Here is a 115343-nt window from a genome sequence, read left to right on the forward strand (position 1 = left end):
CCCACGGTGGGCGGCAGCACCATCGGCAGCAGCACCAGCGAGCGCACCACGGCCTTGCCCGGGAAGGGCACACGGGCCAGCAGCCAGGCGAGCGGCACCCCGAGGACGAGCGACAGGCCGAGGGCCCAGAAGGAGACCACGACCGACAGCCGCAGCGCCTGTGTGGTGCCGGAGCTGGTCAGATGGGTGCCCAGCTCGCTCCACTCGGTACGGGCGAGGACCCCGGCGAGCGGCAGGACGAGCAGACCGACGGCCAGCGCCGCGGGGATCGCCAGGGGAAGCGGGACACGGCTGCGAACCGGCCCTTCGGACCGGCTGCGGCCCTCCGGGCGACGGAAGCGGGCGAGCGGTCGCGTCACGGTCCTCGGACTCCTTGGTCGCACGGTCGTCCCGGGCCGTCCGGCCGGGGACGCTGGCCGCTTCCCGCAGGCTACGGCCGCTGGAAGCCCGCGGCCTGCAGGATCCTCTGCGCCTCGGGCCCGGACAGCCAGGCGACGAAGGCCCCGGACGCGGCCGCGTGCTCCGAGGCGTCCAGGGTCGCCGCCGGGTACTCGGCGATCGCGTTCTGCGCATCCGGGATCTCCACGGCGTCGACCGTGTCGGCGGCCGCCGCGGTGTCGGTGCGGTAGACGAGTCCCGCGTCCGCCTCGCCGAGCGCGACCTTGCTCAGCACGGCGCGCACGCTCGGCTCCTGCGACACCGGCCGCACGGTGACCGCCCGGGCGTCGAGGATCTGCCGGCTGTACCGGCCCACGGGGACCTCGGGCGCCGCGAGCACCACCGTCAGATCGGGGTCGGCCAGGTCCTCCAGCGCGTCGATCCCGTGCGGGTTCCCCTGCTCCGTCGCGATCACCAGGCGGTTCTTCGCGATGACGGCCGGGTCCCCGGTCTCCGCGGCGAGGCCGTCCATGGTCGCCGTGTCGGCCGTGACGATCGCGTCCGCGGGAGCGCCCTGGCGCACCTGCGCCGCGAGTTCCTGCGAGCCGGCGAAGGAGAAGGTGATCTCCGTGCCGGGGTGGGCCTCCTCGTAGGCGGCGCCGACCTGCTCGAAGACATCGGTGAGCGAGGCGGCGGCGAGCACGGTGAGCTGCGCCCGGGCGGCCCCCGCGGTCCCTTCGGCGGACGCTCCGCCGGACGTCCCCGCCGCGTCGCTCCCGCCACCGCCACCACCACCACCGCAGGCGGCCAGCGGGCCGAGCAGCAGGGCGGCGGCCAGGGCCGTCGCCACACGTCGCCGGGAGGGGGAGGAGGGAAGGGACATGGCGAGCTGCTCCTTGGGGACGCGGGCGGCGGGACCGCCCGGGGCGGATGGCGAAGCGCTGCGCCGGTGACGGGCGACGCCGCTGCGGTGCGACCGCCCGTCGGGCCCGGCGCGGGGCACGGGCCCCGGTGGGCCGCCCGAGCGGAGCGGACGCTCAGGCGCGGTCGATGTGGACGTTGGTCGACTTCACCCGGGCGGTGGCCCGCATGCCGACCTCCAGCCCCAGTTCCTCGACGGCCTCCCTGGTCAGCAGGGAGACGAGGCGGTGCGGCCCGGCCTGGACCTCGACCTGGGCGGCCACGTCGCCGAGCTTCACCGCGGTGACGATCCCGGCGAAGGCGTTCCGGGCCGTGGTGTACGGCACCTCGTCCTCGGTGGCGCTGCTCCGGGCCACCTCGACCGAGAAGGCGGCCAGGTCGCGGCCGTCGATCAGGCGTCGGCCGCTGTCGTCGCGGTGGGTCGCGACGCGGCCCGCATCGGCCCAGCGGCGCGCGGTGTCGGCACTGACGCCGAGCAGACGGGCCGCCTGCCCGATGGTGTAGGACTGCATATGCGTCAACCTAGGCCCTTGAAGGTCGCATCTGCAAGCATTCGGGTGATCGCACATGGCAGATGCCGTGATCCTCGGACCTTGCTCCATCGCCGTCGGCGCAGGTGCCCGGCGTGCAAGGGGCGCGAGGGCGAGCGGCGGCCCCGGGCCGCCCCGCCGCGGCGGCGGAGGGGCGTGCCCGGGCGGGGTCTCCGCGCCGGAGCGGGCCGGGAGTGCTGACAGCGGGGCCCCGGCCACCGGGTCCGGCCGGCGCATCCGACTCCGTGCCCCTGCCGGTGACCAAGTCGCCCACCGTCAACCCGGATGTGTAGATTTGTACCGCGGGTACGCCGCTGCCAGGCGCGCACACGGTCGCGCCGACGCGCAGGAGCCTCGCAGACGAGGGCCGTATGTTCGACTTGAGCGCGCCGATCGTGGCCATGTTCGTCGTGTACGTGATCGCCATGATCGCCACAGGTGTCTGGGCGTACGCACGCACGCACACGTTCACCGACTTCGCCCTGGGGGGCCGCCGGCTCACCTCGCTCGTCGCCGCCCTGTCCGCGGGGGCCAGCGACATGTCCGGCTGGCTGTTCCTCGCACTCCCCGGAGCGGTGTACGCGGCCGGCCTGGGCGCCGGCTGGATCGCCGTCGGACTGATCATCGGCACCTACCTCAACTGGCTGGTCGTCGCCCCCCGGCTGCGCACCTACACCGAACGGGCCGGGAACGCCGTGAGCCTGTCCGCGTACCTGGAGGAGCGGTTCGAGGACCGCACCCGGGTGCTCCGGATGGCCTCGGCCGCGGTCACCCTGGTCTTCTTCACCGTCTACGTCGCCAGCGGCCTGGTGGCGGGCGGGCTGCTGTTCACCAACGTCTTCGACCTCCGCTTCGGGCTCGGCGTGACCCTCACCGCCCTGGTGATCGTCATCTACTCCTGCCTCGGCGGCTTCCTCGCCGTGAGCCTCACCCATGTGCTCCAGGGCACGCTGATGTTCCTCGCCCTGCTGGTGCTCGCGCTGGTCGGCGTCACCACACTCGGCGGCTTCGGGGAGCTGCGCGACGCCCTCGACGACAGGACACCGGGGCTGCTCGAACTGGGCGCTGACGTCCGCTTCACGGACGGCGAGTGGTCGGCGGGCGGCTCGCTCGGCGCCGTCGCCATCGTCTCGCTGCTCGCCTGGGGCCTGGGCTACTTCGGCCAGCCGCACATCCTGGCCCGCTTCATGGGCATCCGCAGCATCCGCGCCATCCCCGCGGCCCGCCGCATCGGAACGGGCTGGGTCGTCGTCGTCCTCGGCGGCGCCACGCTCATCGGCCTCGTCGGCATCGGACGGATCAGCCCGCCGCTCGCGGACCCGGACACCGTGTACATCGTGCTGAGCCAGACCCTGCTCAACCCCTGGGTCTCCGGGCTGATGCTGATCGCCGTGCTGGCCGCGATCATGTCGACCGCGGACAGCCAGCTCCTGGTGTCCTCCGTCGCCCTCACCGAGGACTTCTACCGCGCCCTGCTCAACCGCCGCGCCACCGACAGGGCACTGGTCTGGGTGGGGCGCGGGGCCGTCGTCGTGGTCATCCTGGTCGCCTACGCGATCGCGCTCAGAGGCGACGGGCTGCTGAGCATCGTCGCCTACGCCTGGGCGGGCTTCGGAGCCGCCTTCGGCCCGGTCGTCCTGCTCTCGCTGTACTGGCCGCGCATGACCTGGGCGGGGGCCATGGCCGGAATCGTCTCGGGCGCGGCCACGGTGCTCCTCTGGGACCGGATCAACCCCCTGCTCGGGCCGCTGGAGTCGGACATCTACGAGATGGTCCCTGGCGTGCTGGTCGCCACACTCGCCGCACTGCTCTTCGGCAGATTCGTCGGCAGACCACCCAAGCAGGCCTTCTGGCGGATGCCCGGCGGAGGGGTCAACCAGCTGATTCTCACCCCGTTCCTCACCCATGCACCGGTCGGCATCGCCGTCCTGGACACGGACCTGCGCTACGTCTGGGTGAACGAACCGCTGGACCGCATGGTCCCGCTCACGCAGCGGCTGGGGCGGGAGGTGAGGGAGGTCCTGCCCGAACAGGACGCGGAGGACTTCGAGGAGTGCATGCGGACGGTGCTCAGGACCGGCCGGCCGGTGATGGACCACGAGTTCCGCGGCGCCAGCCGCACCGACCCCCACCGGGAGCGGGCCTACTCCGCCTCCTTCTTCACCATGAAGGACCGCCAGGGGCGCACGGTGGGCATCTGGTACATGATCATCGATGTCACCGAGCGCTGGCGGGCGCAGGAGCGCCTGGCCCTGCTGAACGAAGCCGGAGCCGGGATCGGCAGCACCCTGGACGTGACGCGGACCGCCCAGGAGCTGTCCGACGCGGCCGTGCCCTCCATCGCCGACTTCGCCGCGGTCGACCTGCTGGACACGGTCATGCGGGGCGAGGAACCGGCCCCCGGACCCGTTGGCATGACCCCCGTGATCCGCCGCGCGGCGCGGCGGTCGACGCACGACGGCTGGCCGGAAGGGACCCTGGCCGTCGGCGCGGCGGTGCAGCGCGCGCCGTCCTCGCCCGTGGCCCGCTGCCTGCTGGAGAGCAGGACCCTGGTGGAACGCTCCCTGGACCACTCCACCAGCACCTGGCTCAGCGAGGACCACGCCCTGGGCGACTGCGTCCGCGCCTTCGGATTCCGCTCGCTGATGGTGGTGCCCGTCCGGTCCCGCGGCGTCACCCTGGGCGTGGCGACCTTCGGCCGGACGAGGGAGGCGGGCCCCTTCGAGGAGGACGACGTACGCCTCGCCGAGGAGATCGTCTCCCGCGCCGCGGTCAGCATCGACAACGCGCGCCGCTTCACCCGCGAGCGCACCGCGGCCCGTTCGATGCAGCGCGCACTGCTCCCGCAGAAGCTGACGGGCGGCTCCGCACTGGACGTCGCCTCCTGGTACCTCCCGGCGGACGCCCCGAGCGGTGTGGGCGGCGACTGGTTCGACGTGATCCCGCTCTCGGGGGCACGGGTCGCCCTCGTGGTCGGCGACGTCGTCGGCCACGGCATGAACGCGGCGACCACCATGGGCCGGCTGCGCACCGCCGTCCGTACGCTCGCGAAGCTGGACCTCGCCCCGGACGAGGTACTGGCGCACCTCGACGACCTGGTCATCGGCCTGATCGGGGCGGACGACGGCAACGAGCCGACCGAGGCCGAGGACGAGACCGTGGGCGCCGCGTTCCTCGGCGCCACCTGCCTGTACGCCGTGTACGACCCGGTCAGCAGAAGGTGCACGATGGCCCGGGCCGGGCACCTCCCGCCCGTGGTGGTCGGCCCGGACGGCGGTGCCGACCTCCTCGACCTGCCCGCCGGGCCGCCCCTCGGGCTCGGATACCTCCCCTTCGAGTCCGTCGAACTGGAGCTGGCCGAGGGCAGCCTCCTCGCCCTCTACACCGACGGCCTCATCGAGAGCTACGACCGGGACATCGACATCGGGCTCTCCCGCCTGGGCGACACCCTGGCGGAGGGCGGACCGGCGCTCGGGGAGATCGGCCGCAGGGCGGTCGACGCCCTGCTCGCGGGGCCCCCGTCCGACGACGCTGCGCTGCTGCTCGCCCGGACCAAGGGCCTGCCCCCCGACCAGGTCGCCTCCTGGGAGCTGCCGAGCGACCCGGCCGCCGTGGCGCAGGCCCGCACGCTCGCCGGCCGGCAGCTGGCCGAGTGGGGCATGGACGAGCTCGCGTTCACCACGGAACTCATCGTCAGCGAGCTGGTCACCAACGGCATCCGCCATGCGGAGGGACCGGTCTCGCTCCGGCTGATCCGGGACCGGGGCCTGATCTGCGAGGTCTCCGACGCCAGCAGCACCTCCCCGCGCCTGCGCCACGCCCGGACCACGGACGAAGGCGGCCGGGGCCTGCTCATCGTGGCCCAGCTCGCCCAGCGCTGGGGTACCCGCTACACGGCGACCGGCAAGACGATCTGGACGGAGCAGGTCATCCCCGCCGAGGGGTTCGGTGCGGGAGCGGACCTCGGCCCGTCGCTGTGAGGCCGCCGGACCGGCGCGCGACGGTCCGGCGGCGGCCGCGATCCTGCTGCTCCGGCGGCCCGCCCTGGCCCGGCGGCAGGCCCTCGGACAGGGCCCCGGTCCGGCCTCGTCCGGTGCAGGGGCCCGCCCGCGACAGCGAACGAGGCCGATGCGGGCGGGCGTGCCCCGGGGGCCGGGGGCTACCTGAGGTAGACGAGTCCATCGGTGGTGACGGTGGGGCGGCCCTTGGTGCCGACGACGACGATCTTGACCGTGTGCTTGGCGCTGGTGCTCCAGGTCCTGGTCCAGATCGCGTCGCGGTACCTGGTGGTGGCCGACCTCAGGTCGACGGTGGCGGCCCTGACGCCGTCGACGTAGACGTGGGCCTGCCCGGAGCCGGAGGCGCGGGAGACCACCCACGCGGCCGACCGGCCGGTGAAGGTCCACGTCAGGCTCGCGTTCCCGGCCGTGCTGGAGTAGGACCTCCCGCCCAGGTAGCCGCTGGACGACCTGGTGCTCCAGGCGCCCGACCTGGCGGCGGAGGTCTCCTGCAGGATGACGGGGGTACCGGTGACGGAGGCGGACCGGGCGTTGCCCGCCTGGTCCCGGGCAGTCGCCTTCCACGTCGTGGCCGCCCCGGACCTCGCGGTGTGGGAGGCGACGGAGGTGGTGGGGCCGTACGTCCTGGTCACGGGGGCGGTGAGGCGCACCTCCTTCAGCGCGGCGTTGTCGGTGGCCTTCCACCGCAGCGTGAGCGGGACGGCCGCGGTGTCGACCGTTCCGGTGCGCAGCGCCAGGTTCGGCATGGTGGAGAAGCCCGGCGCGGTGGTCTCCGCGACCACGGTCGCCGCCGGTGTGGTGGCGGTCCTTCCGGACTGGTGCACGGCCCGGACGGCGACCTGGTGCGTGCCGGCGGCCAGGGTGACCTCGGCGGAGGCGGCGGTCGCCGCCGTGGAGGCGGCGGGCTTGCCGTCGACGAGCACCTCGTACCGGGAGACGAACGAGGAGGGCGTGCCGGTAGCCCAGTTCACCGTGATGCCGGCCCTGGTGTAGTAGGTCGTACCGCTCAGCCCTGCGCCCGTGACGGACCTGACGGCCAGACCGGTGACGGGGCCGGCGGCCCAGGAGCGGACGGTGCCGAGCCGGCCGTAGAAGGCGTCGCCCGGGCACTGGGTGTTGTAGCCGTCGCGATGGCCGTGGACGGCGGGGAAGGTCAGCCGTGCACCGCTCTCCCAGGTCCTGCCCGCATGACTCCGGCCGCTCGCACCCGCGGTGAGCGTGGTGGTGCCCGCGGGGTCCACGCCGTACTGGCCGAGCTTCCAGGCGGCCACCTGCGCCACGGAGGCCATCGCGGCCTGCGAGGGGGCGGTGTCGGTGTAGGCGCCGAGCACGGAGATCCCGGTCGTCTCGGAGTTGAAACCGTAGGCGTGCGCTCCCAGGACGGGCCGGTCGACACCGCCCTTGCGGCCTTCGTAGACCGTGCCGCACTTGTCGACGAGGAAGTTGTAGCCGATGTCCTTCCAGCCCAACTGCTGCACGTGGTACGCGTAGATCCCGCGGACGACCGCCGGGGCCTGCTCGCAGGTGTACCCGTTCGACTCCGCCGTGTGGTGGACGACGACCGCCTTGATCCTCCCGCCGGGCAGGTACCCGGGCTCCTCCGGGCTGATCGACTCGTCCGCGCCCCAGTCCGCCCGGGAGGTGATCGGTGGCTGCGGCACGCCGGAGGGCGGGCCCGGTGGGACGCTCACCGTCGGCGTGGGGCTCGGTGATCCGGACACGGTGACGGAGGGCGCCGGGGTGCCGCTCGGCGTCGCGGACGGGACCGGTGTCCCGGACGGGGCGGCCGACACGCCGGACTCGGGCTCGCCGGGGGTCCCCTCGGCACCCGGCTCCTCCGGGTCGGCTTCGGCGCCCCCGGGGCCGGTCGAGGCGGTCTGCCCTCCGGCCGGCTCCGACGGTCCCGTCGCCTCGGCCGGGGCCGGGGACTCCTCGACGGCGAACGCCGCCGGTTCCATGGCCGCGGCACGCCCGGTACCGGGGTCGATCATGGCCAGCCGCAGCCCGGCCGGAAGCCGGTCCGACGTCGCGCCGTCCGCCGCGCGCAACCGGGCCTCCACTCCGTCCGAGGGCCCCACCCAGGCCGGCTCGGTGCCACCGCGCGCGGCCCCGCTGTCACCCTGGCCGCTGTCCCCGTCGAGCCTCAGCCACGCCGACCAGGTGCCCGACTCGGCGGACCGCGTACGGACCTCGACCGTGCCGCCGAGGCGTGCCGCAGCGTCGGTCCAGGTGACGCCGAGCATGCTGAACAGGTCCGTGTCCCGCTGCGGAAGCCAGGCGCTGCGCCCTCCGCCGGCCACCGCGAGCGGCGTGGTCCGCGTGTCGGCTCGGACCGGTCCGCTCTTCCCGTCCGCAGCGACGCCACCGTCCGGGGCACCCGCCGGTCCCTGGAAGCAGAGCACCCCGCCCACGCCGACGACCACCGCGGCCGCTCCCACCCACAACCGACGCCGCCTCACGCAGCCCCACCCTTTCCACACTGCCCTGACCAGGCGCGACGAGGCGATCTGGCCGCCTCCCCCTCCCCGTCGGCACGAACGTACACCGTCAGTCGTCGAAATCGAGCCATGATTTGAATGGAGTGGCATGCCTGGTCTGCTTCAGGGCAGGAATCTACGGATCTCTGTCACATGGATTGCGCTCCCAGGGGCGTGGCGTCCGGCGATGTCCGTGTCAGCCCGGACCCCGTGGGCCGGGGCGGCGGTGTGGTCGGGCCGCGAGGGCAGCCCAGAGGGGGCGGGAGCCGAGACGGCCGCCGAGGCGCTGCGCGTCTCCGCGCACTGCCGGTGCGGTCCGGGCCCGGGCGCCGGATGCCGGACTGCGAGGCGAGCAGCGCGAGTTCGCGGCAAGCTCACCGAGGGCGGCCATCCGGGTGAAGCCACGGGCCCGCCCGGACGATGGTCGCGGGAGGCGGGAGGCGGGAGGCGGGAGGCGGGGCGTCCCGGCCCGCCCGCCACTGCCCAGGACGCGATGCCGGGGGGTCCGTAGAGGGAGGTACCCGGGGGCGGTTCCGAGGGTGCCCCGGTCTCTCTCCGAAGAGCCCGGTAGAACGAGTCAGGCCCGGTACTGATCTCTCAGTACCGGGCCTGACCCTTGATTTCCTGTCGGGGTGGCGGGATTTGAACCCACGACCTCTTCGTCCCGAACGAAGCGCGCTGCCAAGCTGCGCTACACCCCGATGTCGCCCACTGTCCCGGCGACGTCGTTTACTTTAGCCCACCGTCGCCCGGAGACGAAATCCGGTTTCGGGCGACGGTGGGCACCCCTGGTGGAGGGGAGTGGAGGCATCGCTCGGGCGGGGTCAGTCCTGCGGGGTCAGCGTCAGCAGGGTGGCCTCGGGGGGGCAGGCGAAGCGCACCGGGGTGTACCGGTTGGCGCCGCAGCCCGCGGACACGTGGAGGTACGCCGTGTTTCCGCCGTGGTGGTGCCGGGAGAGGCCCTTGGCCCGGCCCGTGTCCAGGTCGCAGTTGGTGACCAGGGCCCCGTAGAAGGGGATGCACAGCTGGCCGCCGTGGGTGTGGCCGGCGAGGACCAGCGGGTAGCCGTCGCCGGTGAAGGCGTCCAGGCTGCGCAGGTACGGGGCGTGGACGACGGCCAGCGAGAGGTCCGCGTCCGGCTCGGGGCCGCCGGCGACCTGCTCGTAGCGGTCGCGCTTGATGTGGGGGTCGTCCAGTCCGGTGAAGGCGAGCTCCATGCCGTCGATCTTCAGGCGGCCGCGGGTGTTGGTCAGGTTCAGCCAGCCGGCCTGGTCGAAGCCGTCACGCAGCTTCTCCCAGGGGTTGTGGACCGCGCCGACGGCCGGGGCGTTGCCGTTGAGGCCGTGGCGGCCCTGCGCCTTCTCCAGGAGGTAGCGGGCGGGGTTGCGGAGCTTGGGCCCGTAGTAGTCGTTGGAGCCGAAGACGTAGACGCCCGGGTACTCCATCAGCGGCCCGAGCGCGTCCAGCACCTCGGGCACCCCCTCGGTGTCCGAGAGGTTGTCCCCGGTGTTGACGACGAAGTCGGGGCGGAGACCAGCGAGGGACTGGAGCCAGGCGCGCTTCTTGCGCTGGCCGCACACCATGTGGATGTCGGAGACCTGGAGAACCCTCAGGGGCTGCGCCCCCCGGGGCAGCACCGGCACGCTCACCCGCCGCAACCGGAAGGAGCGGGCTTCGTACCCGGCGGCGTAGACGAGGCCGGCCGCGCCGGCTGCCATGATTCCTGCGGTGATCTTCAGGGGTGTCCCGTGGCGTGCGCGCATGGTCACATCGTCGCAGACCCGTGCCGGGGCGGGGGGTGAGGGAAGCGCCCGGCGCCTCTGGAGGGCGTCGGGGGTGCGCTCCGCGCCCCGGCGGTGAAATGGGAGCGCGGTCCGCTGCCCCCACCTGCCACACTTGGCGCCATGACCACGCTCAAGTCCACCCTCCAGGAAGACCTCACCGAGGCGATCAGGGCCCGCGACGAACTGCGCTCCTCGACGCTCCGGCTGACCCTCGCCGCGATCACGAAGGAGGAGGTCTCGGGCAAGACGGCCCGTGAACTCTCCGACGACGAGGTGCAGAAGGTGATCGCCAGGGAGGCGAAGAAGCGCCGTGAGGCGGCCGATGCGTTCGCTCAGGGCGGCCGGGCCGAGCAGGCCGAGCGGGAGCGGGCGGAGGGAGTGGTGCTGGACGCCTATCTGCCGCAGCAGCTCACGGACGAGGAGCTGAGCGGAATCGTGGCCCAGGCGGTCGGGGAGGCGAAGGCCGCGGGCGCGGAGGGCCCCCGCGCGATGGGCGCCGTGATGAAGATCGTGAACCCGAAGGTGGCCGGTCGCGCCGAGGGCGGCCGGGTGGCCGCCGCCGTGAAGCGGGCCCTGGCGGGCTGACGCCGGGGACTCCGCCGGTGCACGGGCCGCGGTCTCCCGGCGGAGTCCGGGCTCCGGGGCCACCGGTGCCGCGGGCACGCTCCGGGCGGGAGCCCGTCCGCCCGGGCCGCGGACGTGTGCGCGGACATGAGGAGAGGGGACCCGGAATCCGGGTCCCCTCTCCTCATGTCCGCGCTGCTACGGCCCGTTCCCGCCGCCGTTGCCGCCCTGGCCGCGGTTGCTGCCGCCGCCGATCAGGTCCGGCGGGATGCTGATGCCGGGGAAGGGGCTGGTGCCGCCGGGCCGCCCGTCGTCCCGGCCCCGCTCGCGTTCCCGGTTCCGGTCCCGGTCCCGCCCGTCGTCCTTGTCCTCCTTCGGCTTGGCCCGCGGCACGGAGACCGGGGCGAAGGAGGGGGTCTCGGAGGCGTCCAGCGCGCCGCGCATCGCGATCCGCCAGATCGGTCCGGGCAGGCAGCCGCCGCAGACCTTGGCGTAGTACTGGCCGCCGATGGTGATGTTGTACATCGACTGCTTCTCGCCGACGTCGTCGCCCACCCACACGGCCGTGGACAGGTTCGGGGTGTAGCCGACGAACCAGGCGTCCTTGCGGTCGTTGGTGGTTCCGGTCTTGCCGGCGTTGTCGCGGTCCTGGAGCCCGGCCTGGGTGCCGGTGCCGTCCTCGACCACGCCCTTGAGCATCTGGTTGACCGTGTCGGCCGTCTGCTCGCTCATCGCCTGCGAGCACTGGGAGCCGGGCACCTTGATCCGCTTGCCGTTGGCGTCGGTGATCGAGGCGATCGCGATCGGGGTGCAGAAGGTGCCCCGGTTGGCGAAGGTGGCGTAGACCGCGGCCATGTCGAGCGGGGTGCTCTCCTCGCTGCCGAGGGTGATGGCGGGGTTCTCGCCGACCGGCTTGCCGTCGCCGCGCTTGTAGCCCATCTTCTTGGCCATCTCGACCGTCTCGCACAGGCCCGCCATCTGCTCCAGGTGCGCGAAGTAGGTGTTGATGGACTTGCCGAGCGCCGAGGTCATGTCCCAGGTGCCCGTCTCGGACTCCAGCTCGTTCGACGGATCCCAGACGCCACTGCCCGCGGGGCTGCCGGAGCAGGTGGTGAAGGACTGCATCGGGAGCTGTACCTGGTACCCGGTCGTGAACGTCTGGGCCGGGCTGATGCCCTTCTCCAGCGCCGCGGCCGCCGTGATCGGCTTGAACGTGGACCCGACCTGGAAGCCGTAGGTCGTGCCGCCCATGCGGGAGTCGACCGAGAGGTTGAGCACCGTCTCGTGCTTGTTCTGGTCCAGGCCGTACGGGCGGGACTGGGCCATGGAGAGGATCCGGCCGGTGCCGGGTTCGACCTGCACGACGGCGGCCGCGACCCCGTCCGTCTTGTCGACCTTCGCCGTGGCGGCCTCGTTGGCGGCGTTCTGGGCGCGGGGGCTCAGGGTGGTGCGGACGGTCAGGCCGCCGAGGTTCCAGAGCTTGGAGCGCTCCTCCTCGGTCTTGCCGAAGACGGGGTCGGTGAGGATCGTCTTGCGGACGTAGTCGCAGAAGAAGCCGGCGCCGCTCACGGCGGTGATGCAGCCGTTCTTCGGTCTGCTGACCTTGAGCTCGACGGGGTCGGCCTTGGCCCGGTCCGCCTCCTCCTGGGAGATGTCCTGGACGTCGGCCATCCGCTGGAGCACGACGTTGCGGCGCTTGGTGGCCTCCTCGGCGTCGTTGACCGGGTCGAAGCGGCTCGGCGACTGGACGATGCCGGCCAGCAGGGCGGCCTCCTCCAGTTCCAGGTCCTTGGCCGACTTGGAGAAGTAGCGCTGCGACGCGGCCTCGACGCCGTACGCCTGCTGTCCGAAGAACGTGATGTTGAGGTAGTTCTCCAGGATCTTCTTCTTGCCCAGCTCCTCCTCGACCTGGATCGCGTACTTCAGTTCGCGGATCTTCCGGCCGAGGGTCTGCTGGGTGGCCTCGGCGACCTTCTCGGGGTCGTCGCCCGCCTCCTCGACGAAGACGTTCTTCACGTACTGCTGCGTGAGGGTGGACGCACCCTCGGAGACGCCGCCGGCCTGGGCGTTCTTGTTGAGCGCGCGCAGCACGCCCTTGAGGTCGACCGCGCCGTGCTCGTAGAAGCGCGCGTCCTCGATCGCGACGATCGCCTTCTGCATGTAGGGCGAGATGTCCTTGAGGGGGACGACCGTGCGGTCGCGGGAGTAGACCGAGGCGATCTTCCCGCCGTCGGCGTCCAGGATCGTGGTGCGCTGACTCAGCGGCGGGGTCTTGAGATTGGCGGGGATCTCGTCGAATCCCTCGACCGTCCCCTTGGCCGCGAGTCCCAGCGCCCCTGCGGCCGGCAGGGCGATGCCTGCCAGGACCGCCCCGGAGAGCACGCTGACACCGAGGAACTTGGCGGCCTGCTGGGTCCCGGTCAGACCGCCGCCCGAGCGCTTCTTTGGCATGAGGGCAGCCTAATCCGTCGCCGAGGGCGTTTCGGAGGAGCGGTCCGCCATCGGGATGTTCGAGTGCAGGATCGTGACATCCGGGGGTGCCGGAGCGGGGGCGGGGGCATCGCGCGCGCCGGTGTTCGCGAACGGCCGGGCCGGTGGGAGCGGGCGGGAGCGGCGCCCGCTCCCGGTGCGCCCGCACCGCCCGGCGCGCCGGGAGTGTTCGAGTCGCGGAGGGTGCCGAAAGGGGGCGGTATCGGCCACCGGGGGTGTGCGGGGGTGCCTGGGAAAAACGCCGGACAGGCGCAAAGGCATTGGCCTAAGCTGCTCTCAACTGTCACATCAGTGCGGTTGTGCACCAACTCGACGTCAGACTCCGCCGTTCCCGAATCCGGCGGGGTTCTGTCCGGGTGCTCCGGATATGTCCTCGCGATGCTCGCCCTGCACAGAGATTTCGACCCGGTATTCCGGATTTCTCACGAATGCCTTCAGGTCACTCCCCTGGGTGATCTGCCGCGTACCCATAGTCCGTTCGGGCCATTCAAGATTGGGCCGCGCGGGGGTGTTGCGCTGTCCCTGCCTTCCGTAACGTCCTCGACTGGTAGCGGTGAATATGCCGCTACCGCCGTGGGGGAGCCTCGATTCGGGAGAGGACGGCGCCGGCATGGGCTGGGTTACCGACTGGAGTGCGCAGGCAGCCTGCCGCACGACGGATCCGGATGAACTGTTCGTACAAGGGGCAGCGCAGAACAGGGCCAAGGCGGTGTGCACCGGTTGCCCGGTGCGGACCGAGTGCCTGGCCGATGCGCTCGACAACCGCGTCGAGTTCGGCGTGTGGGGCGGGATGACGGAACGGGAACGGCGCGCGCTGCTGCGCAGGCGCCCCACGGTCACCTCCTGGCGGCGGTTGCTGGAGACCGCGCGCACGGAGTACGAGCGCAGCGCGGGCATCCTCCCCGTGGGCCTCGACGACGACGAGACCTACGAGGAGTACGCCGCGGCCGGCTGAGTCGGCGCGCGCCCCGGATCCCGGGACCGTCGCTTCGGCGGTGGCCCCGGCGCAGGAGACGCACCCCACACGTCGCGCATCCGCACAGCGTCGTGTCTCCCGAGGAGGGTGGCGCACGCACCCCGGACGGTCGGAGGCCGTGCCCGTACAGGGCGCGGCCCGGCGGTCCCCGGAGACGGCGCCGGTGCATCCGCAGGCACGCCCGTCCGCCGACGGCGGATCAGCGGGTGGTGGGCGGGCGCCTGGTGCCCGCCCCGCGCTGCCGTCCGCCCGCGCCCGGCTGCGGCGGAAACCGTTGCTGCTGGGCCGGTACCGCGCTGCCGTCCGCCCGCGCCCGGCCTTCCCTCGTGCCGCCCCTGCTCACCGGCGGCCGGCCGACGGGGTCGTACCGCGCACGTGGCAGGTGGTGGCGGGTAGGTGCCCGCGAAGGTCCACGCGTCGGGGCGCCAGGGTGCAACGGCCCGTGCCTCAGGGCGCGTCGGTGTTCCCCGCCGCCAGCCGCTCCCCGATCGCCCGGAGGCCGGCCAGGTCGTGCACATCGCCCGCCAGCGCGGGGACCTCGACGACCGCCACCTCGGGATGGAGCGCGGTGAAGCGGTCCCGGGTGCGCTTCTCCCGGGCGAGCACCTGCATGCGCTCGGCGTGCAGCCGCAGCAGACCGGCGGTCAGCCGCGGTATGTCGTTCGGCGGCACGGCCTCGGGGGAGCCGTGCCGACCGGCCTCGGCGGGGGACGCATCCGGCACGGTGGCCGCGCCCCTCCGCGGTGAGGCCGGGGGAGCCTCGTGCAGTGTTTCGGGGGAGTGCTCCACGGCCGGGGGTTCGGGGGAGACGGCCGCGGCGTCACGACCACGAGTCTTCCCGGCTCGTTGATCCACAATGCGGCCCTCGTCAAGATTTTCCGCGGCCGCCAGGGCCCGCTCCGCGGACAACTGCGCCGCGCCGCTGCCGTGCACCCGGTTGAGCACCAGGCCGGCCAGCGGCATGTCCTCCGCCGCCAGGCGCTCCACGAAGTACGCGGCCTCCCGCAGCGCGTCGCGTTCCGGGGCGGCGACCACGACGAACGCCGTGCCGGGTGCCTGGAGCAGCCGGTAGGTGGCGTCCGCCCGCGTCCGGAAGCCGCCGAACATCGTGTCCATCGCCGCCACGAAGGTCTGCACGTCCCGGAGGAACTGACCCCCCAGCAGCTTGCCGAGCGTCCCCGTCATCATCGACATGCCGACGTTGAGGAACTTCATCCCGGCCCGGCCGCCGACCTTGGCCGGTGCCATCAGCACCTTGATGAAGCCGCCGTCCAGGAACGAGCCGAGCCGTCCCGGTGCGTCGAGGAAGTCGAGCGCGGAGCGCGACGGCGGGGTGTCGACGATGATCAGGTCCCACTCGTCCCTGGCGCGCAGCTGCCCCAGCTTCTCCATGGCCATGTACTCCTGCGTACCGGCGAACCCGGCCGACAGGGACTGGTAGAAGGGGTTCTCCAGGATGGCGCGGGCCCGCTCCGGGTCCGCGTGCGCCTCGACGATCTCGTCGAAGGTCCGCTTCATGTCCAGCATCATCGCGTGCAGCTCCCCGCCGCCCGCGGCCCCGTCGTCCCGGGCGATGCCGGTGACCCTCCGGGGGGTGTTGTCGAGCGAGTCGATGCCCATCGACTGGGCCAGCCGCCGCGCCGGGTCGATGGTCAGCACGACCACCTTCCGGCCGCGCTCCGCCGCCCGCACGCCGAGCGCGGCGGCCGTCGTGGTCTTCCCGACGCCACCCGCGCCGCAGCACACGACGATACGGGTGCCGGGGTCGTCGATGAGGGGGTCGATCTCCAGGCGGTCCGCCGTGTCCAGGGTCATTCGCCCGCCCCTTGCTTGCGCAGCTCCGAGGCCAGCTGGTACAGCCCGGCCAGTTCCACCCCGTCGCCGAGCATCGGCAGTTCGTGGGAGTCCAGCCCGAGTCCCGTGAGCAGTCTGCGCTGCGACCGCTCCAGCCCGACGCGCTCCGCGTGCTCCGCGGCCTGCTCCAGCAGCGGGCCCACCAGCTCCGCGGCCTCCGGCACCCCGGCGGAGCCGAGGGCCTCGGCGACGGCAGCCCGCCCTCCTTCGGACACCTCCCGGACGGCGTCCTCGTCGAGGACGTGCGGACGCACCATGTTCACGATCACCTTGCCCACCGGGAGCCCGGCCGCGCGCAGCTCGGCCACCCCGTCCGCGGTCTCCTGGACGGGCATCTCCTCCAGCAGGGTGACCAGGTGCACGGCCGTGTCGGCGGACTTCAGCACCCGCATCACCGACTGCGCCTGATGGTGTATCGGGCCGATCCGGGCCAGTCCGGCGACCTCGTCGTTGACGTTGAGGAAGCGGGTGACGCGGCCGGTGGGCGGAGCGTCCATGACCACGTGGTCGTAGACGTAGCGCCCCTGCTTGTCGCGGCGGCGCACCGCCTCGCAGGCCTTGCCGGTGAGCAGCACGTCCCGGACGCCGGGGGCGATGGTGGTCGCGAAGTCGATGGCCCCGATCTTCTTGAGCGCCCGGCCCGCGGAGCCCAGCTTGTAGAACATCTGCAGGTAGTCCAGCAGCGCACGCTCCGCGTCGATGGCCAGCGCGAAGACCTCGCCGCCCGCGGCGGAGACGGCGATCTTGCGCTCCTCGTAGGGGAGGGCCTCCGTCTCGAAGAGCTGGGCGATGCCCTGCCTGCCCTCCACCTCGACGAGAAGGGTGCGCTTTCCCTCGGTCGCGAGGGCGAGCGCGAGGGCGGCGGCGACCGTGGTCTTGCCGGTACCGCCCTTGCCGCTGACGACCTGGAGCCTGCTCACACATGCGAGCCTAACCAGTCGGGGCGCGCCCTACGCACGGAGGCTGCCGACCCCCCGGTCCGCCCCGGGCCGCGGGCCGCGGCGCGCGGGCTGCCTCGCGGGGGTGCGGGGCGGGGCGGCTAGAGTCGGCTCCATGACCAAGTGGGAATACGCGACCGTGCCCCTCCTCGTGCACGCGACGAAGCAGATTCTGGACACCTGGGGCGAGGACGGCTGGGAGCTCGTCCAGGTCGTGCCCGGACCGAACCCCGAGCAGCTGGTGGCCTACCTGAAGCGGGAGAAGCAGTGAGCGGCGCGGTCGAGAGCAGGCTCGCCGAGCTGGGGATGACCCTGCCGGAGGTCGTGCCCCCGCTCGCCGCCTACCAGCCGGCCGTGGTCTCGGGCGCCTACGTGTACACCGCGGGCCAGCTCCCCATGGTGGAGGGCCGGCTCCCGGTCACCGGCAAGGTGGGCGCCGAGGTGACCGCGGAGGAGGCCAAGGACCTCGCCCGCACCTGCGCCCTGAACGCCCTGGCGGCCGTGAAGTCGGTCGTCGGCGACCTGGACCGGATCGCCCGGGTCGTCAAGGTGACCGGTTTCGTCGCGTCCGCCGCCGACTTCACCGGCCAGCCGGGCGTCCTCAACGGGGCGAGCGAGCTGCTGGGCGAGGTGCTCGGCGACAAGGGCGTGCACGCCCGCAGCGCCGTGGGCGTCGCGGTCCTTCCCCTGGACGCCCCCGTCGAGGTCGAGATCCAGGTCGAGCTGGCCCAAGGCTGAGCGGAGGGCCCCCGACGGGCCCGGTCCGTCCGCGGCCCGTGCGCGCCCCGTCCGGGGCCGGGCACGGGCCGCTCCGCCGCTCCGGAGGCGCGGCCCGGGCGTTCCGGGGGGCCCGGCCACCCCTCGAACATCCCGGCGGGAGCGCATAGCATCCGCCCATGTCCAATGGTCAGTGGTACCCGCCGGAATGGCCCGACCGCATCCGCGCCCTGGCGGCCGGTGAGCTCACCCCTGCCGCGCCCCGGCGGGCGGCCACCGTCATGCTGCTGCGCGACGGCCCCGACGGGCCCCTGGTCCACATGCTGCGCCGCCGCACCTCCATGGCCTTCGCCGGAGGTGCGTACGCCTACCCGGGCGGCGGTGTCGACCCCCGGGACGACCGGCCCGTGGGCTGGGCGGGTCCGTCGCCGTCCGAGTGGGCCGACCGGCTCGGCACCGGTGACGCGGCCCTGGCGCAGGCCGTCGTCTGCGCGGCGGTCCGGGAGACCTACGAGGAGGCGGGCGTGCTGCTCGCCGGGCCGACCCCGGACACCGTGGTGGGGGACACGACCGGCGAGGACTGGGAGGCCGACCGCAGGGCGCTGGTCGACCGCGAGCTGTCCTTCTCCCACTTCCTGGAGCGCCGCGGACTGGTGCTCCGCTCCGACCTGCTCGGCGCCTGGGCCCGCTGGATCACCCCGGAGTTCGAGCCGCGCCGCTACGACACCTGGTTCTTCGTGGCGGTGCTCCCCGAAGGCCAGCGCACCCGCAACGCCTCCACCGAGGCGGAGTCCACGGTGTGGACCCGCCCGGGCGAGGCCGCTGCCGGCTACGACCGGGGCGAGCTGCTGATGATGCCGCCGACGATCGCCACCCTGCGCACCCTGGAGCCGTTCCCGGCCGCGGCGGACGCCCTCGCGGGCTCCGCGGGCCGCGACCTCGCCCCGGTGCTGGCGCAGGCGCGGCTGGTGGGCGGCGAGGTGGTCCTGAGCTGGCCCGGCCACGACGAGTTCACCCGGCACGTGCCGCAGGCGGAGCGGCGATGACCGACGCCGCCGCACTGCCCGGGCAGCCCCGGGGCGCTGTGCTCTCCGGGCCCGCCACCGCGCGCGCCGTCAACGTCCTCGCCCCCAACCCGTCCCCGATGACCCTGGACGGGACCAACACCTGGGTGCTGGCGGAGCCGGGCTCCGAGGTGGCCGTGGTCGTCGACCCGGGGCCGCTGGACGAGGCGCACCTGCGGGCGGTGATCGAGACCGTCGAGGCGTCCGGCCGTCGGGTCGCCCTCACCCTGCTCACCCACGGCCACGCCGACCACGCCGAGGGCGCCGGCCGCTTCGCCGAACTGACCGGGACGCGCGTCCGGGCCCTGGACCCCGCGCTGCGGCTCGGTGACGAGGGGCTCGACGCGGGCGACGTCATCGATGCGGGGGGCCTCGAACTGCGGGTGGTCCCGACACCGGGGCACACCGCCGACTCGCTGTGCTTCCACCTCCCCGCCGACGGTGCGGTGCTCACCGGGGACACGGTCCTCGGCCGGGGGACCACGATGGTGGCGCACCCCGACGGCAGGCTCGGCGACTACCTCGACTCGCTGCGGCGGCTGCGTGCGCTCACGGTGGACGACGGCGTCCACACGGTGCTGCCGGGACACGGCCCGGTGCTGGAGGACGCCCAGGGCGCCGTCGAGTTCTACCTGGCCCACCGCGCGGCGCGGCTCGCGCAGGTGGAGACGGCGGTCGAGAACGGGCTGACCTCCGCCTCCGAGGTCGTCGCCCGGGTGTACGCCGAGGTGGACCGCTCGCTGTGGCCCGCGGCCGAACTGTCGGTCAGGGCGCAACTGCAGTACCTGCGCGAGCACGGGATGACGGGGCCGGGCGACCGCTCCTGAGGGCTCCGCGCCACCGGACCGGGCACGACGGCACCCGGAAGGGCCGGGCCCGGTGCGTCTGCCGCCGGACCGCAGCAGTCGGCGGAGCCCTCGCGGGAACTGCGGCACGCGTGCGTGCGGGCCGTGCAACCCCCGGGCCCCCCCGGGGCGTCCTGGGAGGTGGACGGGGGATTTAACCCCCGCTTACATCGGAACGACCGGAGTGGCGCGGTCCGGCGCCACCCGCCCTGGGGGGCAACGACGTGTTCGTGCTGTTCGTCATACTCGTCATCGCCGCTGCGGTGCTCTACTTCGCGGCCCGCGGCAGCGACCGCACCGGTCTGAGGCTGGGGGCCCTGGGCGCCCTGCTGGCGGGTCTGCTCGCGGGCGTCACCAGCTGCGTGCACGTCGTCAGCGCCTACGAGGTCGGCGTCCCGGTCACCTTCGGCAAGGTGGGCTCGCCGCTGACCTCCGGTCTGAACCTCACCTCGCCCTTCACGAACGTCACGACCTTCTCGACCCGGCCGGTGGACCTCAACCTCTCCGACAAGGACGTCATCGAGGTGCGCTCCTCCCAGGGCGGCGTCATGTACGCCGAGGTCACCGTCAAATGGGCGGTGACCCCGGCCAAGGCGGTCGAGCTCTACCGCCTCGCGGGCAGCGAGGACGCCATCCAGCAGCGGCTGGTCTACCCCGACAGCCGGGAGATCGTGCGCAACGTCTTCGCCCGCTACACCAGCGAGGAGGGGTACGCCTCGGCCCGCGAGAAGATCAACGCCGAGATCGCGGAGCTCATCGAGGAGCGCCTCGCGCCGCGGGGCATCGCGGTGACCACCGTCAACCTCCGCAACGTGAAGCCCTCCGAGAAGCTCCAGGAGCAGATCGACCGCAAGATCCAGCAGGAGCAGGCGACCGAGCGGGCCACCGAGGCCGCCCGGACGGCGACGGCGGAGGCGGAGCGGCGCCGGATCGAGGCCGAGGGGATTGCCAGGGCCAACCGGATCCTCAGCGAGTCGCTGAGCGACAAGGTCCTGGCCAACCAGTGCATCGAGGCCTTCAGGGAGGCGGCCGCCAAGAACCCGGTCTACGCGGTTCCCTGCGGCGGCGGCGCGGGCAACCCGGTGATCGTGGACGGCACCCGGGACTGAGCGGGGGACACCGGCCAGTCCGCCTTCGGTTCCCTCCGAGGAGCCCGTACGACGCCCGAGGGCCGTCCCGCAGACTCTGCGGGACGGCCCTCGGGCGTGTCGCACGGTGGAGCGCCGGGCGCCGCCGCCTCAGCGGGAGCGCTTGGCCAGCCGCTCCACGTCGAGCAGGATCACCGCGCGGGCCTCCAGCCGGAGCCAGCCGCGCTGGGCGAAGTCGGCCAGGGCCTTGTTGACGGTCTCCCGGGATGCGCCGACGAGCTGGGCCAGCTCCTCCTGGGTGAGGTCGTGGACGACGTGGATGCCCTCCTCCGACTGCACGCCGAAGCGGCGCGACAGGTCGAGCAGGGCGCGGGCGACGCGGCCCGGGACGTCGGAGAAGACCAGGTCGGACATCTGGTCGTTGGTCTTGCGGAGTCGGCGGGCGACCGCGCGCAGCAGCGCCGTGGCCACCTCCGGGCGCACGTTCAGCCAGGGCTGAAGGTCTCCGTGGCCCAGACCGAGGAGCTTGACCTCGGTGAGCGCGGTGGCGGTGGCGGTACGCGGGCCCGGGTCGAACAGGGACAGCTCGCCGATCAGCTCGCCCGGACCGAGGACGGCGAGCATGTTCTCGCGCCCGTCCGGGGAGGTGCGGTGGAGCTTGACCTTGCCCTCCGTCACCACGTAGAGGCGGTCACCGGGGTCGCCCTCGTGGAAGAGCGCGTCGCCGCGGGCGAGCGTCACCTCACTCATCGAGGCGCGGAGCTCCGCGGCCTGCTCGTCATCGAGCGCCGCGAAGAGCGGGGCGCGCCGCAGAACGTCGTCCACGAGTTCTCTCCTTGTCGACCTGCTCAGGGGACGTAGTCCCCCATGATGCCGGACCGTGCCGTGCTGTCCCGGGGACGTCGGGTCCCGCGCGGCATCGTCGGGGGTCCGGACCCCGGTAGTAAACAATCGTGCGATCAGTCACAACAAGTCTGACGCACGGACTCGTCCCCCGGTGCGGCAGGGGCCCGATTGGGTCGTGATTCCCGGGGACCGGCGCGGATGTCACCGGCGGCCCTTAGGCTGGCCGGGTGTCCAATTCGCCGGTGGGAGTGCAGGCCGAGGGGGCTGGGAGCGTGCCGCGAGAGCAGGATTCCGCTGTGGGCGAACAAGGGCCCCGCGGCCCGTCCAGAAGGCGCAAAACGGGCAAACCGGAATCGCGCCTGGCGATGGTCCGCCGTGCCAGGAGGATCAACCGCGAACTGGCCGAGGTCTACCCCTACGCCCACCCCGAACTCGACTTCGAGAACCCGTTCCAGCTGCTGGTGGCCACGGTGCTCTCGGCGCAGACCACCGACCTGCGGGTCAATCAGACCACCCCGGCGCTCTTCGCCGCCTACCCCACACCGGAGGACCTGGCGGCCGCGGTCCCCGAGGAGGTCGAGGAGCTGATCCGGCCCACCGGGTTCTTCCGGGCCAAGACCAAGTCGATCATGGGGCTGTCCGCGGCGCTGCGGGACGACTTCGGGGGCGAGGTCCCCGGCCGGCTCCAGGACCTCGTCACCCTGCCCGGAGTGGGCCGCAAGACCGCGTTCGTGGTGCTGGGCAACGCCTTCGGCGTTCCCGGCATCACCGTCGACACCCACTTCATGCGCCTGGTGCGCCGCTGGAAGTGGACGGAGCAGGAGGACCCGGTCCGGATCGAGGCCGAGATCGCCGGGATCTTCCCCAAGTCCGAGTGGACGATGCTCTCCCACCGCGTCATCTTCCACGGCCGCCGCATCTGCCACGCCCGCCGGCCCGCCTGCGGAGCCTGCCCCATCGCCCATCTCTGCCCGTCCTACGGGGAGGGCGAGACCGATCCGGACAAGGCCCGGAAACTCCTCAAGTACGAGCTTGCGGGGCAGCCGGGGCAGCGGCTGAAACCGCCCGCCGACTACCCGGGCACACCGGCCCCGGCGCTGGGCGCCACCGGGTGACGGCTCCCACCCGCGGCGGAGACGCCCGCCGGGGCCAGGAACGATCCGGACGCCCCGGGGCGTTGAGCAGCAAGGGGTGCCCATGACACGCACGGGAGAAGAGACGTACGGATCCAGACGCTCGGCCGGGCCGCCCGACGGCGAGGTCGAGGTGACGACCGAGGGCCTTCCGCAGTGGCTGGACCCCGTGGTGCACGCCGCGCGTACGGTCCGTCCGCAGCAGTTGAGCCGCTTCCTGCCGCCGGCGGGCGGCCAGGGGCGCCAGTCCGCCGTGCTCGTCCTCTTCGGCGAGGGACCCCGCGGCCCCGAACTGCTGCTGATGGAACGAGCCGGCACTTTGCGCTCGCACGCGGGCCAGCCCTCCTTCCCCGGCGGGGCGCTCGATCCCGGGGACGGCGACCCCGCCACCACGGGCCCCCTGCGCGCCGCGCTGCGGGAGGCCGAGGAGGAGACGGGCCTCGACCCGCGCGGGGTGCAGACCTTCGGGGTCCTGCCGAGGCTGTACATCCCGGTGAGTCGATTCGTCGTCACCCCCGTACTGGGATGGTGGCGCGCCCCGTCCCCGGTCGGCGCGGTGGACCCGGCGGAGACCGCCCGTGTCTTCACCGTGCCCGTGGCGGATCTCACGGACCCGGCCAACCGGGCCACGGCGATCCATCCGAGCGGCCACACGGGCCCGGCGTTCCTGGTCGAGTCCGCTCTGGTCTGGGGTTTCACCGCCGGGGTCATCGACCGGATCCTGCACTTCGCAGGATGGGAGCGACCATGGAACCGCACCAGGGAGGTCCCGTTGGACTGGCGCGCATGACAGGCTGACCCCGTCAGACGCGCACTCCGGGGCGCCGCAAGCGGGCGGCCGAGCCGCCACCCGGACCGACCAGCCGGAGGGAGCACCCGGCACGACGACACAGCGAGGCTGAAGACGGTGAACGTGCTGGACATCCTGTTGCTGGTCGCCGCCGTGTGGTTCGCGATCGTCGGCTACCGCCAGGGCTTCGTCGTCGGCATCCTCTCGGTGATCGGCTTCCTGGGCGGCGGGCTCGTCGCCGTGTACCTCCTCCCCGTGCTCTGGAGCGCGCTGACGGAGGACTCGGAGGTCTCCACGGCCGCCGCCATCGTGGCCGTGGTGATCGTGATCATCTGCGCCTCGATCGGGCAGGCGTTCACCACCCACCTCGGCAGCAGACTGCGCCGGCACATCACCTGGTCCCCGGCGCGCGCCCTGGACGCCACCGGCGGTGCGCTGGTCAACGTCGTCGCCATGCTCCTGGTGGCCTGGCTCATCGGGTCGGCGCTCGCCGGCACCACCCTGCCCACGCTGGGCAAGGAGGTCCGCAGCTCCAAGGTGCTGCTGGGCATCTCCCAGGTCATGCCCGACCAGGCGTCGACCTGGTTCACCGACTTCTCCTCCGTGCTCGCGCAGAACGGCTTCCCGCAGGTCTTCAGCCCGTTCGCCAACGAGCCGATCACCGAGGTCCAGGCACCCGACCCGGCCCTCGTGGGCAGCCCGGTGGCGGCCCGCGCCAAGGAGTCCATCGTCAAGGTCGTCGGCACCGCGCCGAGTTGCGGCAAGGTCCTCGAAGGCACCGGCTTCGTGTTCGACGAGCGCCGGGTGATGACCAACGCCCACGTGGTCGGCGGCGTCGACGAGCCCACCGTCCAGATAGGCGGCGAGGGGCGGCTGTACGACGCCAAGGTCGTGCTCTACGACTGGGAACGGGACATCGCCGTGCTCGACGTGCCCGACCTCAGGGCCCGGCCCCTGGAGTTCGCCGAGGAGGACGCCCGCAGCGGCGACAGCGCGATCGTCGCCGGCTTCCCCGAGAACGGCTCCTACGACGTGCGGTCCGCCCGGGTCCGCGGCCGGATCAACGCCAACGGCCCCGACATCTACCACCGCGGGACCGTCCGCCGCGATGTGTACTCCCTGTTCACGACCGTCCGCCAGGGGAACTCCGGCGGTCCGCTGCTCTCCACGGACGGCACGGTGTACGGCGTGATCTTCGCCCGCTCGCTGGACGACGCGAACACCGGCTACGCCCTGACGGTCGACGAGATCCGCGAGGACATCGAGCTGGGGCGCAGCGCCAACCAGGAGGTCGACAGCCAGGGCTGCGCCCTGTAGGCCGCAGCCGGGCGGTGCTGAGGTCCCGCCGGGTCGGGTGGGGTCGGGCTCGGCGCCGGCCGGGCAACGCCCCCTGGGCGACCGCCCCGCCCCCGCGCCTGGTGTGCCGAGCCCGGTGGTGTGCCGTCAGCTGCGGGCGTGCCTCAGCCGCGCCGACATCCATCGGGCGCGGCGGCGCAGGATCCGCGGGATCCCGATGCCCTGACCGGGATGTTCGTGCCTCCCTCCGGGGGAGTCACCGCTGTCGTGGGTGACCGGCCCGTTGGCCGAGCGGCGGTTGCGTGCTGCGTCACCGTAGTCGTGCGTCCAGCCCATACCCGGACGTCTGCCCGTGGCCCATGGTCGGTAACCGCTGCCGGGACGTCCAATTGGCCTATGCGCCAGGCATGTGGCGCCGGACGGGCGGCTGTTCCCCTCGCCGGGGCCCGCGTCAGCGGTCCGGCTCGGGGTCCTTGAGCCAGTTGACGAGCTCGCCGGAGAAGGCCACCGGGTCCTCCTCGTGCGGGAAGTGGCCGAGACCGTCGAACAGGCGCCAGCGGTAGGGGGCTTCGACGTACTCGCCCGAACCGGCGGCACTGCGGGTCCGCATGACGGGGTCGAGCGAGCCGTGCAGATGGAGCGTCGGCACACGCACCGGCCGCTTCATCCGGCGGTTGAACTGGAAGCCGTCGGGGCGCGCGAGCGAGCGCACCATCCAGCGGTAGGGCTCGATCGAGCAGTGGGCCGTCGAAGGGATGCACATGGCACGCCGGTAGACCTCCACCGCCTCCCGGTCCACCGGCTGCGGCCCCGACCACTCCTCGATCAGCCGGCCCACCAGGGCTCCGTCGTCCGCGACCAGTTGGCGCTCCGGGATCCACGGTCGCTGGAAGCCCCACACATGAGAGCCCGCCCGGCTCTGGGCGACGTCGGAGAGCATGGCCGAGCGCCACCGCCGGGGATGGGGCATCGAAGACACCGCGAGCCGCCGGACCAGCTTGGGGCGCATGACCGCGGCGGTCCAGGCGAGATAGCCGCCGAGGTCGTGGCCGACCAGGGCGGCGTCGGGCTCACCGAGGCTGCGCACGACACCGGTGATGTCGAGGGCGAGGTTGGCCGGGTCGTAGCCGCGCGGGGTGCGGTCGCTGCCGCCCACACCGCGCAGGTCCATGGCGACCGCCCGGAAGCCCGCGTCGGCGAGGGCCGTCAGCTGGTGCCGCCAGGTCCACCAGAACTGGGGGAAGCCGTGGAGCAGCATCACCAGCGGTCCGTCGCCCATCTCGGCGATGTGGAACCGGGCACCGTTGGCGGCCACGTCACGGTGGGTCCAGGGACCGTCGATGCGCACGGGGCTGCCGGAGGCGCCGAGGCCGCCGGGGCCGATGTCGGGGTCAGTCATGCGCACGAGCGTGCCATACACGCGCCCGCGGGGTGCGGGACGCCGGGCGCGGCGGGACCGCTACCGCCGGTCACACCCCGACCCTGTCCTCGACCGCAGCGGGGAGTTCCTTCAGGCCCTCGGGGCGCGGGTGGGGCTTGGCGTTCTGGAGCACGGCCGCAGTCTCCTTGGCCGATGCCACCGCCTTCTGCGGTCCATTGCCCTGCTTGGCCTTCTTCATGAAGGCCACCCCCACCAGGCCCAGCAGCACGGCCAGGATGACGTTGACCGCGAAGGAGAGCAGGAAGCACACGCCCAGGTTGAACCCGGTCCACGCCTCGAAGCCGTAGGCGAGGGCAAAGCTCAGCATGGGAAGGGAGAACAGCAGCACCGCGACCGCCGCGCCGAGCACGACACCGCCGAGGCCCGCCCTCTTCGCATCCTGCCGCAGCTGGGCCTTGGCCAGTGCGATCTCGTCGTGCACCAGTGCCGACATCTCGGCTGTCGCCGAGGCGACCAGCTGGCCGAGGCTGCGGTCGGCGCCGACGGCCTTCGCCGTGGTGTTGCCGGGATCGCTCATCGCTGACTCCCTCTCCAGATCCTGCGGTCTGCGCGTACTACCGTCCGATGTCAGATCATGCCGGACCGTCGCCGTCCTCGCGCGACGCCCCCGCCGCGTCCGCCTTCCTGCGGTGCTCGGCGGCCTTCTCCTCGTAGATCGCGGCCATCCGCAGATGGTAGGCCGGATCGTCCTGCTCGTAGACATCCGGTATCCCGGACATGTCGTCGTCGCGCTCCTCCTCGGCGTACAGCGCCTGATAGGTGCGTACCCGCATCTTGAGGAGGACTCCGGCGAGGATCGCGGCGATCAGCGAGCCGACCAGCACCGAGGCCTTCACCTCGTCGGTGAGGACCGCGTCGCCCTTGAAGGCCAGTTCCCCGATGAGCAGCGAGACGGTGAAGCCGATGCCGGCGAGGGAGGCGAGGGCGAAGACGTCCGGCCACCGGAGGTCCGAGTTGAGTTCGGCCTTGGTGAAGCGGGCCGTCAGCCAGGTGCCGCCGAAGATGCCGAGGGCCTTGCCGACGACCAGGCCGAGTACCACGCCCAGCGTCTCCGGACGGGTGAACACGTCGCCGAGCGACTTGCCGGTCACCGCCACGCCCGCGGAGAAGAGCGCGAACAGGGGGACCGCGAAACCGGCGGAGATCGGGCGGACCAGGTGCTCGATGTGCTCGCCGGGCGACTGCTCCTCGCCCTCGCGGCGCGTGCAGCGGAGCATCAGGCCCATGGCGACGCCCGCGATCGTGGCGTGGACGCCGCTGTTGTACATCAGCCCCCAGATGGCCAGGGCGAGCGGGACGTACACGTACCAGCCGCGCACCCCCATCCGCAGGAGCAGCCAGAACAGCAGCAGGCCGGCGGCGGCGCCGCCGAGCGCCGCGAAGTTGAGGTCCTCGGTGAAGAACACCGCGATGATCATGATGGCGAACAGGTCGTCCACCACGGCGAGCGTCAGGAGGAAGGCCCGCAGGGCCGAGGGCAGGGAGGCGCCGAGCACGGCGAGGACGGCCAGGGCGAAGGCGATGTCCGTCGCGGTCGGCACCGCCCAGCCGGCGGCCGAGCCCCCGCCGATCCCCGTGACCGTGAGGTAGACCAGCGCGGGGGCGATCATTCCGCAGAGGGCGGCCACCACGGGCAGTGCGGCCGCCCGGGGGTCGCGCAGCTCGCCCGCGACCAGTTCGCGCTTGAGTTCCACGCCCGCGACGAAGAAGAAGATGGCCAGCAGGCCGTCCGCGGCCCAGTGCTGGATCGACAGGTCCAGACCGAGGGAGGAGGGGCCGATGTGGAAGTCGCTGACGGACTCGTAGCTGCCCCCGAAGGTGTTCGCCCAGATGAGCGCCACGACTGCGGCGAGCAGCAGCAGGATGCCGCCGACGGTCTCCGCGCGCAGGGCGTCGGCGACGAAGTTGCGCTCGGGCAGGGTGAGACGGCCGAGGAACGGCCGGTCGTCGCGGTTGTTGTCTCGGGGCGCTGTCACAGGAGGCCTCCGGGTCGGACGGGCATGACAAAACAGTTGCCGACCAGACTTCCCGGCGCACCTCGAACGGCTTGTGCGTCAACGACGCGCACTTACTGTACCCATACGTGACAGTGGGACACATCGTGTACATGCCAGAACCCCCGTCGTCATCAAGGCGACGGGGGTTCCGAAATGCCTGGTCGGAGCCGGTGCTGCCGGTTCCGGTCAGTCCTCGCCGGGGGCGCTGGGGAGCTTGGTCTGGATGAGATCCATCACGGACGAGTCCGTCAGCGTGGTGACGTCCCCGAGTTCCCGGTTCTCCGCGACATCGCGCAGCAGACGGCGCATGATCTTGCCCGAGCGGGTCTTCGGGAGCTCCGCCACCGGCAGGACGCGCTTCGGCTTGGCGATGGGCCCGAGGGTCGCTCCCACATGGGCGCGCAGCTCGTCGACGAGGCCCTCGTCCTCGCTGGCGCTGCCGCGCAGGATCACAAAGGCCACGATGGCCTGGCCGGTGGTCTCGTCCGCGGCCCCGACCACGGCCGCCTCGGCGACCTTCGGGTGGGAGACCAGGGCGGACTCGACCTCGGTGGTGGAGATGTTGTGACCCGACACCAGCATCACGTCGTCGACCCGGCCCAGCAGCCAGATGTCGCCGTCCTCGTCCTTCTTCGCCCCGTCGCCCGCGAAGTACACGCCCTCGAAGCGGGACCAGTAGGTCTCGATGAACCGCTGGTCGTCGCCCCAGATGGTGCGCAGCATCGAGGGCCACGGCTCGGTCAGGACCAGGTAGCCGCCGCCGCCGTCGGGCACCTCGTTCGCCTCGTCGTCGACGACGGTCGCGGAGATGCCGGGGAGCGGTCGCTGGGCGGAGCCCGGCTTGGTCTCGGTGACGCCGGGCAGCGGAGAGATCATCATGGCGCCGGTCTCGGTCTGCCACCAGGTGTCGACGATCGGGGTGCTGCCCGCCCCGATGTGCTCCCGGTACCAGACCCACGCCTCGGGGTTGATCGGCTCGCCCACCGAGCCGAGCACCCGCAGGCTCGACAGGTCGAACTTCGCGGGGATGTCGTCGCCCCACTTCATGAACGTGCGGATCGCGGTGGGAGCCGTGTAGAGGATGGTGACGCCGTACTTCTGCACGATCTCCCAGAAGCGGCCCTGGTGCGGGGTGTCCGGGGTGCCCTCGTACATCACCTGGGTCGCGCCGTTGGCCAGCGGGCCGTAGACGATGTAGGAGTGCCCGGTGACCCAGCCGATGTCGGCCGTGCACCAGTAGACGTCGGTCTCCGGCTTCAGGTCGAAGACCGCGTGGTGGGTGTAGGCCGCCTGGGTGAGGTAGCCGCCCGAGGTGTGCAGGATGCCCTTCGGCTTACCCGTGGTACCCGAGGTGTAGAGGATGAACAGCGGGTGCTCGGCCTCGAACGCCTCCGGGGTGTGGTCAGGGGACTGGCGGCCCACCACGTCGTGCCACCAGACGTCGCGGCCCTCCGTGAAGGGCGTCTCCTGCCCGGTGCGGCGCACCACGAGCACGTGCTCCACCTGCGGGCAGCGCGAGACCGCCTCGTCGATGGCGGGCTTGAGCGCGCTCGGCTTGCCGCGGCGGTAGCCGCCGTCGGCCGTGATGACCAGCTTGGCGTCGGCGTCCTGGATGCGGGAGGCGACGGCGTCGGCCGAGAACCCGCCGAAGACGACCGAGTGGGCGGCGCCGATGCGGGCGCAGGCGAGCATGGCGACCGCGGCCTCGGGGATCATCGGCATGTAGACGGCGACCCGGTCGCCCTTGCGGACGCCGAGTTCGGTCAGCGCATTGGCCGCCCGCGAGACCTCGTCCTTCAGCTCGGCGTAGGTGATCGCGCGCCCGTCGCCGGGCTCCCCCTCGAAGTGGATGGCCACCCGGTCGCCGTGGCCGGCCTCGACGTGGCGGTCGACGCAGTTGTAGGCCACGTTGAGCCGGCCGTCCGCGAACCACTTGGCGAACGGCGGGTTGCTCCAGTCGAGGGTCTCGGTCGGTTCGGTGGCCCAGTCCAGGCGCCGCGCCTGCTCGGCCCAGAAGCCGAGACGGTCCGCCGCGGCCCGTTCGTACGCCTCCGCGGTCACGTTGGCGCTCGCCGCCAGCTCGGCCGGAGGGGCGAACCGTCGCTCTTCCTTGAGCAGGTTGGCAAGGCTCTCGTTGCTCACGACATCTCCCTTTCCCAGGGCGTCTTCCGTGCGTATGTGTCCCAGGCCATACCTCATCAGCCGAAGGGCCGGGTGACAAGGGCCTTCCGGAAATTGGTTTAGACCTATGGGACTCTTCGGGCGCCGCGCCGCCGTCCGGCCGCTCCGCCGGACGGCGGACCCTCCCCCGAGCGGTGGAGGAGGGCGCCACCCGGTGGCACGGACGGCGCCCCCGCATGGTTCACCCGAGCCGCGGGCCGTCTCGCGGCACCCGCCCGCACGGGCCCGCCGCCGGTCCGACCCGGCCGGCGGCCGGATCAGGCACGTACCTCCTCCAGCGAGGACGGACCCGGTGCGACCCGGGTGAACACCTCGTCCATGCGGTGATCGTCGGTGCCGGTGAGCAGGTAGGCCTGTGCCTCGCCGACGTGGAAGTACATGCCGTGGAGCCGCAGGGTGCCGTCGGCGAGCCGACGCGCCACGGCCTCGTGCGTCCGCAGGTGCTCCAGCTGCTGGACGACGTTGGTCAGGCAGAGCTGCTCCACGGCGTCGGCGGGGAGCCGGCCCGCGATGCGCGCCCACGGGTGGCGGCGGCTGCGCATCCTGGCGAGGCTCGGGCGCCCGTGCCGCAGCCAGCGCCGCAGGGGCGTCGAGTCGTCGTCGGCGGCCCCGTCCAGCAGGGCCTGCATGGCCCCGCAGCCCGAGTGGCCGCACACGGTGATGGAGTCCACCTCCAGCACGTCGACGGCGTACTCGATCGCGGCGGCCACGGACTCGTCGCCGCGCTCCTCGCCGGGGCGCGGGACCAGGTTGCCCACATTGCGCACGGTGAACAGGTCTCCCGGGCCGCTGGCTGTGATCATGCTGGTCACCAGGCGGGAGTCGGCGCAGGTCAGGAAGAGGTGCGAGGGGCGCTGCCCCTCCTCGGCGAGCCGGGCGAGTTCGTCGCGGACCAGCGGTGCGGTGTCCCGCTGGAAGGAGCTCAGCCCGCTGGCCAGCGGGTGGATCGCGGGCCCGTGCGAGCGGTCCTCGCAGCGGTGGTTGCGCCAGGGCGTCCAGGGGCGGCAGCAGCCGTGGGGCTCGGAGCCGGGTTCGCTGGTGCGCAGCCCGGCCCGGCCGGTGAACTGCACGGCGCCGCCCTGCGCGGTGTGCGCCGTCCGCCAGTCCCGCAGGGCCTCGTAGGCGGCGTGGTCCATGAAGGAGCTGTCCAGCTCGACGTCGCAGGAGCCGCCGGGCGGGACCTGGCCGAGTGCCCTGCTCAGCCGCGGCACGGCGAGGAAGGTCAACTGCCCCCGCACACGGACGCGGTGGCCGCCCGGTGCCTCCTCCACCGTGATCCGGGTACGGGTGAGGCGGTGCAGCGCGACGAGCACGGCGACCCCGATGCCGATGAGCACGCCCTCCAGGACGCCGGTGAGCACCACGGAGCCCACGGTGGCCGCGTAGACGAGCACTTCGCGGTTCCTGCGGATGTTGCGGAGATGGGTGAGACTCACCATCTGCACGCCCACGACGGCGACCAGGGCCGCCAGTGCCGCGAGCGGGATGAGGTCCATCGCCGGGACGAGGAGGAGGGCGGCGACCACGACCCACAACCCGTGCAGCATGGTCGAGTTGCGGCTGACCGCGCCTGCGGAGACGTTCGCGGTGCTGCGTACGGCGACTCCGGCGACCGGGAGCCCGCCGAGTGCGCCCGACACGATGTTCGCCGCGCCCTGACCGGAGAGTTCGCGGTCGAGATCGGAGCGCAGGGGGACGGAGTTCCCGCCCCGTGCGGCGACGAGCTTGTCGACGGCCACTGCGGAGAGCAGGGACTGCACACTGGTCACAAGGGTGATGGTCACCACCGCCGCGACGAGGCCGAGGACCGGTCCGTCCGGCAGTGACGGCAGGGCATGCGCACTCCAGGACGGCAGGTCCACCCGCTCGATGTCCAGCCCCGCGCCGACGGAGACGGCGGCCGCGGTCACGACGGCGGCCAGTGCGGCGGGAACGGTGCGCAGGATCCGCCCGGTGCGTCCGGGGATCCGGGGCCAGGCCAGCAGGATGGCCACGGTCAGGCCGCTGATCAGGAGTGCGGTCGGACGGGCCGCCACCAGCTGCCCCGGCAGGGCGAGGACATTGGCGACCGGTGAGCTGTCGGGCGTGCCGCCGAGCACGATGTGGAGCTGCGCGAGGGCGATGGTGACGCCGATGCCCGCGAGCATCCCGTGGACGATGGCGGGGCTGACGGCGAGTGCCGACCGGGCGACGCGCAGGGCGGAGAGCCCGAGCTGGCAGAACCCCGCGGCGACGGTGATCGCGCAGGTGGCCCGCCAGCCGTAGTGCTGGATCAGCTCCGCGGTGACGACGGTGAGCCCGGCCGCGGGCCCGCTCACCTGGAGGGGCGAGCCGCCGAGGCGCCCCGCGACGATGCCGCCGACCGCCGCCGCCACGAGACCGGCCTGGAGGGGGGCGCCGGTGGCGAGGGCGATGCCGAGGGAGAGCGGCAGGGCGATCAGGAAGACGGAGACGGAGGCGGACAGGTCCGCCGCGTCGAGACCGAGGCGGCGGCGCGGGGTCCGGCCGCCGGGTGGGCTGTGCGGGCGATGGCAGGAGTCCGGTCCGGTTCGTCCTGCCACCGGGTGGTGGGTGTCGTCGGGGCTTGTGGGGGTGCAGGTCATTCCCGTCTCCTCCGGGGCGCGGTCGCGGTCTGTGGGGGGCGCGGCCGTGGGGCACGGCGTGCGGTGGCGGGACGCTCGGTTCGTACGAGCTCTCAACTCTGAGTAAACGCTCCGTAATGCAGAGTAAAGAAGTGAACATGCTTTTGAGGGCAAATGGGGCAATCAATCACTCGATCCAGTGATTAATCACTTCATTCCGGCCCAGCCTTCCGGGGCCTCTCTTTTCGCGGTGCGAGCGTGGCGATTCCGCCATCGAAAAGTCGTACCTACATATGAAATGAGGTGGACGGATGCCGGCCGTCACCAAGAGAACCGCCGCCGTCGGCGCCGTCGCCGCGGCCCTGTTCGCCGGCCTGGTGGGCTGCTCCACCGGGGACGGAGGCCGGAAGGCGGCCGACGGGACCGAGCACGGCGCCCCGGCCCAGAAGCAGGGCGTGGGCGCCCCCAAGAGCGCGGTCCGCCTCATCGGCGACGGCTCCACCGCCTTCACCGGCGCTCAGCCGAACCTGCTCCGGCCGCAGCGCCTGAAGCCGGGCGAGACGCCACCGCAGTTCGTCGTCTTCTCCTGGGACGGCGCCGGGGAGGACAGCCAGAAGCTGTTCTCCCACTTCCGGGAGGTGGGCAGGAAGTACGACGCCACCATGACGTACTTCCTCAGCGGCGTGTACCTGCTGCCCGAGGAGAAGCGCTCGCTCTACGAGCCTCCGCAGCACGCGGCCGGGAGCTCGGACATCGGCTTCAACGACGTCGAGGGCATCCGCGACACCGTGCGCGAACTCCGCGGCGCCTGGCTCGAAGGCAACGAGGTCGGCACCCACTTCAACGGCCACTTCTGCGGGGCGAACGGAGGTGTCGGCACCTGGTCGGTGGACGAGTGGAAGAGCGAGATCGCCCAGGCCAAGTCGTTCGTCAAGAACTGGAAGACCAATGCCGGTCTCTCCTCCGCCGAGCCGCTCCCGTTCGACTACGACAAGGAGCTGATCGGCGCCCGGACCCCCTGCCTCGAAGGCCAGGACGCGTTCATGCGCGCCGCATCCCAGCTGGGCTTCCGTTACGACACCAGTGGAGTCAACAGTCAGGTCTGGCCGAGCAAGAAGTACGGGCTGTGGGACCTGTCCCTCCAGATGGTCCCCTTCCCCGGCCGCGCCTTCGAGACGCTGTCGATGGACTACAACTTCATGGTCAACCAGTCCGGGACCACCAAGGGCGACCCCGCCATGCACGCCTACTGGGGGAACCAGATGCGCGACGGGCTCCTCAAGGCCTTCGACCGCGCCTACGAGGGCAACCGAGCCCCGCTGATCATCGGCAACCACTTCGAGTCGTGGAACGGTGGCACGTACATGACGGCCGTCGAGGAGACCATCGCCGCCGTCTGCGTGAAGAGCGACGTCGAGTGCGTGTCCTTCCGGCAGCTCGTCGACTGGCTCGACGCACAGGACCCGCTCGTCCTGGAGAAGATGCGGCAACTGCAGGTGGGTCAGGCGCCCGAGGGTGGCTGGGCCCGCTTCCTGGCGGCTCCCCCGGTCGCCGCGGCACCGCCCGTCGGGAAGGATGGGACCCAGCGCTGAGCCCTCCCCGCCGGCCGTCCGTGTCTCCGTGGCGCGGGCGGCCCGCGGGAGGCGCGGTCCTTTCGGCCGGGCGGCCCCGTCCCGAGGCCTGACACCCGCGGCGCGTCATCCGGGCTGGGGCACCGGTACGTGCTCGCCCAGGACGAAGGCGGGGTCGACCTGTGCGGCCAGGTCGGCCCCGGTCTTCGCGTTCCCCCAGCTCTCGGCGTTCCTGAGGTGGAAGTGGACCATCTGGCGCGTGTAGCGCTCCGGGTCCCGGCGCGCGTGCGAGGCGTCGGCCGCCTGCTGCAGGATCCCGAGCGCCTGCCGGTTGGCGTCCTCCAGCCGGGCGAAACGAGGGGGCCTGCCCTTCTCCATGGCCCTGACCCAGTCGGAGTGGGCCATCGTCACCAGCAGGTCCTCGCCGACCTCCTGGCGCAGGAAGTCCACGTCCTCGGGTCCCTGCACCTTGTTGCCGACCACCGCGAGCGCGACTCCGTAGTCGCGTGCGTAGTCCTTGTACTGCCGGTAGACCGAGACGCCCTTCCGGGTCGGTTCGGCCACCAGGAACGTCATGTCGAAGCGGGTGAACATCCCGGACGCGAACGAGTCCGACCCCGCCGTCATGTCCACCACGACGTACTCGCCGGGGCCGTCGACCAGGTGGTTGAGGCACAGCTCCACCGCACCGACCTTGGAGTGGTAGCAGGCGACACCGAGGTCGGACTCGGTGAAGGGGCCCGTGGCCATCAGCCGCACCTCGCCGTCGTCGAGGTGCACCGTGCGGGCGCACGCGGCGTACACCGGGTTGTCCTCCTGCACGCGCAGCAGGCGGGACCCCTCGCCCGGCGGCGTCGTCTTGATCATCGTCTCCGGAGAGGTGATCCGGGCGTTCGTGCCGCGCAGGTACTCCTTGATCAGCGGAAGGTGGGCGCCCATGGCCGGGAGCGAGGAGGCCGCGGACTCGTCCAGCCCCAGCGCGGCACCGAGGTGCTGGTTGATGTCGGCGTCGACCGCGACGACCGGGACCGCCCGGGCGGCGAGATGGCGGATGAACAGCGAGGACAGCGTGGTCTTGCCACTGCCGCCCTTCCCTACGAAAGCGATCTTCATGTTCACCTAGCGTAGCCGCACGGGTGCGCCGGGTTGCCCCGGTGAGTGAAGAAGACCACTCCAACGTGGGCCCCGGGTGCCGGGCGCGTAGCCTCGCTGCTTATGAGTACCAACGCCTCGGCGGGCGACCCGCTCGCCGCCCTCGCCGCCCTCCCGGGCGTCGCCGACTCCGTGGGCTCCGTCCGCAAGGCCGTCGACCGGGTCTACGGGCACCGCATCATGCGTCGCCGCAGTGTCGAGATCACCTCGGAGGCGGCCCTTCGGGGAGCCCGTGCCTCCGCCGCGCTCTCCGGGGCGGACTGGGCGCTGGAAGAGGTGCGCAGGCGGACGGACTTCGGCGGCGAGGGAGAGGCGCGTACGGTCGGCGCCGCGCTGCGCCTGGGTGCCGAGGCGGGGCAGCTGCTCTCCGTCTGGCGGCAGTCGCCGCTGCGTGTGCTGGCCCGTCTCCACCTCGTCGCGGCGGGCGGCTTCGAGGACTCGGGCGCCGTGGGGCGTCCGCGTCTGGCGGGCGAGGAGGTCGACGAGCCGCTTGTCGAGGCGTCGCTGCCCACCGCCGTCGAGGTGGCCGGGCGGCTGGAGGGCCTGGCCGACCTCGTGGTCGCGGACACCGCGGCGCCCGCCCTGGTGTCGGCCGCGGTGGTGCACGGCGAACTGCTCGCGCTGCGGCCCTTCACCTCCTGCAACGGCCTGATCGCGCGGGCCGCGGAGCGGATCGTCCTCGTCGGCAGCGGTCTCGACCCCAAGGCGGTCTGCTCCGCCGAGGTCGGGCACGCCGAGCAGGGGCGGGCGGCGTACGTGGCCGCCTTCGAGGGGTACCTCTCGGGCACGCCCGAGGGGATGGCCGCCTGGATCGCCCACTGCGGGCGGTCCGTGGAACTCGGTGTCAGGGAGTCGACGGCGGTCTGCGAGGCGCTTCAGCGCGGCGCCGCCTGAGGCCCGGCCCGTCGTCCTGCGGTCTCCGGCCTGAGGGGGCGTGCGCGCGGCGCGGTCGGCGGTCTGACGCGCGGATGCCCGGCGGTGGGGCGGAGGGGTGCCGAAAAGGGTTGCGGCGGTACCTCTTCGGTACCGCCGCTGGCATGTCCGCCCAGTTACCAAGCGTCCTCGAAATATTGCCCATCAGGTCGGGTTCTTTGCCCGTCCCTGGTGCGGCTGGCCCGTAATCGACGGGTCGACGTCGCGTGGGTGCTCGACTTCCATGCTTCGGTCCGTGGGGCCTTGTCTGCGTTGAAGATGATCCTTTCGGACGTCCTCGGTCTCGCGGGCCGTTGACTCCTTTGTACTCCTGCGGGCGGCGGAGCGAAAGCCCTGCCTGCACTTCTTTACCTTCCGCCCCGATACGGGACGAAAGGGATGCGCCGAAGGTGTCCGCCGCCGGGGTTCACAGGGCGGCGGCCCGGGCCGCCCCGCGCCGGCGGCTGGCGTACCAGACGAGGCCCGCCGTGGCCGCGGCCGCCCCCACCGCGGCGGCGACCAGCGCCGGTCGCGTGGGCATCGACAGGGCGGGCAGCCTCTGCTTCAGGCGCACCGGACGGTTGAAGACCAGAACCGGCCAGCCGCGCTGCACGGCCTCCCGCCGGAGCGCTCGGTCCGGGTTGACGGCGTGGGGGTGGCCCACGGACGAGAGCATCGGCACGTCCGTCGCGGAGTCGCTGTACGCGTAGCAGCGCGACAGGTCGTATCCCTCGGAAGCGGCGAGTTCCCGCACCGCCTCGGCCTTCGTCGGGCCGTAGGCGTAGTACGCGATCTCGCCCGTGTAGCAGCCGTCGTCACCGACCACCATCCGGGTGGCGACGACCCGGTCCGCGCCCAGCATCTCGCCGATGGGCTCGACCACCTCGGCGCCGGAGGTGGAGACGATGACCACGTCCCGGCCCGCGGTGTGGTGCTCCTCGATCAGCGAGGCGGCCTCGTCGTAGATGATCGGGTCGATCAGGTCGTGCAGCGTCTCGGCGACGATCTCCCTGACCTGCTGGACGTTCCAGCCCTTGCAGAGCGCCGAGAGGTACTCGCGCATGCGCTCCATCTGGTCGTGGTCGGCGCCGCCGGCCAGAAAGACGAACTGCGTATAGGCGGTGCGCAGGGCGGCGCGGCGGCTGATCAGCCCGCCCTGGTAGAAGGACTTGCTGAAGGTCAGCGTCGACGACTTCGCAATGACCGTCTTGTCCAGGTCGAAGAACGCGGCAGTACGCGGCAAGGAGTGGTTTTCCACGGGCAGAGCATATGCGCCCGCCATTCGGCGTACGCTGTGGCGCGTGGGTTTGCCTGAGAAGGCTCTCGGGTACACCATGGAAGTCACGGATCGTTCGCGACCGTGCTAACCCGGTCCGGCTCCTCCCCCCCCGAGCCGGCCGGAAAGACGACCCCCGCTCTCCCCCCCGGCGGGGGTCGTCGCATGTCCAGGGCGGTTTCGCCCACTCTTCCCCGGATGTCCGCCATCCATTCGCCGCCCTGGCCGCGCTCCTCGGCCCGGAGTGATCCGCCCCGGATTCGTCACTGTGAGTGGTCATGGGGCTGCGTTCCGGCGTGCCTGGCGGCTCGCCGGTATGGGCGACCGGGTTATTCACACCTGGCCGGTTGTCCACAGTTTTTCACCAAGATCCACACGATTTCCGGGAGCACTCCACCGTGATTCCTGCCGCGAACTTCGCGGGCCGGGGAATCACGCGCGTCGCGCCGTCCCGAGCGCATGCGCAGGAGAGAGGTGGACCGTGGTCGCAGCCAATGCAGCGCAGCACAGCCCGGTGGGCGAGCACCGCCGCGAGGGCCCCCTGATCGTCACCGAGGACGTGGACCTGCTGGACGACCTGCTGCGCCTGTGCGCCGCCGCCGGTGCGGAGCCGGCCGTCCACCACACCGTTCCCGAACGGCGCGGCATCTGGGAGGCGGCCCCGCTGATCCTCGTCGGCGGGGATGCGGCGGACCGCTGCCGCGGGGTGCCCCGGCGCGGCGGGGTCCTGCTCGTCGGCAGGGACCAGGACGACCCCGACGTGTGGCGGCAGGCGGTCCGGATCGGCGCCGACGGGGTGCTGTGCCTGCCCGAGTCCGAGAACTGGCTCGTGGACCGGATCGCGGACGTGGCCGAAGGTGTCGGGCGGCCCGCGCTGACGGTCGGAGTGATCGGCGGCCGGGGCGGCGCGGGGGCCTCCACCCTCGCCTGCGCGCTCGCGGTCACCTCGGCCCGCGAGGGCAGGCGCACCATGCTCGTGGACGGCGACCCGCTCGGCGGGGGGCTGGACGTCCTGCTCGGCGGTGAGCAGGCCCAGGGCCGCCGCTGGCCCGACTTCGCCGCCTCGAAGGGCCGCGTCGGGGGCGGGGCCCTCGAGGAGTCGCTCCCCAGGCTCCACGCGCTGCGCGTGCTCAGCTGGGACAGGGGCGACCTCGTGGCGGTGCCCGCCGAGGCCATGCGCTCGGTGCTCTCGGCCGCCCGGCGCAGGGGCGGTGTGGTCGTCGTCGACCTCCCCCGCCGGGTCGACGAAGGGGTGGCCGAGGCACTCGCCCAACTCGATCTCGGCCTGCTGGTGGTCCCCGGAGAGCTGCGCGCCGTCGCGGCTTCCCACCGCGTCGCGTCCGCCATGAGCATGGTCCTCTCGGACCTCCGGGTCGTGGCCCGCGGCCCGTACGCCCCCGGGCTCGACGAGCACCGGGTCGCGGACGCGCTCGGTCTCCCGCTCGCCGGGGACCTGCCCGCGGACCCGGGGCTGCCCGCCGCCCTGGACGACGGCAGACCCCCCGGCGCCGGAGCCCGGGGACCCCTCGCCCGCTTCTGCACGGCCTTCTGGGGCAGCGCGCTCACCGCGGAGGCGACGGCATGAGCGCCGCACTGCTGGAAGCCGTTCGCCAGCGGCTCGCCGAAAGCGGAGCCGAACCCACCCCCGCCGGGGTGGCGGCCGCCCTGCGGGCCCAGGGCCGCCTCCTGGGTGACGCCGAGGTGCTCGGCGTCACCGCCCAGCTGCGCGGCGAACTGGTGGGCACCGGGCCTCTGGAGCCCCTCCTCGCGGACGCCGAGGTCACCGACGTCCTGGTCTCCGCTCCCGACCGGGTGTGGGTGGACCGGGGCGGGGGCCTGGAGCTCACGGGCGTCACCTTCGCCGACGCCGCCTCCGTACGGCGCCTGGCGCAGCGGCTGGCCGCCGTCGCCGAACGCCGGCTCGACGACGCCCACCCCTGGGTCGACGCCCGCCTCCCGGACGGGACCCGCATCCACGCCGTGATCCCGCCGGTGGCCGTAGGCTCCACCTGCCTCTCCCTGCGCGTGGCCCGCCACCGGGCCTTCTCGCTTCGGGAGCTCGTCGAGGCCGGCACGCTCCCGCCCGGAGGGGACCGCGTGCTGCGCGCCCTCATGGCCGCCCGCCTGTCGTTCCTCATCAGCGGCGGCACCGGATCCGGAAAGACCACCCTGCTCAGCAGCCTCCTCGGCCTCGTCGGCCACGGGGAGCGGATCGTGCTCGCCGAGGACTCGGCCGAGCTGCGCCCGGACCACCCGCACGTGGTGCGCCTGGAGTCGCGGTCCCCCAACCAGGAGGGCGCGGGGCGGGTGACCCTGCAGGACCTGGTGCGGCAGGCCCTGCGGATGCGCCCGGACCGGCTGGTCGTGGGGGAGGTCCGCGGCCGGGAGGTGACCGAGCTGCTGGCCGCCCTGAACACCGGGCACGAGGGGGGCTGCGGCACCGTCCACGCCAACGCCGCCGCCGACGTCCCGGCCAGGCTGGAGGCACTCGGCACCGCCGCGGGCCTGGACCGGGCCGCCCTGCACAGCCAGGTGGCCGCCGCCCTGTCCGTGGTCATCCATCTCGCACGCGACCGGCAGGGCAGGCGGCGGCTTGCCGAACTGCACGTCCTGGAACGGGATTCCGCCGGGCTCGTCGTCACGGTGCCCGCGCTGCGCTGGGGAGCGGACGGGTTCGCCCGGGAGACGGGCTGGCCGCGACTGCTGCACCTGACGGGAGAGCAGCCGTGACGGTGGACCAGCCGCTGTGCGCGGCGGCGGTCTGCGCCGGTGCCGCGGCCTCGCTGCTGGTCGCAGCCGAGCGCGGGAGGCGGCGTGTGTTCCTGCTGCTGCCCGGCGCAGCCGCTCCGGTCCGCCGCCCGCCATGGTCGTGGCAGCGGGCCGCGGAGGCCGTACGGCGCCGCCGGGAGTGGCTGTGCCTGCCCCTCGCCCTCGTCCTGGCCGTACTCGGGGCCTCCCCGCTGCCCCTCGCCCTCGGGGCTGCCGCCGTGCCCCTGGTACGCCGGGCGCTGCTCCGGAGGGAGCGGCGCGCCCGCGCACGGCAGCGGGCCGAGGCCGTGGTCGCGCTGTGCGGCGCGGTCGCCGCGGAACTCCGGGCAGGATTCCAGCCCGCTCAGGCGCTGAGGTTCGCCGCACGGCAGAACGAGGCCCTCGCGGAGGCGGAGGCGGCGGTGCTGGCCGCCGCACGCTTCGGCGGCGATGTGTCGGCCGCGCTGCGGACTGCCGCACGGCGCCCGGGGGCGGAGGGCCTGGCGGGAATGGCCGCCTGCTGGCAGGTGGCGGTCGGCAGCGGTGCCGGTCTGGCCGCCGGACTGGAACGACTGGAGGCCGCGCTGCGCGCCGACCGGGACCGGCAGGACGACCTCGACGCGCAGTTGGCCGGTGCCTGGTCCACGGTCGTCCTGCTGGCGCTGCTGCCGGCGGCCGGGCTCGGCATGGGCTGGGCACTCGGCGCGGACCCGCTGCGGGTGCTGCTCCACTCTCCCGCGGGGCTCGTCTGCCTCGCCGTCGGAGGGGCCCTGGAGGCCGCAGGCCTGTACTGGGCCACGAGGATCGTGCGGTCGGGGGAGGCGGCATGACCGGCGGCCCGCCGGACCGGCTCCTGGCCGCAGGCGCCGTCCTGGCAGCTGTCGGGAGCCTGGTCCCCCTGCTCGCCGACGGCCGCCGCACCTCCGCCGCACGGCGCCGCAGCGAGGCGCTGCTGGGCCTTCGGCGGAGCCGGGGACCGCGTACGCGCCTTCCACGGCCCCGGGCGCGAGCGCTCACGGGGCCCTGTGCACGGCGGTTGCCTGTGCCGCGCTGCTGGAGGGTGTGGCGGGCGCTGTCGTGGGGCTCGTCGCCGGTGCGGCTCTCCACGCGGCGCTGCGCCGCCGCTCACGGGCCGGGCCCGCAAGGGCCCGGGCCACGGGAGCCACGGCTCAGGGCGGTCCGGCTTCCCTGGAGCACGCCGCCCGGATGGTCCAGCCGGAGGAGGCGGCACGGCAACTGCCGCTCGCCGCGGACCTCCTGGCGGCCTGCCTCTCCGCAGGAGCCGGACCGCGCGAAGCGGCCCAGGCGGTGGGCGAGTCATTGGGCGGAGCTGTCGGAGGCTGCCTCACCGCGGTCACCGCTCAGCTGAGGCTGGGGAGAGAACCCGCGGAGGCCTGGGCCTGGCTCGGAGCCGCGCTCGACGCCGAGGCGCTCGCCCGCTGCCTGGAACGCGCCGACGCCACGGGGTCCCCGGCGGCGGAGCCGACGGCGCGTACGGCCGACCTGCTACGGGCCGCACGCGCCCGCAGAGCCGTCGCACGCGGGCGACGCGCCCAGGTGAGGATCACCGCGCCCGTGGGGCTCTGCTTCCTCCCCGCGTTCCTCGCCATCGGGGTCGCACCTGTGCTCATCGGGCTGGCGAGCGGCCTGCTCCGTCCCGCCTGACGGACCCTCTCCGGCGGGCGGCCGGACGTCGGCCCCGGCGCTCCCACGGCGGGGCGCGCGTCGGCCTCGGCCCGAACGAGAAGCCCGGAGCCGCGGCGTGCGTGGCGACCGAAGCCGGTGAAGCGACGCCCTCCCCCCCCCCGCGTTCGTCCACCACATCCACGAAAACCCCTCTCGACTGGAGGTCGAGCATGTTCAGCACCCTCATGTCCTGCACCCTGAGGACGTTCCGGCGGCCGCTGCGCCGCACCCGCCGTCCGAGCGCCGGCGCCTCGGCCGCCCCGCTGCTCCGTGTCCGCGGCCGGTTGACCGCGCTCCGAGGGGATCGCGGGATGACGACGTCCGAGTACGCGATGGGAACGATCGCCGCCTGCGCCTTCGCCGCCGTCCTCTACAAGGTGGTCACCAGCGGGGCGGTGACCCAGGCTCTCGAAGCGGTGATCGGCAGGGCCCTCGATGTCCAGTTCTGAGCGGAGTGCCCCGCACCGTGTCCGGTCGGCGGTCCGGCTCCGGCGCAGACGTCCTGCGCCGGTCACGACGCGTCCCCGGCGGGACGACCGGGGATCGGTGACGGCCGAGACGGCGGTGGCCCTGCCCGCTCTGGTGGCCTTCGCCATGGGGCTGGTCTGGGCGCTGACGGCGGTCGCAGCCCAGATCCAGTGCGTGGACGCCGCGCGCGCCGGTGCGCGTGCGGCAGCCCGGTCCGAGCCCGTCCCGGTGGCCGTCGCCGCGGCGCGCTCACTCGGCCCCCAAGGGGCGCGGGTGGCGGTGTCACGGCGTGGCGACCTCTGGCATGTGCGGGTCGAGGCCGACGCACCCGGACCCGGCGGGCTCGGACTCTCACTGGAGGCCGAGGCGGCCGCCCTCGCGGAGGACACTGTGCGCGGCGGCGACTTCGCCGGCGCATCCCGGGCCCGCGGAGAGCCGGGTACGGACCGTCACGGCGTCCGCGCGCACCCGAGCCGCACCAGTCCCGGCGCGGTACCGGAAGGTGCGGTGCGTTCCGTGCCGGGGGCGGGACCCGGGGCGGTGCCGCGGTGAGGTGCTGGGGTCGCCGGCCCCGGGACGCCGGGTCGGCCACGGTCTGGGTGGCCTCGCTCGCGACCGTGCTGTGCGCGGTCTTCGCCGTCGCCCTCGCACTGGGCCAGGCTGCCGTGGCCCGGCACCGGGCCGCGGCGGCGGCGGATCTCGCGGCCCTGGCCGCCGCGGACCACGCCCTCGGCGGCCCGCTCGCGGCCTGCGGCCGAGCGCGCGCGGTGGCCCGTGCCCACCGGGCGGAGCTGGCCCGCTGTGCGGTGAGCGGTGAGCTCGCCGATGTCACCGCGGCCGTGCGCCTCGGCCCGTACACCCTGCGCAGCAGGGCCCGGGCCGGGCCGCCGGAGGCCTGGCACGGCGCGCACGCTGCCGCCCCTGCGCCGGCCTTCCGCGCGGCGGGCTGGACGGCCTCGCAGGCGGGGCGCCCGGCGGGGTCGGCGCTCGGCTCCCGGGGTCAGCCGTCCGTGCCGCGGGGATCCTCGCCCGTGGTGTCGGCCGCGGGCTCTGCCGGACCGGTCGGCCCACCGGACCCGGCGCAGCTGTCCGCGTCCGGCGGCGCGCCCGATGCCGGATCCGCCGCCCGGGGAGCGCGCGGGGCTCCCGGGGAGGCCCGCAGCAGCTCGCCGAGGAGCCGGACCGCCCCGCGCTTGTGCAGGGGATCGTTGCCGTTGCCGCACTTGGGCGACTGGATGCAGGAGGGGCACCCCGCCTCGCACTCGCAGGCGGCGATGGCCTCACGGGTGGCCGTGAGCCACTCGGCCGCGGTGTGGAAAGCCCGCTCCGCGAAGCCCGCGCCGCCGGGGTGCCCGTCGTACACGAAGACGGTCGGCAGCAGCGTGTCCGGGTGCAGGGGCACCGAGACCCCGCCGATGTCCCAGCGGTCGCAGGTGGCGAAGAGCGGCAGCATCCCGATCGACGCGTGCTCGGCGGCGTGCAGGGCCCCTCCGAGCTGCTCCGGGCCGATCCGCGCCGCGTCCAGCTGGTCCTCGGTGACCGTCCACCACACCGCACGGGTCCGCAGCGTCCGGGGCGGCAGGTCCAGCTTGGTCTCCCCGAGCACCTCGCCCGTCACGACCCTGCGGCGAAGGAAGGACACGACCTGGCTGGTGACTTCAACGGAGCCGTAGCACAGGCGCCCGTCCCCCCAGGGGACCTCGATGTCGGTCTCCAGCACGGACACGGCCGTGGTGTCCCTCGCCGTGGTCGAGTACGGCGGGGAGGCCTCCTCGACCAGGGCGACCGAGTCCTCCAGGTCGAGCCGCTTCACCAGATAGGTCCGGCCCTGGTGGAGATGGACGGCGCCGTCGTGCACGGACGCGTGCGCGGCGGCCTCGTCCACCGTCCCCAGCAGTCGCCCCGTGCCCGCCTCCACGATCTGCACCGGCCGCGCGCCACCGCCCCGGATGTCGGTCAGGTCCGCGGCGCGTTCGCGGCGCGTCCAGTGCCAGCCGGAGGCTCGGCGGCGCAGCAGCCGGGCGTGCTCCAGCTGCGGCATCAGTCCAGCGGCGGCCGGCCCGAAGAGCCCCAGGTCGGCGTCCGTCAGCGGTGCCTCGGCGGCTGCCGCGCAGAGGTGCGGCGCCAGGACGTAGGGGTTGTCCGGATCGAGGACGGTGCTTTCCACGGGCCGCCGGAACAGCGCCTCCGGATGGTGCACCAGATAGGTGTCCAGCGGATCGTCCCGGGCCACCAGCACCGCGAGGGCGCCCCGCCCGGAGCGGCCGGCCCGTCCGGCCTGCTGCCACAGGGACGCGCGTGTCCCGGGGTACCCGGCGATCACCACGGCATCCAGTCCGGCCACGTCGATTCCCAGCTCCAGAGCGGTCGTCGCGGACAGTCCCAGGAGTTCGCCGGAGTGGAGGGCGCGTTCCAGCGCGCGCCGCTCCTCTGCCAGGTAGCCCCCGCGGTACGCGGCCACGCGCCGGGGGAGCGAGGAGTCGACCTCGGCGAGCCTCTCCTTGGCGATCACGGAGACCAGCTCGGCGCCCCGCCGCGAGCGCACGAAGGCGACGCTGCGCACCCCCTGGACGGTCAGGTCGGTGAGCAGGTCCGCCGTCTCGGCGGTCGCCGTGCGCCGCACCGGTGCCCCCTTCTCCCCGTGCAGCTCGGTCAGCGGGGGCTCCCACAGCGCGAAGACGAGTTCGCCGCGCGGTGAGGCGTCGTCCGCGACCTCCCGTACGGGCAGGCCCGTCAGGCGCCCGGCTGCGGCGGCCGGGTCCGCCGCGGTGGCCGAGGCGAGCAGGAAGACGGGGTCGGCCCCGTAGCGGGCGCACAGGCGGCGCAGGCGGCGCAGGACCTGGGCGACGTGGGAGCCGAACACTCCCCGGTAGGTGTGGCACTCGTCGACCACCACGTAGCGCAGCGAGCGCAGGAAGGAGGACCAGCGCGGGTGCGCAGGGAGGATGCCCCGGTGCAGCATGTCCGGGTTGGTCAGCACGTAGTTGGCGTACTGGCGCACCCACTCCCGCTCCTCGACCGGGGTGTCCCCGTCGTACACCGCGGGCCGCACCCGGTTGCCCAGCGGGGCGGCCAGCTCCCTGACGGCACGCCGCTGGTCTGCCGCCAGGGCCTTGGTCGGGGCGAGGTAGAGGGCCGTGGTGCCGCGCCCGTTCGCGGCCTCGGCCCCGTCGAGGAGGGTGTGCAGCACCGGCACCAGGTAGGCCAGGGACTTCCCGGAGGCCGTGCCGGTGGCGATCACCACCGAGGTGCCGTCCAGCGCGTGCTCCGCCGCCTCGGCCTGGTGCGTCCACGGGTGCTCGACACCCGCCTCCTGGACGGCGGAGATCACCTCCGCGCGGATGCGGTGGGGCCAGACTGCATGGCGCCCCGCCCTGGGGGGCAGGTGCTCCGTATGAGTGATGCGCGCAGCCCGGCTCCCGCCTGCGGTGAGTCGGTCGAGGACCTCTCCGGGGGAGGGCCTGTCCTCCCCGGTCGCGGGGGGTCGACTGGGACGCTGTTTCTTGGCCATCGGCACCGAGTGTGTCACCGGCATGACGGACAATGGTCCCAAGGCGTCGTGCATGGCTGCTGGTAAGTGATTGAATGCCATGGCGGCTGGCGACCGCCCTCCGGCTCCGTTCGGGAGACCTGAGAGGCGGCCGCTCGATAGCAAGGTGCTGGAGGATCCGTGGACCTGTCCCTGTCGACTCGCAATGTGTCCGGCCCTGGTGGCGACCGTACGGTCGTCGAGGTCGGTGGCGAGATTGATGTCTATACCGCGCCCAAGCTGCGCGAGCAGTTGGTCGAGTTGGTGAACGACGGCAGCTACCACCTGGTTGTCGACATGGAGGGCGTGGACTTCCTCGACTCCACCGGCCTGGGCGTGCTCGTCGGCGGCCTGAAGCGCGTGCGTGCCCACGAGGGTTCGCTGCGCCTGGTCTGCAACCAGGAGCGCATTCTCAAGATTTTCCGGATCACCGGCCTCACCAAGGTGTTCCCCATCCACACCACGGTCGACGAGGCCGTCGCGGCGACGGACTGACGGTCGCCCGGACTGCCGGAAGAAGGGAAGGGGTACCGGGCCGCCAGCCCGGGCCCCTGGCACGCACGCTCGCTCTCTCCAGGGGGATCCGTATGGCCACCGTCGAGCTCCGCTTCAGTGCGCAGCCTGAGCACGTCAGGACGGCCAGGCTCGTCGCCGCGGCCGTGGCGCGGCGCGCCGGGGTCGACGAGGCGGTGCTGGACGAGGTCCGGCTCGCGGTCGGCGAGGCGTGCAGCCGCGCGGTCGGGCTGCACCGCAGCCACGGTCTGACCTCGCCCGTGCGGGTCGTGCTCTCCGAGGAGGAGAAGGCGTTCTCCATCGAGGTCGGCGACGAGGTCACCGGCGTGGGCGCGGCTGATTCCGGTGACGGGCGTGCGGGCGGTGCCGACGGGGCCGCGGACTCCGAGGAGGAGGACGAGATGGGCCTCGCCGTGATCAGCGGCCTTGTCGACGACATGGAGGTCTCCACCACCGACGTCGGCGGCGTGATCCGCATGAGCTGGCCGGCGACGCCACCGCCGGCGGTCTGAGTTCCACCCGTCGTCCGGTCCCGGTTCCACCCGCCGTCCGGTCCCGCCGGTCCGCGGTGGGACCGCGGGGCGCCACCGTCGCCCCTGCCCTGCCGCCCGGGCTCTCCGCCCCGGACGGCGTCCGCCGAGCCGCACCCGCGGGGCCTCCGCGCTCCCGGGGCGCCGAGGCCCGGGACCTCACCTCCCGCCGAGGCCCGTCCCCCGGGGCCGGCAGGGCCCCCGGGAACCCGCCCCGCCGATTCCCGGGACCGGTCCGCCCACTCGCGGATACCGCACCCCTTCGGACAGATCCACGTCGGCCCTGCCCCACCCGGGTGAGGGCCGTACGGGTGATTGCGCGTGTCGCGGACGAGAAGATTTTCGCGCGAGGGGAAGCCTGTTGAACAGGGCCTTTGTCCAGGCTCCCGGATAGCCGCTCTCAGACCGCATGCCCTTGGCCCGTTACGGCCTTCCGGTATATCGCGCAAACATTGTGCCAACCTGATCAATTTCATGTGGCAGAACGCTGCCGTCAGAAAATTCTGCGCCCTTCTTTGATCGTGTTCTGCTCCCTACAATCCGTCCACATCTTGAGGTCTGAACATCAAGGAGGACGAATGCCGGGGCTCTCCCTCCCTCAGTCGGCCGAACCTCCGCCCTTCCTCGCCGATGCGGTGCTGACCGACGGCAACCGGGTGATCATCGTGGTCATCGCGGTCGTCGCACTCGCCGCACTGCTCGTGGCCCAGCTCCTGGTGCGCCAGGTCCTCGCCGCGGGCGAGGGCACCGAGTCCATGAAGAAGATCGCGGCGGCCGTCCAGGAAGGCGCGAACGCCTATCTGGCCCGGCAGCTGCGCACACTCGGGGTCTTCGCGGTCGCCGTGTTCTTCCTGCTGCTCCTCCTTCCCGCGGACGACTGGCCGCAGCGCATCGGCCGATCCGTGTTCTTCCTGGTGGGTGCGGCCTTCTCCGCTGCCACCGGTTACATCGGAATGCGATTGGCGGTGCGCGCCAATGTGCGCGTCGCCGCGGCGGCCCGCGAGGCGAGCCTGGAAAAGGACGCAGCCGGTAAGGACCTGACCGCGGTCGCCCACAAGGCGATGAAGATCGCCTTTCGTACCGGGGGCGTCGTCGGCATGTTCACGGTGGGCCTCGGCCTGCTGGGCGCCTCCTGCGTCGTCCTGGTCTACGCGGCGGACGCCCCCAAGGTCCTGGAGGGCTTCGGGCTCGGTGCCGCCCTCATCGCCATGTTCATGCGTGTCGGCGGCGGCATCTTCACCAAGGCCGCCGACGTCGGGGCCGACCTCGTCGGCAAGGTCGAGCAGGGCATCCCGGAGGACGACCCGCGCAACGCGGCGACCATCGCGGACAACGTCGGGGACAACGTCGGCGACTGCGCCGGAATGGCAGCGGACCTCTTCGAGTCCTACGCCGTCACCCTCGTGGCGGCGCTCATCCTCGGCAAGGCGGCCTTCGGGGACGCCGGGCTCGCCTTCCCGCTGATCGTCCCGGCCATCGGCGTGGTCACCGCGATGATCGGCATCTTCGCGGTCGCGCCCCGGCGTGCGGACCGCAGCGGGATGACCGCGATCAACCGCGGCTTCTTCATCTCGGCGGTGATCTCCCTCGGCCTGGTCGCCGTCGCCGTCTTCTCCTACCTCCCCTCCGACTACGCGCAGTTGGACGGCGTCGAGGACCCGGCCATCGCCGGGCACGGCGGCGACCCCAGGATCCTGGCGCTGGTGGCCGTCGCGATCGGCATCGTCCTCGCCGCCCTCATCCAGCAGCTGACCGGCTACTTCACCGAGACGACCCGGCGGCCCGTGCGCGACATCGGCAAGTCCTCCCTGACCGGCCCGGCCACCGTCGTCCTCGCCGGCATCTCGATCGGCCTCGAATCCGCCGTCTACACCGCACTGCTGATCGGACTCGGGGTGTACGGGGCGTTCCTGCTCGGCGGCACCTCGATCATGCTCGCGCTCTTCGCGGTGGCGCTGGCCGGGACCGGGCTGCTGACCACGGTCGGCGTCATCGTCGCCATGGACACCTTCGGCCCGGTCTCCGACAACGCCCAGGGCATCGCCGAGATGTCGGGTGACGTCGAGGGCGAGGGCGCCCAGGTGCTCACCGACCTCGACGCCGTGGGCAACACCACCAAGGCCATCACCAAGGGCATCGCCATCGCCACGGCCGTCCTCGCCGCCTCGGCGCTCTTCGGCTCCTACCGCGACGCGATCGCCACCGCCGCGCGGGACGTGGGCGAGACCCTCGGCGACGGCGCGCCCATGACCTTGGTCATGGACATCTCCCAGCCCAACAACCTGGTCGGCCTCGTGCTGGGAGCCGCCGTGGTCTTCCTCTTCTCCGGGCTCGCCATCAACGCCGTCTCGCGGTCCGCCGGAGCGGTCGTCTACGAGGTGCGGCGGCAGTTCCGGGAGCACCCGGGAATCATGGACTACACGGAGAAGCCCCAGTACGGGCGGGTGGTGGACATCTGCACCAAGGACGCCCTGCGGGAGCTGGCCACTCCGGGACTCCTGGCCGTGCTGACGCCCATCGCCGTGGGCTTCACGCTGGGCGTCGGGGCGCTCGGTGCCTTCCTCGCGGGAGCCATCGGGACGGGCACCCTGATGGCCGTGTTCCTCGCCAACTCCGGAGGAGCCTGGGACAACGCCAAGAAGCTGGTCGAGGACGGCCACCACGGAGGCAAGGGCAGTGACGCCCACGAGGCCACGGTGATCGGCGACACCGTCGGGGACCCGTTCAAGGACACCGCCGGGCCGGCCATCAACCCGCTGCTGAAGGTGATGAACCTGGTGGCCCTGCTGATCGCCCCGGCGGTGGTGCAGTTCAGCTTCGGAGAGGACGCCGACGCGGGGATTCGCGCCCTGGTGTCGGTGGTGGCCGTGCTGGTGATCGCGGGGGCCGTCTACGCCTCCAAGCGGCGCGGGATCGCCGTCGGCGACGAGGGCGGCGCACCCGACCGGGACGCCGCCCCGCCGGGCCCGGCGGCCATGAGGTGATCGCGGGCGGAGCCCCGGCCCCGGGCCTACCCGGGGCCGGGGTCCGCCGCGGCGGACTGCGGACAGAAGAGGTGATGCTTCGTCATGACCGGGCCCGTGGCGCGGGGTGATGTGCCGTCCGCCAGGGGCCTCCGGTCGGCCTTGCGGCCGGGGTGTCCCGGTGCTGCGGAGTGAGGTGTCTCTCTCTTGGTGCAAATGGCTTCAATAGCGTATGAAGCGGACTTCCCGCGTATGGTCGTCACCCGTGCGGCGTGTATGTTCCGGGGCCGAGAGCGCCTTGGAAGGGACCGATCCGGTGAACAAGAAACTTGCGGCCGCGCTGTCCGGCACTGCGGTGCTGGTGCTGGTGCTGTCGGGATGCGGTGACGACAGCGAGGAGAAGGTCAACGACTGGGCCAAGAAGGTCTGCGACGCCGCCGAGCCGCAGATCCAGAAGAGGGCCGACGCCCAGCAGGCCATCATCTCGACCGCCGCCGACGGCGAGCCCGCGGACATCCAGGCCGCCGACTCCAAGGCGTTCGCGGACATCGCCGCAGCGGACAACGCGCTCGCGAAGGCGGTACGCGACGCCGGCGTTCCGCCCGTGGAGAACGGGGAGCAGCTCCAGAACGACGCGGTGAAGGAGCTGGAGGCCACCGCCGCCGAGTACCTGAAGCTCAAGGACCAGATCGACGGGTTGAACCCCGACGACCAGCAGAAGTTCGCCGACGGACTCCAGGGTGTGGCGGACGGCCTGAAGAAGATCGAGACGATGGACCAGGAAGCCCTGAACAAGCTCCAGTCCGGCGAGCTCGGCGCCGCCATGGCGAAGCAGCCCGGTTGCCAGCGCGCCGACGCCTCCAGCCCCGCCTCGGGATCCTCCGCCTCGCCCGCGGCATGAGCCCGGACGGCGCCGCCTCCCGCCGGGGCGGCGCCGCGAAGCGCCGGGCCGCACCGGCGGGAGGCGCCCACGTGCGGTGACGCGTCCGCCCGGCCCGGGGCCCCACGCTCCGGCCCGTCCGGCGCCCGGGGGAAGCGGACCCGCCCGGAAGCGGACCCGCCCGGAAGCGGACCCGCCCGGAGGCGGCAGCGGGGCGCAGCCCGCCGACAGGACGCCGGTGCCGCGGGCGGCAACCGTCGGCGGCGCCCCCCACAATGGACGGGTGAGCACCGCCACCCTTCCCACAGCCGACCATGCCCGACGACTCCGTGAGGCCTTCGCCGCCGCGGAGTTCACCGCCGACGGCCTCCTCGACCTGCTCGGGGCACCCGCCTACGCGGCGCTGGCCCGCAGCGAGACGGTCCCCGCCCTGCGGGCCACCCGAGGGGACGGCGCCCTGGAGGCGCTGGTGCGCCTGTTCCTGCTCCAGCGGCCGGTGCCCCTCGAACGCGCCCGCACCGCGCTGCCGCTGGAGGAATGCCTCGCCGGGGGCTGGCTGACCCGCGACGGCGACCAGGTGCTCGCCGCCGTGGACATCCGCCCCTACGGCGGTCCGGAGGGCCAGGACTGGTACATCGTGTCCGACCTCGGCTGCGCCGTGGGCGGGGCCGGTGGCGCGGGCGACCAGTCGGAGGGTGTCGTCCTCGGCGTCGGCGGGGCGTCGACCACGCTGGCCGGAATCACCGTGCGGACGCCCGTCGCCTCCGCCCTGGACCTGGGCACGGGTTCCGGGATCCAGGCGCTCCACGCGGCCCAGCACGCCACCCGGGTGACCGCGACGGACCTCAACCCCCGGGCCCTCGCCTTCACCCGCCTCACCCTGGCGCTCTCGGGCGCGGGCGACGCCGATCTGCGCGAGGGCTCGCTCTTCGAGCCCGTCGGCTCGGACACCTACGACCTGATCGTCTCCAACCCGCCGTTCGTGATCTCTCCCGGTGCCCGGCTGACCTACCGCGACGGGGGCATGGGCGGCGACGACCTGTGCCGTCTGCTGGTCCAGCAGGCGGGGGACAGGCTGAACGACGGCGGGTACGCCCAGTTCCTCGCCAACTGGCAGCACGTGAAGGGAGAGGAGTGGCAGGACCGGCTGCGCTCCTGGGTGCCCCGCGGCTGCGACGCCTGGATCGTGCAGCGCGAGGTGCAGGACGTCACCCAGTACGCCGAGCTGTGGCTCCGCGACGCGGGGGACCACCGCACCGACCCCGCCGCCTATGCGGCCCGGTACGACGCCTGGCTGGACGAGTTCGAGGCGCGGGACACCAAGGCCGTCGGCTTCGGCTGGATCACGCTGCGCAAGTCCGGTTCGGACCGGCCGTCGGTCGTCGTCGAGGAGTGGCCCCACCCCGTGGAGCAGCCGCTCGGCGAGACGGTCCGCGCGCACTTCGACCGCCAGGACTACCTGCGGACCCGCGACGACGCGGCCCTGCTCGCCGACCGCTTCCGGCTCGCCGCCGAGGTCGTCCAGGAGCAGGTCGGCCTCCCGGGCGCCGAGGACCCCGAGCACGTGGTGCTGCGCCAGAACCGCGGGATGCGCAGGGCCACCACGGTGGACACGGTCGGTGCCGGGTTCGCGGGCGCCTGCGACGGCACGCTGAGCGCGGGACGCATCCTGGACGCGATCGCCCAGCTGATCGACGAGGACCCGGTGCTGCTCCGCGACCGGACACCGCGGGCGCTGAGGCTCCTGGTGGAGGAGGGGTTCCTGGAGCCGGTGCTCTGAGTGGCCGACGCCGGCCGCGGCGGTCCGTGCCGCTGGCAGCCCGTCCGGGCCGGGCCACGCCGCGCCGGGGCTGCGCCGCGCCGGGCAGGCTGCCGGGCCGCGCCGGGGCCGGGCGCGCACACCCGTGCGCTCCCGGGAAGCCCGTGCCGATCTGTTCCGGTCGGTTCTCCCGATGGATTCGGCCACCGTCCGCTCTGCGGTTCGGCGCCGTCCGCCGCTCCGCACGCAGGGCCGCGCGGCACGGGCTCCCCGCGCCACGCCCGCCCGGCGGGACCGAGCGGGTGATCCCATGTGCCGTTCACCGGGAATTCGCATCGGCGACGTCCGAAGGTGCCAACCTCGGCCTCCGATGCGCACAGGTGCCAGGGAAGGGCCGGGTGGAGCCATGGAGAGCGGACCAGCGATCTTCGCCGGAACGGCGTTCGCGCTGTTCGGAGCCGGACTCCTGCTGTGGACGGGTGTGCGCCTCGGCCACCGGCAGCCGGTCGCGCACGGAGTGAACCCCGCCACCGCCACCGTGCTCGGGATCCTCTTCGGTGCGGCGTTCCTCACGCTCGGGGTGTGGTGCTTCGGCCGCCTGTGAGGCCCTGCCGGGACACCGAGCTGCCGGTCCGGGCGGCATAAAGGGCATGAGTCGGGTTACCGTTCGAGTGGCCGTTGCGGGCTTTTGCCGTTTGACACGGGGGCGGGTTGTACCGTCACACTCCGCAGCGACAGCAGCGTGACGGCAGGGGCCGTCGCACCGGCACCGCACGACGGTGCCGCGCAGCGCCCCTGCGAGCGCCCATCGGATGTCGACCGGAGAGAAGAGCGAAGGTGTCCCCGACCAGCGAGACCGCACAGGGCGGCCGCCGACTCGTGATCGTCGAGTCGCCTGCCAAGGCGAAGACGATCAAGGGCTACCTCGGCCCCGGCTATGTCGTCGAGGCGAGCGTCGGGCACATCCGCGACCTGCCGAACGGCGCCGCCGAGGTACCGGAGAAGTACACCGGGGAGGTCCGGCGCCTCGGTGTGGACGTCGAACACGACTTCCAGCCGGTCTATGTCGTCAACGCCGACAAGAAGGCACAGGTCAGGAAGCTCAAGGAGCAGCTCGCCGAGTCCGACGAGCTCTACCTCGCCACCGATGAGGACCGCGAGGGCGAGGCCATCGCCTGGCACCTGCTGGAGGTCCTCAAGCCCAAGGTGCCCGTCCACCGGATGGTCTTCCACGAGATCACCAAGGACGCGATCCGCGAGGCCGTGGCCAATCCGCGCGAGCTGAACAAGCGCATGGTCGACGCCCAGGAGACCCGGCGCATCCTCGACCGCCTCTACGGCTACGAGGTCTCGCCGGTCCTGTGGAAGAAGGTCATGCCGCGGCTGTCCGCGGGCCGGGTGCAGTCCGTGGCCACCCGGCTGGTCGTGGAGCGGGAGCGCGAGCGCATCGCGTTCCGCTCCGCCGAGTACTGGGACCTCACCGGGACCTTCGGCACCGGCCGGGGCGGGGACGCCTCCGACCCGGCGGTCCTCACCGCCCGGCTGAACACGGTCGACGGCCGGCGCGTCGCCCAGGGCCGCGACTTCGGCGCGGACGGCCGCCTCAAGTCCTCGCAGGTCCTGCACCTGGACGAGTCCGCCGCCCGGGCTCTGGCCGCCGCGCTGGAGGACGCCTCCTTCGCCGTCCGGTCGGTCGAGTCCAAGCCCTACCGCCGCTCGCCGTACGCGCCCTTCCGTACGACGACCCTCCAGCAGGAGGCCTCCCGGAAGCTCGGCTTCGGCGCCAAGGCGACGATGCAGATCGCCCAGAAGCTGTACGAGAACGGCTTCATCACCTACATGCGCACGGACTCCACGACGCTGTCCGACACGGCCGTCGCGGCTGCCCGCGCCCAGGTCACCCAGCTGTACGGCGCGGACTACCTGCCCGAGAAGCCCCGCACCTACGCCGGCAAGGTCAAGAACGCGCAGGAGGCCCACGAGGCGATCCGCCCCTCGGGCGACCGCTTCCGCACCCCCGGCGAGACCGGCCTGACCGGTGACCAGTTCCGCCTGTACGAGCTCATCTGGAAGCGGACCGTCGCCTCCCAGATGAAGGACGCGGTCGGCAACAGCGTCACCGTGCGGATCGGCGGCCGTGCCGCCGACGGGCGGGACGCGGAGTTCACGGCCTCCGGCAAGACCATCACCTTCCACGGCTTCATGAAGGCGTACGTCGAGGGCGCCGACGACCCGAACGCCGAGCTCGACGACCGCGAGCGCCGCCTGCCGCAGGTCGCCGAGGGCGACGCGCTGACGGCCGAGGAGCTGTCGGTCGACGGCCACGCCACCAAGCCCCCCGCCCGCTACACCGAGGCGTCCCTGGTCAAGGAGCTGGAGGAGCGGGAGATCGGCCGCCCGTCGACGTATGCGTCGATCATCGGCACCATCCTCGACCGCGGCTATGTGTTCAAGAAGGGCACGGCCCTGGTGCCGTCCTTCCTCTCCTTCGCCGTGGTGAACCTGCTGGAGAAGCACTTCGGCCGGCTCGTGGACTACGACTTCACGGCGCGGATGGAGGACGACCTCGACCGCATCGCGCGGGGCGAGGCCCAGGCCGTGCCGTGGCTGAGGCGCTTCTACTTCGGCGAGGGCGAGGCGGCCGGTGCCGCCTCGGAGGCGGGCAACGGCGACGGCGACCACCTCGGCGGCCTCAAGGAACTGGTGACCGACCTCGGCGCGATCGACGCCCGGGAGATCTCCAGCTTCCCCGTCGGCAACGACATCAAGCTGCGCGTGGGGCGCTACGGCCCCTATGTCGAGCGGGGTGAGAAGGACGCCGAGAACCACCAGCGGGCCGACGTCCCCGACGACCTCGCGCCCGACGAACTGACCGTGGAACTGGCCGAGGAACTGCTCGCGAAGCCGAGCGGCGACTTCGAGCTGGGCACGGACCCCGTCTCCGGCCGCCCGATCGTGGCCAAGGACGGCCGCTACGGCCCCTATGTCACCGAGATCCTGCCCGAGGGCACCCCGAAGACCGGCAAGAACGCCGTCAAGCCGCGCACGGCCTCGCTCTTCAAGTCGATGTCCCTGGACACGGTCACGCTGGAGGACGCGCTCCGGCTGATGTCGCTGCCGCGCGTCGTCGGCGCGGACGCCGAGGGCGTGGAGATCACCGCGCAGAACGGCCGCTACGGCCCGTACCTGAAGAAGGGCACCGACTCGCGCTCCCTGGAGACGGAGGAGCAGCTCTTCACGATCACCCTGGACGAGGCGCTCGCGATCTACGCGCAGCCCAAGCAGCGCGGCCGGGCCGCGGCCAAGCCCCCGCTGAAGGAACTGGGCACCGACCCCGTCAGCGAGCGCCCGGTGGTCGTCAAGGACGGCCGCTTCGGCCCGTACGTCACCGACGGCGAGACCAACGCCACACTGCGCAGCGGCGACAGCGTCGAGGCGATCACGCCGGAGCGCGGCTACGAGCTGCTGGCCGAGAAGCGGGCCAAGGGCCCTGCGAAGAAGACGGCCAAGAAGGCCCCGGCGAAGAAGGCCCCGGCGAAGAAGACGGCGGCCAAGAAGACGGCGGCGAAGAAGACCACGGCCGCCAAGAAGACCGCGGCGACGAAGACCGCGGCGACCGCGGCCAAGAAGCCCGCGGCCAAGAAGGCCACGGCCGCCACGAAGACGGCGGCCGGGACCGCCACCGCCACCGAGGAGTAGCCGCAGAGGGCGGGCGCCGCCGGGCGCCCGCCCGGTCACCCTCGGCCCGGTGCGACGGCGGTGCCCGCGCCCCGGACCGCCCCGACTGCGGGCCGTTGCGCCCCGGTCTCCCCGCTCGCCGCCCCCGGCCCGGCGCCCTCCCGTGCACGGGCTTCACAACTGTGCGACAAAGCGACCGTCTGTTCGTACACCGCACCAGGGCGCTGACCACTCCGGATAGGCTGGGCGGATGACGCGAGCCGAGCAGCCAGCCGAGCAGCAGGCGGTCACGGGGTCCGCCTCAGAGACTGCTTCCGACGCCTCACACGACGCCCTCGCCGCGGACTCGCGGGAACGTGCCGTACGCGCCCTGCTGCGCCGCCCCCAGCTGCGCAGACTGTGGAACGCCCAGGTCCTCGGCGGTGCCGGTGACGCGGCCGGTCTGCTGGTCCTGCTGCTTCTCGCCCTCCAGGCAGCGGTGCGGTCGGACGCCTTCGGCAGCGGCTACCGCGGCGCCGCGTTCGCCGTCGCGGCCGTGTTCGCGGTCCGTGCCCTGGCCACCCTGGTCTTCGGGGCCGTCCTGCTCGGCCCCATGACCTCCCTGACCGCCGCCGGCGGCCCCCTCGACCGGCGCTGGACCATGGTCGGCGCGGACGGGGCCCGCCTCGCGCTCTTCGTCGTCGCCCCGCTGTGGCTGGACTGGACCGGCGACAACGCCCTCGCCTACCTCCTCGCCACCGTCTTCCTGACGGGAGCAGCCGAGCGCTTCTGGACCATCGCCCGCGACGGCGCGGCCCCGGCGCTGCTGCCCAGCCCGCCCCCGGAGGCCGCGGCCGTACGCCCCCAGCCCGACCATCTCGACGCCCTGCGCCGGCTGTGGGTGCGCACGGCCTTCGCCGTGATCCCGGCGGGAGCCGCCGTACTGCTGGCCGCCACGCTGATCGGCAACGCGCTCGGCACCGGCATCGACTGGTTCACCACCCACCAGGCCGCACTCGGCTCCTACGTGGCGGCCGGGCTGTTCGCCGCCTCGGTGTCCACCCTCTCCTTCGTCACCCTGCCCCGCACGCAGACCCCGCGCCCCCGCTCCCCGCTCGAAGGCCTGCGTCGGCCCGCCGCCGGCAGCGGAGCCGACCGCGGCCGCACCGGCGGCATCCCCCTGTTCGTCCTGGCCTGCGCCTCCGTCGCCGCCGCGGTCGCGGCCGCGGCCGCCGTCGCGGTGCTCCACGCCGTCGACCTCGGCGCCGGTCCGGCGGGCTTCGCCCTGGTCGTCCTGGCGCTGACCGGCGGAACCGGGGCCGGCATCCGGGCCGCCGAGTCCGTGCTGCCGTCCCTCTCCCGCCGCCGACTGCTCGCCCTGGCCGTCGCCACCACCGGCGTCGCGCTGCTGGCGATGGGCCTGGTGCCCGACACGGCGACCGTCGTGGTCCTGGCCGTGCTCGCCGGGCTCGCCGCCGGTGCCGCCGCGAACACCGGACACACGCTGATCGACCAGGAGACCGAGCAGGCCCGCCGCCCCCGCCTGACCGGGCACCTCCAGGCCGTCGTGCGCGTGGCGGTCGCGCTCGCCGCCGTCGGAGCCCCGCTGCTCGCCGCCGCGATCGGGCCCCACCGGCTCGCCGGCGGGGACCTCGTCTTCGCGCACGGCGGTGCCGCGTTCACGCTGATGCTCGTCGGTGCGCTCCTGCTGCCGGTCGCCGCCCTGGTCCTCGCCAAGACCGACGACCGCTCCGGCGTGCCGCTGCGGAGGGACCTGCGGGACGCCCTGCGGGGCGGTGCCGACCCGGCCGAGGCCCCCACGGCCGGAGGGTTCTTCATCGCGGTCGAGGGCGGTGACGGCGCCGGGAAGTCGACCCAGGTCGAGGCACTCGCCGACTGGATCCGGTCCAAGGGCCACGAGGTGGTCGTCACCCGCGAGCCCGGTGCCACCCCGATCGGGAAGCGGCTGCGCTCCATCCTCCTGGACGTCTCCAGCGCCGGGCTCTCCCACCGCGCGGAGGCCCTGCTGTACGCGGCCGACCGCGCGGAGCACGTCGACACCGTGGTGCGGCCCGCCCTGGAACGGGGCGCGGTCGTCGTCTCCGACCGCTACATCGACTCCTCCGTCGCCTACCAGGGCGCCGGGCGGGACCTGTCCCCGACGGAGATCGCCCGCATCTCGCGCTGGGCCACCGGCGGACTCGTGCCCCACCTCACCGTGCTGCTCGACGTGTCCCCCGAGGCCGCCCGCGAGCGGTTCACCGAGGCACCGGACCGGCTCGAGTCCGAGCCGGCCGAGTTCCACCAGCGGGTGCGCTCCGGGTTCCTCACCCTGGCCGCGGCCGACCCCGGCCGCTACCTGGTGGTGGACGCCGGACAGGAGCCCGAGGCCGTCACCACCGTCGTCCGCCACCGGCTCGACCTGCTGCTGCCCCTGTCCGAGGCCGAGATCAGGGCCCAGGAGGAAGCACGGCGCAAGGCCGAGGAGGAGGCCCGCCGCCGGGCGGAGGAGGAGGCGCGCCGCAAGGCCGAGGAGGAGCGCCTGGAGCGCGAGCGCCAGGAGCAGCTCGCCAGGCTCCGTGCCGAGGAGGAGAAGCGCAAGCGCCGCGAGGAAGAGGAGGCGCGCCGCCGCGAGGCCGAGCGCAAGGCCGAGGAGGAGCGCCGCCGCGCCGAGGAGGACCGGCTGCGGGCCGAGGAGGAGCGCAGGCGCCGGGAGGCCGAGGAGAAGGCCCGCCAGGAGGAGCAGGAGCGCCTGCGCCGCCGGGCGGAGGAGGAGGCCCGGCTGAGGGCGGAGGCGGAGGCCCGCCGCCTGGAGAAGCAGCGCAGGGCCGAGGAGGCCCTGCTGAAGGCCGAGGCCGCCCGCCGGGCGGCGGAGGAGGCGGCGGCCGAGTCGGCCGCCGAGGTCACCGTCCCGACACCGGCCGTCCGCCCCGGCACCGAGGAGCGGACCGACCCCGACGAGGTCACCCAGGAGGTCCCCCTCCCGCCCGCCCCCGAGGCCGAGGACGAGACCACCGTGCTCCGCAAGGTCCCGGCCGAGGACGAGACCACCGTGCTCCGCAAGGTCCGCGAGGAGGACGCCGCGCCGTCGCGCCGCCCGGCCGACGAGGCGGAGACCTCGGTCCTGCCGGCCGTCGACGACACGGCGGTGCTCCCGTCGCTGCGGGACGGCGGGGGCTCCAAGGCCCCCGAGGACCGTGTCCCGGCCGACTTCTTCCGGAAGGACCGGGACGGCGCCGAGGGCCCGGCGCGCGGTGAAGCGGGTCCCGCGGGCGGCGGCGCCCGGGGCGCGGCCGCGCCGGACGAGCGCACGCGGGAGCTGCCCCAGGTCGCCCCCGAGACGGCCGGAGAGCGGCAGCGGCGGCGCAGCGACTGGGCCGAGGAGACCCCGCTGGACGACCTGCCGACCCTCGCGGACGAGCTGCTCGGCCCGCACGGGGACGCCGACGGCGGCGACGGGCCCACCCGCCGCTGACCCCCGGTGGCCGGGGCCACGGCCCCGGCCACCGGGGGAGGGCGCGCCCCGGCCGCCGGCCCTCCCGGGACCGGGTGTCCGAGCGGTGCACCACAATGGGAGGCCGCAGCGCGAAAGGTGGTGGCGGCCCGTGGCCGTATGGGACGACATGGTCGGCCAGCAGCGCGTCCAGGCGCAGCTGGAGGCCGCGGCACGGGACGCCGACGCCCTGGTCACGTCACACGAGCGCGGCGAGCCCGCGCCGACCGCGTCCACGATGACCCACGCCTGGCTGTTCACCGGCCCCCCCGGCTCCGGACGCGTCACCGCCGCCCGCGCCTTCGCCGCCGCCCTCCAGTGCACCAGCCCCGACCGTGCGCTCGGCGGGGCCCCCGGCTGCGGCTTCTGCGACGGCTGCCACACCGCCCTGATCGGCACCCACGCGGATGTCAGCTCCGTGGTGGCGATCGGGTCCCAGATCCTCGTCGAGGCCATGCGCGATACCGTCCGCAAGTCCTTCACCGCCCCGGCGAACGGCCGCTGGCAGGTGATCCTCGTCGAGGACGCCGAGCGGCTCAACGAGAAGTCCGCCAACGCCGTGCTCAAGGCCGTCGAGGAACCCGCGGCACGCACCGTCTGGCTGCTGTGCGCGCCGTCCCTGGATGACGTGCTGCCCACCATCCGCTCACGCTGCCGCCTGCTCACGCTGAGCACCCCGCCCGTGGACGCCGTCGCCGACTTCCTGGTCCGGCGCGACGGCGTCGAACCCGGGGCCGCGGCCGCCGCCGCCCGCGCCACCCAGGGGCACATCGCCAGAGCCCGCCGGCTCGCCACGGACGAGCGGGCCCGCGCCCGCCGGGCGACGGTGCTCCGGCTGCCGCTCCGCCTGGACGACATCGGGCAGTGCCTCAAGGCCGCCCAGGAGCTGGTCGACGCCGCCACCGAGGACGCCACCCAGCTCGCCGAGGAGCTCGACGCCAAGGAGACGGAGGAGCTCAAGGCGGCGATGGGCGCCTCGGCGGGCGGCCGGATGCCCCGCGGCACGGCAGGCGTGATGAAGGAGCTGGAGGACAAGCAGAAGCGCCGCCGGACCCGCGCCCAGCGCGACAGCCTCGACCTCGCCCTCACCGACCTGACAAGCTTCTACCGCGACGTGCTCGCGGTGCAGTTCGGTTCGCGCACCGCGCTCGCCCACACCGATGTGCAGGACGCCGTCGAGCGCGTGGCCCGGGCCTCGACCCCCGAAGCCACCCTGCGCCGCATCGAGGCCGTCGTCGCCTGCCGCGAGGCCCTCGACGGCAACGTGGCACCCCTGCTCGCCGTGGAGGCCATGGCGGTCTCGCTGCGGTCGGGCTGACCGAAGCGCCCTGCCCGGAGCCCACCGGGGCCCGTTCGCCGACGGGCCGGGCGGCGCCCGGTCCGCACCGGATCACCCGTACGCCCGGTGCGGATCACCCGTAAGGGCAAGGACGGGCGACCGGGGCCTGCGGCGATTAGGCTCCGGGGGATGGACACCAGGCGTCTGCTCCGCACCTTCGCTCTCCCGCTGGCCACGGCCGGCCTCCTCCTCTCCGGCTGCAGTGGCGGCAACGCGTCGACCGGCGCCGTCGCGTCGGACGCACCGCCCTCCGGCCGCGCGGCGCCGGCCGCCGACCTGGAGCCGTACTACACGCAGAAGCTCGCCTGGCGGGACTGCGGCGTCCCCGGTTTCCAGTGCGCCACCATGAAGGCCCCGCTCGACTACGCCGACGCCGACGGCGACTCCATCGACCTGGCCGTCGCCCGCAAGAAGGCCACCGGACCGGGCGGGCGCATCGGGTCCCTGCTGGTGAACCCCGGCGGCCCCGGAGGCTCGGCCATCGGCTACCTCCAGGCGTACGCGGGCATCGGCTACCCCGCTCCGGTGCGCGCCCGCTACGACATGGTGGCCGTGGACCCCCGAGGCGTGGCCCGCAGCGAACCCGTGGAGTGCCTCACCGGGCCTCAGATGGACGCCTACACCCAGGTCGACCAGACCCCCGACGACGGCACCGAGGCCGCGGAGCTGACCACGGCCTTCAAGGACTTCGCCGCGGGCTGCGAGCAGCGCTCGGGCGCGATCCTGCCGCACGTCTCCACGGTCGAGGCGGCCCGGGACATGGACATCCTCCGGGCGGTGCTGGGAGACGAGAAGCTGCACTACGTGGGCGCCTCCTACGGCACCTTCCTCGGCGCCACCTACGCCGAGCTGTTCCCGGACCGGACCGGACGACTGGTGCTCGACGGCGCGCTGGACCCCTCCCTGCCCGCCGAGGAGCTCAACCGCGACCAGACGGCGGGCTTCGAGACGGCCTTCCAGGCCTTCGCCCGGGACTGCATCGGGCAGCCCGACTGCCCGCTCGGCACCACCTCCGTCGCCGACGCGACGCAGCGGCTCAAGGACTTCTTCGCCGAGGTCGACGCCCGCCCCGTGCCGACCGGCGAGACCCGGGAGCTGGGCGAGTCCCTGGCCACCACCGGCGTGATCGCCGCCATGTACGACGAGGGCGCCTGGCCCCAGCTGCGCTCGGCACTCGCCGCCGCCATGGAGGGCGACGGCGCCCCGCTGCTCGCCATGGCCGACAGCTACTACGAGCGCAGCCCCGACGGCACCTACGCCAATCTGATGTTCGCCAACGCCGCCGTGAACTGCCTCGACCTGCCCGCCGCCTTCACCTCCACCGAGCAGGTGGAGAAGGCCGTCCCCGCCTTCGAGAAGGCATCGCCCGTCTTCGGCAAGGGCTTCGCCTACGCCTCGCTCAACTGCGGCTTCTGGCCCGAGGAGGCCACCGGCACGGCCCACCGCATCGAGGCGGAGGGCGCGGCCCCGATCGTCGTCGTCGGCACCACCCGCGACCCGGCCACTCCCTACAAGTGGGCCGAGGCCCTCGCCGACCAGCTCTCCTCCGGCACGCTGCTGACCTACGAGGGCGACGGCCACACCGCGTACGGCCGCGGCAGCGACTGCATCGACACGGCGATCAACACCTACCTGCTGGAGGGCACGGCCCCCGAGGACGGAACGCGCTGCTGAACCCCGCGAGCGGCCCCCGGAGCACTCAGGGGGCCGTGGTCCGGGGCACCCTCGGGAACCCTGTAGACTTGGCGCCGCTGCTGAGGAGAGCGTGTCCCGCGGGGACGGGTCTCTCCGTCCGCAGGATGCCGCCTTAGCTCAGTTGGCCAGAGCAACGCACTCGTAATGCGTAGGTCTCGGGTTCGAATCCCGAAGGCGGCTCAGAGAAAGGCCAGGTCAGACAGTGTCTGGCCTGGCCTTTTCTGTTCCCTGATGTGGGCCGGGCGGTCGCCTGGGGTGGCGCAGGTTTGCTTGCGTGAGCGCTGCGTGAGCGGAGGCGTGGATTAGGGCCCCGGGGAGGGCGTCGCATCGTGGAGGCCACGGCGGAGCCGGCGGCCTGAACGGAATGGCCAACCTGCCCCTCGATGACCTGGCGCACCGCCTCCTATGATCATTTCACCGCGTTGACATGTCCTAGGGGGGAACATGCCGTCACGTTCATCCGCGAGCAGAAGCCAACGTCTCGCCTTCCTCGTACCGCTGTCCATGCTGGCGCTCACCGCATGCACCTCAACGCTTCCCGATATGGCGGGCAGTGAGTTGCAGGCCGCCCAGGATGATGCCCAAGAGGCCGGGTTCAACAACCTCACGTCCGAGGACGCACTCGGTCAGGGGCGAGCACAGGTCTGGGATCGGAACTGGGTGGTCTGTGACCAAGACCCCCGACCGGGGGAAGCGGACCCTGACGAGCTCGTCACTTTCACCGTGGTGAAAACGGACGAGCAGTGCCCTGCCGGCACCCCCGGTTTCAGGGTTCGTCCGGGCGACGAGATGCCGGACCTCGTCGGCATGAACCTGTTTGATGCGGGAGAAGTGCTCGTCCTCGTCAACGGAGTCGAAGACGTGGATGCCACAGGCAAGGGGCGCAGCACCCTGGCCCAGTCGCGTGACTGGAAGGTCTGCTCGCACGAGCCGGCAGCGGGAGAAGTGATCGAGGAAGTGATCTCGCAGATCGGCGAGCCGGTGGAGGACCCTGCTATCACCTTGCATGTTGTGAAGTCGGAGGAGAAGTGCCCATAGGGCGAACGCGCGAGTGATGCGTGGGCGGAGCGGCCGTCAGCCCTTCTTCGCGGCCTTCTTGGCCTTGGCCTTCTTCTTCCGCTTGGCCTTCGCCTTCGCGGCCTTCTTCGCTTCCTCGGCGGCCTGGCGGACCTGCGCTTCCTGCTCGGCCTTGCTGGAGGGGGACCAGCTTCGCGGTGGCCTCGGCAGCGCTCTTGCCGACGTGGGGGAGCACGCTCTGGTAGATGTCGCGCGTGATCCGGGTGTCACTGTGCCCGAGCGTGTCCGACACGATCTTGATGTCGATGTCGGCCGCCAGCATGAGCGTCGCCGCCCCGTGCCGGAGGTCGTGCAGCCGGATCGGCGGAAGGCCAGAGGCGGCGACGAGGCGCTCGAAGAGGTCGGTGACCTTGCCGGGGTGGAGCCAAGATCCGTCCTCCTGGGTGAAGACGAGCCCGGTGTTCACCCAGGCCGAGCCCCACTCGGCGCGGTCGGCCTCCTGCTGCTCGCGGTGCCGCTTCAGGATGTGGACGGTGTCGTTGTCCAGGGCCACGACGCGGAAGCCGCTGTCCGTTTTCGGCTCGGACGCTTCGACCTCCCAGCCGTCCTGAACGAGCTGGCCGGTGACCGTGAGGGAGTGCCGGTCGAGGTTGGTCTCCGACCAGGGCTGCCCACACGCCTCGTCTCGCCGCAGGCCGCGGAAGGCGATCAGGTGCCACATCGCGTACAGCCGGTCCTCGGCGACGAAGTCGAGGAAAGCGCCGGTCTGTTCCGGCGTCCAGACCATCACGGGGGACGGCTTCTCACCGGTCTGCTCCCACTTGGCGACCCGCTCGTCCGTCCACACGAGCGCCTTCGGCTTGCGCACCGGGTCGATCTCGACGTGAGCCGCCGGGTTGAACGTGATGATCTGCTGTCCGATCGCGTCGTTGAGGGACGCGCGGAGCGTGGCCTTGATGTGCTGGCGCGTGGCGGGGCCGGTGACGCGGCGGAAGGGCGGCATCGCGTCGATCGCGGCCTTCATCGCCTTACGGCGGGCGCGGTTGGCCACGCCCTTCCACGGGACGGTCGCCAACTCCTTGACCGCCGCACGCCGCTGGGCGTTCTGCTCCAGCCACTCGGCCACGGTCAGGCTGCCGATGAGATCCTGGCCGGCCCTGAGCCGGCGCCGGGTCTCCTCCACGTCCGGCAGGGGCAGCTTCTCGCCGCTGACCTCGGCCAGCATCGCGGCGACCAGTTGGATGCCCTCGGGGTCGTCGGCTTCGGCGAGTCCCAGGAGAGCTCGTACGTGGTCGAGATCGGCCTGGGCGGCCTTGAGGTTGCCGTACCCGCCACGGGCGAAGGAACATCGGCTACCGTCCTCGCGGGGAGGCAACTCCTGGCGTACGGAGTACGTGCAGTGATTCCTGCTGTTGCGCTTCGGGCAGGCAGAGCCGAGTTCCTTGCCGGTCTTCGGGTCACGGCAGGAGCAGCGGCGATAGGTGGAGCCCTTCAAAGGCTTTTCTCCGGGGTGGTGTTGGGATCGGTTTCGGGCGGGTCGACATCGCTCAGGGCGGGCGGAAGGTCTGGTGGGATAGCACCCTCCTCGCGGATGTCCCGGCGGAGGTGGCGAAGGTTGTACTTGGCGGAGATGGCCTGGTCGGCGTATTCGGTCCGCCTGCGTTCGGCTTCTTCCTGCTGGGCGCGGCTAGTGGCCGTTTTGGCGGCGAACCGTGCCCGTTCTTCCTCATCGAGCGCGGCGAGCGCGGTGCGCGTGAGGTTGGCGTGAAGCTCGAAGTCGGGGACCATGCCCGCGTCGCGTTCGGGCACCTCCTGTTCGCCGGTGAAGCGCCGTAGGGCGTCCCAGGTGGGGACGAGGCTCTGGAACGGGAGTTCCTGGGTCCGGTCGACGTAACCGACCGGGAAGATCAGGCAGACCGGGTACGTCTCCAGGGCGGCGGCGAGGACGATGACGTCCACCAGAGGAAGGGTGGCCCGGCGCCCGGACTCCATGTTGGCGATCACGTTGCGCGGGATGGGGTGCCCGAGCCTCTCGCACTCGTCCGCCAGGTCCTGCGCGCTCCACCCCATCTCCTTTCTTCGTCGCCGGACCTCGCCGGCCACGTTGGCCTTGATCCGGTCGACCCACTCCGGGAAGTCGTCGTCCTCTTCATTATCGAAACCATGTTGTGTCATGTAGACACACTAGCTCTCTCGTGATGGTTCCTAGACGCCTGGAGCCGGATGTGTTGGGCATGTTCGCCGAGGGCTGTGACGAGAGGAGCGCCACGTGCGCGATGACGCGATGACCGAGCGGGCAACAGGCATGACTCGCGAGGAGCTGCTGGCCCTTCCTGTTGCCGTTGACCTGGACACAGGCAATCGTGCGCTGGGTCTCGGGCGGAGCAAGGGCTACGAGCTGGCTAAGCGGGGCGAGTACCCGTGCAAGGTCCTGCGGCTGGGCAAGGCATACCGCGTGGTGACCGCGGATCTGCTCAGTCTGCTGGGGCTGGCCGCTTGAGGGCGAGGCAACGTAGCAGGCAGTTCTGCGCTGAGCTGACACAGAAGCGCTGGACTGTGGCCAGGCGTGGACGTACGGTTCGTGGTCCCTCGCGGTGGCCTGCTGCCCGCGAGAAGGGGATGGGCCCCCGGCGGTGCGACGCCGGAGGCCCGAGCAACCCCTAATGGCCCTGGAAGAGCCAACCCGGCGGTAAGGGCGTGCGAGCCCGCCACCGCCAGACGAGGAGCTGCCCTGTGGAACACCCCAAACCCCAGCCGTATTCCGCCCCTGACAAGCCCGAGTGGCCGCCGGTCGCCAAGCCCGGCCAGCCGGGCCGGACCACATCCGAGACCGGCCAGGCCGCCGGCGACCCGGCGCAGGCCTCGCCGCCCGCCGAGCGGTGTCCCGAAAATGAACGGTCCGACCTCGACCCCAAGCGGTGTCCCGAGACGGAACAGGCAGATCCGGAGCCGACACATGGATCGGAGCTGATCGACGAACTGCGTGAGCAGATAGTTCGTCATCCTGCCCTCCGAGCAGGCGCTCGACGCGGTCACCTTGTGGGTGCGGCGACGCATCTGCAGCCCGCGTGGCAGCACGCCCCGCGCCTGGCGGTGGTGGGACCGGCGAAGCGGTGCGGTAAGTCACGGCTGCTGGACGTGCTGACCGAGACGGTCCACGAGCCGATGCTCACCATCAACACCACGCCTGCGGCCGTCTTCCGCTCCATCACCGAGGAGCCGCCCACGCTCCTCGTGGACGAGGCAGACACGATCTTCGGCACGCCGAAGCAGGCGGAGAAGAACGAGGAGATGCGCGGCCTGTTGAACGCCGGCCACCAGCGCAACCGCTACGTGACCCGGGTGGTCGGCAATGACCACACACCCCACCGGTTCGCCACCTTCGCCATGGCGGCCATCGCCGGAATCGGTGACCTGCCCGATACGATCACGGACCGGTCGGTGGTCATCCGCATGCGCCGACGGGCGGGGGCCTTCCCCCGTGAAGGTGGACACGCGGTTATTGATCACGCGGCGAGCGTGAGTTTAACGGTGTGGTGTCGGCGTTCGTATTCGTTGGGGCTGAGGTGGCCGTTGGCGGAGTGCCGGCGGCGGGTGTTGTAGCGGGTCAGCCAGGCGAAGACGGTCCGGCGGCAGGTGCCTGCGTCGCCGTAGACGTGGGCGCCGTGGCGGGTCTCGCGTTTCAGGGACGCGTGGAAGCTTTCACAGGCCGCGTTGTCCGCGCTGGTGCCGACCGCACCCATCGACCGGGTCACCCCGAGCTGGTCACAGAGGTCGGCGAAGGCCCGGGAGCCGTATTGGGCCCCGTGGTCGGAGTGGAACACGGCGCCGTCCAGGCCGCCGCGTATCGAGGCGGCCATCCGCAAGGCGTCGGCGACCAGGGTGGTGCGCATGTGGTCGGCGATGGACCAGCCGACAACCCTGCGGCTGAAGCAGTCCAGCACGGTCGCGAGATAGAGGAACTCCCCGCCTGCGAGCGGGAGATAGGTAATGTCGCCCATGTATTTCCGCCCCGGCTCGGTGGCGGTGAAGTCCCGCTGGAAGAGGTCTGGAACCTGCGGGGCTGCCTGGTCCGGGACGGTGGTGCGGACGCGTCTGCGCAGGCGGATGCCGGTGATGGAGAACGTCCGCATGATCCGGGCGACCCGCTTCTCGTTGACCTGCCTGCCCTTCTCACGGAGCTCGGCGGTCACTCACGGGGAGCCGTAGGCACCGCCGGACTCGCCGTGCACCGCGCGGATCTCCTCGGCCAGGACCTGGTCATGGTGCTGCCGGGCAGCCCGGGCCTCGGCACCGGCAAGCCACTTGTAGTAGCTGGACCGGTTCACGTCCAGGACCTGGCAGAGCCGCTTCACCTCGTAGGTGTCCCGGTGGTCGTCAACGAACTGGAAGCGGCTGATCACCAGTTCGTCTCTCCGGCGAAATATTTGGCCGCCTTGCGCAGGATGTCCCGCTCGGTGGCGAGCTTGCGCTCACTCGCCTCGAGTTCTGCCACCCTCGCCTCCAGCTGCCGCACCCGCTCGTCCGGATCAGTGGACGGCACCGCCTGCCGGGGCTGGGCGGCCGGCTTCGCAGTCGCGCCGGTGACGCCACGGCGTTCACGGTCCCGCAGCACCCACTCACGCAGCGTGGCCCGATTGATGCCGAGGTCGGCGGCGATGCTCTTGTAGGTCGCCCCGGGTGTGGACTCGTACAGGGCCACGGCATCGGCCTTGAACTCGTCCGAGTAGTCCTTCATCGCCATCGGCGGTCTTCTCGCTTCCTCCGGATCAAGCAGATCCAGTATCAGCGTGTCCACCACTCAGGGGGAGGCCCCGAGGAAGCCCACGCGCTGCTCGCTCTCGCCTACCACGGGGCGGCCATGGTGCTGGGCAAGCTGGGAGAGCCCGAGCTGGCATGGATCGCAGCGGACCGTGGTCTGGCAGCAGCGCAGTCCAGCGGCCGCAGCGAGGTCACGGGATCGCTCTTCCGAGCAGTCACGCACTGCCTCCTGGCCACCGGGCGCTTCACAGCCACGGTCCAACTGGTAAACGACGCGGCAGCTGTCATGCAGCCAGAGTTGGGCGACGCCAATAACGAGTACCTCTCGGTGTACGGCACGCTGTTCCTCGCCGGCGCGATGGCTGCGGCGCGGGCAGAAGACCGGGCGACCACGCAGACCTTCCTCCGTGAAGCCGACGAGGCCGCGCAACGACTCGGCGCCGACGCCAATCACATGTGGACGGTCTTCGGCCCGACCAACGTGGCTATCCACTGCGTGGCCACCGCCGGCGAACTCGGCGACATCCAGGTCGCCGCAGATCTGGGCTCACGCATCGACACGACTGCCCTGCCGGTGGAGCGGCGCGTACGACACAGCCTCGAAGTCGCCAGGGCGCTGAGTTCCTGGAACCGCACCGACGAAGCCCTGGCCGTCCTGCTGGAAGCCGAACAGGCCGCGCCCGAGCAGGTGCGCCACCACTACCTGAGCCGGGAACTGGTCATCGGCTGGATACGTGGCACCGGGGGCCGGCCTTCCCATCCCGTGGCAGATCTGGCCCGCAGACTGGGCGTCGTCGCTGGCAGCTAGAGTCCGAACCGTGAGCGAGAACGAGCACGAAGCGAAGATGGCCCGCCCCCGTATGGCAGCTGGCGCTCTCTTCTTCGACGAATCCGATCGGGTCCTCCTCGTCGAGCCGTCCTACAAGGATTACCGCGACATTCCAGGGGGCTACGTCGAAGAAGGGGAGTCACCTCGGCAAGCCTGTGTACGCGAGGTCCAGGAGGAACTCGGCATCGCACCGCACATCGGCCGCCTGCTAGTAGTCGATTGGGCACCCAACCCCGGAGAGGGAGACAAGGTCCTCTACCTCTTCGACGGCGGTCGCCTGAGCGACGACGCCCGCCAGCAGATCGCACTGCAAGCGGACGAGCTCCGCGGCTACGACTTTCACAACGCCGACCAGGTCCCGGACCTCACCATCCCCCCGCCTCGCGCGCCGCATCTCCGCTGGCATCAACGCCCGGGCGAACGGCCTGACTGCCTACTTGGAGCACGGGGAGTCGCTGGCAACAGGTGCCTGACCCGCCCTCGCATGGCAGCCGCGACGGTGAGATCCGTCAGCAGTACGAGAACACCTACATCGGCCGACCCGTCGGCGGCGAGCCCACGATCAACGACGAGGCCGACGGCGTCCGCTTCGTCCAGCCGACCGACCTCGACCAGTACAACATCCACGCCAGCATGCGCCAGCAGATCGGCGACTACCCCGAGGAGCGAGTCGCGGATGGAAGCGCTCTGCTGAGCTGGGTCTCCGCGACCTGCGTCGCCCACTCCTCGATGAGACCACCTATGCCTGGCTCCCTGCCCAGGACATGTCGGCGTCAGCTGCTGCGCATTCCGCGACTGCTTCCCAGCCGTCCCGTCCTATGCCAGATGGGACGAAGGCGCCGACCTCGCCGCGTGGAGGAAGCGGCCACATCTGACCAGGCGACCCGATAGCGGTCAAGCATGGCGTATGGTGGTGCCTACCGACGCGGGGTGGAGCAGCTCGGTAGCTCGCTGGGCTCATAACCCAGAGGTCGCAGGTTCAAATCCTGTCCCCGCTACGAGATGCGGCCCAGTGCATGTGCACTGGGCCGCATTATTTTTTGATCTCTCTGACGGACCTGCCCTGTGCTCTGGTGCGTCCCGGCTCAGGCTGGCCCGCTTGCATCGTTTGGCGATGGGAGCGCGCAACGCCCCTCTTCCGACACATCGGGTCTTCCACGCACAGTTGCTGGGCGGCAACCTTGGGTAGCAACTGGTGGCATGCCGCTAGAGTTGCAGGCGTGACTGACGACGCCAACCTCACGCGCACTCTGAGCGGCCCCGAGCACCAGCAGGTGCGCCTCCCAACGATCAAGCAACTCGTTGAGGCGGGTTGGGACCAGGGGCAGCTGCGCTGGAAGCCTGAATGGCGGGTGCCTCAGTCTCCACACGATGCTGCAAAGCGCGAGGGGGGCAAGTCCTTCGCCGGCTGGCCCGTGGACCTCGCCATCTTCGATGATGTGCGTCACGCGGGCGATTGGGAACATATCCTCGTCATCTGCGAATTCAAGCAGCCGACGCTTGAGACGGGAATCTCGCAGCTCGAAATCTATCTCAGTCGTGAACCACGTGCGCGAATGGGGTACTGGACCAACGGGTCCGAGGATGTCAGGGTCTACAAGCTGGCCGACGGTAGATTCCAGCACTTCCGCAACCACGGCCTTCCTCAGCCGGGCGAAGAGTTCATTCGTCCTTCCGAGAAGCCGCTGACCTTCAACGACCTCGTCACACCGAAAAGCGGTCAACTGCGCTCCATCTTCAGCCGCCTGCTGGATGTAGTGGTCGCTCGGGACAGTCGTTCGACTCGTTCAGAGGCGCAGCTGAACGAGCTCTGCAATCTCTTGCTCCTTAAGCTTGAGTCGGACTCGAACGCGTCATACGACCATAGTAAGCCGGTTGCTTTCCAGCTCTCTCAAGGAGACGAAGAAGCTACCGCTGCTGTGATGCGGGCGCAGTTTGAAGCCCTCAAGACGTTTCGTCCTGAAGTATTCGCTGAGCACCACGAAAGCGACCTCAATCTTGACGCTCACACCATCCAGGAAGCGGTGTACGAGCTCTCCAATCTGAACCTGCTTGATGTGGGGCCCGAAGCCATCTCTTCAGCCTTCCAGGTATTCCGCCGGGCGAACCTGAAGGCTGGAGAAGGACAGTACTTCACCCCTCAGCGCGTCATTTCCTCCGCCATCAAGATGATGGATATTCGCCTCGAGGATAAAATCATTGACCCGGCGTGCGGGACCGGCGGATTCCTGGCCGAAGCTTTCCTTTCCTTGGTGGATAAGGTTTCCACGGAGAGTTCCGCTGCCGCCGCACGAACCTGGGCTCATCGGAATGTGTACGGCGTCGACAAGGACTCCATTAACGTCAAGCTGACGCGTGCAATCATGGTCGGTCTTGGTGATGGATCCGTGAATGTGCACATCGGTGATTCGATAAGAGAAGACCGTTGGGCCAAGGACTACCCGCATCTTGAGCGTCCCCTGAGTGACGGTTCCTTCACTGCCGTGATCACCAATCCACCTTTTGGAAAGAACCTTAAGGTAAGTAAGGTCGATGCTCGTCGAAACGGTTACAGCATCGCGGCTGCAGCGAGCCGGAAGGACGGCGAGTATGCCGACCTAGAGATCGGCCTGGTGTTTCTCGAGCGATCGTACAGGCTGCTTATGAAGGGTGGTCGTCTCGGGATTATTTTGCCCGAGACGTATTTCTTCTCTCCGACCTACAAGTGGCTTCCTGGTTGGTTGAGCGAGCGCTTCACCCTCCGGGGCGTTCTCAATATTCCCATGGAAGCATTCCAGGGGTTCTGTCGAGCGAAGACCAACTTCTACGTCTTTGAGAAGAAGTGATTTCCTTGGTGCATAAGCCGGCTTGGTTCCGTGAGGGTCAGGTTTTCGTTTCCTACGCGACAACTGTCGGTATCAACAAGGACGGCGAGGATCTATTCGTCGTGGATGCCGAGACTGGCATGCGGACGGGGGTGATCGATGATCAGATCGCCGGTGACGTAGCCGCCCTGGTTGATGAATTTGATACGACGGAGACCAGTCGCTGGGTTGAGCTGGATGGTCTCACTGACCAGCTGACTGCAGTGCCGAACTATTTTGACGAGCGCCCTGTGCGTGAGTTCGTTGCGCTTATGAAATCTCCGGAGATGCAAGGTTTCACGAGTGCGTCCATCGGAGATCTCATCGAAGATGAATCGCTGATCTCGATGAATGGCCACGGCAGCCCATCGGCCGACTTTCGTACGGGTCACGTTCCTTACATCAAGGTTTCTGACATTCGCGCAGGCCAGGTCAACATCAACCCGACCAATCGGGTTCCTGATGTGGTCGCCGAGCGCTTTTGGAAGGGGAGCGGGTCTGGTCTTGAGGCGTATGACCTGATCACCCCTATCCGCACGAGTAAGAATATCGGCGAGTTCGCGGTGATCATGCCAGGGCAGGAGCGAGTGGTCCTGACGAAAGAAGTGCTGGTACTGCGGGCCGCGGAATCTGCTCCATTCGATAACTTCTATCTCCTGTGGGCGATGACGCTGAAGGCGGTGCGTCGGCAGTGGGATCGCGTTGTGTTTATGCAGACGAACCGTGAGGATGTAGGTCGGCGGTATAGGGAGATTCTTATCCCGGTTCCGCCGAATCGTGAGGTTGCCGATAGGGCCTCGAAGGCATTCCGGGATTACTACCTTGGGACACAGCGTCTGCGGGAAGACCTGTTGAGCTATCTCGCGAACGATGACAAGCACTACATTTTCATGTCGAGTGCTGCTGCGGTGGAGGAAGCTGACGATGAGCCTGAGGGTGACATTGCGTAGACGGCGCCCCGAGTGTCCGTCAGGCTGAGGGCCTGACGGACACCACAGCTCACGCTAGCGATTTCCCCAGCCGCGGTGCGCTTCGGGGCCGTGTGGGCTCCAGCCGTTCAGGTAGGGCGCGAGCTCCTCGGGCTTCGGTTCGCGAGCGGTGGGCATGGTGGGAAGACGGGTCAGTGGGTCGAGTCTCTGAACGTAACGGCGTGCCCAGGCCAGCCACCCTCGAGCCGAGGCCACCGCCGCCTCATCTTCCCCGGCCGTCTCTTCCAGTCGACGCTCCAAGGCGTTGCAGTACGAGCTCAGGCTTGCCGCCTTCTGCCATTGGCCAGCCTGCGCGCGGAGTACCTCGGCATACTGTTCCTGCGCGGCCAGCTCCTTCGCCTTCTCCATGGCCGCCCGCCAGCGAACCTCGCGCTCGGCCTTTGCCCGCTCCTCGTCCGCCTTCCGTTGGGCGTCCTCTACGGCGCGGGTCTCGATCTCCCGGAGAACGGCTCCCAGGATGTCCTCCAGCACCCAACGCTTGCGATCGGCCCAGCGGGACTGCCGGCTGGATCGGCTGTAGCCGAGTTCGATCACGAGGCTCTTCGAGCGCTCCGGATCGGTGGACTGGGGAGACTCCTGCTGGATCGTGACGGTGTAGGTGAAGCCGTCCACGACCAAGTCCAGTTCGCCCTCACGAAGGGAGTAGCTGGAGGGGTGGTGCCGCCCGCCGTACGTGGTGTAGGCACGGGTGCGCCGGCGGGAGGGGACTTCATGCTCCTGCACCTTGTGCCCTCGACGTACTGCCTCGGCGGCGAGGCCCTGGAGAAGCAGCAACGATCGGCGCCGCAGCGGGGCGGGCATGACGAGTCGACCCTCGTCGTCTCTCAGCGCAGCCACGACCGGATGCGGAGCGCGCAACTGAGTGGGTACGTGGACGGGTGGCGCCTCATCCGGCCTCTGCCTCAGTGAGTTGGGGTGCGGACCCTCGACCAGAGAGATCTGCAGGTCGCGATTCCACATGCGGAGACTTTCGATGCGTCGGCCCTCAGGGACGAGGCTGTGGCGCTTCGCGTAGTCGATCACACGTCGCCACTCTGTCACCGTGGCGTCGTCGGGATTGGTGATGGTGACGCGCCTGTCCGTATCGAGTCGCTCGATGAGCTCCTTCGCCTTGGTCCGACGGGCGAGTGCGACTGGCCTGTCCGCGTAGGACGCGGAGCGGGTGCCACCTGACGTCTTCCCCGCGGCAGCCTTCTTTGGCCCGGCGTGCGCGGGGTCGTCCGGGTGGTGGCCGTGCTGGATGTAGAAGGTGCCTGCCTCGGTGACCTGGGTATCCACCTCGCCCCCGCTGCGCTTGAGCGTCACCAGCCCGCGGTCGCGCAGAGCGTAGGCGGTACGGAACTCACCGGGGTCCCAGGGCTCCTCGGACTCCTTGGCGTTCGCGAGCTGGCCGAGCAGGGCGAGCTGTCGTTCGTTCAGGGGAGACCAGCGATGCATGATGACATCTCACTCCATGGCCGAATCCGGTGCGAGGTTGAGGGTTTCCCTAGCTTCCTGAGCGATATCGATAAGGGATCCCTTACCGGGTACGTGCCAGTATCGTGTTCCTTGCACCTGCTGGTCGTTTCCCATTGCTTCGCGCCGCATTGAGCGCACGAGCGTTGACGGGGCGTATGCCAAACCGTCCACGCTCCAGATCAGTGGCTTGTTCTTGTTGTTCTTCCAGACAGCTCTGGCACGCTTCGGGTCCTCTTCGATCCACCGCGGGAGCTGCCTACGCTCAGGGGTCGTGACTGGCCGAAACTCCAGAACGGTCCCGTCTTGGATTGACCCGGCATCGACAATCGCCCATACGGCGCGGGTAAGCTGGCCGCCCCTGGCACCCGGCTCCTGATCCACTCTAGATTCGGAGTCGCTCGGCGGTTCCTCTCCACTGAGGACTCGCTCGTATAGCCCCCTGGCTACCAGTTCAGCGCGCTCGATGGTACGTACCGTGGTGCTCAACTGGCTATTGCGGCCATACGCGCCGTCGACGACAACTACCATCCAACGCAGCGCCCTTCTGACGGTATCCGCGACAGCGTTGAAACGCGCACCCCAGGATTTCGCTGCATCAGGGCCCTCTGCGTCTATGTCTTCCGTGTTCATTGTCTGGAAGAGGACATGCGTTAGCAGCAAGTCGCCGTGCGCCGCGGCACTGCCGAGTCGACCCACTAGGTTCTCTTGCTCTTGGGCGAGTGACTCGCGCACCAACCTGAGTAGCTGGACACACCGCCATACGCGCTGCGCGCTTGGTTTGCTGCCGAAGAGAGGGCGGTAGTAGCGATTTTCCCAGAGAACTGATGCGTCGCGCTTGGCTCTTGCCGCGAACTCCGGGGAAGCGTGAGTAGCGGCCAGGGCGAGAGCGGCCTCTGTCATAGTGCAACCGTCGGCCGGGCTAGGATCTGGAACCCCGCGCTTAATGACGTAGTTGAGCCCGAGTGAAAGGGCGAAGTCATGCCGCAAGTCGAACTGTTCAGGTCGGCGAGAGCGGAAATCTCGTTCCTCGGTTGGATTTTGCGTGTTCGCCGCTACAGTAATTCGGTCACCGAACTCCGCAGGGGCATCTTCCAGGGAGATGATCCGTACGAGCAGACGTCCGCCGGCTGCCTTGGCGGGCTTCTGCTGTACTGCGCGGAACACCGCACTCACCGTTTGGGCGCCATTGATTACACTTGCACCTTCCAGGCGGAATCCCGCGTTTCCTCCAGTAGTTGGGGCGCCTTTTCCGTGCTTGCGAATTCGATCGCAGATCAGCGTGATTCCATTGCTCAAGTACCAGAAATGCTCCGGCTCCTTGACTAGAGTGGTTCGGATTTTCTCGTTCACATCGCTGACGTCGAGTGCATCCCGAATGTTGCGGGCAGTGAGATGGCGACCGTGCTGGCTGTACCACGCGGCTACCTCCTCGGTTGAGACGGTGCCGTAGTAGGCGAGGAGGGGATCCGTGACCCTTCCCACGCCGTGGATCTGAACATCGAGATCTACCTTGCGTTCGGCGTGCTCGCCGAGGATCTCGCGATGCAGATCCCGCAAGTTGATGATCTTGTAGTCCACCAGGTCATCATCCAGGTTGTGTTTTCCGATCTCTTCCTCCAGGAGGGCCCGAGTGTTGGGGTGGAGATCGGTACCGGTCACTAGAGCTAGTGCGAGAGTGACTTTGGGCGAGGGGCTGTTCAAGGCGGCGTCAAGTTTTCCGGCGTGCCGGTCAATCTTGCTTCCGAAACGATGGAACTCGAGCTCCAGCAGGTAGTCGAGGCCGCGGATGACGGCCGAGACGTCAGCCTCGCTAAATCCCGCCTCTCCCTTATCGCTCCACTTTGCCTGTACCAAGGTGACGTGCTGACGCTCGCCTCGCTCCTCGACTGCGACGGCATCGATACCGCGGTCTGTGTCGCAGTCGATCACAGCTCGTGCTGCATCCTCGTCAGAGGAGGAAGTCTCCAGTTTTACTGCCAGCGCGGCTACTGCTCGGCTCAGGAATGCTTGCTCCTCATCAGGGCGTCCCCCCCAATCCGACATATCGATCAACGGCCGGAATCGCTCGCTGAGCTGTCGTCTGAGATTGCGCACCTGAACCGGGTATGCCACCGACTCACTCCCTGGATCTCACGTTGGCCATCTAGTGCTGCCGGGTGCACCCAACCTGGCAGGAGCGCCCGCTGCAATGCCACCCTAAGGGTTGTCCCGTAACTGCCGGTCACGGGTGAGATGATCTTGATGTGGCTGGTGTGATCACGGCGTCGGAGCCGTCCTGGATAGCCTCGTTCACCGGGCTGAGCCCTCGTCTGTTCGGCAAGCTGGTGACCGTACTGCGGCGCGAGGGTGCGGATGCGGCCCGCAGGGGCCGGCCGTGGAGCCTCCCGCTGGAGGACCGGGCTCTGCTGGTCGAGGCCTACTGGCGCACGAACTTGACGATGCGCCAGCTCGCCCCGCTCTTCGGGGTGTCCAAGTCGGCAGCGGACCGCATCATCGACCACCTCGGACCGATGCTCGCACTCCAGCCCCGCAAGCGGTTCGCCAAGGACACCGTGCTCATCGTGGACGGCACCCTGGTCCCGACCCGGGACCACACGGTGGCGGAGCAGTCCAAGAATTACCGGTACTCGACCAACCACCAGGTCGTCATCGACGCCGACACCCGCCTGGTCGTCGTGGTGGGCCGGCCTCTTGCCGGAAACCGCAACGACTGCAAGGCGTGGGAGGAATCCGGAGCCAAAGCCGCCGTCGGCAGAACACTCGCGATCGCCGACGGCGGCTATCCCGGCACCGGGCTCGTCATGCCCCACCGCCGACGCAAGGGCGAAGGCCTTCCGGACTGGAAGGAAGCACACAACAAGTCCCACAAGCAGGTCCGCGCCCGCGTCGAGCACGTCTTCGCGCGTATGAAGACCTGGAAGATCCTCCGCGACTGCCGTCTCAAAGGCGACGGAGTCCACCACGCCATGCTCGGCATCGCCCGGATGCACAACCTCGCCCTCGCCGGATAGACGAGCGGCCCGTACGACGGCCAACCACACCCGAGGCAGCTCAGAGATCATTTACGGGACAACCCTTAGGAGAGCTGGGGTGAGGGTGGTACCCAGATGCGAGACCCAGGTGAGCTGTGCACGTCCCCCGTGGCTGCGGGGCGGTTGCTCCTGCCTGTCCTGCGTGAGCGGTGCGTGAGCGGACTGGGTGGGACAGGGTGGATTGGGCGGCACGTGGGTTGCAGGGCGTAGGTCTCTGACCTGGAGAAACGGGATTCGGCGGCACTGCCCAGCACCAGCCGGGATGATCTTGCGGGCCCTCGTAATGCGTAGGTCTCGGGTTCGAATCCCGAAGGCCGCTCCATGGTGAACCCCAGGTCAAGCCTTTGGCCTGGGGTTTCTCGTTCCGGATGACCTTGGAATCTCGGCAAATCGGGCAATGTCCGTCTGTGCACTGTAATGCGTAGGTCGTAGGTTTAGCTTCTGTGAGGAGATCGACGATCTAACGCTTTGACCTGGTCTTTTGTATGAGCCTAGGGGTGGATCAGGCTTGCGCGAAGGGGTCCCGGTGGACAACCGGTGGACATTCGTGCGTGACCCTCCATCAGGGGGCTCTTGCTGCCCCTAGGTTGATGGGTGAAATCAACCGGTCTCCGATGGGGTATTAGGCGTCGGCGGGATTGTCCGGTCCTGACAGATCTCACGTCCGGTTCCGGTCCTGGCGATGATTGGCCGTGAGCACACGCGATAGCCGATCGGGGCAAGGGTATCGAAGGAGCGGCTGCGTCGGTGCATCCGGGAGCGCCGTCGCGTTTCAGAGCGAGATCAGCTCATGAGTTCGCGTGACGCCATAACGTCGGCCGGTAAGGCCCTGATCGAGCTGTTCGGGCTGGCGCGCGAGCCCAGAGGGCATCGACATGGGCCCGTCCCTCGGACGCTGCGCTCGCCGCCGACCTGGCGCTGCCGGTCGTGGAGCTCAAGCTTACGGTCCGCTCGTACAACTGTCTTAAGCGTGAGGGCGTCCACTCCGTGGGTGAGCTTTTGGCGCGCTCCGAGGCCGACCTCACCACTGAGCCTTTTCCAACCTCACGCTGACGCGTGGTGAAGGACAAGGACGGCCTGGACGATCGCGGTGATGCGGTTGGTGCTGCAGCGGAGCTTCCGCAGGAGGCGCCAGCCCTTCAGGGTGGCCACCGCCTGCTCGCCGAGGCAGCGGATCCTGGCGTGGGTGGTGTTGTGGCGGCGCTTCCACCGCTTGAGGCGCCGGCCCCGAAACGGTACGCGGACGGGTCCGCCGGCGCTTTGGTACGCCTTGTCCGCCCAACATTTGAGTCCTGCTTCGGTGAGGGTTTCGATGATCCCGTGCTGCCTGGCGGCGGTCAGGTCGTGGGTTGAGCCGGGCAGAGCCGGCGAGGCCCAGAGCAGCCGTCCGAACGGATCGGTGAGGACCTGCACGTTCATGCCGTGACGCTTGTGCTTCCCGGAGTAGTACGGGGTGTCGGCGGCGATACGGTCGATCGGCAGCAGGGTGCCGTCGAGGATGACGAACGCCTTCTCCCGGATCGTCCGCATCGCCTCGGCCAGGGACGGGGCGAGACCGGCCAGGACCTCGACGGCTTCGCTTATGTAGCGGTAGCGATCCCGATGCCGAACCCGGCGGCCAGCTGGACGTAGGTGTCACCGCACCGCAGGTGGGCCAGTGCAAGCAGGGCCTGTCGCGAGGCGGGAAGGCGCCGCCAACGCGTGCCGATCTCCCGCCGCCTGGCCTTCAGCTGCCCGGTCAGGAACCGCAGGCTGCGGCTGGACAGATCAATCGCCGACGGGTAGACAAGCACGCGAAGCTCCTGACAGACATGGGTGATCTTGGTCGAGAACCCGTCTATCAGGAGCTTCGTCGTTGCGCAGGCCCGTCCAACTCGCGGTCATCACCGCCAGCTTGGAAAGAGCTCACTGCCTCGGCGCCGCGCTCGTCCGCCTGGAGATCAACGAGGGGGACCGCCGCGCTCACCGGCGCAGCACTCGACGTCGACCCGACCGCCCCGCCGTGTGACGAAGGCGCCCTGCTCCGCCGCCCCACCGCCCGTCCGATCCGCCTCCCTGAGTCTCCGCGAACGTCTCCGGCCGGTACGGTTCGCCTGCCGCACAGGCCACGCCCCGGCATCCGACGCGTGGCGCGATCGGCGGTGGCGGTCGATGATGACGGATCCGGGCAAGCGGCCGACGGGCCGTCAGCTTCTGCGCCATGATGAGACCGGATGTTCCGAGCCCGGTCCTCAGACATCCGGGTCCGCAGGGTCCAGCCCGTCATGGGTCGGCGGGAAGGGGGCGCACATGTCGCGAGTGGTGGTCTGCCATGGCATCGGCTATCAGTACAAGCACCGCGAGACCTGGCTGACCGAGTGGTATGACGCCCTGCGGGTCGGCCTGACGGACGCGGCGTTGCCGGTGCCTGAGGCCGGGGACGTCTCCGCCGTGTACTACGGCAGCTGCTACCGCGCCCGGGGCGGGAAGGGCAACGTGGACAACGAGCTGGCTGACATCCCGCCGCTGCGGATCGGGGACCTGAACGATCCACTGGAACTGGAGCTCCTAGAGGCGTTCGCCGAGGGCACCGAGGTGCCGGCGGCGGGCGGTAAGGGGCTCGGACAGATGGCACTGCGCCGACTTGAGCGGAGCGAGCGGCTCGGGCAGCCTGCAGGTCGCTCTGTCCTGTGGATGATCCGCCAGGTGCGTCGCTACCTGGACGCGAACGACACCGTGCGAGCCTGTGCGCAGCAGCGGTTCGAGCGGGTGGTGACCCCGGAGACCCGGGTGGTCATCGGCCATTCGCTCGGCTCGGTAGTGGGCTACGAGGCGCTCCGCGCCCACCCGGAGTGGAACGTCCACACCTTCGTCAGCGTAGGCTCGCCCCTGGGTATCCGGGCGGTGTACGACCGGCTGCTGCCGTCCTCTCCCGCCGCGGGTGACGGGATTTCGTCGGTGTCCCGCTGGGTCAACGTGGCGGCCAAGGACGACCCCGTCGCACTGGTGAAGCACCTGGGCCCGGTATTCGGTGAGGAAGTGGAAGACCGGCCCGTCGTCAACCTCCCCTGGTACAACGGCCGGAAGTACGCCTTCGGGAGCCACTCGGTCCTGCACTACCTCACCACTGCGGAGGTAGCCGAAGCGGTGGCGGGCGGGCTCCGCGCCGAGGAGCGGTGACGGCGCCGCCGCACCCGGCGACCCGGGCGGCGGGCCCGGTCCGGGTGGCGCTCGTCTGTGGCACGAGTGACTTCGGGAAGGGCCTGGATCCGCTGCCCCGGGTGCACGACGAGCTGCGGATGATGCGGGCCGTCCTGGCGGAGGCCGGGTACGCGATCCATCCCGAGCCGCGGATCAACCCGACCGCCGAAGAGGTGGCTCGCGGCTTGGAGCAGGCGCTGGACGGCGTCGACGGGGTGCCGCCCGACGTTCTGCTCTTCTACTACTCCGGCCACGGGGTCGCGTACGGAGACGGCGATGTCCTGCTCGCCACGCACCGCAACGCCCGGACCGAGCGGGCGTCCATGCTGGACATGGGCAAGCTGATGTCGTTGATCGTCCCGGACGCCCGCACCCCGCGGCCGTCCGAGGTGGTCATCCTGCTCGACGCCTGCCAGTCAGGGCTCGCGCTGCACCAGTTGGAGCGGGCCGCGACCGACCAGCGGAGCAAGGGGGTGCCGCTGCCGCTGCTTGGTCTGATCAGTTCCACCGACCGGGTCACCGACGCGCAGCAGCTCCATTTCGCTGACTCCTTCGCGGCGGCCCTGCGCGGCACACGGGCGGACGAGGATTCCGAGTACCTCGATTTCGGAGCGGTCTTCGAGCAGCTGAAGGCCAGGATGCAGGCGGGATCCGAGGACTCCGGCGCTCCCCAGCTGCCGGACAACGTACCGCCCAAGGAGCCGATCCGGGCCTTCCCCAACCCTCAATACCAGGCCCGTTCGGTACGGCGGCCTCCGGAGGCGAACGACTGGAGCGGCTGGGCCTTCTGCGGCCGTGCCGAAGCCGTGGGGAAGGTGGTCCACTACCTGGCCGTCGGTCTGTCGGCCGAGGCTGTGGAAGGCGCCTCGGACGCGGACGCCGACGAACCGCTGGTGGTCGTCGGGGGGTCCGGCTCGGGCAAGTCGGTCCTGCTGGACTGGGTGCATGCCTCGTCCCGGCGGCAGCCGCTGCCGGCCGGGCCCCGGGCGCCCGGCCCGGCGCCGGAGAGCTGCGTCGACCTGCTGCTGGACGTGCGCGGCCGGTCGCCGTCCTTCGTGGTCTCGAAGCTGGCCAACCACTACGAGACCGGCACTGCCCCGGACGACCCGGCCGCACTGGTACAGGCCCTCGGTGGCCGAGGGCTGCGGCTGGTCTTCGACTCGGCGGACGCCTGCACCGAGCCGGAGGCGCTGTACGGCGCGCTGTTGGCGCCGCTCGCCACTCAGCCGCAGACCCGCGTGGTGCTGGCTACCCGCGAGGTCCCGGCCGGCTTCGAAGGGCCCCTGATAGACCTCGACGTGCCGGACCGGCACCGCGCCACCGACATCGCCGCACTGGTCGGGCACGTGCTTCGCAACCGCAGGGGCACCACCTGGACTGACGCGGACCCCCGGTGGATAGACGACATCGCCCGGGACACAGCCGAGGCCGCAGACCGGTCCTGGCTCCGTGCCTATCTCTTCGCGGTCGACATGAGCGATCACGACCCCAGGACGGCGCGGGTGCAGGCCGAGCGGTCCAACGCCGATCTGTTCCTGGACCGGCTCAGCCGGCTCAGCCGCAGGCTGGACGACGATGATCCGCTGTGGGCGCGGGACCTGCTGAGGCCAGTGGCCTTGGCGCAGGGGGCCGGTCTGCCGGCGGACGGGCGGCTATGGGCCGCAGTGGTGCGGGCGGCCGGACGGGCGGACACGGACCCCGCAGATCTCGACCGTGTGTGCAGAGAGGCGAGGGACTACCTTGATGCCCCAGAGGACGGCATGAACAGTCACGGGTGGAGGTTCACCCACCCTCCGACGGCTGGCTACCTGACGGGTGCGGCCGACGAGCGCGCTGGCCATGAGTGGTTCGTGGCTGCCATGATCGAACAACTGCCCGTGCTGTCGAACGGACAGCGGGACTGGTCGAGCGCCGACCGATACACCCGGGACCATTTCCCCCACCACGCCCGGCTCGCCGGGCTGTTGGATGAGTGCCTGGACGACCCCGAGTTCCTGCTGGCGATGAACGGCGAGTCCCTGTACCGGGCCCTCGGCCTGACACAGAGGACCACGGACGATCGGGCCGCCCGGGTACGGTCGTTGTGCCACCGGCTACTGGGCGCGCAGCGGCTGTCCGACGGGCACACGCTCTCCCGGATGGCCCTCCATGCCCAGGTGCGAGGGCTCGATGAGCTCGCCCGACGGGCCAGCGCCCACGCGGAGGGCTGGCAGGCCGCGGTGGTGGACTACCGCCGTCCGATCCAGGACCGTTACACGGAGGTCCGGGATGCCCGGATCGCTGCGGTGCACTGCCTGCCCGACGGCGGAGAACTGGTCCTGACCGGATGCGGGCGGATCTTCCGGAGGCCGGGAGGAGCGGACGACACCTCCTGGCAGTCGTTCAGAGAGATGGCGCACCCGCCGCGGATTACCGCCTCCTCGGTGATTGATCTGGGTGGGCGGTTCGCCCTGTTCGCAGGCGAGATCGGCGGGCTGGTCTGGGTCCGGCGCCTCGACGACGGCCTGGAGCAGAAGATCGTGCCGCTGGACCTGACCTGCCACCTGGTCACCTGTGTCCAGGTGGGGGGCGACCTGCTCATCGCGGGGACCGAGGGGTGGCAGTGGCGCAGCGGCGGGAAGACCGGAGAACTCGTTGAGAAGCCGGGACTGCGGCTGGGCGGCGTCACCGCCGCGAGGCACCGGGGGGAGGTGAGGGTGGCCGGGCGCACGGCGTCGCAGGTCGCCGTCTGGCGCGGCGACGGGGAGCCGCTGGACACTTTTTCCCCGCCCCAGGTCCGAGGACTCGTCAAGATCATCTCATCTGAGCAGGGCATCTGGACCGGGGCCGGCGACGGCTCGGTCTGGTGGACGCCCTGGGACAGCCGGGAGCACAGGCCGATCGTCCAGCACACCAGCGGGATAAGCGAGTTGCGGCTGTGCACCGTCGGGGGCGAGCCGGTTCTGGTCAGCGCGGATGGGCACGGAGACATCCGGCTGACGCCGCCGACTGGAGGTAGGTCCCGTCGGCTCGATATCGGGCTCGACGTACATGCGCTGGACCTGCACCGCGATGGCGCGATCGTCGTGGGCACCAGCGAGGGCCTGGTCCGCATCGAGACTTGAGTCCTGACCCGGGTTCAGTTTCCGCCACTCGAGAGCACACGTGAGTACGAGAGAGCCGAGGAGTCGTGCGTGAATCACGAGGACCGGATGCCGCCCGCTGTCGGCCGGTCGAGATCGCTCGCCTACGAACTGGCCACGACGCTTCACGCGCTGGCTCAGGACCTGGTGACCGAGCCAGTAGATCCGGCCCGCGTGGAGTCGCGGCTGCGGCTGGTCATCGGCCTCGGCCACCGGGCCCTGGACAAAAGAATCCCTCTCCCCCGGCGGCCGTTCGACTACTCAGGGGATGCCATACCCCTCGGGCCAGGCGCCCTGCTGCTGGAATACCTGTCGCCGGGAGTCACCGGTCTGGGCGGCCTGCTGGCCGAGCTCGACCGCGACCTGGTGGCCGAGCTGGACCAACTGGTGACCAGGGCGGACACTCTGCCGGTGGACCAGGAGCAGGCGCCAACCTGGGGCAGGACGGTGGACGCGGTACCCGTACTGCTGGCACCGGTGTACGACTGGCATGTCATCGCCGGCGCGGACATCGCGTTCGATCCCCGTCTGGTCACGGCGGGACTTGGTGGCGACCCCGGCACCGTCCAGGTGACCTGGTCCCCGTTGCCTGACACTTCCGCGATTGAACAAGGGTTGCTCTCTGCCAGGGAGTTGGTGGGGTCCGCGGGACGGATCCGTCCCACCGATGTCCGCACCCGCGTCGACGTGCGGTGCGTGCTGAATCCCTCCCTGGTCACCGTGGACTCCTGTGCCCCGGCCGTCGCTCTCTGCTGGATCGCCGCTGAGGGCGGTCTGCCGGACCTCGGGGAGCTCGGTGTGCTCACCCTGGCAAACATCTCGGAGGAGGGCCTGTGGCTACCGCCGTCCGAAACCGAGAGGGCACTGGCAGCGGCCGCCGAGACCGGATTCGACGTGCTGTGGCGGGATGGGGACGGCTGGCGGATGCGCCGGGCCGGCACCGTCGAGGCCGACCCTGACCCGACGCTGCTGGGAGCGGCCCGGCTGCTGTGGGGCGAGGGCTGGCACGAGGCTGTGCGCCGCTGGGCACGCCGGACTCTGGACGCCCACGAGTGGCGAATCCTCCATTCGAACGGCGTGGTCGGCGCCGACCTGGCCTGGTCCGGTGCGCAGGACCCGCACGTGGTCGACTTCGAACGGTCCTCCTTCCTGTTCCGCCAGTTCTATCAGCGGCCGCTGTCCCGGGTAGTTCAGTCGGGGGCCCGCAACAGCGGGAAGACGGTCTGTGCCCAGCAGGTGGTGCGGAAGGTGGAGGCCGCCGGCTGGCAGACGGTGGTGCTGTCCCCCGGCAACCGCCAGGCGCCCCCGGACGGCGAACTGCTCGCCGTGGTCGGGGCTGCACTCACCGCCACCGCCGTCGACAAAGCCCGCCGCAAGGTGCTGGTGGTCCTGGAGGACCTGCACGCCCTGGAGGATGGCAACATCGGCGAGGCGCTGGAGTCCCTGGGCGAACTCAAGGTGGGTGTGCTCGCACTGACCCGCTTCGTCGACGGGGCCGCCCACCACTGGGACAACAGCGGGGTGACCGCCTATGTCACGGTGGTCCTGCCGGAGCAAGTCCCCGACCTGGCTCGCGCCATGCTCGGGCGCGACCCTGCGGCGTACGTGGTGAAGTCCGAGGACACGGCGGCGGTCGAACTGGCAGCCGAGGCATGCCAGGGTGACCTCCGTGTCCTGGCCGACCTGCTGCGGGAGGGAGGCACCGGCCGGACCGTTGCGGCGGCCACTGCGGCGAAGGGGGGCTCCGGAACGGAGCTGCTGCTGGCCCAGGCACAGGGGGTCTGGGACGCCCTTACCACCGAAGTCCGATCCGAGCTGGCTCTGCTGGCCGCGGTGTCGTGGTTGGACGTGGGGGTTCCGTCTGCGTATGTGGCGGCTGTCCCGGAGGAAGCCCGACGAGCGCTGGACGTCACCCTCCGCCAAGATGACGCGTGGATTCCCAGCACGGTGCAGGCCGAGGCAGTGCTCGCCTGCGCGAGCTTCAAGGAGACGACCGCCCGCGACGCTTTGCCCGACCTTCTGGAGGCGTACGCGGTCGCCCTCCTCATGGAGGACGACCACGAGCGAGTGTGTTCCCTGCTGCGCAACTGCGCCGCCTACGCGCCGGAGCAGCTTGCGGCGCTCCTGGACCGCGAACCGGTCCGTGCCGCGATCACCAACTGGTCGGCCCGCGCCCACCCGCGAACCGCCCTTTCCCTGCTGCGGTTGTGCCAGCGTCACAGCGAGTCGCACTGGATCGCCGCCGCGCTTCCGCCCGTGCTCAGGCGCATCCCAAAGACCTCAGACCTGGCGGTGCGCGACCTCACCGTCGTACTCACCGCACTGTGGGACCACGAGCAGCGGCTGTCGCAGGATGCCGTGGCAGACCTGGTCGCCTGGGCCGGGAAGCCAGACGGTGGTTTGGACGCCGTCCTCGCCCGCTCCTCCAGCCTCCAGGACCGCCAGCGCATGGTCAGCGCCCTGCTCAAGCTGGCCGGTGAGGGCACCACGCCCACTGCCACGGTCTGCGAGTGGTTGGAGAAGCGGGCCGAGGACCTGGTCCGCGACGCCGACCCGCGCCGCCACCGGGACCTCATCGCCATCCGACGCATGGACGAGGTCATCTTCAACCGGGCGGTGGAGGCCCGGAAGGACGACCCGCGCGCGGTGCTGCGGCCGCTGCTCCGGCCGGCGCAGGTCCTGCTGAACCGGCGCCCCACCCGGAGCACACCCTTGGCCGCCATCCTGTCCTGGCTGTCACTGCGGCTGCACTTTGACGGCAGCCGGGACTGGGACGCGGACATCGAGCAGTACCGGGCGCAGCTCCAGGCCGCGCTGGCGTACTCGGACGCCATCCAGATTAGCCAGGCCCTCAAGGACCTGGCGCGGAACAACCGCGGACTCAGCAACCGGCTACTCAATCAACTGAAGTTCGGCCACACACTGGTCCCCGTGGTGAAGGCGGCGACGCCAGCGGAGGCCTCCATCCTCATCTCGACTGTGCGCAACATCCACGCCGGCAGCCTGCGTACCCTGCTCTACCAGGAGAACCACGAGGGCAAACTGGTCGCCGACGCTGGCCTGGCCCGCGAACTGGCCAAGACGGCCGACGACCTCCGCGACGCGCGCGGCGCGGGCATGCTGCTCAAGAGCGTCGCCGACGTCGACGACCTGTACTGCGACACCGAGGAGCGGTTCAGCTACCGGCTGGCCTGCGAGCTGGGCCGAAAGTTCACCGAAAAAGCGATGGGGCGGGAGCGCCGGCCCGCGATCGTCTACTACCTGCTGCGCGGACTGTGGGAGGCTGGCGCGGACTACCGGGAAGACATGGAACAGACGGCGCTGGACCTCGTCGTCACCAACATTCACGCGCAGCGCGGTTCGGCCCGGCCCTGGGGCCCGCGCCTAGCCATGCTGCTGATTCAGGACGACTACTTCGGCCAGCGGTTCCTGCGGGCCCTGGAGCAGCGGCTGGACCGCCAGCTGCTGCGCAACCGGATGCTCCGGGTCGACCTTGCCCCGGAGAGCATGGTGCAGACCCACCGGCTGGGGCTAGCGGTGTTCCCGGACATCGGGAAGGACTTCGCCAGGAAGCTGCGCCCGGACCGGGCGGTGCGCAGGGAGTTCCTCAGCACCGCGAGCCATGCGGCGCAGAAGCTGCAGGTGCTGGCGAATACGCTGCGGGCAAGCGGGCAGCCCGCGCCGACCGCCCTGGTCCTGCAGCACTTCAGGGAGCAGAACCCGCGGTGGGACTGGGCGGAGCGGCTACGGGCGGACCGCCGAGTCGGGGCCTTCACCACCGCCCTCGGCCAGCTGCGGAAGATGGACCCGGGCAGCGCGGCGACGGCGGTGCAGAGCCTGAGCCAGCCGCACGCCGGCCAGGACCTGTCCCACCTGCGGGAGCTCGTCGCCCGCAGCGTGGTCCGTCCCTCGCTCACCGCCGAGCTGCTGAGCGAGCTGGAGCGCTGCCTGCCCGGACTCGGGAGGAAGGAGCTCGAGGCGCTGCGGAGCAGCAACCGGGGCCGCTGGCGCACGCTCGTCGAGGAGTTCAAGTTTGAGCAGGATCCGGTGACCCAAGGCGTGGTGGGGCGCCAGCTGGCTCGTCTCGGCGTGACCAACAGGACCGAGGAGAGCGACTGGATGCGGCCCCTGGTCACCGGCCGGTGGGAGTCGACCATGCACCTGCTGGCCAGCCCGCGGGCGGTCACCGAGATGCTGAACCTCGCCCATATTTGGGAGCCGCAGTGGGGCGAGCAGCTGGCCGCAAGCGTCAGCACAGCCCGGCTGCTCAGCAGGCTGCGGCTCAACCTCCGGGCGGACCTGCAACTGACACCGCGTCTGCTCCAGGCGCTGTCGTTGACCGGCCGCCGCGACGCCTACGATGCTGTCTTCGACCATCTTCTCACGCTGCCGGCCGACACTCTGGTGCACGCGGTGGGGCCGCACCAGGCCAGCCTGCTGCTCAAGGTGGTCGGCCAGACACATGGCTCCGTCGATTCCCTGGCCGAGGCTCTGGGGCGGCTCGTCGGACAGATCGCGGCCCGCCCGTTGGCGGTGGACGCCGAAGCACATTGGAAGGGCATCGGCTGGGCGGCCCAAGCGGTCACCGAGTGCGCCCGCCCGGCCCTCCTGCCGCCCGCCATCCCCGCGCTGGAACCCAACACCGCGGCCGACCCGGCCGCCATCGCGTGGGCCGCCGTGTGGCTGCCGCGCACGGAGTGGTCCGCCGCCGTGGTCGAGCGGGCGGTGTACGCGTACGAGGTGAGCGGCAGCACCCAGCAGTGGCACGCCCAGGACACCTGCATGGCCCTCATTGCCGCCGCGCGGGCGGGTCTGCTGCCGACGGACTGTCCGCTCGCCGACCACTGGCGTACGGCCGACGAGGCGAACCCTGCATTGCTCACTCTGCTGTGCCGGGAGGCAGACACCTCCCCTGCCATCGCCAACTACCTGGCCGCCCCGGAGGTTTCCCAGCGAATGCGGGAGGCGCTCACGGTGCCCGATCTCTCCCTGCACCTCTGCCACCGCGAACTAGCCGCCGCTGTGCGGCGCCTTTGTCCCGAACCCCCAGCCCTCGCTTCAAGCTCGGGTGACCTTGGCCTGTGACTTACCTTCCTGGGAGGGCGGCCGGACCGTGAACCGCACCGCCACCGGAGACTCCGGCCGCTGCGGAGGCACGGTTGTGCCGTGGGTGCGACCCCCGACCGGGCGGTCGGCTGACCAACCTATCGGCGCAAATACACGTCGCTCCTGGACATGACAGCACAGGGCCCGGTGGTGTTGTGGCTGGTGGCCGACGGCGCACGCTGGGCCTTCAACGCGAGCGTGGTCGCCAGGACACTACGGTTGACGCCCCGCACGACCGTCGACAGTGGCTATGGCGGTGCGAGACACCGCCATAGCCAGTCGACAGACACCAGGCGATTCCCATCCTCCCCGTACTGGAGCCGCATCGGAGAACGATCACCTGAATCGTCACCGACCCGCATCGTGCCGCCCCGCTTCGCCGTGAACTGCTTCTTCAGTGCTCCCCGGCATCGCGGCTGAGCTTGCAGATTCCGTGGTTGCCGATGGCTCCTGACCGCCTGATCTTGCAGCTTCGTACCCGCAAAGGAGTAAGAAAGTGATGGTTCTCCCTGATGACGTCGACCTCCCCGACCGTGACACGGTCCTCGGCCAAGCAATTCCCTTCGATCGAGCCCGCTGGATACCGCTGCTCCCGGATTCCACCTGGTGGCCGGCTGTGCTCGACGAGTGCCCGGATGTGGGCCGCTGGCCTCGGGTGGACCGGCGGGCCGTGTTCAGCACCGCCGGTCAGGTAAACACCGCCGAAGGCCGCCGCCACCTGCTCGTCGCCGCCTCGGTCTGGGGGACCGGCACCAAGGCGCAGTCGGTGAACTGGCGCGCACGCGTCTTCGAGCACTCCTCACCTGCAGACATCGACGCTCGACTCAGCGAGGCACTCGACGTGCTCCAGGCACGAGGCGCTGCGGACGCTTACTGGGCCTTCAACAACTACCAGCGGGTGCCGTGCCTGGGACCGGCCTTCTTCACCAAGGTGCTCTACTTCGCCGGGCACGACAGGGCCACAGCGCCGCCCCGCCCGGTCATCCTGGACAGCGTCGTCTCACGAGCCCTCCAGGCCGACGACGCTGTGGACACCGGCTGGCCGGAGAACGGCTGGACCACAGACCAATATCAGCTGTACGCGGACGGGGTACACGAGTACGCGCAGTCCCGAGGCGTACTGCCGGATCAAGTCGAAGCAGCTCTGTTCACCCAAGGCAAGCAGCTGCCCTGACTGCTGACTGTCCCGAGATCCGAGCCGACGGTGGCCACCTCGGTCACCAACGAGAGCACTTGAACTGGGGGAGGGGTGCCTTGTACGTTTGCTACAGATGGACACGGAGACTCCGAACTGATGCAATCGGGAGGGCGCCTCGCCGCCGCTAGAGGTCGCGCAATGCCGGTTGCGCCTCCATCCAGTGGACAGTCGGTGGACAGACGCCTTTGGACGGTGCAACACGAGGCGTCACGGGCCAACAGGTAGCATGTGCTCTGATCAGGCGAAACGTCACCACACAGCACGACGAGGTACCAGGCAACACGAACGCTTATGGCCTCGTAATGCGTAGGTCTCGGGTTCGAATCCCGAAGGCGGCTCCATGGTGAACCCCGGGTCGGACCTCTGGCCTGGGGTTCCTTATTTCGGGTGACCTTGGAATATCGGTAAATCGGGCACTGCCGTCTGCGCATCTCAATGCGCAGGTCAGAGGTTTGGTCCCTGTGACGAGATGGACGATCTAACGCTCTGACCTGCCCTTTCCCTTGTTTGTATGGGATGGATCACGCTTGCGGGAAGGGTCCCGGTGGACAACTGGTGGACAGCCACGCGTGACCCTCCATCAGGGGACCGTTGCTGGCCCGTGGGGCATGGGTGAAATTCACCGGTCTCCCATGGGACGACAGGCTTCGTCGGGACTGTCCGGTCCGGACAAATCCCACGCCGGCTCGGGTGGGCAGTGATTGGCCGTCAGTGCACGCAGTGACCGATCGAGGCAAGGGCATCGAAGGAACGGCTGGGTCGGTGCATGCGCGAGTGTCGTCCCATTTCAGAGCGCGATCAGCTCTTCAGGTTCGGTGCCAGGTCGTCGTCCGACCACAACCAATGGGGTGGCGGGCAGCGGAGTGTCCGTCGCCTGGACGCTCAGCTCTTCAGGAGTAGGTGCACGTGCGCGTACCCTCACCGGATCCGGACGGCGTCGTGTCGCTCGCCGTCTGCCATGGGCGGGGCAGGCCGGTGCTTCACGGCTTCTGCCCGGTCGGCCGGTCGGCGTAGTCCTCGACCAGGTTGTTGATGAGCACCAGGAGGGCGTTGGCTCGGTGGCGATCCTGTTGTTGGGTGCGGAGGGACTGGTGGGCCTCGCGGAGCCGGGTCAGGGCGGTCGGCTCGCGGTTCTGTACCGCTTCGAGCAGCGGGTCGGAGACCAGGTCCAGGCAGGCGCTGAGCAGTCGGCGGGTGGCCGGGGCCGGTGGGGCGGGGTCGGGGGCGGTGTAGGCGGTGGTCAGGTAGCGCGCGGGATCGGTGAGGCTCCAGCCGACGACGGTGCCGTGCTGGACCAGGAGCGCCACGTCCGGGGCGATGCCGATGGCGGCCTCCAGCGGTTCGTCGAGGACGTCGACGTCGCGCAGACAGGTCAGTACGGCGTCCTCGGGAGCGCGGCACAGCACCGTGCACATGTCCAGCCGGAAGTCCCGCACGTCATCCGCCATGAGCCCGCCCGGGCGTACCGCGGGCAGGACGGGGACGCGGGCGGAGATTTCGGCGTACGTGGACACGTATGGCATCTGGAATTCGGCCCCCACCAGTTTCCGGCTGTCCTGGTCGAAGCGGAGGATGTCAGGGGTGTCCCACAGCCAGTCCTGGCTGCCGAACGTGGCCGAGAGGGACCGCTCACGTTCCTCCGCGTTCGCGTCGTGCGTGACGTCCACGGAGTTGCCCGTGAAGCGCGGGGTGAGGGGCAACTGATCGGCCGTCACCGTTGCGTGCCAGTCGTCGCCCAAGGTCAGATTCATGGTCGATGCCACCTCATTTGATCTGCACTGCCGGAGCCATGTAGCCGTTCTTGGCTGGAATCCTGCCCTCCACCACGTCGGCGTGGGTGATCGGTCCGCCGGGGTCGGCGGGCAGGCCGCCCAGCGCCTCGGCCCCGGACTCGCCCTTGATGCCCGACGGACCGTATGCCGTGATGACATTGCCTCCTCCGGCGCCGCCACCCCTGGCCACCACGACGTCCTCACCCTGTCGGAAGATCAGGTTTCCGCTGCCCGCCGTTGAGTGGTACACCGCGTCCGGGTTCTTGAGGATCTCCAGGACCCGTTCGTCGCTGAAGCCGTGCCTGGTGTCCGCGTGATAGCCGCCGTCCTTCCTCATCCGGTCCCCCTGGGCTCTCTCGACGACCTCGTCCGCGGTCTTGATGGCCTTTTCCCGGGCCTGCTGGGCCTTCTCCTCCTTCGTGTACTTGGGCATGAGACCCAGCGGGTCGCACCCGCTGTACGGGTTGTCCACGTAGGCGACCGGGTTCGGTGCGGGAGCCAGGCCGAGAGGGTCCGGGGAGGTGTAGCGGCCGCTCTCTGGGTCGTAGTGCCGGAAGTAGTTGTAGTGGAGGCCGGTTTCGGGGTCGTAGTACTGGCCGGGGAAGCGGAAAGGGGTGTAGGTGCTGCTGTCACGGGCCCAGGCGGTGGTGCCCCACAGGGTGGCCCGGGTGCGCCAGGCGATGTCGCCCGTCTCGTCGACGAGCTCGGTCGGCGTGCCGATGAGGTCGGTGGCGATGGCGAAGAACCGGCGGTCGAGCTCATCCTGGCGGTCGTCGGCCGTGAGGATGCGCTCGGTCTGGGCCATGGGGACGTCGGCACGGTGGTCCCAGGTGACGGCGACCGTGTTCGAAACGTCCGGCTGGTGGCTGGTCTGCTCGCACAGGGTGAGGCCGTCCCAGGTCCGGGCGTGCCGCAGGACTGCCGTGACGGTGGGGGCCTGTCCACCCCGGGTCCGTGCGGGACCGCGTCGGCGGTGTGCCGGCTGCCGTCGTACCGGCGCCGGTCGTCGAACCCCGGTCTCCGATGAATATCCTGGGCCGCATGAACCGTTGGGAAGAACTGACCGGTGGGACGTCGGGAGAGGACTACGCTGCCCGGTTCGCCGCCCTGGCCGACAGCGGCAGGGACATGCACGGCGAGGCACGCCTGTGCGCCGCGCTGGCGCCCGCCGGGGCGCGGGTACTGGACGCCGGGTGCGGTACCGGCCGGGTCATGATCCGCCTTGCGGAGCTCGGGTACGACTGCGTCGGAGTCGACGTCGACGCCTCCATGCTGGCGGTGGCGCGCCGGCAGGCGCCGGAGCTGCCGTGGCTCCAGGCCGACCTGGCCGCACTCGACGCGGCCGCGCTCCCCGGTGCCACGGCCTTCGGCCTCGTCGTCGCCGCCGGGAACACCTTCCAGCTCCTTGCGCCGGGCACGGAGGCCGAGGTGGTCAGCCGCCTGGCCGCGACCCTGCGCCCGGGCGGCCTGCTGGTCGCGGGCTTCGGCCTGGACGAGGCGCACCTGCCGGTTCGCCCTGCGATCACCCTTGCCGACTACGACGCCTACTGCGCCGCGGCCGGTCTCACCCTCACCGACCGCTTCGCGACGTGGGACGCCCGTCCCTACGAGGGCGGCGGCTACGCCGTCAGCGTGCACCGGGCAGCTCTCGGCTGAGAGAGCCGGGCCCGGATCCCGAGGCCGGCTCCATGGAGCCGACCCTGACGGGGCAAGCCCGGCTCGGATGAGATCTGAGCCGGGCTCTCCAAGGGCCGCACCTGCCGCTCACTCCGTGCAGCCCATGGCCTTGAGACCTTCGGGGAGGTAGGCGGCGGCGAACGCCTCCAGCTCGTCGCGCTTCCCCGCGGTTCCGGCTCCCCCGAGGTAGAGGGTGAGGGTGTGGTTGCTCTTCTCGCCGCGGGCCGGGCAGGGGTTCATGGAGTGGAACCGGCCGTCGGAGATGACGGAGTCCCCCTGGACATCGGACCTGGCCGGGTCACCGGCCGGGTCCTTGTCCTTCTCCCGCTCCAGCATGTCGCGGGGCTCCTGGTCACGCCACTCCTCGACGACGAGGGCGGCGTCGCCGTCGACGGAGAGCGTGCACATCGAGGCGTCCTCGTCGACGGACCTGTGCCGCTCCTTCAGATTCTCGCCCTCCGGCAGGAGCGGTGCGAGCACCTCCGGGGCGATGGGCCGACCGCACACGGAGTCCGGCACGTCGTACCCGCCGAAGGCTGTGCAGGCGGTGGTCGGGGCGAGGAGGGAGAGCAGCGCGGCCCCCGTCAGTACGCCCCGCCGTCCGCTCGTCCTGGGGTCATTCACCCACTGCTCCGTTCGCCGTGTCGTTGCCGTTGAAGGCCGCTGTTCCGATGGCCTGCTGACGCGGATACTTGTCTTCCTCTCCCTCCCGGCACAAGGCGTGGTCCGGGTTCACCCTCGCCCACTCGTCGGAGAGGGCCGTCAGGTGGTCCTGGCGGATGGAGAAGTTCTGGCCCTTGTCCTCCTTCTTCTCACCGTCGATGCGTGCCTGCTCCTCGAGTTGCCAGGCGTACGCACCCGCATCCACCCCGCGCTGGACCGCATCACCCACCACCGGGATGAAGTTGGCCGCACCGCCGATGACGTGGTAGCCCCACTTCGCGGTCCAGGACGGATCGTCCGTGTCCGTCTCGATCGCGTGGTTGCGCACCGTCTCCATGAAGCCGATGGTCTGACCGGCCCGCTGGAGCTCCTCCACCGGGTCGCCTTTGTGCTCGGCGTGGATGTCGGCGACGATGGCCTGGTTGACGCCCTCCATGAGGAGGCCGTACGAGTTCTGGTCGCGCGCCACCTGCTTTGACACCTCCAAAAGGTGCCCGTAGTCCAAAGGCGCTTCATTCGTGTTGATGGCGCTCGCCGTCTGGTGCACCTCCGCCCCGTGGTTTCCGATCAGCAGCGCCATGTCGTCGCGCAGTTCGGGCGGGAAGTCGTCACCGCGCTCGGCAAGGCGTCTCAAAGTGCCGGTGAAGGCGTCCTTCTGGGCCTCGGTGTGCTCGTAGGAGTCGATGATGTGCGGCTCGTCGGGGTTGATCCCGGTGCCGGCCGCCAGCAGCGCCTTGCCCAGGGCGTCGCGGGACTGCACCGTCCCGTCGCCCCGGTCGAAGGGGTCGTCCTCGTCGTAGAACTCGCGCTCCGTCAGCAGGTAGTCGGCCATCTCGTCGCGGTTGAACAGCTCGGTCGCGAAGTCCGGGTTGTGTGAGACGGCCTTCAGGTAGCCGGCCATGGGGTCGCTGCCCGGAGCGCCGTAGTCGTCGTCCGGACCCTTGCCCGTGTAGTCGAGCTGGGATGCGATGAGGGGATTTCCCCACATGTCCGCCGGCTTGAAGGGCTTCTTCTCCGTCTCGAAGGAATGGAGGGCCTTGCCGTAGTCGTCGAGGAAGCCGCTGTCGAAGTTCCCCTTGACCATCAGGTTGCTCATGATCTGGAAGCCGTAGGGCCGGACCATGATCCCCTCGTGGCCGAAGTCCTTGGGGCCGGCGGCGATGATCTGCTTCTTCCACGCCTCCATCTCGGGGGAGTGGCTGTGCGAGGCGTTGGCCAGGGACATGCTGAGGTTCTGCTGGACCTCGCCGAGGAGTTCGGCCCGGTCGCCCTCCGGGGTCCTTCCCTGGCCGGGGTCGGCGAGGTCGCGCCAGAACTGGAGCGTGCCGTCGGCTCCCAGGCCGACCGCCAGTGCCTCGGTGAAGGCCGGGTTGTCGTTCTGGTACGCGAGGACCTCGTTGAACCGGGCGAGCTTCTCCTCGCTCCACTCGTCGACGTTCCCCTTGGCGATCTCCCTGCGCCAGTACTCCGCGTCGGCCCTGCCCTGCTCGCGGTCGGCGTTCTTCAGGCTGTCCGAGCCTTCTCCGGCGAAGTCGTACTTGTTCTTGGCGAGCTGGCGCAGGGCGCGGGCGGCGATGCGGTCGGTCTCGCTCGCTCCGGCGAGGATCTTCGTGATCCTGTTCTGTGCGATGTCCAGTTCCGCGTCCGTGGGCTTGTGGATCTCGGCGTCCCCGGCGACGCCCGGTGGGGGCACCGCAGCCACCACGCCGCCCTTGCCGTTGACGTAGATATTGCGCTTGGCCAGGTCGTCGACGGCCGTCTGCAGGTCCGCCTTGTGCTGGGTGAACGCGGTGTGGGCCCCGCTGAGGATCGCCAGCACGCTCTTCGCCTCGGCCGCCGCGTCCGAGAACTGCGCTGCGGTCTTGGTGACGAAGGCCCGGGACACCGTGGCGTTGTCGCCCTTCCAGTCGGCCGCGTCGGCCTTCTTCCTCAGATCCGCGGCGCTGGTCTCGCCGTTGCCGCCGGTCGCCAGCAGCTCCAGCTTGCCGGCCATGGTCTTCCAGTCGGAGACCGCGCTGTCGAGCGAGCCCAGGCGGAGGCTTCTCAACTCGTCCACGGTCATCGTGCCGGTCGCCATCGGTGTCGTCCCCATTCCTCTACTTCAGGAGTTCGTTCAGCCGCGACACGGTCAGCAGGTCTCCCGCCGCGTCCCGCATGCCCGTCTCGATGTCCACCTCGTCCTTTGCATGCTGGGCCCGGGTGAAGTCCAGGTGGTTGGAGATGTGGGCGCACGCCTCCTTCAGGGCCTGCTGCTGCGTGTTCCAGGCGTCGTGCATCTCGGTGAGTGCCGAGCCCAGGTCCAGACCGTCGTTGAAGAGCTCCACGGACGCGGTGAAGGTGCTCGGCCGCGCGTGGTCCGCGGCCACGCGGAAACCCTCCCGCAGGTCGTAGGCCATATTGCCCAGTGCGCCCAACTCGTCGTCACGGACGACCAGATCCGGGGCCCCGCCGCCGCCCGGTTCGTCGATCAGCCGGTTCAGCTGCATCTGCGCAGGCCCCCGTTGGGCGACCTCGTCCTTGACCTGCTCCCACTCGGTCCACGTCATGACGACCCCCTGCTGGACGTGTTCTGTCGTCGGTGTGCCGGGCCGTTGCCGACGCGGCGGTCTTCGAGGGCGCGGCCGTGCCGGGTGGACTCGGCCGGGGCGCCACCGCTCACGGACGCCCCTCCCTCACATCACGGAATCAGCCACCACCCTAACGAGTGGTTCCGGAGCGGTGCGGGACGGGAGGTCGCTGCGCCTGCCCGACGTACGCCGACGTACGCCGATGACGCCGAGGGTGTTCGGCCGCACGGAACACCCCTGCCGTGCGGGGCGTGTGCGGCCGCATCAGCCTCCGTGGGGACGGGTCTTGAACTCCACCGGACCCGTCCCCATACGGAACTTCCGGTTGGAGTAGAGGGTCGGCCGCGCCTCGACGCGTCGGCCGCTGTACTGCTCCACGTGCTCGATCCGGACACCCCCCTCGACGGTGAAGTCGACCATGGCGATCGCCACCCAGTACGCCAGGGCCTTGGTGCTGAACAGCGGGACGGTGACGGAGGAGCCGCCGCGCTCCGTCACGACCACCCGCGCCCCGTAGGACCGGAAGGAGCCGATGCCGTTCTCGACGGCGCTGTAGGCGCACAGCAGGACGTAGCCCTGGAGGTCCGGGCGCGTGATGGTGATGGTCTCCCGCCCCGGCGTCCGGGCGTCCCCGTCCAGGGCGATGAACGGTGGACCGGCGAGCGAGCCGAGGCTGCGGTAGTACACGACCAGGTCGGTCGCCTTCGGCCGCTTGCCGCGCTCGGTGACCAGGTGGCGGGGGACGGAGAGGGCGTAGAGGTCGAGGTCGGCCCCCGCCCGCCGGCGGCGCGCGCTGCCCCCGTCCCACTCCAGTGTCGCCGTGACGGCGGCACCGGGCTGGTCCTTGTGCAGCGAGAGCGTGTCGGAACCGGCCTTCGTGAGGACGATGTGCCGGGGTGCGGGCGGTGCGGGCGGCGGGATCGGTGCCGGGGAGGCCGGGGGCTGCGCCGCCGGCCGGCCGGTCGGGCGCGGCGGTGCGGCGGGAGGAGCCGCCGCCGGGGGCTCCGGTGCCGGGGGCCGCACCGTCGTGGTGGCGGGCGGTGCCGGGGGCGGTGGAGGCGTGGTGGCGGGCGGTGCCGGGGGCGGTGCGGCGGGGGAGGCGCCCGGGCCCGGGTCGTCGACGGCCACGCCGAAGTCCGTGGCCAGTCCGGCCAGTCCCGTGGACCAGCCCTGCCCCACGGCGCGCACCTTCCACGTACCGGCGCGCCGGTAGAGCTCGACCACCAGCGCCGCCGTCTCTCCGTCGGCCAGCGGCGGCGGTTCGAAGGTGATGCGCGCCTCGCCGCACTCGACCGAGGCCCGGGGTGTGCTCGCGGCGTCGAAGCGGTGGACTCCGCCCGCCGCGGTGTCGAGCGCGGCGACGACGCCGATGCGCTCCACGGAGGCGGGGACCGCCGCCAGGTCCGCGGTGATGGTGCGGTCCTCCAGCTTCACGCCCCCCTCGGCCGGATGGTTGAAGAAGACCAGGTCCTCGTCCCCGCGCACCCTTCCGTCCGGGCCGAGGAGCACGGCGCAGACGTCGATCTCCGCACCTGCCGAGGCGAGGTGGACCCGGCACGGTCCGGCGGGCAGAGGGGCGTTGGCGCCTTTGGCGAGGCGGATGTCCATCGGTGACCTCTCGTGTTTCTTGCGGGGAAGTGCTTCCCCGCGGGTTGGAAAGCGCCCGGTCGGGCTCGTCGGGCAGGCCCGCGGACCCGCCCCGGGCGCGGTCAGTGCCCGGTGGCGATGAAGCCCGCCCAGGCGCTCAGGTCGTCGGGGACGATGCGCGGCACCAGCCTGGCCAGGCCCGGTGGTGTGCCGGTCGGCAGCGCCCGGTCCGGGTCGAGCATCCAGAGCTGTGCCAGCCGCAGCGCCTCGGCGGGCTGCCGGCCCTCCACCCGCAGGTAGTGGTGGGTCATGAACATCAGCAGGGAGGTCGCCGCGTCCGGCACCGGCCACAGCGAGCCGATCACCGACCGGGCACCCGCCGTGAGGAAGGCGGTGGCGAGGGTGTACGCCTCGTTGGCGCCGCGTCCCGACACATGGCTGCGGCAGGCCGCCAGCAGCACCAGGTCGGGATGGGTGCCGCCGTCGGAGCCGCCGACGGACTCGGTCAGGTCCTCCGCGGAGAGGGTGCCCTCGTGCAGGATCAGCGCCGCGCTGCTGCGGGCGCCGCCCACCACCGTGGCGTGGCAGGCCAGGTGCAGGGTCCCGCCCCGGCCCGCTCCCGAGCGGATCCAGCGCAGCAGCTCCGCGGGCCGTGCCGCGCGCTCGCTCCCGCCCGTGTCCTCCCGCCCGAGGAAGACGGCCCGCGGGTAGTAGGCGTCGCGGACGGCCAGCGCCTCCCGCCCGGCGAAGGGCAGGTCCCCGGTGGGGTCGCCGACGACCAGGGCCGCGTCGGTGCGTGCGCGGGCGGGGCGGGCGGCGACCTCGCACAGCAGCCGGGCCGAGGCGCTGTAGGTGAACTCCACCGTCCTCAGGGCGTACCGGCGCCCGTCGCCCTCGGTGGACCAGGCGGCGTGCCAGGGCACCGCGGACAACTCGCCCATCGGGATGAGCACCAGCCGGGGCGTCCGCCCGGTCGGCAGGCTCCGTCCCAGCGCGCCCGACAGGGGGGCGACCACCGCGTCCCAGGCCCAGGCGGTCAGGCGGTCGAGCCGCTGGGGGAGCGTCCCCGTCCGCCGGCCGGGCGGACCGCCGAGGTTCCGCTGCGGGACGTGGCGGCGTGTCGCGGTGGCCAGGGTGTCGAACGCCGCGAGCGGGTCGAAGGCGGTGGAGAACGGGAACCCGGGCGGACCGGAGGGCGCCGTCGCCACGGGCGAGCCGGGCCCGCGGGAGGGGGCCGCCCCCGTCGGCTCCAGGTGCTCCACGTACGCGCGCAGCGGCTCCGCCTCCTCCCGCAGCCCGGGAAGCGGGACGACCCTCACCCGGCCGTCGGAGGCCACCGCGATCGCCGCACCGGCCGCGTCCCCGGCGAACCCGGTCGCCGCGGCGGGGAGCAGGTACACCAGGGCGTCCCGCCGCAGAGCCCGGAGCGCGGCGGCGATCCCCGGCACCGAGGGCGGGGAGAGCAGCCGGTCGGCCGCGCTGCCGTCCAGGCCGAGCAGCACGTCCAGCACCTCGCGCCGCAGGGCCGTCGGGGCGCTGCCGCCGTGGGCCACCGCCCGCGACCAGCGGTCGGCCAGGGCACCGTGCCCGGCCTCGGACAGCCGGCGGTCCACCGTCCGGGCGGTCGTCGCGGCGTGCAGCACCAGGCCGCGGCAGGCGTCGAGGGCGGTGACGGCCTCGGCCGGGACACCGTCGGCCAGGCACCAGCGGGCCACGGTCCGGGCCGCGGCGGTGGCCTCGGTCGCCGCGGACGCCGCGTCGGCCGTACCGGACTGGAGCAGTACGGCGTAGGCGGTGGCCCGCAGCGCCTCGGCGGCGACGCGGCGGCCGGCCGCGCGGTCGCCCAGCGCCTGCTCGCCGCGCAGGCGCAGGGCCTTGGCGAGCAGCAGTCCGCTGCGGCCCCGCCAGGGGTGCTCGGGCCCCCGGCACTCCCGGTACACCTCCTCCAGGTGCCCGATGGCCTCGTCGAGGCGCCGCCTTCTGGACCAGGGGCGCCCCAGCACCGCGTCCTGGCAGCCCGCGAAGCCGAGGAGCATCCCGCCGGCGAGCCAGACGTCGTCACCGCGGGTGGCGGTCTCCCGGGCCGCGAGGATCAGCGTCGTGACATCCCGCCGCGCGGCCCGGTCCCCGCTCGCGGTGGCCTCGGAGACCCGGGCGGTGCCTGCCAGCAGGAGCCACGAGGCCCGCTGCAGCGGAGGCATCCCGGCGGTGGAGAGGATGATCTCCCGGGCCGAGGGGGCCGCCCCCGGCGACGGTGGAGCCCCCTCCGGGGACCTGCTCCGGCGCAGGGCGGCGGTCAGGGCCTGCCAGGCCGGGTGGTCGCCGTGGAGGCCGATGTCCCGTGGGTCCATCGCCGCGATGGCCGCGACTCGCTCCTGCGGTGAGGATTCGGCCCGGTAGAGGCGCACGATATCCATCAGGCGCTGCAGGGCCGCGGGATCCGGAAGACCGGCCCGGTCGGCCGCCGGGATCGCTTCCAGGCGCCGCCCCAGGGCCTCCAGCTCGCGCACCCCCGCGTCGACGTCGTCGTATCCGCCGTTCATCAGGCCGTGCAGCGTCCTGAGTGTGGCGGCCATGCCCGCGACGCCCGCGGTCTGGGCGGCGGACATCCCCCTCTGCGAGTCGTCCCGGAGAGCGGCTTCCGCGGCCTCCGCCGCCTGGGCCAGCAGCGGACCGGTGTGCAGGGCCCCGTAGTGGCCCAGCGCGGCGCCCAGCGCCAGGTGCGAATGCCGGGAGGGTTCACCCGCGCGCGCCCCCCCGGCGTCCACCAGGGCCCGTATCCGGTCGTCGGTCAGCACCTTCCGGGTGGGATCGAGGGCCGGGGCGTGCCGGAGGAGGAACCGGGCATGACCGGCGTGGTGGCTGTCGCGGCCCGCGCACTGCTGCCAGCGCCGGAACAGTTCCCCGACGGCCTCGGTCGGCCCCACCAGCCGTTCGACGGTCGCTGCCCACCGCGCCGGGTCCGCCGACGCGTCGGTGCCCGCGGTCGCGGCCTTCCGGACGTCGGACGCCCGGGGGTCCGCGGTGTTCCCTCCCCCTTCGAGCAGCCCCGCGGCCACCACCGCGCGGAGCAGGTGCGCCGACAGCACCGGGCCCGGCTCCGAGGTCAGCTCCAGCACCCGGGCGGCATACCGGGAGCACGCCAGGAGTTCGGCGGGGCGGTTGCCGGAGAGGTCCAGGGCGCGCGTCGCGAGCATCAGCTGGGGGACGTGGGCGTCGCCCCGGTCCGGGTCCCAGCGCCGGGCGGCCTCCCGGAGCATCCGGAAGGCCCGCTCCCGCTCCTCCGCGTCGGCGGCGGCAGGGGTGAGGTGGTCGAGGAGGAGGACGGCGAGGGTGGAGAGTTCGTCCGGCTCGGCCGCCGCGAGGTGGCCCGGGGAGGCGGCGAGCGACCGGACCCTGGGCACCAGTGCGTGCGCGGGTTCGGCCGCCTCGTCCAGCCGCCAGGCCAGCACGGCCGCGACCGCGGCCAGGACGTCCGAGCGCCGCGCCCGCTCCGTCCAGGAGAAGCCGTCCTCGCCGGGCGGCTCGGGCGGCTGCTCCCCGGCCGGGTCCCCGGCCAGCTCCCACGCCAGTGCGGCCGCGGTGGACAGGGCGGTCTCCGCCCGGCGCAGCAGGGCGGCGTCCCCGGTGAGCTGCCCCTGCTCCAGCAGCGTGATGCCCCGGGCCCCGGTGAGCCGGGCCCGTTCCCCGGGTTCGGTGTCCGGGGTCACGGCCTGGGCGAAGTGTTCCGCCGCCGCGGCGAGTTGAGGCACGTCGCGCTCCGCCATCGCCCGGTCCGCGATCAGGTCGGCCAGTGCCGCGTGGGTGGCGGCGGCGAGCGGCGGCGGCAGCGGCGGCTGGCCGCGCAGCGCGGTGGTGTAGCGGGCCGTCGCCTGTGCGCGGTGGCCCTCCGAGCCGGTGCGGTGCCAGCGCAGCGCGGCGATGTCGGCCAGGTGCAGCCGGGCGCCCCAGGCCACCTCGTCCTCCACGGATCCCGCCGGGAGGCCGTCGACCGCGGCCACGAGCGCCTCGGCGCGGTCCACCTCGGACGGCGGCGGCTCGCCGTCCGCCTCCAGCAGCAGCTCGGCCAGCACCAGATGGCCCCGGGCCGCCCGGTCGGCGGGCGGCCCGCCGTGGGCGAGGCCCTGGCCCAGGCCCCGTTCGAGCGCGGCGCGGGCCAGGGCGTGGTCGTACTCGGCCTGCGCGGGGTCCAGACCGTCCGCCAGGCGCTCGCCGCAGAGCAGCCCGAGTTCCAGCCAGGTCGTGCGGGCCTCGGGGGAGTGCGCGGGGGTCTGGCGGGCACGGGTCAGCAGCAGGTCCCGGTCCCAGCGCGAGGCGTCGTAGGGGGAGTCGTCGGGCGGGGGCGGCAGTGGGTGGTCGGGCTCGAAGGCGCGAGCGGGGAAGACGGTCATCGGTGCGACTCCTCGTGCAGGCGCCTGGTCGTGGAGCGGGGGGAGCGGTCCCGTCGGCGGCGAGGGGCCCGGACCGCCCCCGGCGGGCGGGGCCCGGTGGGTCAGGCCCTCAGCACCACGCCGTGCCGGGTGGTCAGCCGGTGGACCTCCCACCACGCCACGGCCGTGACGGACAGCGGGCCGCCGAACACGAACAGCAGGGAGAGGGCGAGGGGGCCGGGCGGGAAGCCGGACTGCAGCAGGGCGACGGGCGTGAACTCCCATACGAGGAGGGCGGTGAGCAGTGCGGGCAGCGCCTTGTGGATCCCCCCGGTGCCGAAGCCGCTCCGTACGACGAGGCTGGAGGAGAAGACCGTGAACACCGCCGCCCAGTACAGGCCCAGAAGGGTGGCGACGGCGAGGAGGAAGGCCAGGAACGGGGTGTCCTCGGTGGCGGTCATGAGCGGGTAGACCGCCAGGGCGAGCAGGGGGACGGCGGTGAGCGCGCCCACGTACTTCGCCAGGGTGACCAGGGGGGTCCTCAGCTCGGAGCGCATCCGGGTGTGCTCGCCCTGGGAGGCCCATCTCATCAGGAGGAACACCAGCAGCGGGGCGGTGAGCACCAGCAGCCACGGGGCGATCATCAGGCGGATCGCGCCGCCCGCCAGGGCCTCCTCCACGTCGGTGCGGGTGCCGTAGGCGAACAGGAAGGACGTGGAGGCGAGCAGGGCGAGCACCGCACGGGTCTTCTTCACCCGGGACAGGGTGTCGTCGGCGACCGGCTGTGCCGGGTGGCTGAACACGGTGTGCGCCCGGCTGCGGGCCGAGCGGGTGAGGGAGTACAGCGTGACCAGGGGTATCCCCAGCGGCATGAACAGCACGAGGGTGAAGCAGCCGGGTGAGAGCTGGGCCCACTCCCGCACGGTGCGCCACTCGCGGTAGGAGGGGGAGGTGCTCGGCGAGCCTCCCGGCCCCCAGTTCTCGGGGTCCTGGTAGGGGTTGCCCCAGCCGGGCGGCGGGCCGGGCGGGGGTCCGGGGGGCATGCCCGGGGGGTGGCCGGGAACGGGGCCGGGTGCCTGCCCGGGGATGAACCCCGGGCCCTGGCCGGGGGCCGGGCCGTAAGGTCCGTACGGTCCGGCCGGGCCGTAGGGCCCGTACGGCCCGCCGGGCGGGTTCGGGTTCGGTGTCGTGCCGGTCATCGTGTCCTCCTGCGCGGTGGTGCCCAGCGGGGCGGGGCACGCTGGTGCCGCTCCCGGCGGCGCGCGAGGGCGCACGGAAGCCGGGGGCGGGTACGGGAGACGGGTGCGGAACTCGGGCCGGAGGGCGCCTGGGACGGCGCCATGACGGTGCGTCAGAGTGCCGGCGGCGGCGCTGGGCGCCGAACCGCGGCCGACCTCCAGTGAACCCCAACAGGCGCCCTGGAAAAGGCGTTTCGTCGTACATTCCCGGAAGTCGCCCCGGATTCGCCCGACGGACGACCTGTCCGTTCTGCCAGGCTTGCCGCATGCCGACGGTCAACTGCCTCCTCGTGGGGATCGACGCCTACGCCGACTCCCCCTTGTCGGGCTGCCTCAACGACATCGCCGCGGCGGAGCGCTGGATCCGCTCCCTCCCCGGTACCGATGCGAACATCCGCGTCCTCGCCGACGCGCAGGCCCGCCGCGACGCGGTCGTCGAGGCGATCACCACCCACCTGGGCGCCTCCGGCCCCGGGGACACCGCCCTGCTGTGGTTCAGCGGCCACGGCTCCGAGGACGAGACCCAGGACGCACGCGAGGCCACCGGCCGGGCCCAGGCCCTGGTCTGCCACGACGGCGAGGCCGACGGCGCGGAAGCCCTGGCCGACGACCTGCTGGGCGCCCTGCTCGACGGCGTCGCCGCGCGGGGCGCTCATGTCGTCGCCGTCCTGGACTGCTGCTACGCGGGCGGTGCCACCCGCGAGGAGCGCCCGGGGGAGACCGGACGCCCCCGCAGCACGGCCTGGCGGCCGTCCTGGGACCGCCGTCCCGGGCGCGGCGCCGGGCCGCTCCCCGGCCGTGCCGACCCGCCCCGCCATGTGCTGCTGGCGGCGAGCCGCCTGGACGAACCCGCCTACGAGACACGGGCCGAACCGGTCCACGGGGCCTTCAGCCAGGCCCTGCTCGGGGTCCTGGGCGAACTGGGGCCCGACGCGTCCTGCCGGGAGCTGCTCGACCTCGCCGCGGCGCGGATGGGCGGCGGCGGACGCCAGCACCCCACCCTCCACGGCCGCGGGGACCGGGCCTTCCTGCACGGCGGCCCGGTGCCCGTGGCCCGGTTCCGCCTCGGCTTCGCCCGCGGCGCCTGGGCGGTCAACTGCGGTGCCGTGCACGGGCTGCGCGCCCCCGGCTCGGAGTTCACGGCCCGCCTGCCCTCGGGCGGGCGGGGCACGCTCGTGGTGCGCGAGGTGCTTCCGGAGTCCTCCCGGGTCGAACCGGTGGACGGCCTCGCGGCGCGGCTCGACCCCTTCCGGCTGACGCCGGTGGTGCCGTCCGCGCTGGCCTTCCCCCCGGCCGCGGTCGCCGTCCGCGGCGACCGCGCGTGGACCGGTCCGCTCGCCGACGCGGTCGACGGCCATCCGCTGCTGTCCACCACCGGGGACGGGACGCCGCTGACCGTCGAGGTGCGGGACGGCCTCGCCTACGTCCGGGGCGGCGCCCGCGCTCTGCCGCCGCTCGCCGTGCGGGACGCCGGGGACCTGGCGGAGGCGGTCGACGCCCTGGCGCACCTCGCCCACTGGCACCGCGTCCGCGACCTCGCCAACCCCGATCCGTCGCTGTCCGGCCTGGTCGGCATCACCCTGGAACCGCTGCGCGGTGCCCAACGGCACTCGGTGACCGGGGAGGTGGTGCACGAGTACACCCCCGAGGGGCGGGAGCCGCAGGTGGCGGTCACCCTCCACAACCACGCGGACCGCAGGCTCTGGTGCGTGCTGCTGGACCTGACGGACGACCACGGCAGCTCGCACGCGCTCTACGAGGGGGACTTCATCGGACCCGGCCGCACCGCGCGCGCCCGGCGCGGCGAGCCCGTCTGGCTCTACCTGCCCGAGGACCGGCCGGTGCGGCCGGGCGCGTACGTCCAGGACTGGCTGAAACTCGTGGTGGCCGAGGACGAGTTCGACCCGGCGCCGCTGCTGCTTCCGCCGTGGAGGCCGGGGGCCGGCCGCAGGGGCCCCCGGAGCGCGCCGCCTCCGCTGCTGCGGCTCGCCGCGCCGGAGGGCCTGCGCAAGGCGGGCGGCCCGCCCCGGCAGCCCGGCGCGTGGGGGACCGCGATGCTCGCGCTGCGCACCCAGGTGCCCGGTCCGGGGCGGGGCTGAGGCCCTCCCCGGAGGAGGTGCCGCACCGAAACGGCGCGGCGTGCCGAAACGGCGCGGCGCACCGGCCGTTCTCCCGCGGGCGGCTCAGCGCACGGCGGGCGCCACCCGGGCGCCGTATCCGAGGAGCACCCCGTTCAGCCAGCGCTCGCCCTCCGGCGTCCCGAAGTCCACCGGCGGTGCCGCATCGGCCTCCAGCAGCTTCGCCGGGCAGCGGTCCTCGAAGAGCACGGCCACCCGGTCCGCGGGCTCCCGCTTGGAGGGCCACACGAAACCCTGCGCCCAGGGCCTCGTCCGCTCCCGGAGCCACCGCGCCCAGTCCCGGGTCTGCGGGTACTCGGGATGCTCGGCGTGGATCAGCCACGAGTCCTGGCCGACCGACGCGAGGTCGGCGCCCGACATCAGGGACAGCACCTCGACCTCCTCCGCCAACCGCAGATAGGACAGACTGCGCCGGGCCACGGCTCCCCGGGGGATCAGCCGGAGCCCGCCGTCGGGGGCGAAGGGCACCGAGCGCAGCAGCACCTCGCTCACCGCCGCGCCCACGCCGAAGCCGGCGTACAGATAGGGGTAGGGCGCGCGCGGGGTGCTGTCGAAGCGGCCCCCGCCGTACAGCTCCTGCGACGGGACGGGGTTGAAGCCCGCGGCGGGGCGGTGGGAGGAGTGCACCCGGTACAGCAGGGTGCCGGCGGGCAGCGACGCCCGGTGCGGGACGCCGGGTAGTGCGGCGGGCGGCGGCTGGTTGGGCACGGGTCAGTCCCCCTCGCCCAGACCCGCCGCGTCGAGCCCGGCGGCCCACAGCGCGGCGTCCTGCCCGGTGCCCGGCAGCTCCGAGGGCGGCCGTCCCCACCAGACGTGCTCCGACAGCCACCAGTCGGCCGTCCCCCACGGGTCCTCGGCCGATCCGAGCAGGGAGTTCACCCGCAGGACGACCTCCCACGGGCGTCCGCGGGGGTCGAACTGGAAGGCCGGGTAACGGCGTTGCCCGCGGGGGTCGGTGAGCACGAGCAGGGCGTGGTCCGCGGGGCGGGCACCGCCGCGGGCGGCCTCGTCCTCCGACAGCGCGGGCGCGCCCAGCAGGCGCTCGCGGACCGGCCCGAGCACCGGGCCCACCATGGGGTTGCCGTCGATCACCAGCATGCACAGGTCCCCGGCGTCGAAGCCGCCCGCCTCACGGCCCGGCGATCCGGCGAGGCGGGACGGGCCGGTCTCCTTCCGCAGCCCGAGGGCCTCGTCCTCGGGCAGGGCGCCGAGGACGGCCGCGACGGCCCGCTCCGCCAGCTCCTCGGCGTCCGGGCCGCCGGGCGCCTCCTCGCGGATGCGGGCCAGCAGCGCGGCGAGTTCACGGTGCGCGGACGGCGGCAGCCGCCGGGCCAACGGCTCCCAGCGCGAGGCGAGCACCCCCAGCGCCTCCCAGGCGCTCATCGGGCTCCCTCCGCCACCCTGCTGCACCGGTACGCGGACGGCTCCCCGGCCTCCTCCACACGGCGGCCGCCCAGCACCCGCAGCACCGCCCCGGCCGCGGCGGGCCGCCGGGTCACCAGGTGCACCTCGCGTCCCCCGGCGGCCACCGCGGCCATGGCGGGCCACAGCGCGCTCACGCTCTCCTCCACCGGGAGCCCGCCCCGCCCGGCGCCCAGCAGTGTGAAGCAGACCGACCGCAGCGGCGGATCGGACGCCGGGGCCTCCTGCGCCAGCAGGGCCAGCACCCCCGACGCGGCGGCGGCGACATCGTGCGGCAGGACGTCGTAGTCGTTCGACCCGGCACGCGGAATGGCCACGGCCGCGTGGTAGACACGGCGCACACCCATCCCCGCCAGGGCTCCGGCCTCCGTGGGGACGACCGTGCCCGGTTCGACCGGGCCGTGCGGTATCCCGTACCTCTCCCGCCAGGCCGTCAACCCCTCCTGGAGCGGGTCCCGCAGGACGATCCCCGAGGGGCCGCGCACCGCCGCCGCGCGTCGCAGCGCGGCCGACGACGAGGCCTTGTAGGTGCCGGGAAGGACCAGATGGGTGTTGGTCGGCGCCACCACCACGTCCACCCCGCGGACCAGTTCCACCGGGTGGACATGGAGGACGATCCGCGCGGCGGCGCCCCCGCCGCGCAGCTCGACGAGCCGGTGCTGCAGCTCCGGCGAGGGCAGCCCGGCGGCCCGCCCCCCGGTCCTGCGGGGCACTCCGGCGGTGCCCACGGCGGCGATCCAGCACACCTGCTCCGCCACCTGCCCCAGCACCTCGGCCTCCTGGGACTTGCGGAACCTCTCCACGCTCACCCCGTACACGCCCGCGGCCAGTCTGCGCCGGTCAGCGGCCGGACGTCCGCGCAGCGCCGGGGAGAGCCCGAGGGAGCGTTCCGCCGCCTCCCGCAGGTCACCCTCGCCGAGCAGGTCCACGGCGGCCCTCAGGGTCCGTTCGACGGCGATCGGCCAGGCGAGCGTGGTGGGTTCCGAGGCGGTGGAGGCCGCCCGCCGCAGCAGCGGGACGTCGAGTTCGCGCAGCCGGGTCAGGCCCTCGCGGCGAACCGCCTTGATCTCGTCCAGTACTGACGCGGGGTCGACGGGTTCCTCGGTCGGCCATCCCATGGCGCCCATCGTGGCACGGGAGGGGCAGGGGACACGAGCGGTTCGCGGCTTCCGCCGGGCCGGGTCCGCCCGCCGCGGCCGCTGCCGGGTCACCGCAGGGGACCCAGCACCGCCCGCAGGCTGCGGCCGTGGCTCCGGTGCACGGACACCTCCAGGCGGACGCCGCCCGGCACGGGGCGGGCGGAGACGCCCCGGTCGGCGGACAGCAGCCGCAGCGGCCGCCCGCGGAGCGTCAGGGACACCGTCCGGCGGCGGGTGGTGGGGTCGGCCAGTGCCAGGTGGACGCGGCCGTCCGCGGTGCGCCGCAGCAGCAGGGAGGCCGGGCCCCGGACGGTCAGCCCGGCCACCCGGTGGCGGCCCGCCCCGAAGGAGTTGACCGCCGTCAGTCCCAGGCCGCTGTGGTGGACGGCCTGGAGCCGGGGCGTGTTGCACAGCACCTCCGGCGGACCGGAGGCGTAGGCGCGCAGCCGCTCCGCGGTGGCGTGCGGGACCAGCGCGTAGGCGTGCGCCATCGGCGGGGCGCCCGGGGGCCGGTCCACCGCGAGGGTGAACACCTGCCTGGTGACCGGGGTGTCCGGGTTGGACAGGCGGATCCGGCGGCGGCTGCGGGTGACCGTCTCCCGGAGCACGGTGGGCGCGGGCCCGGAGAGCAGCAGGTAGCCGATCGCCCCGCCCTGGGAGGGGTCCTCGTAGCGCAGCCACGCGGGGGCGCCGGAGCCGTTCCAGGGGGCACCGCCCGGGAGTTCGCCGGTGACCGCGACGGCGGCGTCCGGCTCCGCGATCCGGGCGTCGAGGGTGGTGGTGAGCGCGCGTCCCTCCGGGTCGCACACGCCCGCGGCCAGCACGACGATCTCCTCGTCCAGCAGGTACCACGACCGGGTGCCGCGCGCGGACCGGTGGGTGACCAGGCCGTCGGGCAGCGTCCCCGCGCGGGCCGCCGCACAGGCCGCGTCGTCGGTGAGCACATGGGCGGCGGTCCCGTAGGCGCCGAGCCGGGCGCCGCCGGAGTGGGCTCCGGTGCCGCGAGGGAAGTAGACGTACGCGTTCTGCGCCTGGGAGGAGGCGGTGAAGCCGTGCTCGGGGTCGTCGTACCAGAGGGTGCCGTACAGCTCGGGGACGGACCGCCGCCGCTCCACGGGGGCGGTGGTGCCCGGGAGGCGGTGCGGTTCGAGGACGGTGAGCCGGTCCGCTCCGTGCGCCCGTGCCTGGTCGGCGCCGGCGAGGTAGAGCTGGTGGGCGCCGTCGCCCTGGAACCAGGGGGTGAGGTTCTCCCCGTTCATGTACTCGTAGCGGCCGACCCGGTCCGAGCTGCGGGCGAGCGCGAAGGCGTAGCCGGGGCGGCGGTGGACCGTCCGGTCCATGGCGTTGAAGGCCGCGTGGTGCGCCGGCGGCACGAGGTCGGCCGGGGCGGCGGAGGACGCGAGGAGGCCGGCGTGGCGGGCGATGGTCACCGGGGAGGCGAAGCCGGCCGGGTCCGGCGGGGCGGCCGAGGTCGTGTGCACGTGCTTCACCCAGGCCGCGAGCCGCCGGGCGGCCCGCCGGGGAAGGTGCGCGGTCAGGTCGACGGCGGCCTCGACCACCGCGGCGGTGTCCGTGTAGCCGCCGGCCGTCCGGGAGACCGCCCGGCCCTTGACGCACTCCATGAGCCACCCCTCGAAGACGAGCGGGGCGAAGCCCTCGGCGATCCACCGCAGCGCGGTCGCCGCGGGCCCCTCGGCGGCCGTGCCGGGGGAGGGGCCCGCGTAGGCGGTGCCGTCGAGGAGCCGCACGCTCTCCACCATCCGGGTGAGCAGCCCCTTGCCGTAGGAGCCGGTGTAGGCCACGCAGGAGTGCTGGAGGAAGGAGCCGTCCGCGTAGAAGCCGTCGGTGACCCCGTGGCGGAGCCGGTAGGGGTCGATCCGGGTGAGCACGGTGGCCTGGTCGGCGAGGGCCTTGCGGATACGGGCGTCGTCGTCGAGGACGGCGCCCTGGAGGACGCGGTTGGTGGTGATGTCGGCCAGGTTGGCGCCGGTGTGGAAGCGGGAGTCGAGGTCCACGTCGCCGTCCCGGCCGTTGCGCAGATAGGCGTCCATGGTGGCGGTGTACGCGGCCGCCAGCCCCGGGTACCCGGCCGAGAGCTCCTCGTGCAGCAGGGCCAGGATGCGGCCCGCGTACCGGGGGAAGCCGATCTCCCAGGTGTGCCAGTTGCCGTAGTAGCCGGCCGCCTGGTCGCCCACGTACTCCTCGTGGAGGTGTACCAGGGCCTCGGTGACGCGCCGCCGGGCCTCCCGGTCGCCGCGCAGGGGAGCGGCCGGTGCGGCCGGTGCCGCGCCGGGCACGCGGGTGGCGAGCGCGATCTCGTAGAGCGAGCGGAAGGTCCGGGTCAGGTTGCCGTCGCTCTCGCCGAGGGGCAGCCCGCGGAACAGCTCGCCCGCCGCGGCGCGGTCCATGTCGGCGAGCCGTGCCCGGGCCGAGGACTCGATCGCGGCCAGCCGGCGGGCGGTCTCGGGCCGGGTGTTGGACCACTCGGTGCCCGCGAAGACCGCGAGCGCGTTGGCGATCAGCGTCGCCCGGTCCCGCGGGCTCCCGACCGCCGTGCCGGGCGGTGGCGGTGCCCCGGTCCCGGCGGCCGCGGCGGCGGGGGTGAGCGCGGCCGCGGGGAGCGCGGACAGCAGGGTGCGGCGGGAGAGGTGCACCGGGGCTCCAGGGTCGGGTCGGACCGGTCCGGAAAGCGCTTGCGGCGCATCAAAGCAACGGCGTCCGGCGCCGTCAACGGGGTGCGGGAGCTGTCGGCGGTGTGCGCGGTGACCGAGGGGCGCGCGCCGGTGGCCGCACGCCCCTGCCGCGGTCCGCGGGTCCCCGCGACCCCGGGACTTGGCAGCCGCCGGTGCGAGGAGCAGGCTGGAGGTATGTCCGGCACTCCGCCGATCGTCGTGCACCGGATCTCCCCCACGGGAGGCCGCCGGGTGACCGTGCGCGGGCGGATCATGGGACTGGCCCACTCCGACGACGAGGTGCGCGAGCTGGTCCGCCGGGCCGGCGGCCCCGAACCGGTGCGGCTGGAGGACCCGACCTGGGTGGAGTGGACGGGCGGCCGCCCCCACCAGTACGACCCCCTGGAGCTGCTGCCCTGAGCGGCCGGGGGCCCGCGGTCCAGCCGTACGGTCGGCGGGCCGGACGAGGGCCCCGGCGCCATGGCGCCGGGGCCCTCGTCCGCGGAACCGGCCGCGGTGGCGACACTCCCCCGAGTGTGGCTGTCCCACGCCGAGCACCAGCGCGCCGGGTCCGACGCATCATCCAAACAGCCGTCACCAACGGATCGCTAACATAAGGCCAACGCATCGCAGAGAGCGTGAGGACAGGGGGAGGCCGCGAGACGACCGGGAGGAACGGGACATGCGCTTCAACCTCCTCGGCGTGCCCGCGGTCCGCGACGCCACCGGGCGCCTGGACCATCCCGGCAGCCCCAAACTCCGCGCCCTGCTCGTCGCCCTGCTGCTGCGGCCCAACCGGGTCGTCCCGGTCCGGGAACTCCAGGCCGCGCTGTGGGGTGCCGAGCCGCCCGCCTCGGCACGCGCCTCCCTGCACAACCACGTCGCCAGGCTCAGGCGCCTCCTCGGTGAGCAGGGCGGACTGCGCACGGTCGCCCAGGGGTACGTGCTGCGGGTGGAGCCGGGCGAGCTGGACACGGAGGTCTTCCAGGAGCGTGCCGCGACCGCCCGTGCGGCCTACACCCGCGCCGTCCGGGGCACCGGCGACTGGGCGTCCGTCGCCGAGGCGGCCTCGGCGGCCCTGGCGCTGTGGCGCGGGAGCCCGCTGGAGGGCGTCCACGGCCCGGGGGAGCAGCCGCCCCCGCTGGTGCACCGGCTCCGGGAGGTGCGGCTGGAGCTCCTCCAGTGGCGCTACGACGCCGAGCTGGAGCTCGGGGGGCACGACGGCCTCGTGCCCGAACTGTCCGTGCTGGCGGACGAGTTCCCGCTGCGGGAGGCGTTCCACCGTCAGCTGATGCTGGTGCTGCACCGCACCGGCCGCCAGGCGGAGGCGCTGGACGCCTACCGCACCCTGCGCCGGACCCTGGTCGAGCAGCTGGGCGTCGACCCCGGCCCCGCCGTCCGGCAGGCGCACGCCGAGGTGCTCCGGGGCGGCTCCGGCGCGCCCGCGGCGCTGCCCGAGGGCCCGCGCGCCGGGTGCCCCGGCCCGCCGCCCGCCGTGCTCGCGGACCCGCCGCCCCGGCGCCCGCCCCCGCCGGACCACAGGTTCGCCGACGGAGCCTGAAACATTTCCCCCTCCCCGGCGCATCGACGGGGTGGAAGCGGCAGAGGACGGCGGAGCCAGGGGAGCGGGGGCGCAGCGATGCGAGCGGCACGTGTCGAGGAGTACCGGGTGTTCGCGGCGGACCGCGCCACGCACCTCTACCGTTCCGCCTGCCTGCTGACCAGCGGGGACACCCATCTCGCCGAGGACCTGGTCCAGGAGACGCTGGGCCGGATGTACGTCCTGTGGGGCAGGTCCTCGCGCATCGACAATCCCGCCGCCTATGCGCAGACGGTGCTCGTCCGCGCCTTCCTCACCCACCGGCGGCGGCGGTCCGCCACCGAGCGCCCGGTCGGCGAGCTGCCCGAGGCGCCCCGGGCCCCCGACGACGACCCCGAGCTGCGTCTCGCCCTGCTGGGCGCGCTCGGACGGCTGTCGCCGAAGGACCGCGCGGTCGTCGTGCTGCGGTACTGGGAGGACCGCAGCGTCGAGGAGACCGCGGCGGCCATGAACGTCAGCTCGGCCGCCGTGCGCACCAGGACGGTGCGGGCGCTGGCCAAGCTCCGCGAACACCTGGGCGGCGGCAGCCTGGTGGAGTTCGCAGCCGGCTGAGGGGCCCGGCACCGGCCCGGGACCTCCCGGGCGCCGCAGAGACCTCGTTTCGTACCGGACGATCAGAGAGTGTGGTTCCGTATGCCGTTCGCACCCAGGGAAGAAGAGCGAGGCGCCCCCACCGGGGACTTCGAGCAGGAACTCGGGGCCGTGCTGCGCCGCACGGGCGGGACGCTCGGCCCCTCCGACCGCGCCGTGCTGGTGGAGGGCGGGCTCGCCCGCGGCCGCCGCAGGGTGGTGCTGCGCCGGGTGGCCACCGGTGGGACCGTGCTGGCCCTCGCGGCCGCCGGACTCGTGGGCGGGTACGCGGGCGGGCTGCTCGGAGGGAGCGGCGGGGAGCGGGGCCGCGTGGCCGCGGAGAATCCGGTGCCGCTCCCCTCGCAGGACGGCGCGGTCTCCGCCCGGCGCATGGTCGACACCCTCACGGCGCTGCTGCCCGAGGGCGAGGTGACGCGGCAGAGCGGCCGCGGCAGCGGCTCCGGCCCCGGGGGCTCCGCGCCGACGGCCTCCGTGGTGCACGACGACGGCCGCGGCGCCGCGCTGATCCAGGTGGGCCTCGGCCGGACCGGGCTGGCGGACGGGACCGCCGAGCAGCTGCTGACCTGCCCGGCCAAGGCGTACACGGCCGTCGACGACTGCCGCGAGAGCACCCTCGGCAACGGCTCCCGCGCCATGGTCGTCGAGGGGTACGTGTACGGCCGCGACCGGGGCGCCCGGCAGTGGCGCGCCACGGTGGTGACGCCCTCGGGCGCGGTGATCGACGTCAGCGAGTACAACGCGCCCGAGGAGAAGGGCGCCGAGGCCACCCGCGAGGACCCCCCGCTCTCCTCCGAGGCGCTGCTCGCCCTCGCCTCGGACCCCTCCTGGCTGCCCGTCGCCGCGGACTACCTGGCCGATCTCGCCGACCAGGGGCCTCCGCCGGACGCCGGGGAGGAGCCCCGGCCGCCCGCCGGGCCGTCCGCCGGGGAGGTGCTGACCACGCTCAAGGGCCTGCTGCCCGAGGGCGCGGCGGTCGTCGAGGAGGGCGGTGACAGCGGGTTCGGCTTCGTGGTCGTCGACGACGGCCGGGGCGGCAGCCTGGTGCAGATCAACGTGCAGTCGGGCATGGAGGACCTGCGCGGGCACCTCTCCGACGGGGAGACCCTGCCCGACGGCACGCTGGTGAGCGAGCGGCAGGAGGAGGACCCCGACCAGAAGGGCGGCCGGGGCGCCGTCGGCTGGACGGTCGACACACTGCGCCCGGACGGCTTCCGGGTGGTCGTCATGGCCTTCAACGCCCCGGGCCAGGGGCAGGACTCGGTCCGGCCGACGCCCGCCCTGACGATGGAG

The 115343-nt window shown here is 72.0% G+C and carries 77 protein-coding genes, 3 tRNA genes and 9 pseudogenes (2 of these 89 only partly in view); 52 read left to right on the forward strand and 37 right to left on the reverse strand.

The window, feature by feature from the left end:
• The 3 genes from ACGF15_RS21105 to ACGF15_RS21115 form a co-directional block, all read right to left on the reverse strand.
• Positions 1-275: the beginning of an ABC transporter permease gene (locus ACGF15_RS21105; protein ID WP_376427127.1), read on the reverse strand. The gene continues 1714 nt to the left of window position 1, outside the view; the window shows 275 of its 1989 coding nt (coding positions 1-275); its start codon is at positions 273-275; the stop codon falls past the left edge of the window.
• Positions 276-430: 155 nt separating this feature from the next.
• The gene (modA, locus tag ACGF15_RS21110; protein ID WP_392800971.1) at positions 431-1261 is read right to left on the reverse strand and encodes a molybdate ABC transporter substrate-binding protein; all 831 of its coding nucleotides are present in this window, start codon (positions 1259-1261) and stop codon (positions 431-433) included.
• A gap of 154 nt (positions 1262-1415) precedes the next feature.
• Complete coding sequence (locus tag ACGF15_RS21115; RefSeq protein ID WP_345611506.1) at positions 1416-1811, reverse strand: helix-turn-helix transcriptional regulator; 396 nt, start codon at positions 1809-1811, stop codon at positions 1416-1418.
• A gap of 389 nt (positions 1812-2200) precedes the next feature.
• On the opposite strand from ACGF15_RS21115, the gene putP reads away from it, so the two are divergent.
• On the forward strand, positions 2201-5809 hold the full coding sequence (gene putP, locus ACGF15_RS21120) for a sodium/proline symporter PutP (protein ID WP_392800974.1): 3609 nt from the start codon (positions 2201-2203) through the stop codon (positions 5807-5809).
• Positions 5810-5988: 179 nt separating this feature from the next.
• Here putP and ACGF15_RS21125 read toward each other — a convergent pair whose 3' ends face one another.
• The 3 genes from ACGF15_RS21125 to ACGF15_RS21135 all read right to left on the reverse strand — a co-directional run bounded on the left by ACGF15_RS21125 (position 5989) and on the right by ACGF15_RS21135 (position 10088).
• Positions 5989-8091, reverse strand: a complete 2103-nt coding sequence (locus tag ACGF15_RS21125) for an N-acetylmuramoyl-L-alanine amidase (RefSeq protein ID WP_392801241.1) — start codon at positions 8089-8091, stop codon at positions 5989-5991.
• Positions 8092-8952: 861 nt separating this feature from the next.
• Positions 8953-9026, reverse strand: a tRNA-Pro gene (locus tag ACGF15_RS21130).
• Positions 9027-9149: 123 nt separating this feature from the next.
• Positions 9150-10088, reverse strand: coding sequence for a metallophosphoesterase (locus tag ACGF15_RS21135; protein ID WP_345614396.1), 939 nt, complete (start codon positions 10086-10088; stop codon positions 9150-9152).
• A gap of 141 nt (positions 10089-10229) precedes the next feature.
• Between ACGF15_RS21135 and ACGF15_RS21140 the strand changes: the two genes are divergently transcribed.
• Positions 10230-10694, forward strand: coding sequence for a GatB/YqeY domain-containing protein (locus tag ACGF15_RS21140; protein ID WP_345614395.1), 465 nt, complete (start codon positions 10230-10232; stop codon positions 10692-10694).
• 177 nt (positions 10695-10871) lie between these two features.
• On the opposite strand, the gene ACGF15_RS21145 is transcribed toward ACGF15_RS21140, so the two are convergent.
• Positions 10872-13124, reverse strand: coding sequence for a transglycosylase domain-containing protein (locus tag ACGF15_RS21145; protein ID WP_392800977.1), 2253 nt, complete (start codon positions 13122-13124; stop codon positions 10872-10874).
• A gap of 649 nt (positions 13125-13773) precedes the next feature.
• On the opposite strand from ACGF15_RS21145, the gene ACGF15_RS21150 reads away from it, so the two are divergent.
• Positions 13774-14118 (forward strand): WhiB family transcriptional regulator, encoded by a 345-nt coding sequence (locus ACGF15_RS21150; protein WP_256522631.1) that lies wholly within the window; start codon positions 13774-13776, stop codon positions 14116-14118.
• Between the two features lie 468 nt (positions 14119-14586).
• Here the strand turns inward: ACGF15_RS21150 and ACGF15_RS21155 are convergent, their stop codons facing one another.
• Both ACGF15_RS21155 and ACGF15_RS21160 read right to left on the reverse strand, forming a co-directional pair.
• Positions 14587-15954 (reverse strand): ArsA family ATPase, encoded by a 1368-nt coding sequence (locus ACGF15_RS21155; RefSeq protein WP_392800980.1) that lies wholly within the window; start codon positions 15952-15954, stop codon positions 14587-14589.
• Entirely contained in the window at positions 15951-16913 is a 963-nt protein-coding gene (locus ACGF15_RS21160) for an ArsA-related P-loop ATPase (protein WP_362607401.1), read from the reverse strand. The genes ACGF15_RS21155 and ACGF15_RS21160 overlap by 4 nt, the downstream gene beginning before the upstream one ends.
• Before the next feature lie 133 nt (positions 16914-17046).
• On the opposite strand from ACGF15_RS21160, the gene ACGF15_RS21165 reads away from it, so the two are divergent.
• From ACGF15_RS21165 to ACGF15_RS21185, 5 genes are all read left to right on the forward strand, one after another.
• Complete coding sequence (locus ACGF15_RS21165; protein ID WP_100202903.1) at positions 17047-17202, forward strand: DUF4177 domain-containing protein; 156 nt, start codon at positions 17047-17049, stop codon at positions 17200-17202.
• Complete coding sequence (locus ACGF15_RS21170; RefSeq protein WP_392800984.1) at positions 17199-17669, forward strand: RidA family protein; 471 nt, start codon at positions 17199-17201, stop codon at positions 17667-17669. Before ACGF15_RS21165 ends, ACGF15_RS21170 begins: the two co-directional genes overlap by 4 nt.
• Before the next feature lie 158 nt (positions 17670-17827).
• Positions 17828-18694: an NUDIX hydrolase gene (locus tag ACGF15_RS21175; protein ID WP_392800986.1), complete on the forward strand. Its 867-nt coding sequence runs from the start codon at positions 17828-17830 to the stop codon at positions 18692-18694.
• On the forward strand, positions 18691-19539 hold the full coding sequence (locus tag ACGF15_RS21180) for an MBL fold metallo-hydrolase (protein WP_345614389.1): 849 nt from the start codon (positions 18691-18693) through the stop codon (positions 19537-19539). The genes ACGF15_RS21175 and ACGF15_RS21180 overlap by 4 nt, the downstream gene beginning before the upstream one ends.
• Before the next feature lie 248 nt (positions 19540-19787).
• Complete coding sequence (locus ACGF15_RS21185) at positions 19788-20666, forward strand: prohibitin family protein (RefSeq protein ID WP_345614388.1); 879 nt, start codon at positions 19788-19790, stop codon at positions 20664-20666.
• Between the two features lie 129 nt (positions 20667-20795).
• On the opposite strand, the gene ACGF15_RS21190 is transcribed toward ACGF15_RS21185, so the two are convergent.
• Positions 20796-21470 (reverse strand): Crp/Fnr family transcriptional regulator, encoded by a 675-nt coding sequence (locus ACGF15_RS21190; RefSeq protein ID WP_187741560.1) that lies wholly within the window; start codon positions 21468-21470, stop codon positions 20796-20798.
• Positions 21471-21787: 317 nt separating this feature from the next.
• Here ACGF15_RS21190 and nth point away from each other — a divergent pair, with 317 nt between their 5' ends.
• The 3 genes from nth (at position 21788) to ACGF15_RS21205 (ending at position 24731) form a co-directional block, all read left to right on the forward strand.
• The gene (gene nth / locus ACGF15_RS21195) at positions 21788-22606 is read left to right on the forward strand and encodes an endonuclease III (RefSeq protein WP_362607407.1); all 819 of its coding nucleotides are present in this window, start codon (positions 21788-21790) and stop codon (positions 22604-22606) included.
• 82 nt (positions 22607-22688) lie between these two features.
• Positions 22689-23414 carry an NUDIX hydrolase gene (locus ACGF15_RS21200; RefSeq protein WP_392800991.1) on the forward strand — a complete coding sequence of 242 codons (726 nt, stop codon included), beginning with the start codon at positions 22689-22691 and terminating at the stop codon, positions 23412-23414.
• 117 nt (positions 23415-23531) lie between these two features.
• A complete protein-coding gene (locus ACGF15_RS21205; RefSeq protein ID WP_392800994.1) occupies positions 23532-24731 on the forward strand; it encodes a MarP family serine protease in 1200 nt (399 codons plus the stop codon).
• A 126-nt stretch (positions 24732-24857) separates the two neighbouring features.
• Here the strand turns inward: ACGF15_RS21205 and ACGF15_RS21210 are convergent, their stop codons facing one another.
• The 6 genes from ACGF15_RS21210 to ACGF15_RS21235 form a co-directional block, all read right to left on the reverse strand.
• The gene (locus ACGF15_RS21210) at positions 24858-25046 is read right to left on the reverse strand and encodes a hypothetical protein (protein WP_256522641.1); all 189 of its coding nucleotides are present in this window, start codon (positions 25044-25046) and stop codon (positions 24858-24860) included.
• A gap of 115 nt (positions 25047-25161) precedes the next feature.
• Complete coding sequence (locus ACGF15_RS21215; protein ID WP_360645322.1) at positions 25162-26109, reverse strand: alpha/beta hydrolase; 948 nt, start codon at positions 26107-26109, stop codon at positions 25162-25164.
• A gap of 70 nt (positions 26110-26179) precedes the next feature.
• Positions 26180-26668 carry a phage holin family protein gene (locus ACGF15_RS21220; RefSeq protein ID WP_392800998.1) on the reverse strand — a complete coding sequence of 163 codons (489 nt, stop codon included), beginning with the start codon at positions 26666-26668 and terminating at the stop codon, positions 26180-26182.
• Positions 26669-26723: 55 nt separating this feature from the next.
• Positions 26724-28127: a Na+/H+ antiporter NhaA gene (gene nhaA, locus ACGF15_RS21225; protein ID WP_360645328.1), complete on the reverse strand. Its 1404-nt coding sequence runs from the start codon at positions 28125-28127 to the stop codon at positions 26724-26726.
• Positions 28128-28334: 207 nt separating this feature from the next.
• Complete coding sequence (gene acs / locus ACGF15_RS21230; protein ID WP_345614381.1) at positions 28335-30290, reverse strand: acetate--CoA ligase; 1956 nt, start codon at positions 30288-30290, stop codon at positions 28335-28337.
• Positions 30291-30586: 296 nt separating this feature from the next.
• A complete protein-coding gene (locus tag ACGF15_RS21235; RefSeq protein ID WP_392801003.1) occupies positions 30587-32932 on the reverse strand; it encodes a SulP family inorganic anion transporter in 2346 nt (781 codons plus the stop codon).
• 290 nt (positions 32933-33222) lie between these two features.
• Here ACGF15_RS21235 and ACGF15_RS21240 point away from each other — a divergent pair, with 290 nt between their 5' ends.
• Positions 33223-34503, forward strand: a complete 1281-nt coding sequence (locus tag ACGF15_RS21240) for a hypothetical protein (RefSeq protein ID WP_392801006.1) — start codon at positions 33223-33225, stop codon at positions 34501-34503.
• Positions 34504-34608: 105 nt separating this feature from the next.
• On the opposite strand, the gene ACGF15_RS21245 is transcribed toward ACGF15_RS21240, so the two are convergent.
• On the reverse strand, positions 34609-35595 hold the full coding sequence (locus tag ACGF15_RS21245; protein WP_345614378.1) for an ATP-binding protein: 987 nt from the start codon (positions 35593-35595) through the stop codon (positions 34609-34611).
• 102 nt (positions 35596-35697) lie between these two features.
• Between ACGF15_RS21245 and ACGF15_RS21250 the strand changes: the two genes are divergently transcribed.
• Positions 35698-36528, forward strand: coding sequence for an oxidoreductase (locus tag ACGF15_RS21250; protein ID WP_345614377.1), 831 nt, complete (start codon positions 35698-35700; stop codon positions 36526-36528).
• Between the two features lie 445 nt (positions 36529-36973).
• Here the strand turns inward: ACGF15_RS21250 and ACGF15_RS21255 are convergent, their stop codons facing one another.
• Complete coding sequence (locus ACGF15_RS21255; RefSeq protein ID WP_345614376.1) at positions 36974-37828, reverse strand: HAD-IB family hydrolase; 855 nt, start codon at positions 37826-37828, stop codon at positions 36974-36976.
• Positions 37829-38303: 475 nt separating this feature from the next.
• Between ACGF15_RS21255 and ssd the strand changes: the two genes are divergently transcribed.
• The 7 genes and pseudogenes from ssd to ACGF15_RS21290 form a co-directional block, all read left to right on the forward strand.
• Positions 38304-39407: a septum site-determining protein Ssd gene (gene ssd / locus ACGF15_RS21260; RefSeq protein ID WP_362613228.1), complete on the forward strand. Its 1104-nt coding sequence runs from the start codon at positions 38304-38306 to the stop codon at positions 39405-39407.
• A complete protein-coding gene (locus ACGF15_RS21265; protein ID WP_362613231.1) occupies positions 39404-40552 on the forward strand; it encodes a TadA family conjugal transfer-associated ATPase in 1149 nt (382 codons plus the stop codon). The genes ssd and ACGF15_RS21265 overlap by 4 nt, the downstream gene beginning before the upstream one ends.
• On the forward strand, positions 40549-41400 hold the full coding sequence (locus ACGF15_RS21270; RefSeq protein ID WP_362613235.1) for a type II secretion system F family protein: 852 nt from the start codon (positions 40549-40551) through the stop codon (positions 41398-41400). Before ACGF15_RS21265 ends, ACGF15_RS21270 begins: the two co-directional genes overlap by 4 nt.
• Before the next feature lie 232 nt (positions 41401-41632).
• The gene (locus ACGF15_RS21275) at positions 41633-42235 is read left to right on the forward strand and encodes a type II secretion system F family protein (protein WP_392801012.1); all 603 of its coding nucleotides are present in this window, start codon (positions 41633-41635) and stop codon (positions 42233-42235) included.
• 206 nt (positions 42236-42441) lie between these two features.
• Positions 42442-42705, forward strand: a complete 264-nt coding sequence (locus ACGF15_RS21280) for a DUF4244 domain-containing protein (protein WP_376428038.1) — start codon at positions 42442-42444, stop codon at positions 42703-42705.
• Between the two features lie 97 nt (positions 42706-42802).
• Positions 42803-43276, forward strand: coding sequence for a TadE family type IV pilus minor pilin (locus ACGF15_RS21285; protein ID WP_392801015.1), 474 nt, complete (start codon positions 42803-42805; stop codon positions 43274-43276).
• 65 nt (positions 43277-43341) lie between these two features.
• Positions 43342-43551 (forward strand): annotated as a pseudogene (locus tag ACGF15_RS21290) (Rv3654c family TadE-like protein); the annotation flags it as partial.
• 173 nt (positions 43552-43724) lie between these two features.
• On the opposite strand, the gene ACGF15_RS21295 reads toward ACGF15_RS21290, so the two are convergent.
• Positions 43725-46316, reverse strand: coding sequence for a DEAD/DEAH box helicase (locus tag ACGF15_RS21295; RefSeq protein ID WP_392801018.1), 2592 nt, complete (start codon positions 46314-46316; stop codon positions 43725-43727).
• A 78-nt stretch (positions 46317-46394) separates the two neighbouring features.
• On the opposite strand from ACGF15_RS21295, the gene ACGF15_RS21300 reads away from it, so the two are divergent.
• The 12 genes from ACGF15_RS21300 (at position 46395) to ACGF15_RS21355 (ending at position 64120) form a co-directional block, all read left to right on the forward strand.
• On the forward strand, positions 46395-46748 hold the full coding sequence (locus tag ACGF15_RS21300; protein ID WP_003967428.1) for an STAS domain-containing protein: 354 nt from the start codon (positions 46395-46397) through the stop codon (positions 46746-46748).
• Positions 46749-46840: 92 nt separating this feature from the next.
• On the forward strand, positions 46841-47278 hold the full coding sequence (locus ACGF15_RS21305; RefSeq protein ID WP_345614367.1) for an ATP-binding protein: 438 nt from the start codon (positions 46841-46843) through the stop codon (positions 47276-47278).
• Positions 47279-47874: 596 nt separating this feature from the next.
• Positions 47875-50280: a sodium-translocating pyrophosphatase gene (locus ACGF15_RS21310; RefSeq protein WP_345614366.1), complete on the forward strand. Its 2406-nt coding sequence runs from the start codon at positions 47875-47877 to the stop codon at positions 50278-50280.
• A gap of 295 nt (positions 50281-50575) precedes the next feature.
• On the forward strand, positions 50576-51160 hold the full coding sequence (locus tag ACGF15_RS21315; protein ID WP_345614365.1) for a small secreted protein: 585 nt from the start codon (positions 50576-50578) through the stop codon (positions 51158-51160).
• Between the two features lie 262 nt (positions 51161-51422).
• Positions 51423-52919 carry a class I SAM-dependent methyltransferase gene (locus ACGF15_RS21320; RefSeq protein ID WP_345614364.1) on the forward strand — a complete coding sequence of 499 codons (1497 nt, stop codon included), beginning with the start codon at positions 51423-51425 and terminating at the stop codon, positions 52917-52919.
• A 385-nt stretch (positions 52920-53304) separates the two neighbouring features.
• On the forward strand, positions 53305-53502 hold the full coding sequence (locus ACGF15_RS21325) for a hypothetical protein (protein WP_256522660.1): 198 nt from the start codon (positions 53305-53307) through the stop codon (positions 53500-53502).
• Positions 53503-53735: 233 nt separating this feature from the next.
• Positions 53736-56597: a type I DNA topoisomerase gene (gene topA, locus ACGF15_RS21330; RefSeq protein WP_345614363.1), complete on the forward strand. Its 2862-nt coding sequence runs from the start codon at positions 53736-53738 to the stop codon at positions 56595-56597.
• A 229-nt stretch (positions 56598-56826) separates the two neighbouring features.
• Positions 56827-60030, forward strand: coding sequence for a dTMP kinase (gene tmk, locus ACGF15_RS21335; protein ID WP_392801024.1), 3204 nt, complete (start codon positions 56827-56829; stop codon positions 60028-60030).
• 130 nt (positions 60031-60160) lie between these two features.
• A complete protein-coding gene (locus tag ACGF15_RS21340) occupies positions 60161-61366 on the forward strand; it encodes a DNA polymerase III subunit delta' (protein ID WP_345614361.1) in 1206 nt (401 codons plus the stop codon).
• A gap of 150 nt (positions 61367-61516) precedes the next feature.
• Complete coding sequence (locus tag ACGF15_RS21345) at positions 61517-63061, forward strand: alpha/beta hydrolase (protein WP_392801027.1); 1545 nt, start codon at positions 61517-61519, stop codon at positions 63059-63061.
• Between the two features lie 127 nt (positions 63062-63188).
• Positions 63189-63262 (forward strand) — tRNA-Thr (locus ACGF15_RS21350).
• Positions 63263-63586: 324 nt separating this feature from the next.
• Positions 63587-64120: a hypothetical protein gene (locus tag ACGF15_RS21355; protein ID WP_392801030.1), complete on the forward strand. Its 534-nt coding sequence runs from the start codon at positions 63587-63589 to the stop codon at positions 64118-64120.
• 36 nt (positions 64121-64156) lie between these two features.
• Here ACGF15_RS21355 and ACGF15_RS21360 read toward each other — a convergent pair.
• Positions 64157-65594, reverse strand: a pseudogene (locus tag ACGF15_RS21360) (tyrosine-type recombinase/integrase).
• Positions 65591-66274, reverse strand: coding sequence for a helix-turn-helix domain-containing protein (locus ACGF15_RS21365; protein ID WP_392801033.1), 684 nt, complete (start codon positions 66272-66274; stop codon positions 65591-65593). The pseudogene ACGF15_RS21360 and the gene ACGF15_RS21365 overlap by 4 nt, the downstream one beginning before the upstream one ends.
• Positions 66275-66383: 109 nt before the next feature.
• On the opposite strand from ACGF15_RS21365, the gene ACGF15_RS21370 reads away from it, so the two are divergent.
• A complete protein-coding gene (locus tag ACGF15_RS21370; protein ID WP_345614405.1) occupies positions 66384-66599 on the forward strand; it encodes a hypothetical protein in 216 nt (71 codons plus the stop codon).
• A 467-nt stretch (positions 66600-67066) separates the two neighbouring features.
• A pseudogene (locus ACGF15_RS21375) lies at positions 67067-67567 on the forward strand (hypothetical protein); the annotation flags it as partial.
• Between the two features lie 38 nt (positions 67568-67605).
• Here ACGF15_RS21375 and ACGF15_RS21380 read toward each other — a convergent pair.
• Positions 67606-68843, reverse strand: a pseudogene (locus ACGF15_RS21380) (IS3 family transposase).
• Positions 68844-68960: 117 nt separating this feature from the next.
• On the opposite strand from ACGF15_RS21380, the gene ACGF15_RS21385 reads away from it, so the two are divergent.
• The 6 genes and pseudogenes from ACGF15_RS21385 (at position 68961) to ACGF15_RS21410 (ending at position 73482) form a co-directional block, all read left to right on the forward strand.
• Complete coding sequence (locus ACGF15_RS21385) at positions 68961-69668, forward strand: XRE family transcriptional regulator (RefSeq protein ID WP_392801036.1); 708 nt, start codon at positions 68961-68963, stop codon at positions 69666-69668.
• A gap of 10 nt (positions 69669-69678) precedes the next feature.
• Positions 69679-70162: pseudogene (locus ACGF15_RS21390) on the forward strand (NUDIX domain-containing protein).
• A gap of 22 nt (positions 70163-70184) precedes the next feature.
• Positions 70185-70346: pseudogene (locus tag ACGF15_RS21395) on the forward strand (NUDIX hydrolase); the annotation flags it as partial.
• 267 nt (positions 70347-70613) lie between these two features.
• A tRNA-Met gene (locus ACGF15_RS21400) sits at positions 70614-70687 on the forward strand.
• Between the two features lie 222 nt (positions 70688-70909).
• Positions 70910-72514, forward strand: coding sequence for an N-6 DNA methylase (locus tag ACGF15_RS21405; RefSeq protein ID WP_345614355.1), 1605 nt, complete (start codon positions 70910-70912; stop codon positions 72512-72514).
• A complete protein-coding gene (locus ACGF15_RS21410; protein ID WP_392801039.1) occupies positions 72511-73482 on the forward strand; it encodes a hypothetical protein in 972 nt (323 codons plus the stop codon). Before ACGF15_RS21405 ends, ACGF15_RS21410 begins: the two co-directional genes overlap by 4 nt.
• A 54-nt stretch (positions 73483-73536) precedes the next feature.
• Here the strand turns inward: ACGF15_RS21410 and ACGF15_RS21415 are convergent, their stop codons facing one another.
• On the reverse strand, positions 73537-74958 hold the full coding sequence (locus ACGF15_RS21415) for a hypothetical protein (protein WP_392801042.1): 1422 nt from the start codon (positions 74956-74958) through the stop codon (positions 73537-73539).
• 9 nt (positions 74959-74967) lie between these two features.
• Positions 74968-77091, reverse strand: a complete 2124-nt coding sequence (locus tag ACGF15_RS21420) for an AIPR family protein (protein ID WP_392801045.1) — start codon at positions 77089-77091, stop codon at positions 74968-74970.
• A gap of 131 nt (positions 77092-77222) precedes the next feature.
• Between ACGF15_RS21420 and ACGF15_RS21425 the strand changes: the two genes are divergently transcribed.
• The gene (locus ACGF15_RS21425; protein ID WP_392801048.1) at positions 77223-77990 is read left to right on the forward strand and encodes a transposase; all 768 of its coding nucleotides are present in this window, start codon (positions 77223-77225) and stop codon (positions 77988-77990) included.
• Between the two features lie 811 nt (positions 77991-78801).
• Positions 78802-79034 (forward strand): annotated as a pseudogene (locus ACGF15_RS21430) (DNA-directed RNA polymerase subunit alpha C-terminal domain-containing protein); the annotation flags it as partial.
• Between the two features lie 21 nt (positions 79035-79055).
• Here ACGF15_RS21430 and ACGF15_RS21435 read toward each other — a convergent pair.
• Positions 79056-79804 (reverse strand): annotated as a pseudogene (locus tag ACGF15_RS21435) (transposase family protein).
• Positions 79805-80300: 496 nt separating this feature from the next.
• Between ACGF15_RS21435 and ACGF15_RS21440 the strand changes: the two are divergent.
• The 4 genes from ACGF15_RS21440 to ACGF15_RS21455 all read left to right on the forward strand — a co-directional run bounded on the left by ACGF15_RS21440 (position 80301) and on the right by ACGF15_RS21455 (position 90593).
• Positions 80301-81170, forward strand: coding sequence for an alpha/beta fold hydrolase (locus tag ACGF15_RS21440; protein WP_392801051.1), 870 nt, complete (start codon positions 80301-80303; stop codon positions 81168-81170).
• On the forward strand, positions 81167-84295 hold the full coding sequence (locus ACGF15_RS21445) for a caspase family protein (RefSeq protein WP_345614349.1): 3129 nt from the start codon (positions 81167-81169) through the stop codon (positions 84293-84295). Before ACGF15_RS21440 ends, ACGF15_RS21445 begins: the two co-directional genes overlap by 4 nt.
• 714 nt (positions 84296-85009) lie before the next feature.
• A complete protein-coding gene (locus tag ACGF15_RS21450) occupies positions 85010-89398 on the forward strand; it encodes a hypothetical protein (RefSeq protein ID WP_392801055.1) in 4389 nt (1462 codons plus the stop codon).
• A 520-nt stretch (positions 89399-89918) separates the two neighbouring features.
• The gene (locus ACGF15_RS21455) at positions 89919-90593 is read left to right on the forward strand and encodes a hypothetical protein (protein ID WP_345614347.1); all 675 of its coding nucleotides are present in this window, start codon (positions 89919-89921) and stop codon (positions 90591-90593) included.
• A gap of 1004 nt (positions 90594-91597) precedes the next feature.
• Here the strand turns inward: ACGF15_RS21455 and ACGF15_RS21460 are convergent.
• Both ACGF15_RS21460 and ACGF15_RS21465 read right to left on the reverse strand, forming a co-directional pair.
• On the reverse strand, positions 91598-92368 hold the full coding sequence (locus ACGF15_RS21460) for a hypothetical protein (RefSeq protein ID WP_392801058.1): 771 nt from the start codon (positions 92366-92368) through the stop codon (positions 91598-91600).
• A 13-nt stretch (positions 92369-92381) separates the two neighbouring features.
• Positions 92382-93290 (reverse strand): annotated as a pseudogene (locus ACGF15_RS21465) (RHS repeat-associated core domain-containing protein); the annotation flags it as partial.
• 140 nt (positions 93291-93430) lie between these two features.
• Between ACGF15_RS21465 and ACGF15_RS21470 the strand changes: the two are divergent.
• The gene (locus tag ACGF15_RS21470) at positions 93431-94045 is read left to right on the forward strand and encodes a class I SAM-dependent methyltransferase (protein WP_392801061.1); all 615 of its coding nucleotides are present in this window, start codon (positions 93431-93433) and stop codon (positions 94043-94045) included.
• A 108-nt stretch (positions 94046-94153) separates the two neighbouring features.
• Here the strand turns inward: ACGF15_RS21470 and ACGF15_RS21475 are convergent, their stop codons facing one another.
• The 6 genes from ACGF15_RS21475 to ACGF15_RS21500 form a co-directional block, all read right to left on the reverse strand.
• Positions 94154-94690, reverse strand: coding sequence for a hypothetical protein (locus ACGF15_RS21475; protein WP_362612187.1), 537 nt, complete (start codon positions 94688-94690; stop codon positions 94154-94156).
• A complete protein-coding gene (locus ACGF15_RS21480) occupies positions 94683-96821 on the reverse strand; it encodes a hypothetical protein (protein ID WP_392801064.1) in 2139 nt (712 codons plus the stop codon). The genes ACGF15_RS21475 and ACGF15_RS21480 overlap by 8 nt, the downstream gene beginning before the upstream one ends.
• A gap of 4 nt (positions 96822-96825) precedes the next feature.
• A complete protein-coding gene (locus ACGF15_RS21485) occupies positions 96826-97275 on the reverse strand; it encodes a hypothetical protein (RefSeq protein ID WP_392801067.1) in 450 nt (149 codons plus the stop codon).
• Between the two features lie 285 nt (positions 97276-97560).
• The gene (locus ACGF15_RS21490; RefSeq protein ID WP_392801070.1) at positions 97561-98904 is read right to left on the reverse strand and encodes a TerD family protein; all 1344 of its coding nucleotides are present in this window, start codon (positions 98902-98904) and stop codon (positions 97561-97563) included.
• 101 nt (positions 98905-99005) lie between these two features.
• On the reverse strand, positions 99006-103274 hold the full coding sequence (locus tag ACGF15_RS21495; protein ID WP_392801073.1) for a CHAT domain-containing protein: 4269 nt from the start codon (positions 103272-103274) through the stop codon (positions 99006-99008).
• A gap of 101 nt (positions 103275-103375) precedes the next feature.
• Complete coding sequence (locus ACGF15_RS21500; RefSeq protein WP_345614340.1) at positions 103376-104296, reverse strand: hypothetical protein; 921 nt, start codon at positions 104294-104296, stop codon at positions 103376-103378.
• 461 nt (positions 104297-104757) lie between these two features.
• On the opposite strand from ACGF15_RS21500, the gene ACGF15_RS21505 reads away from it, so the two are divergent.
• Positions 104758-106590, forward strand: coding sequence for a caspase family protein (locus ACGF15_RS21505; RefSeq protein ID WP_392801076.1), 1833 nt, complete (start codon positions 104758-104760; stop codon positions 106588-106590).
• Positions 106591-106674: 84 nt separating this feature from the next.
• Here the strand turns inward: ACGF15_RS21505 and ACGF15_RS21510 are convergent, their stop codons facing one another.
• The 4 genes from ACGF15_RS21510 to ACGF15_RS21525 all read right to left on the reverse strand — a co-directional run bounded on the left by ACGF15_RS21510 (position 106675) and on the right by ACGF15_RS21525 (position 111844).
• The gene (locus tag ACGF15_RS21510) at positions 106675-107337 is read right to left on the reverse strand and encodes an RES family NAD+ phosphorylase (RefSeq protein WP_345614338.1); all 663 of its coding nucleotides are present in this window, start codon (positions 107335-107337) and stop codon (positions 106675-106677) included.
• A 3-nt stretch (positions 107338-107340) separates the two neighbouring features.
• Positions 107341-108012: a hypothetical protein gene (locus ACGF15_RS21515; RefSeq protein WP_392801079.1), complete on the reverse strand. Its 672-nt coding sequence runs from the start codon at positions 108010-108012 to the stop codon at positions 107341-107343.
• The gene (locus ACGF15_RS21520) at positions 108009-109169 is read right to left on the reverse strand and encodes a hypothetical protein (protein WP_362612168.1); all 1161 of its coding nucleotides are present in this window, start codon (positions 109167-109169) and stop codon (positions 108009-108011) included. Before ACGF15_RS21520 ends, ACGF15_RS21515 begins: the two co-directional genes overlap by 4 nt.
• An 89-nt stretch (positions 109170-109258) precedes the next feature.
• On the reverse strand, positions 109259-111844 hold the full coding sequence (locus tag ACGF15_RS21525) for a polysaccharide lyase family 8 super-sandwich domain-containing protein (protein WP_392801082.1): 2586 nt from the start codon (positions 111842-111844) through the stop codon (positions 109259-109261).
• 213 nt (positions 111845-112057) lie between these two features.
• Here ACGF15_RS21525 and ACGF15_RS21530 point away from each other — a divergent pair, with 213 nt between their 5' ends.
• The 4 genes from ACGF15_RS21530 to ACGF15_RS21545 form a co-directional block, all read left to right on the forward strand.
• Positions 112058-112282, forward strand: coding sequence for a hypothetical protein (locus ACGF15_RS21530; protein ID WP_256526561.1), 225 nt, complete (start codon positions 112058-112060; stop codon positions 112280-112282).
• A 262-nt stretch (positions 112283-112544) separates the two neighbouring features.
• The gene (locus ACGF15_RS21535) at positions 112545-113423 is read left to right on the forward strand and encodes a BTAD domain-containing putative transcriptional regulator (RefSeq protein ID WP_392801085.1); all 879 of its coding nucleotides are present in this window, start codon (positions 112545-112547) and stop codon (positions 113421-113423) included.
• A gap of 78 nt (positions 113424-113501) precedes the next feature.
• Positions 113502-114014: a SigE family RNA polymerase sigma factor gene (locus tag ACGF15_RS21540; protein ID WP_345614333.1), complete on the forward strand. Its 513-nt coding sequence runs from the start codon at positions 113502-113504 to the stop codon at positions 114012-114014.
• 81 nt (positions 114015-114095) lie between these two features.
• Positions 114096-115343, forward strand: partial view of a hypothetical protein gene (locus ACGF15_RS21545; RefSeq protein WP_392801088.1) — the 5' portion only. It continues 48 nt past the right edge of the window; the window shows 1248 of its 1296 coding nt (coding positions 1-1248); it begins with the start codon at positions 114096-114098; the stop codon falls past the right edge of the window.

The sequence above is a fragment of the Streptomyces sp. NPDC048001 genome (genome assembly GCF_043203115.1).
Classification (GTDB): domain Bacteria; phylum Actinomycetota; class Actinomycetes; order Streptomycetales; family Streptomycetaceae; genus Streptomyces; species Streptomyces sanyensis.

Coding starts and splice junctions, on each gene's coding strand:
- modA (WP_392800971.1), bottom strand. CDS start 1,261: ATGTCCCTTCCCTCCTCCCCCTCCCGGCGACGTGTGGCGACGGCCCTG.
- ACGF15_RS21115 (WP_345611506.1), bottom strand. CDS start 1,811: ATGCAGTCCTACACCATCGGGCAGGCGGCCCGTCTGCTCGGCGTCAGT.
- putP (WP_392800974.1), top strand. CDS start 2,201: ATGTTCGACTTGAGCGCGCCGATCGTGGCCATGTTCGTCGTGTACGTG.
- ACGF15_RS21125 (WP_392801241.1), bottom strand. CDS start 8,091: ATGCTCGGCGTCACCTGGACCGACGCTGCGGCACGCCTCGGCGGCACG.
- ACGF15_RS21135 (WP_345614396.1), bottom strand. CDS start 10,088: ATGCGCGCACGCCACGGGACACCCCTGAAGATCACCGCAGGAATCATG.
- ACGF15_RS21140 (WP_345614395.1), top strand. CDS start 10,230: ATGACCACGCTCAAGTCCACCCTCCAGGAAGACCTCACCGAGGCGATC.
- ACGF15_RS21145 (WP_392800977.1), bottom strand. CDS start 13,124: ATGCCAAAGAAGCGCTCGGGCGGCGGTCTGACCGGGACCCAGCAGGCC.
- ACGF15_RS21150 (WP_256522631.1), top strand. CDS start 13,774: ATGGGCTGGGTTACCGACTGGAGTGCGCAGGCAGCCTGCCGCACGACG.
- ACGF15_RS21155 (WP_392800980.1), bottom strand. CDS start 15,954: ATGACCCTGGACACGGCGGACCGCCTGGAGATCGACCCCCTCATCGAC.
- ACGF15_RS21165 (WP_100202903.1), top strand. CDS start 17,047: ATGACCAAGTGGGAATACGCGACCGTGCCCCTCCTCGTGCACGCGACG.
- ACGF15_RS21175 (WP_392800986.1), top strand. CDS start 17,828: ATGTCCAATGGTCAGTGGTACCCGCCGGAATGGCCCGACCGCATCCGC.
- ACGF15_RS21180 (WP_345614389.1), top strand. CDS start 18,691: ATGACCGACGCCGCCGCACTGCCCGGGCAGCCCCGGGGCGCTGTGCTC.
- ACGF15_RS21200 (WP_392800991.1), top strand. CDS start 22,689: ATGACACGCACGGGAGAAGAGACGTACGGATCCAGACGCTCGGCCGGG.
- ACGF15_RS21210 (WP_256522641.1), bottom strand. CDS start 25,046: ATGGGCTGGACGCACGACTACGGTGACGCAGCACGCAACCGCCGCTCG.
- ACGF15_RS21215 (WP_360645322.1), bottom strand. CDS start 26,109: ATGACTGACCCCGACATCGGCCCCGGCGGCCTCGGCGCCTCCGGCAGC.
- ACGF15_RS21220 (WP_392800998.1), bottom strand. CDS start 26,668: ATGAGCGATCCCGGCAACACCACGGCGAAGGCCGTCGGCGCCGACCGC.
- ACGF15_RS21235 (WP_392801003.1), bottom strand. CDS start 32,932: ATGACCTGCACCCCCACAAGCCCCGACGACACCCACCACCCGGTGGCA.
- ACGF15_RS21240 (WP_392801006.1), top strand. CDS start 33,223: ATGCCGGCCGTCACCAAGAGAACCGCCGCCGTCGGCGCCGTCGCCGCG.
- ACGF15_RS21245 (WP_345614378.1), bottom strand. CDS start 35,595: ATGAAGATCGCTTTCGTAGGGAAGGGCGGCAGTGGCAAGACCACGCTG.
- ACGF15_RS21250 (WP_345614377.1), top strand. CDS start 35,698: ATGAGTACCAACGCCTCGGCGGGCGACCCGCTCGCCGCCCTCGCCGCC.
- ACGF15_RS21255 (WP_345614376.1), bottom strand. CDS start 37,828: ATGGCGGGCGCATATGCTCTGCCCGTGGAAAACCACTCCTTGCCGCGT.
- ACGF15_RS21265 (WP_362613231.1), top strand. CDS start 39,404: ATGAGCGCCGCACTGCTGGAAGCCGTTCGCCAGCGGCTCGCCGAAAGC.
- ACGF15_RS21280 (WP_376428038.1), top strand. CDS start 42,442: ATGTCCTGCACCCTGAGGACGTTCCGGCGGCCGCTGCGCCGCACCCGC.
- ACGF15_RS21295 (WP_392801018.1), bottom strand. CDS start 46,316: ATGGCATTCAATCACTTACCAGCAGCCATGCACGACGCCTTGGGACCA.
- ACGF15_RS21305 (WP_345614367.1), top strand. CDS start 46,841: ATGGCCACCGTCGAGCTCCGCTTCAGTGCGCAGCCTGAGCACGTCAGG.
- ACGF15_RS21310 (WP_345614366.1), top strand. CDS start 47,875: ATGCCGGGGCTCTCCCTCCCTCAGTCGGCCGAACCTCCGCCCTTCCTC.
- ACGF15_RS21325 (WP_256522660.1), top strand. CDS start 53,305: ATGGAGAGCGGACCAGCGATCTTCGCCGGAACGGCGTTCGCGCTGTTC.
- tmk (WP_392801024.1), top strand. CDS start 56,827: ATGACGCGAGCCGAGCAGCCAGCCGAGCAGCAGGCGGTCACGGGGTCC.
- ACGF15_RS21345 (WP_392801027.1), top strand. CDS start 61,517: ATGGACACCAGGCGTCTGCTCCGCACCTTCGCTCTCCCGCTGGCCACG.
- ACGF15_RS21355 (WP_392801030.1), top strand. CDS start 63,587: ATGCTGGCGCTCACCGCATGCACCTCAACGCTTCCCGATATGGCGGGC.
- ACGF15_RS21365 (WP_392801033.1), bottom strand. CDS start 66,274: ATGACACAACATGGTTTCGATAATGAAGAGGACGACGACTTCCCGGAG.
- ACGF15_RS21370 (WP_345614405.1), top strand. CDS start 66,384: ATGACCGAGCGGGCAACAGGCATGACTCGCGAGGAGCTGCTGGCCCTT.
- ACGF15_RS21385 (WP_392801036.1), top strand. CDS start 68,961: ATGGTGCTGGGCAAGCTGGGAGAGCCCGAGCTGGCATGGATCGCAGCG.
- ACGF15_RS21415 (WP_392801042.1), bottom strand. CDS start 74,958: ATGCATCGCTGGTCTCCCCTGAACGAACGACAGCTCGCCCTGCTCGGC.
- ACGF15_RS21440 (WP_392801051.1), top strand. CDS start 80,301: ATGTCGCGAGTGGTGGTCTGCCATGGCATCGGCTATCAGTACAAGCAC.
- ACGF15_RS21455 (WP_345614347.1), top strand. CDS start 89,919: ATGGTTCTCCCTGATGACGTCGACCTCCCCGACCGTGACACGGTCCTC.
- ACGF15_RS21460 (WP_392801058.1), bottom strand. CDS start 92,368: ATGAATCTGACCTTGGGCGACGACTGGCACGCAACGGTGACGGCCGAT.
- ACGF15_RS21470 (WP_392801061.1), top strand. CDS start 93,431: ATGAACCGTTGGGAAGAACTGACCGGTGGGACGTCGGGAGAGGACTAC.
- ACGF15_RS21480 (WP_392801064.1), bottom strand. CDS start 96,821: ATGGGGACGACACCGATGGCGACCGGCACGATGACCGTGGACGAGTTG.
- ACGF15_RS21485 (WP_392801067.1), bottom strand. CDS start 97,275: ATGACGTGGACCGAGTGGGAGCAGGTCAAGGACGAGGTCGCCCAACGG.
- ACGF15_RS21490 (WP_392801070.1), bottom strand. CDS start 98,904: ATGGACATCCGCCTCGCCAAAGGCGCCAACGCCCCTCTGCCCGCCGGA.
- ACGF15_RS21495 (WP_392801073.1), bottom strand. CDS start 103,274: ATGACCGTCTTCCCCGCTCGCGCCTTCGAGCCCGACCACCCACTGCCG.
- ACGF15_RS21500 (WP_345614340.1), bottom strand. CDS start 104,296: ATGCCCCCCGGACCCCCGCCCGGCCCGCCGCCCGGCTGGGGCAACCCC.
- ACGF15_RS21505 (WP_392801076.1), top strand. CDS start 104,758: ATGCCGACGGTCAACTGCCTCCTCGTGGGGATCGACGCCTACGCCGAC.
- ACGF15_RS21515 (WP_392801079.1), bottom strand. CDS start 108,012: ATGAGCGCCTGGGAGGCGCTGGGGGTGCTCGCCTCGCGCTGGGAGCCG.
- ACGF15_RS21520 (WP_362612168.1), bottom strand. CDS start 109,169: ATGGGATGGCCGACCGAGGAACCCGTCGACCCCGCGTCAGTACTGGAC.
- ACGF15_RS21530 (WP_256526561.1), top strand. CDS start 112,058: ATGTCCGGCACTCCGCCGATCGTCGTGCACCGGATCTCCCCCACGGGA.
- ACGF15_RS21535 (WP_392801085.1), top strand. CDS start 112,545: ATGCGCTTCAACCTCCTCGGCGTGCCCGCGGTCCGCGACGCCACCGGG.
- ACGF15_RS21540 (WP_345614333.1), top strand. CDS start 113,502: ATGCGAGCGGCACGTGTCGAGGAGTACCGGGTGTTCGCGGCGGACCGC.